This is a genomic window from Paenibacillus melissococcoides, from assembly GCA_944800085.1.
GTDB lineage: Bacteria > Bacillota > Bacilli > Paenibacillales > Paenibacillaceae > Paenibacillus_B > Paenibacillus_B melissococcoides.
Window position 1 is genome coordinate 1 of the sequence record CALYLO010000017.1, and the last position, 112,605, is coordinate 112,605.

107 protein-coding genes, 6 pseudogenes and 1 riboswitch are annotated in these 112,605 nt (G+C 43.8%); of the genes and pseudogenes, 16 read left to right on the forward strand and 97 right to left on the reverse strand.

Annotated features, from left to right (window positions below; all coding sequences use genetic code 11):
- The 7 genes from OCY70_RS33440 to OCY70_RS33470 all read right to left on the reverse strand — a co-directional run.
- Nucleotides 1-498 (reverse strand): IS4 family transposase (locus OCY70_RS33440; protein ID WP_261948938.1); only part of this gene is annotated, 498 nt, incomplete at its 3' end.
- Nucleotides 499-650: 152 nt separating this feature from the next.
- The gene (locus tag OCY70_RS33445) at nucleotides 651-1,217 is read right to left on the reverse strand and encodes a pyruvate kinase (RefSeq protein WP_213431155.1); all 567 of its coding nucleotides are present in this window, start codon (nucleotides 1,215-1,217) and stop codon (nucleotides 651-653) included.
- A gap of 179 nt (nucleotides 1,218-1,396) precedes the next feature.
- The gene (locus OCY70_RS33450; RefSeq protein ID WP_213431154.1) at nucleotides 1,397-2,053 is read right to left on the reverse strand and encodes a hypothetical protein; all 657 of its coding nucleotides are present in this window, start codon (nucleotides 2,051-2,053) and stop codon (nucleotides 1,397-1,399) included.
- An 819-nt stretch (nucleotides 2,054-2,872) separates the two neighbouring features.
- Nucleotides 2,873-3,082, reverse strand: a complete 210-nt coding sequence (locus OCY70_RS33455) for a stalk domain-containing protein (protein ID WP_213431153.1) — start codon at nucleotides 3,080-3,082, stop codon at nucleotides 2,873-2,875.
- A gap of 304 nt (nucleotides 3,083-3,386) precedes the next feature.
- Nucleotides 3,387-4,310: a BMQ_0737 family morphogenetic spore coat protein gene (locus OCY70_RS33460; RefSeq protein WP_213431156.1), complete on the reverse strand. Its 924-nt coding sequence runs from the start codon at nucleotides 4,308-4,310 to the stop codon at nucleotides 3,387-3,389.
- Nucleotides 4,235-6,805, reverse strand: a complete 2,571-nt coding sequence (locus OCY70_RS33465) for a DUF11 domain-containing protein (protein ID WP_213431152.1) — start codon at nucleotides 6,803-6,805, stop codon at nucleotides 4,235-4,237. The genes OCY70_RS33460 and OCY70_RS33465 overlap by 76 nt, the downstream gene beginning before the upstream one ends.
- A 542-nt stretch (nucleotides 6,806-7,347) precedes the next feature.
- On the reverse strand, nucleotides 7,348-7,917 hold the full coding sequence (locus OCY70_RS33470) for a hypothetical protein (RefSeq protein ID WP_213431151.1): 570 nt from the start codon (nucleotides 7,915-7,917) through the stop codon (nucleotides 7,348-7,350).
- 389 nt (nucleotides 7,918-8,306) lie between these two features.
- On the opposite strand from OCY70_RS33470, the gene OCY70_RS33475 reads away from it, so the two are divergent.
- Complete coding sequence (locus OCY70_RS33475) at nucleotides 8,307-9,734, forward strand: IS4 family transposase (RefSeq protein WP_261948939.1); 1,428 nt, start codon at nucleotides 8,307-8,309, stop codon at nucleotides 9,732-9,734.
- Between the two features lie 590 nt (nucleotides 9,735-10,324).
- Here the strand turns inward: OCY70_RS33475 and OCY70_RS33480 are convergent.
- From OCY70_RS33480 to OCY70_RS33510, 7 genes are all read right to left on the reverse strand, one after another.
- Nucleotides 10,325-10,663, reverse strand: a complete 339-nt coding sequence (locus OCY70_RS33480; protein ID WP_213430292.1) for a hypothetical protein — start codon at nucleotides 10,661-10,663, stop codon at nucleotides 10,325-10,327.
- Nucleotides 10,664-11,011: 348 nt separating this feature from the next.
- Entirely contained in the window at nucleotides 11,012-12,652 is a 1,641-nt protein-coding gene (locus OCY70_RS33485; protein WP_213430291.1) for a hypothetical protein, read from the reverse strand.
- A gap of 252 nt (nucleotides 12,653-12,904) precedes the next feature.
- On the reverse strand, nucleotides 12,905-14,695 hold the full coding sequence (gene ltrA / locus OCY70_RS33490) for a group II intron reverse transcriptase/maturase (RefSeq protein WP_213430290.1): 1,791 nt from the start codon (nucleotides 14,693-14,695) through the stop codon (nucleotides 12,905-12,907).
- Nucleotides 14,696-14,942: 247 nt separating this feature from the next.
- Nucleotides 14,943-15,311 (reverse strand): hypothetical protein, encoded by a 369-nt coding sequence (locus OCY70_RS33495; protein WP_213430289.1) that lies wholly within the window; start codon nucleotides 15,309-15,311, stop codon nucleotides 14,943-14,945.
- A gap of 615 nt (nucleotides 15,312-15,926) precedes the next feature.
- Nucleotides 15,927-17,027: a DEAD/DEAH box helicase family protein gene (locus tag OCY70_RS33500; RefSeq protein WP_249725502.1), complete on the reverse strand. Its 1,101-nt coding sequence runs from the start codon at nucleotides 17,025-17,027 to the stop codon at nucleotides 15,927-15,929.
- Between the two features lies 1 nt (nucleotide 17,028).
- Nucleotides 17,029-17,682 (reverse strand): hypothetical protein, encoded by a 654-nt coding sequence (locus OCY70_RS33505; RefSeq protein WP_213430288.1) that lies wholly within the window; start codon nucleotides 17,680-17,682, stop codon nucleotides 17,029-17,031.
- 23 nt (nucleotides 17,683-17,705) lie between these two features.
- Nucleotides 17,706-18,542 (reverse strand): DUF6094 domain-containing protein, encoded by an 837-nt coding sequence (locus tag OCY70_RS33510; RefSeq protein ID WP_315973954.1) that lies wholly within the window; start codon nucleotides 18,540-18,542, stop codon nucleotides 17,706-17,708.
- Between the two features lie 532 nt (nucleotides 18,543-19,074).
- Between OCY70_RS33510 and OCY70_RS33515 the strand changes: the two genes are divergently transcribed.
- A complete protein-coding gene (locus tag OCY70_RS33515; RefSeq protein ID WP_213430286.1) occupies nucleotides 19,075-19,272 on the forward strand; it encodes a hypothetical protein in 198 nt (65 codons plus the stop codon).
- A gap of 676 nt (nucleotides 19,273-19,948) precedes the next feature.
- Here OCY70_RS33515 and OCY70_RS33520 read toward each other — a convergent pair.
- The 11 genes from OCY70_RS33520 to OCY70_RS36465 form a co-directional block, all read right to left on the reverse strand.
- Entirely contained in the window at nucleotides 19,949-20,305 is a 357-nt protein-coding gene (locus OCY70_RS33520) for a DUF6094 domain-containing protein (protein WP_213430285.1), read from the reverse strand.
- Between the two features lie 81 nt (nucleotides 20,306-20,386).
- Complete coding sequence (locus OCY70_RS33525) at nucleotides 20,387-21,562, reverse strand: DNA polymerase III subunit beta (RefSeq protein ID WP_213430284.1); 1,176 nt, start codon at nucleotides 21,560-21,562, stop codon at nucleotides 20,387-20,389.
- A 250-nt stretch (nucleotides 21,563-21,812) separates the two neighbouring features.
- Complete coding sequence (locus OCY70_RS33530) at nucleotides 21,813-22,325, reverse strand: hypothetical protein (protein WP_213430283.1); 513 nt, start codon at nucleotides 22,323-22,325, stop codon at nucleotides 21,813-21,815.
- Between the two features lie 367 nt (nucleotides 22,326-22,692).
- Complete coding sequence (locus OCY70_RS33535; RefSeq protein ID WP_213430282.1) at nucleotides 22,693-22,968, reverse strand: hypothetical protein; 276 nt, start codon at nucleotides 22,966-22,968, stop codon at nucleotides 22,693-22,695.
- 183 nt (nucleotides 22,969-23,151) lie between these two features.
- Entirely contained in the window at nucleotides 23,152-23,616 is a 465-nt protein-coding gene (gene ssb, locus OCY70_RS33540) for a single-stranded DNA-binding protein (protein WP_213430281.1), read from the reverse strand.
- A 200-nt stretch (nucleotides 23,617-23,816) separates the two neighbouring features.
- Nucleotides 23,817-24,131, reverse strand: a complete 315-nt coding sequence (locus OCY70_RS33545; protein WP_213430280.1) for a DUF5983 family protein — start codon at nucleotides 24,129-24,131, stop codon at nucleotides 23,817-23,819.
- 939 nt (nucleotides 24,132-25,070) lie between these two features.
- Nucleotides 25,071-26,063 carry a 3'-5' exonuclease gene (locus OCY70_RS33550; protein ID WP_213430279.1) on the reverse strand — a complete coding sequence of 331 codons (993 nt, stop codon included), beginning with the start codon at nucleotides 26,061-26,063 and terminating at the stop codon, nucleotides 25,071-25,073.
- A 208-nt stretch (nucleotides 26,064-26,271) separates the two neighbouring features.
- Nucleotides 26,272-27,159, reverse strand: a complete 888-nt coding sequence (locus tag OCY70_RS33555) for a TnsD family Tn7-like transposition protein (RefSeq protein ID WP_213430278.1) — start codon at nucleotides 27,157-27,159, stop codon at nucleotides 26,272-26,274.
- A 169-nt stretch (nucleotides 27,160-27,328) separates the two neighbouring features.
- Nucleotides 27,329-28,534: an IS4 family transposase gene (locus OCY70_RS33560; RefSeq protein WP_261944829.1), complete on the reverse strand. Its 1,206-nt coding sequence runs from the start codon at nucleotides 28,532-28,534 to the stop codon at nucleotides 27,329-27,331.
- A 359-nt stretch (nucleotides 28,535-28,893) separates the two neighbouring features.
- Nucleotides 28,894-29,250, reverse strand: a complete 357-nt coding sequence (locus OCY70_RS36460; RefSeq protein ID WP_213431528.1) for a TniQ family protein — start codon at nucleotides 29,248-29,250, stop codon at nucleotides 28,894-28,896.
- A complete protein-coding gene (locus OCY70_RS36465) occupies nucleotides 29,247-29,525 on the reverse strand; it encodes a TniQ family protein (RefSeq protein ID WP_213431527.1) in 279 nt (92 codons plus the stop codon). Before OCY70_RS36465 ends, OCY70_RS36460 begins: the two co-directional genes overlap by 4 nt.
- Before the next feature lie 127 nt (nucleotides 29,526-29,652).
- On the opposite strand from OCY70_RS36465, the gene OCY70_RS33565 reads away from it, so the two are divergent.
- Complete coding sequence (locus OCY70_RS33565; RefSeq protein ID WP_261948926.1) at nucleotides 29,653-31,134, forward strand: IS5 family transposase; 1,482 nt, start codon at nucleotides 29,653-29,655, stop codon at nucleotides 31,132-31,134.
- A 36-nt stretch (nucleotides 31,135-31,170) separates the two neighbouring features.
- On the opposite strand, the gene OCY70_RS33570 is transcribed toward OCY70_RS33565, so the two are convergent.
- From OCY70_RS33570 to OCY70_RS33585, 4 genes are read right to left on the reverse strand one after another with little or no spacing between them, the layout of a single operon-like run.
- Complete coding sequence (locus OCY70_RS33570) at nucleotides 31,171-33,117, reverse strand: TnsD family Tn7-like transposition protein (protein ID WP_213427979.1); 1,947 nt, start codon at nucleotides 33,115-33,117, stop codon at nucleotides 31,171-31,173.
- A 15-nt stretch (nucleotides 33,118-33,132) separates the two neighbouring features.
- On the reverse strand, nucleotides 33,133-34,833 hold the full coding sequence (locus OCY70_RS33575; protein WP_213427980.1) for an ATP-binding protein: 1,701 nt from the start codon (nucleotides 34,831-34,833) through the stop codon (nucleotides 33,133-33,135).
- Nucleotides 34,820-37,003, reverse strand: coding sequence for a Mu transposase C-terminal domain-containing protein (locus OCY70_RS33580; protein ID WP_213427981.1), 2,184 nt, complete (start codon nucleotides 37,001-37,003; stop codon nucleotides 34,820-34,822). The genes OCY70_RS33575 and OCY70_RS33580 overlap by 14 nt, the downstream gene beginning before the upstream one ends.
- Nucleotides 37,004-37,013: 10 nt before the next feature.
- On the reverse strand, nucleotides 37,014-37,853 hold the full coding sequence (locus tag OCY70_RS33585; protein ID WP_213427982.1) for a TnsA endonuclease N-terminal domain-containing protein: 840 nt from the start codon (nucleotides 37,851-37,853) through the stop codon (nucleotides 37,014-37,016).
- A 905-nt stretch (nucleotides 37,854-38,758) separates the two neighbouring features.
- Between OCY70_RS33585 and OCY70_RS33590 the strand changes: the two genes are divergently transcribed.
- From OCY70_RS33590 to OCY70_RS33610, 5 genes are read left to right on the forward strand one after another with little or no spacing between them, the layout of a single operon-like run.
- A complete protein-coding gene (locus tag OCY70_RS33590; protein WP_261948927.1) occupies nucleotides 38,759-39,028 on the forward strand; it encodes a hypothetical protein in 270 nt (89 codons plus the stop codon).
- Nucleotides 39,028-39,486 (forward strand): DDE-type integrase/transposase/recombinase, encoded by a 459-nt coding sequence (locus OCY70_RS33595; RefSeq protein ID WP_213427983.1) that lies wholly within the window; start codon nucleotides 39,028-39,030, stop codon nucleotides 39,484-39,486. The genes OCY70_RS33590 and OCY70_RS33595 overlap by 1 nt, the downstream gene beginning before the upstream one ends.
- 10 nt (nucleotides 39,487-39,496) lie before the next feature.
- Complete coding sequence (locus tag OCY70_RS33600; RefSeq protein WP_213427984.1) at nucleotides 39,497-39,748, forward strand: hypothetical protein; 252 nt, start codon at nucleotides 39,497-39,499, stop codon at nucleotides 39,746-39,748.
- A gap of 42 nt (nucleotides 39,749-39,790) precedes the next feature.
- Nucleotides 39,791-40,045 carry a hypothetical protein gene (locus OCY70_RS33605; protein ID WP_213427985.1) on the forward strand — a complete coding sequence of 85 codons (255 nt, stop codon included), beginning with the start codon at nucleotides 39,791-39,793 and terminating at the stop codon, nucleotides 40,043-40,045.
- A 1-nt stretch (nucleotide 40,046) separates the two neighbouring features.
- The gene (locus tag OCY70_RS33610; protein ID WP_444980921.1) at nucleotides 40,047-40,934 is read left to right on the forward strand and encodes an ATP-binding protein; all 888 of its coding nucleotides are present in this window, start codon (nucleotides 40,047-40,049) and stop codon (nucleotides 40,932-40,934) included.
- 109 nt (nucleotides 40,935-41,043) lie between these two features.
- On the opposite strand, the gene OCY70_RS33615 is transcribed toward OCY70_RS33610, so the two are convergent.
- From OCY70_RS33615 to OCY70_RS33625, 3 genes are all read right to left on the reverse strand, one after another.
- Nucleotides 41,044-42,153 carry a tetratricopeptide repeat-containing glycosyltransferase family 2 protein gene (locus OCY70_RS33615; RefSeq protein WP_213427986.1) on the reverse strand — a complete coding sequence of 370 codons (1,110 nt, stop codon included), beginning with the start codon at nucleotides 42,151-42,153 and terminating at the stop codon, nucleotides 41,044-41,046.
- Between the two features lie 131 nt (nucleotides 42,154-42,284).
- Nucleotides 42,285-45,164: a collagen-like protein gene (locus OCY70_RS33620; protein WP_261948928.1), complete on the reverse strand. Its 2,880-nt coding sequence runs from the start codon at nucleotides 45,162-45,164 to the stop codon at nucleotides 42,285-42,287.
- Nucleotides 45,165-45,832: 668 nt separating this feature from the next.
- Nucleotides 45,833-47,011, reverse strand: a complete 1,179-nt coding sequence (locus OCY70_RS33625; protein ID WP_213427987.1) for an IS110 family transposase — start codon at nucleotides 47,009-47,011, stop codon at nucleotides 45,833-45,835.
- 329 nt (nucleotides 47,012-47,340) lie between these two features.
- On the opposite strand from OCY70_RS33625, the pseudogene OCY70_RS33630 reads away from it, so the two are divergent.
- Nucleotides 47,341-48,382, forward strand: a pseudogene (locus OCY70_RS33630) (IS3 family transposase).
- 21 nt (nucleotides 48,383-48,403) lie between these two features.
- Nucleotides 48,404-49,536, forward strand: a pseudogene (locus tag OCY70_RS33635) (IS3 family transposase).
- A 377-nt stretch (nucleotides 49,537-49,913) separates the two neighbouring features.
- On the opposite strand, the gene OCY70_RS33640 reads toward OCY70_RS33635, so the two are convergent.
- The 11 genes and pseudogenes from OCY70_RS33640 to OCY70_RS33690 all read right to left on the reverse strand — a co-directional run bounded on the left by OCY70_RS33640 (nucleotide 49,914) and on the right by OCY70_RS33690 (nucleotide 62,094).
- A complete protein-coding gene (locus tag OCY70_RS33640) occupies nucleotides 49,914-50,966 on the reverse strand; it encodes a Ger(x)C family spore germination protein (RefSeq protein WP_213427988.1) in 1,053 nt (350 codons plus the stop codon).
- The gene (locus tag OCY70_RS33645; RefSeq protein ID WP_213427989.1) at nucleotides 50,950-52,029 is read right to left on the reverse strand and encodes a GerAB/ArcD/ProY family transporter; all 1,080 of its coding nucleotides are present in this window, start codon (nucleotides 52,027-52,029) and stop codon (nucleotides 50,950-50,952) included. Before OCY70_RS33645 ends, OCY70_RS33640 begins: the two co-directional genes overlap by 17 nt.
- Nucleotides 52,026-53,339, reverse strand: a complete 1,314-nt coding sequence (locus OCY70_RS33650) for a spore germination protein (protein WP_213427990.1) — start codon at nucleotides 53,337-53,339, stop codon at nucleotides 52,026-52,028. The genes OCY70_RS33645 and OCY70_RS33650 overlap by 4 nt, the downstream gene beginning before the upstream one ends.
- Before the next feature lie 196 nt (nucleotides 53,340-53,535).
- A pseudogene (locus OCY70_RS33655) lies at nucleotides 53,536-54,770 on the reverse strand (condensation domain-containing protein).
- On the reverse strand, nucleotides 54,655-55,728 hold the full coding sequence (locus OCY70_RS33660) for an AMP-binding protein (RefSeq protein ID WP_213427993.1): 1,074 nt from the start codon (nucleotides 55,726-55,728) through the stop codon (nucleotides 54,655-54,657). The pseudogene OCY70_RS33655 and the gene OCY70_RS33660 overlap by 116 nt, the downstream one beginning before the upstream one ends.
- Nucleotides 55,729-55,733: 5 nt before the next feature.
- Nucleotides 55,734-56,633 carry a condensation domain-containing protein gene (locus OCY70_RS33665; protein ID WP_213427994.1) on the reverse strand — a complete coding sequence of 300 codons (900 nt, stop codon included), beginning with the start codon at nucleotides 56,631-56,633 and terminating at the stop codon, nucleotides 55,734-55,736.
- Nucleotides 56,630-57,292, reverse strand: a complete 663-nt coding sequence (locus OCY70_RS33670; protein WP_213427995.1) for a condensation domain-containing protein — start codon at nucleotides 57,290-57,292, stop codon at nucleotides 56,630-56,632. The genes OCY70_RS33665 and OCY70_RS33670 overlap by 4 nt, the downstream gene beginning before the upstream one ends.
- A gap of 25 nt (nucleotides 57,293-57,317) precedes the next feature.
- Nucleotides 57,318-58,988, reverse strand: coding sequence for a condensation domain-containing protein (locus OCY70_RS33675; RefSeq protein WP_306433928.1), 1,671 nt, complete (start codon nucleotides 58,986-58,988; stop codon nucleotides 57,318-57,320).
- On the reverse strand, nucleotides 58,957-60,630 hold the full coding sequence (locus OCY70_RS33680; protein ID WP_261948929.1) for a non-ribosomal peptide synthetase: 1,674 nt from the start codon (nucleotides 60,628-60,630) through the stop codon (nucleotides 58,957-58,959). The genes OCY70_RS33675 and OCY70_RS33680 overlap by 32 nt, the downstream gene beginning before the upstream one ends.
- Nucleotides 60,627-61,652, reverse strand: a complete 1,026-nt coding sequence (locus OCY70_RS33685) for an AMP-binding protein (protein ID WP_261948930.1) — start codon at nucleotides 61,650-61,652, stop codon at nucleotides 60,627-60,629. Before OCY70_RS33685 ends, OCY70_RS33680 begins: the two co-directional genes overlap by 4 nt.
- 13 nt (nucleotides 61,653-61,665) lie before the next feature.
- On the reverse strand, nucleotides 61,666-62,094 hold the full coding sequence (locus OCY70_RS33690) for a hypothetical protein (protein ID WP_213427999.1): 429 nt from the start codon (nucleotides 62,092-62,094) through the stop codon (nucleotides 61,666-61,668).
- A gap of 1,006 nt (nucleotides 62,095-63,100) precedes the next feature.
- On the opposite strand from OCY70_RS33690, the gene OCY70_RS33695 reads away from it, so the two are divergent.
- Complete coding sequence (locus tag OCY70_RS33695; RefSeq protein ID WP_213428000.1) at nucleotides 63,101-63,562, forward strand: hypothetical protein; 462 nt, start codon at nucleotides 63,101-63,103, stop codon at nucleotides 63,560-63,562.
- On the opposite strand, the gene OCY70_RS33700 is transcribed toward OCY70_RS33695, so the two are convergent.
- Nucleotides 63,555-63,695: a hypothetical protein gene (locus OCY70_RS33700; protein WP_213428001.1), complete on the reverse strand. Its 141-nt coding sequence runs from the start codon at nucleotides 63,693-63,695 to the stop codon at nucleotides 63,555-63,557. The genes OCY70_RS33695 and OCY70_RS33700 overlap by 8 nt on opposite strands.
- On the opposite strand from OCY70_RS33700, the gene OCY70_RS33705 reads away from it, so the two are divergent.
- Entirely contained in the window at nucleotides 63,694-64,140 is a 447-nt protein-coding gene (locus tag OCY70_RS33705; protein ID WP_213428002.1) for a hypothetical protein, read from the forward strand. The genes OCY70_RS33700 and OCY70_RS33705 overlap by 2 nt on opposite strands.
- A gap of 128 nt (nucleotides 64,141-64,268) precedes the next feature.
- Here OCY70_RS33705 and OCY70_RS33710 read toward each other — a convergent pair whose 3' ends face one another.
- The 24 genes from OCY70_RS33710 to OCY70_RS33825 form a co-directional block, all read right to left on the reverse strand.
- Nucleotides 64,269-64,919: a hypothetical protein gene (locus OCY70_RS33710; RefSeq protein WP_213428003.1), complete on the reverse strand. Its 651-nt coding sequence runs from the start codon at nucleotides 64,917-64,919 to the stop codon at nucleotides 64,269-64,271.
- A gap of 679 nt (nucleotides 64,920-65,598) precedes the next feature.
- The gene (locus OCY70_RS33715; protein ID WP_213428004.1) at nucleotides 65,599-65,880 is read right to left on the reverse strand and encodes a hypothetical protein; all 282 of its coding nucleotides are present in this window, start codon (nucleotides 65,878-65,880) and stop codon (nucleotides 65,599-65,601) included.
- A gap of 25 nt (nucleotides 65,881-65,905) precedes the next feature.
- A complete protein-coding gene (locus OCY70_RS33720) occupies nucleotides 65,906-66,859 on the reverse strand; it encodes a CPBP family intramembrane glutamic endopeptidase (RefSeq protein WP_213428005.1) in 954 nt (317 codons plus the stop codon).
- Nucleotides 66,860-66,878: 19 nt separating this feature from the next.
- On the reverse strand, nucleotides 66,879-67,334 hold the full coding sequence (locus tag OCY70_RS33725; RefSeq protein WP_213428006.1) for a hypothetical protein: 456 nt from the start codon (nucleotides 67,332-67,334) through the stop codon (nucleotides 66,879-66,881).
- A 616-nt stretch (nucleotides 67,335-67,950) separates the two neighbouring features.
- Nucleotides 67,951-69,210: an ATP-grasp domain-containing protein gene (locus OCY70_RS33730; RefSeq protein ID WP_213428007.1), complete on the reverse strand. Its 1,260-nt coding sequence runs from the start codon at nucleotides 69,208-69,210 to the stop codon at nucleotides 67,951-67,953.
- Between the two features lies 1 nt (nucleotide 69,211).
- Nucleotides 69,212-69,463: an acyl carrier protein gene (locus OCY70_RS33735; protein ID WP_213428008.1), complete on the reverse strand. Its 252-nt coding sequence runs from the start codon at nucleotides 69,461-69,463 to the stop codon at nucleotides 69,212-69,214.
- Between the two features lie 33 nt (nucleotides 69,464-69,496).
- Nucleotides 69,497-70,672, reverse strand: coding sequence for an acyl-CoA dehydrogenase family protein (locus OCY70_RS33740; protein ID WP_213428009.1), 1,176 nt, complete (start codon nucleotides 70,670-70,672; stop codon nucleotides 69,497-69,499).
- Entirely contained in the window at nucleotides 70,662-71,945 is a 1,284-nt protein-coding gene (locus OCY70_RS33745; protein ID WP_213428010.1) for a type III PLP-dependent enzyme, read from the reverse strand. Before OCY70_RS33745 ends, OCY70_RS33740 begins: the two co-directional genes overlap by 11 nt.
- 36 nt (nucleotides 71,946-71,981) lie before the next feature.
- Nucleotides 71,982-72,989, reverse strand: a complete 1,008-nt coding sequence (locus OCY70_RS33750; RefSeq protein WP_213428011.1) for a BtrH N-terminal domain-containing protein — start codon at nucleotides 72,987-72,989, stop codon at nucleotides 71,982-71,984.
- A complete protein-coding gene (locus OCY70_RS33755; protein WP_213428012.1) occupies nucleotides 72,964-74,055 on the reverse strand; it encodes a C-terminal binding protein in 1,092 nt (363 codons plus the stop codon). Before OCY70_RS33755 ends, OCY70_RS33750 begins: the two co-directional genes overlap by 26 nt.
- Nucleotides 74,052-74,813, reverse strand: a complete 762-nt coding sequence (locus tag OCY70_RS33760; RefSeq protein ID WP_306433927.1) for an acylneuraminate cytidylyltransferase family protein — start codon at nucleotides 74,811-74,813, stop codon at nucleotides 74,052-74,054. Before OCY70_RS33760 ends, OCY70_RS33755 begins: the two co-directional genes overlap by 4 nt.
- Nucleotides 74,810-75,865, reverse strand: a complete 1,056-nt coding sequence (locus OCY70_RS33765) for a glyceraldehyde 3-phosphate dehydrogenase NAD-binding domain-containing protein (RefSeq protein WP_213428014.1) — start codon at nucleotides 75,863-75,865, stop codon at nucleotides 74,810-74,812. The genes OCY70_RS33760 and OCY70_RS33765 overlap by 4 nt, the downstream gene beginning before the upstream one ends.
- A gap of 17 nt (nucleotides 75,866-75,882) precedes the next feature.
- Nucleotides 75,883-76,671: an ABC transporter permease gene (locus OCY70_RS33770; RefSeq protein WP_249724997.1), complete on the reverse strand. Its 789-nt coding sequence runs from the start codon at nucleotides 76,669-76,671 to the stop codon at nucleotides 75,883-75,885.
- Nucleotides 76,672-76,684: 13 nt separating this feature from the next.
- Nucleotides 76,685-77,491: an ABC transporter permease gene (locus OCY70_RS33775; RefSeq protein WP_213428016.1), complete on the reverse strand. Its 807-nt coding sequence runs from the start codon at nucleotides 77,489-77,491 to the stop codon at nucleotides 76,685-76,687.
- Nucleotides 77,488-78,504, reverse strand: a complete 1,017-nt coding sequence (locus OCY70_RS33780) for an ABC transporter ATP-binding protein (RefSeq protein ID WP_213428017.1) — start codon at nucleotides 78,502-78,504, stop codon at nucleotides 77,488-77,490. Before OCY70_RS33780 ends, OCY70_RS33775 begins: the two co-directional genes overlap by 4 nt.
- 16 nt (nucleotides 78,505-78,520) lie before the next feature.
- Entirely contained in the window at nucleotides 78,521-79,240 is a 720-nt protein-coding gene (locus OCY70_RS33785; protein ID WP_213428018.1) for a glycosyltransferase family 29 protein, read from the reverse strand.
- A gap of 18 nt (nucleotides 79,241-79,258) precedes the next feature.
- The gene (locus OCY70_RS33790) at nucleotides 79,259-80,401 is read right to left on the reverse strand and encodes an acyl-CoA dehydrogenase family protein (protein WP_213428019.1); all 1,143 of its coding nucleotides are present in this window, start codon (nucleotides 80,399-80,401) and stop codon (nucleotides 79,259-79,261) included.
- Entirely contained in the window at nucleotides 80,398-81,690 is a 1,293-nt protein-coding gene (locus tag OCY70_RS33795) for an aminoacyl--tRNA ligase-related protein (protein WP_213428020.1), read from the reverse strand. Before OCY70_RS33795 ends, OCY70_RS33790 begins: the two co-directional genes overlap by 4 nt.
- A gap of 3 nt (nucleotides 81,691-81,693) precedes the next feature.
- Nucleotides 81,694-83,094: a coproporphyrinogen-III oxidase family protein gene (locus OCY70_RS33800; protein WP_261948931.1), complete on the reverse strand. Its 1,401-nt coding sequence runs from the start codon at nucleotides 83,092-83,094 to the stop codon at nucleotides 81,694-81,696.
- A gap of 17 nt (nucleotides 83,095-83,111) precedes the next feature.
- On the reverse strand, nucleotides 83,112-83,372 hold the full coding sequence (locus OCY70_RS33805) for an acyl carrier protein (RefSeq protein WP_213430876.1): 261 nt from the start codon (nucleotides 83,370-83,372) through the stop codon (nucleotides 83,112-83,114).
- 105 nt (nucleotides 83,373-83,477) lie between these two features.
- A complete protein-coding gene (locus OCY70_RS33810) occupies nucleotides 83,478-83,894 on the reverse strand; it encodes a hypothetical protein (RefSeq protein ID WP_261948932.1) in 417 nt (138 codons plus the stop codon).
- A 138-nt stretch (nucleotides 83,895-84,032) separates the two neighbouring features.
- Nucleotides 84,033-84,500: a BtrH N-terminal domain-containing protein gene (locus OCY70_RS33815; protein ID WP_261948933.1), complete on the reverse strand. Its 468-nt coding sequence runs from the start codon at nucleotides 84,498-84,500 to the stop codon at nucleotides 84,033-84,035.
- A complete protein-coding gene (locus tag OCY70_RS33820) occupies nucleotides 84,497-85,054 on the reverse strand; it encodes a hypothetical protein (protein ID WP_213430878.1) in 558 nt (185 codons plus the stop codon). The genes OCY70_RS33815 and OCY70_RS33820 overlap by 4 nt, the downstream gene beginning before the upstream one ends.
- A gap of 320 nt (nucleotides 85,055-85,374) precedes the next feature.
- Entirely contained in the window at nucleotides 85,375-86,619 is a 1,245-nt protein-coding gene (locus tag OCY70_RS33825) for an IS110 family transposase (protein ID WP_261944499.1), read from the reverse strand.
- A 407-nt stretch (nucleotides 86,620-87,026) separates the two neighbouring features.
- Between OCY70_RS33825 and OCY70_RS33830 the strand changes: the two genes are divergently transcribed.
- Nucleotides 87,027-87,755, forward strand: a complete 729-nt coding sequence (locus tag OCY70_RS33830; protein WP_261948934.1) for a maleate cis-trans isomerase family protein — start codon at nucleotides 87,027-87,029, stop codon at nucleotides 87,753-87,755.
- A 113-nt stretch (nucleotides 87,756-87,868) separates the two neighbouring features.
- A pseudogene (locus tag OCY70_RS33835) lies at nucleotides 87,869-88,193 on the forward strand (transposase); the annotation flags it as partial.
- A gap of 241 nt (nucleotides 88,194-88,434) precedes the next feature.
- On the opposite strand, the gene OCY70_RS33840 reads toward OCY70_RS33835, so the two are convergent.
- From OCY70_RS33840 to OCY70_RS33850, 3 genes are all read right to left on the reverse strand, one after another.
- The gene (locus tag OCY70_RS33840; RefSeq protein WP_315973956.1) at nucleotides 88,435-88,668 is read right to left on the reverse strand and encodes an aspartyl-phosphate phosphatase Spo0E family protein; all 234 of its coding nucleotides are present in this window, start codon (nucleotides 88,666-88,668) and stop codon (nucleotides 88,435-88,437) included.
- A 242-nt stretch (nucleotides 88,669-88,910) separates the two neighbouring features.
- Nucleotides 88,911-90,203, reverse strand: a complete 1,293-nt coding sequence (locus OCY70_RS33845) for a helix-turn-helix domain-containing protein (protein ID WP_213430912.1) — start codon at nucleotides 90,201-90,203, stop codon at nucleotides 88,911-88,913.
- Nucleotides 90,204-91,351: 1,148 nt separating this feature from the next.
- The gene (locus OCY70_RS33850; RefSeq protein WP_213430911.1) at nucleotides 91,352-92,116 is read right to left on the reverse strand and encodes a LytR/AlgR family response regulator transcription factor; all 765 of its coding nucleotides are present in this window, start codon (nucleotides 92,114-92,116) and stop codon (nucleotides 91,352-91,354) included.
- A 188-nt stretch (nucleotides 92,117-92,304) separates the two neighbouring features.
- Between OCY70_RS33850 and OCY70_RS33855 the strand changes: the two genes are divergently transcribed.
- The gene (locus OCY70_RS33855; RefSeq protein ID WP_213430910.1) at nucleotides 92,305-92,553 is read left to right on the forward strand and encodes a hypothetical protein; all 249 of its coding nucleotides are present in this window, start codon (nucleotides 92,305-92,307) and stop codon (nucleotides 92,551-92,553) included.
- A gap of 149 nt (nucleotides 92,554-92,702) precedes the next feature.
- Nucleotides 92,703-92,791: riboswitch (cyclic di-GMP riboswitch) on the reverse strand.
- A gap of 1,054 nt (nucleotides 92,792-93,845) precedes the next feature.
- On the opposite strand, the gene OCY70_RS33860 is transcribed toward OCY70_RS33855, so the two are convergent.
- The 14 genes from OCY70_RS33860 to OCY70_RS33925 form a co-directional block, all read right to left on the reverse strand.
- Nucleotides 93,846-94,121, reverse strand: coding sequence for a hypothetical protein (locus OCY70_RS33860; protein ID WP_213430909.1), 276 nt, complete (start codon nucleotides 94,119-94,121; stop codon nucleotides 93,846-93,848).
- Nucleotides 94,122-94,221: 100 nt separating this feature from the next.
- Nucleotides 94,222-94,851, reverse strand: coding sequence for a nuclease-related domain-containing protein (locus OCY70_RS33865; RefSeq protein WP_213430908.1), 630 nt, complete (start codon nucleotides 94,849-94,851; stop codon nucleotides 94,222-94,224).
- Nucleotides 94,852-94,954: 103 nt separating this feature from the next.
- Nucleotides 94,955-97,786: an S-layer homology domain-containing protein gene (locus OCY70_RS33870; protein WP_213430907.1), complete on the reverse strand. Its 2,832-nt coding sequence runs from the start codon at nucleotides 97,784-97,786 to the stop codon at nucleotides 94,955-94,957.
- Nucleotides 97,787-98,132: 346 nt separating this feature from the next.
- Nucleotides 98,133-98,477 (reverse strand): hypothetical protein, encoded by a 345-nt coding sequence (locus tag OCY70_RS33875; RefSeq protein ID WP_213431383.1) that lies wholly within the window; start codon nucleotides 98,475-98,477, stop codon nucleotides 98,133-98,135.
- 11 nt (nucleotides 98,478-98,488) lie between these two features.
- Nucleotides 98,489-99,781, reverse strand: a complete 1,293-nt coding sequence (locus OCY70_RS33880) for a phage tail protein (protein WP_213431382.1) — start codon at nucleotides 99,779-99,781, stop codon at nucleotides 98,489-98,491.
- Nucleotides 99,771-100,091: a hypothetical protein gene (locus OCY70_RS33885; protein WP_213431381.1), complete on the reverse strand. Its 321-nt coding sequence runs from the start codon at nucleotides 100,089-100,091 to the stop codon at nucleotides 99,771-99,773. The genes OCY70_RS33880 and OCY70_RS33885 overlap by 11 nt, the downstream gene beginning before the upstream one ends.
- On the reverse strand, nucleotides 100,088-100,774 hold the full coding sequence (locus tag OCY70_RS33890) for a hypothetical protein (protein ID WP_213431380.1): 687 nt from the start codon (nucleotides 100,772-100,774) through the stop codon (nucleotides 100,088-100,090). The genes OCY70_RS33885 and OCY70_RS33890 overlap by 4 nt, the downstream gene beginning before the upstream one ends.
- Nucleotides 100,775-100,778: 4 nt before the next feature.
- Entirely contained in the window at nucleotides 100,779-101,906 is a 1,128-nt protein-coding gene (locus OCY70_RS33895; RefSeq protein ID WP_261944656.1) for a baseplate J/gp47 family protein, read from the reverse strand.
- Nucleotides 101,899-102,312 carry a DUF2634 domain-containing protein gene (locus tag OCY70_RS33900; protein ID WP_213430853.1) on the reverse strand — a complete coding sequence of 138 codons (414 nt, stop codon included), beginning with the start codon at nucleotides 102,310-102,312 and terminating at the stop codon, nucleotides 101,899-101,901. Before OCY70_RS33900 ends, OCY70_RS33895 begins: the two co-directional genes overlap by 8 nt.
- Nucleotides 102,312-102,602, reverse strand: a complete 291-nt coding sequence (locus tag OCY70_RS33905) for a hypothetical protein (protein ID WP_213430852.1) — start codon at nucleotides 102,600-102,602, stop codon at nucleotides 102,312-102,314. The genes OCY70_RS33900 and OCY70_RS33905 overlap by 1 nt, the downstream gene beginning before the upstream one ends.
- A gap of 13 nt (nucleotides 102,603-102,615) precedes the next feature.
- Nucleotides 102,616-103,371: a serine/arginine repetitive matrix protein 2 gene (locus OCY70_RS33910; protein WP_261945408.1), complete on the reverse strand. Its 756-nt coding sequence runs from the start codon at nucleotides 103,369-103,371 to the stop codon at nucleotides 102,616-102,618.
- An 11-nt stretch (nucleotides 103,372-103,382) separates the two neighbouring features.
- Nucleotides 103,383-103,595 (reverse strand): hypothetical protein, encoded by a 213-nt coding sequence (locus OCY70_RS33915; RefSeq protein ID WP_261948935.1) that lies wholly within the window; start codon nucleotides 103,593-103,595, stop codon nucleotides 103,383-103,385.
- Nucleotides 103,558-103,998: a transcriptional regulator gene (locus OCY70_RS33920; RefSeq protein WP_261948936.1), complete on the reverse strand. Its 441-nt coding sequence runs from the start codon at nucleotides 103,996-103,998 to the stop codon at nucleotides 103,558-103,560. Before OCY70_RS33920 ends, OCY70_RS33915 begins: the two co-directional genes overlap by 38 nt.
- 57 nt (nucleotides 103,999-104,055) lie before the next feature.
- On the reverse strand, nucleotides 104,056-106,371 hold the full coding sequence (locus OCY70_RS33925) for a phage tail tape measure protein (RefSeq protein ID WP_261948937.1): 2,316 nt from the start codon (nucleotides 106,369-106,371) through the stop codon (nucleotides 104,056-104,058).
- Nucleotides 106,372-106,449: 78 nt separating this feature from the next.
- Between OCY70_RS33925 and OCY70_RS33930 the strand changes: the two genes are divergently transcribed.
- On the forward strand, nucleotides 106,450-106,689 hold the full coding sequence (locus OCY70_RS33930; protein ID WP_213430849.1) for a hypothetical protein: 240 nt from the start codon (nucleotides 106,450-106,452) through the stop codon (nucleotides 106,687-106,689).
- A gap of 12 nt (nucleotides 106,690-106,701) precedes the next feature.
- Here OCY70_RS33930 and OCY70_RS33935 read toward each other — a convergent pair whose 3' ends face one another.
- The 12 genes and pseudogenes from OCY70_RS33935 to OCY70_RS33990 all read right to left on the reverse strand — a co-directional run bounded on the left by OCY70_RS33935 (nucleotide 106,702) and on the right by OCY70_RS33990 (nucleotide 112,474).
- Nucleotides 106,702-106,866, reverse strand: a complete 165-nt coding sequence (locus OCY70_RS33935; protein WP_213430856.1) for a hypothetical protein — start codon at nucleotides 106,864-106,866, stop codon at nucleotides 106,702-106,704.
- Nucleotides 106,867-106,910: 44 nt separating this feature from the next.
- Complete coding sequence (locus tag OCY70_RS33940) at nucleotides 106,911-107,267, reverse strand: DUF6848 family protein (RefSeq protein ID WP_213430848.1); 357 nt, start codon at nucleotides 107,265-107,267, stop codon at nucleotides 106,911-106,913.
- A gap of 46 nt (nucleotides 107,268-107,313) precedes the next feature.
- Nucleotides 107,314-107,748: a hypothetical protein gene (locus OCY70_RS33945; protein WP_213430847.1), complete on the reverse strand. Its 435-nt coding sequence runs from the start codon at nucleotides 107,746-107,748 to the stop codon at nucleotides 107,314-107,316.
- Nucleotides 107,749-107,751: 3 nt separating this feature from the next.
- Nucleotides 107,752-109,167, reverse strand: a complete 1,416-nt coding sequence (locus OCY70_RS33950) for a DUF2586 domain-containing protein (protein WP_213430846.1) — start codon at nucleotides 109,165-109,167, stop codon at nucleotides 107,752-107,754.
- Nucleotides 109,160-109,378, reverse strand: a complete 219-nt coding sequence (locus OCY70_RS33955; protein WP_213430845.1) for a hypothetical protein — start codon at nucleotides 109,376-109,378, stop codon at nucleotides 109,160-109,162. Before OCY70_RS33955 ends, OCY70_RS33950 begins: the two co-directional genes overlap by 8 nt.
- Entirely contained in the window at nucleotides 109,362-109,796 is a 435-nt protein-coding gene (locus tag OCY70_RS33960; protein WP_249725584.1) for an SON protein, read from the reverse strand. Before OCY70_RS33960 ends, OCY70_RS33955 begins: the two co-directional genes overlap by 17 nt.
- Before the next feature lie 77 nt (nucleotides 109,797-109,873).
- Nucleotides 109,874-110,335, reverse strand: coding sequence for a phage virion morphogenesis protein (locus tag OCY70_RS33965; RefSeq protein ID WP_261948844.1), 462 nt, complete (start codon nucleotides 110,333-110,335; stop codon nucleotides 109,874-109,876).
- Nucleotides 110,336-110,377: 42 nt separating this feature from the next.
- A pseudogene (locus OCY70_RS36470) lies at nucleotides 110,378-110,823 on the reverse strand (gp436 family protein).
- Nucleotides 110,824-110,844: 21 nt separating this feature from the next.
- The gene (locus tag OCY70_RS33980) at nucleotides 110,845-111,690 is read right to left on the reverse strand and encodes a Mu-like prophage major head subunit gpT family protein (protein WP_261948856.1); all 846 of its coding nucleotides are present in this window, start codon (nucleotides 111,688-111,690) and stop codon (nucleotides 110,845-110,847) included.
- A 5-nt stretch (nucleotides 111,691-111,695) separates the two neighbouring features.
- Nucleotides 111,696-111,776 (reverse strand): annotated as a pseudogene (locus OCY70_RS36640) (hypothetical protein); the annotation flags it as partial.
- A 275-nt stretch (nucleotides 111,777-112,051) separates the two neighbouring features.
- Complete coding sequence (locus tag OCY70_RS33985; RefSeq protein ID WP_261948855.1) at nucleotides 112,052-112,204, reverse strand: hypothetical protein; 153 nt, start codon at nucleotides 112,202-112,204, stop codon at nucleotides 112,052-112,054.
- A gap of 93 nt (nucleotides 112,205-112,297) precedes the next feature.
- The gene (locus OCY70_RS33990; RefSeq protein WP_261948854.1) at nucleotides 112,298-112,474 is read right to left on the reverse strand and encodes a phage protease; all 177 of its coding nucleotides are present in this window, start codon (nucleotides 112,472-112,474) and stop codon (nucleotides 112,298-112,300) included.
- Between the last annotated feature and the right edge of the window lie 131 nt (nucleotides 112,475-112,605).

The following is a 112,605-nucleotide window of genomic DNA, read 5'->3' on the forward strand; positions in this document are numbered from 1 at the left end:
GAACTGTCCACTCTGCAGATCATATTCTAGTTGGATTTTAACACCAGCGGTGTGACTACACCCTCCTGTACCCTGATAGGACGTAGCGAAGCTGTCCGGGAGCTGAAAGGTCGTAGAATCGAGGATTCGAATGCGAGAAAAATAGCCCGAATACTCGCTTGGGATCGATCCAGACGAATAGCGTGTTTGCTGGAGTAAAAGCGAAACGAGCTGCTGCAGAAAACGTACAGCAGCTGAGTTAAAACGCTGATTCAGTCCTTCTGGACTCATGAGAATCCCTGTCGTTGCCTCTAACGTACTACAAAGCTGGTTGAGAGAGGTCGTAGCTATTCGTTGACTTACCCATACACATAAGGCGACTAAATCTTGCGCACGATATTTACTGGTTCGTGTAACGAATCCTGTTTCTTTGGCTAGTTGGGTGAGAGCAAGAGGAGACAAATGTCGTTCCAGTTCTTGTGAAAACAAATGAAGGTTGTCTGAAATACCAAGATTCATCATAAAACGCTATCCTTTCATTAGTCAGTCTAATGAAAGAATAGCGTTATTTCGTTTTGGGGAGGTAGTATTTTCCTTAGCTTGATGGGCATGTGGCGGTACCCCTAATGCTAAGCGTATAAAACGGAGCTACCAATTTAATGTGTGGGTTTTTAAAATGTTGTTTCTCCAGAAGTTCCAGACCCAAACCACCGCAATCTATAACCTTCTCTATATCGTTGGCGGGCTTTTTCGATGAATGAATCATTTTCAAAATGTATATATCCAGCTAAGTATAATGCCTTTAAGTAGTCATTAAATTCTTCCTTTCCTAGAACCATATCTTCTTTATCAATTCCTCCAAAAATATCTATTTCAATTAATAACAGTCTTGTTCCTACTTGTACTGTTCTACCCGACATATATATTTGATCTTCTGAATTAAGTATAAGATTACATCCATCTCCGTATGTACAATCTTTGTAAAATTCTATTTTTTCATTTGGAGACTCAAGGGTAAGAAGTCTTTCTACCCCGTCACTGTTACGGAATATATAGGCTGTAACGGCAGTATGAAAATCTGCATATGGGTCTTTTTTTAAGTCAGCAAATCTATTTACGTTTACTTGTGTTGCTGAGTATTGTTTTATTAATCTTTCACTGATCTGTTCCAGTGTAAAAGGATTGGGGATATTTAGGGTTAGGTATTTTTCATATAGTTTATTTATATCAGGTTGCATATAGAATCTCCCTCTTGTTTTAAACTAGGAAACTAGAGCCTTTTTATTTAAAGAACTTGAATAATTTTGTATAAACCCTTTTTAAGGGGGAAAGCTCAAGGAATTAATACAAAGCGCTGACCTACCCGAAATACTTTGTTCCAGTTTTAAACACGACGTATCCATTGCGGTTGACAAGTTTACGTCAATATTCCACCTCGAGTATCAACATGTTTTCCTTCTTTAGATTCTGCACCATAGAAGATATGACCGACTGTTCTTTCCCAATCATGGTAATGCCAATAGTAGAAAGTTCCTTTATATCCAGTTTTACTGTGTTCTTCGGGTCCAGTAGCTCTTCCACTAAATGATTCAGCTATTTTTTTTGCAGCTTCTTTGCTTGGAGTCCAAACATTGTGATAACTCTTTGCCTTTAACCATCTCTTAGCTTCATCAAATGTTAGCGGTTTTCCAATATAAAGCTTCGATTGAGCTACAGCTGTAAAGTAAAGAGGTTTATCTTTCTTTTTGCTAGTGCTTAATGCATCTGCTATATCTGTAACAAGAGTATAGGCCTCGTTACCTATGTAGGCAAGAGCTGCTGCTGCACCAAGCCATTTTAAAAGCTCTCCAATTCCTGCTCCTATCCAAGGAATTGCCGGTGCAAATCTTTTTTGTCTTGTAAACAGATCGTTACTAGTATCATCAAAAATTTGTGATTGATGATACGTTGATTGAGTTTGTTGCATTTGCATGTAATGGTCTGGGTGTACAGTCAAAGCATAGGTCTGTGATGTTGTAATGAAAAACATCAAAAACGCAAGAACCATAGAGGCAGTACGTATAATTTTTTTCATTTTTCACTTCTCCATTCTAGATCATGGCTCTAGTTTCCATAGTAAATATATCATTCTAAGGTATAATTTGTACACCTAAATTTAGGAGTACCACCAACCAAATAACATACAACCTAAATTTATATCTTCAATCATGTAGTCCCGCCCCTTTTTGGGGCATATATTTACTTTTCGCGCGCCTTTTTTATATATTTATAAAATAAGTGTCTGGTCGGGCGGTGGCAAGAAATTTTTTCCTTTTGTCATATGTACCAAATCCGGGATTTTGTGAAATAGTCCAGCCCCTCGATCGCCGTAATCGGGCAAATTCAGCCGTGAGCGGCGATTTTGCTTCCGTGGAACATCACAAAATAACGGGCGAATCGCAACATTTACGATCTCCCGTTATCTTTGATTTTCTTCGATTTTCTGCATGTATTTTTCTGTAAATTGATTAATATCAAATTGGTAATGATAAATTAGCCCATGATCAAATTGATCCGGATCTATTTGCCTCGGCGATAGGTCGTGAAGCTCATATTTCCACTTCAAAAAAGACTTAGGTATCTGCTTAGGTTCACCTCAAGAAGATTATACCTCAAAGAATTAGATATATTCTACGTATCTAATGTTGGATGCTTGAGGCAGAAGAATCCCCCACCGCATCCGAAGTGCCGAAAAACCCCATAGCTAAAGCAAGGGGTTTTTCGGCACTAAATTATAAATCTTCTTCGTTCTGCTCTAATAAATGACGAAACTCAGAACGCTCTAACATTTTTGACTCGAACAGGTCATCAATAAATGACTTAACAACATCTATGTTGCCCATTTCACCTTAGCTCACAAGTTCTCTGAAACGACACGCAATGGTACATACGTGGTGTTTTTGTACATAACGGGGCGAACATCTTTGAAGGGGATTTTGTTTCCGTTCAAGACGATTTCCAATGCTCGCTGGGTCTTCTCATAATTAAGAGCAGACCCAATCCCAGCAAACGCCCCCAAGGCTACGGAGCAGGCAACAACGATAGAAATGATTTTCTTCTTCATGATTTTCCCCTCGCTTTTTGTTTTTTTATCGGCGGCCGGTGTGCTTGCCGCTCGGCACAGTCTTATCAGACCGAAACAGCCTCCTTGGATACCCATCGGGTGTAGTTCAACTTAGGCTCCGCAAAGCGCTCGTAGAGCGGTGCCGGAGTAGTTGAACTTGAATGTCATGGAGGAACGCGAAGCGGCAAATTCTTGACATTCTCAAGCCCTCTGATACGCTGCAGCAGCGCGGCAAGTGCCAGTCTTTAGGCCGCGAGCTTCCGGCCTACCGGAAGGTATCCTTGCATTTAAGTCCATTATTCTTTTACACAAACGGAAATACTTCTGGGCATTGTTTTGGAACGCTGATGCTGCATACCTCTGGTATCGGTATTAATGCTCTAGGTTGACAAAATGTAGCTTCAACCATCATCGGTATTATAAATTTCACTACAAGTTCCAAACACCAATCCAATTGCAGCTCAATCGTTAAGCTGTCAGTGAGTCGTGCAGCACAATGGATATCGAATATTTGAGAAGTAATGTTGGATTCATCTAATGGGAGCGGTAAGCAGAGTGATACTTTCTCGTTATTCTTGACTAATAGTGTAAACGTACATGTTTCTCCTGTTCCGCTATCCGTTAACGTAATAATTACTTCTGCAGAGCATGTGGTCAGTACAATAGCTGCTTGCGATCCGATAATGGGCAGTGGCAGCCGCTTTACAACCGTTACGCTGCATTCTCCCGCAGCTGGCACTGCATTGCAGCTCACAAGCACTTGCCTACCGCCAGCAATTGCTTGTTCTACGAAAGCCCGGCAGTCTTCGGGTATAGACTCTTCAACGATAAAATCACTCCGATTGACCACCCAATCGAACAGTTTGCTGACAGAAATACACTCTAAAGTACGAACAACGAGCGTCGTAACCGTAGCTGTAACAGGAGGCGTATTATCTGCCTGTGCAGTAGCGCTGTTGGTAACCGTCCCTTCTAACAAAGGAATGACCGTAATGACAATCGTCTGTTCTTGCTGCCCTTCTAATGTACCCAAGAAACAAGTGACGGTCTGCCCAGATACAGAACAGGTACCTCCTTCAGATTGAACACTGACAAATTCGACCGTGGGGGGAATGACATCATTTACGATTACATTCGTTAGAGGAAGCTCTCCTAAATTCGCGACACTGATTGTATATTGCAGCGGACTGCCGAGAAGCGCTGGGTTGCTTGAAGCTTGCTTCGAAATTGCGAGCGGCTGTAATACCGTAACGTCGCTGTTTCAGGGTCTTCGACATTATCTGCGGTCACCACTGCTGTGTTCGTTAATGTTCCTACTATAGTTACAATTGCTTCGATCGTAAGATTTGCACATGACCCAGGGGCAATGGCGCCGAACGACGCTGTTATCGTTTGCCCTACCTGCACGAATGTGCCTTCAGATACTTGGATGCCAGTGACATCAACGCCTGCAGGCAATGTATCCACTGCAACCACATTTGTTGCCATTGTCTCTCCCATGTTGCACACCGTCACTTGAAATGTGACTTCATTGCCAAGCGTTACTAGATCCGGTTCGGCAAGCTTCTCAATAGTTAAAAAAGCAGGAGGAAGCGCATTGACAGTCGTCTCAATTGTTGATGATACTGGAGGCGTCTGATCAGATGTCGCTGTAGCTGTGTTCGTTACGATGCCCGGAGCTATAGGAATAACCGTAATCATGATGATTTCAGACCGACCTGGAGCAAGGGCGCCAATTAATGCAGTTACCGTGCCAGCCACTTCATTTACGGTTCCTTGCGTAGTTTCGGCAGATACGAAGACGAGACCAGCTGGCAGCACATCTTCAACTTCCACTCCGGTTAATAAATCTGTAGTTTCATTAGACACTACGATCGTGTACACAAGCTCCTCACCGACAGTTGCGGGATCCGGTCCAGCGAACTTCGATATCAATAACTCCTGTATCGGCTGATCGATAACTAGCGTTTCTGTTGTAGAGGATTCCGGCGCGGTCTGATCTGAAAAAGTCGTTGCCGTGTTCAAAACTGTACCTGTAACTGTTGGAGTTACGATGATAATAATGACCACTGTCTCTCCTGGGGCTAGTGAACCAATGTCATTCGTAATTGTCGTGCCGTCGAACAAAATCGTACCTTGATCTGATTCAGCAGATACAAAGGTGGTTCCTGCCGGCAGCGGGTCGTTCATGACGACATTGGTTGCTGTACTCCCCCCGATATTTGAGACAAATATAGTATAGACGAGCTCTGAATTTACAGCGATGACAGAGGGAAAGTCCAATTTCTCGATTTCAAGAATTGGAGGCGGAAGCGGATTTACGGTGTTGGTTGCGGATGAGGAAATAATACCGGTCTCATCCGCTTGGGCCGAAGCTGTATTAGAAATGAGTCCAGGCGTTGTTGCTATTACTGTTATATCGACGGTTACATTCTGGCCGACAGGGATCGTCCCGATATTTACTGTGACCGTGCCAGCAGCAAACGATGCCGTACCTTGCGTGGTTTGCACGGATTGAAACGTTACGCCAGCCGGAAGCGTGTCAGTAAGTATGGTGTTCACAAGCGGGGAATCTCCATCGTTGCTGACGACAATGGTATATACAATCTCTTCTCCAACCGTTACTGTATCCGGGAAAGAGCTCTTCTCTAACAGCAAGGTTGGCGGGATATTATCAATCTGAATCGCCAACAGATTGACGGCATATCCGTCGCCACTCGTTCCGAATTGAAGGGCCGCAGAAGTTTGCCCATTCACGAAGCTGGAAGAAATGTCTACGTTGGCAATATCCCATCCTTGGCGATTTCCTTCAATAATGTTCGTTCCTGGCTGACCAGGTATCGGATTGCGATCCCCAAATGTCGCAGTTGGGTTGATATTTCCATTATCATCATAAATTAGAGATTGGAAAAAGTTATTCGTAAACCCTGCTGGCTGCGCGAGCGTAGTAAGGTTGGCCAGATTGGGACCGAATCGCACGAAGTCGCCCGAAATTCCAGCGTCTCCTTCTTGCGCGCTAATGAGCAGTCGCCCGTTAATAGGCCCGAATGAAGGGGTTTGGAAGTTCCCAATCATTTCATTCTCTGGCGGAGATACCGCTGCAATCGCCGTATTTCCGACATATAAATTTATACTGCGGTAAGGTAATGAAGGATTCACGTATACGACCCCGAGTGTCCACCCGGCACAGCTGCTAGTATTCGGATCCGGTACCAATGTTCCAACGATTTTGCCAGCCCCGTATGTGCCCGCACCGCCTCCCGCAACAAGCGCAGTTACGTTCGCTGATCGCACATAGCCCATATCGCCTTGAGTATTCATCGCATAATTGAAGAATGTCTCTGGCTGGATATTGAACATGCCTGTTGGTGTGCTGAATTTGACGGGGTCATTCAAGCGGGCTGATAAGTCTTCCCCGTCAGGCCTGTTGATTAAATAGGATCCGCCCCATACCAGTTCAGCGTATACAACCATACTTCCTGGAGGGAGAACGAGCGAATTTGTTGAAAAATTCAGCATATACATATTTGTCGTTCCCCCGCCAGTTAATGGACTGGACGGAACCGTGCCGCACACCGAGTTCGGATCATTGATAATAAAGGAGCCGATTGCACCAATCGTACCCGGTGTACAAGCAGCAGAGGCGCGGCTTATTCCGAGTGAGTTCCCGGTGAACGTAATCGCACCTCTCGTTATCGTATTAAAACGCAATAATAATGGCATTGTCTGCACATCCTCATCATACGTGATTATGTCATCATCATATTCTGTACAGGTGCCGTTAGTTCATTGACATCATTTAGGCTTATCTACTCCCGCTCTATCGGAAATTCTTCAGTCAATTATTCACAGAAGCAATACATTTCAAATTGCTCAAGCTGATTTCGTTCAAAGCCCTGACTTCGTAATGAAGCGAGCGCTTGCGCTGCGAGGTGAAGTATTCCTGCATGACTTGGCCATGCATTCAGGTTCATTCGAAATGACGATTGACGAGCTGCTATCGATATTGTTTATGGATTTTATGGTCGAAGTGCGAAAAGGGAACCATCGGAAGCTGATGAAACTTATTATAGCGCGACTCGAGGAGTGGTGAAGGAACCGATGCATTCGGTTCTTTTTGTTATGTTTGATGTTTGAAAAGAATATGGTAGCCTGGCTCTCTGTAGGGCAGCAAGGGGAAGGCCGAATTGAAGTTATTTCGTTGTTATGATGGGAGATGACAAAACGGAAGAATCGCCTAATGCTCCTCTCCCGTTTTTGTGTTCTCATTGTTTGTAGCCTGTCAATCGTAGGTAACCTCGACGTAATCCAGATTTAATTCTTTGGCTGCAATATAGCGTGTATACCCGTCTTTTTTTTAACGTATGAGTTCCAGCTTCAAGGCGGATAGGTTGATCGAGCTTGCCAGTGTTCTGTATGAACTGAAGCTTGTCCAATACTTTTTCGCGGCGAGGCGTTTTATGTAAGAACGCCTCCGGAATCACAATTAACTCCAACGGAATGAGTCTTGGCGCTTCCGAAACCTCATTGGTGGCGGCTATTTCTTCATAGCTTTTCTTCGGATCGAATGGATGAGCAGCTGCAGCATCTTCCCCTTCATTCGGATTTGATGGTGCCGGTGCATGCTCTACGATGGGCGCCAACGTACTGGTTAGAGGCTCCTCCTTCTTCTTATCCGGAAGTACTTGTATAGTCGTGCATAGCACACCAATCTCACCAGGACAATTGGAAACGGGAACATCCAGCGTGGGTTCCCCTTGAATCATATATTTCGTAGTCTCAAAGTCGCTTAGTGTGCCTTCGATCCTCTTCAGTTGTTTTTTATTCAAAAACACGGTGTAGAGCGTTCTCAGGCTTTGGCAATCCCTTTGGGACGGGTCCTGAAGATTGCGTCATGCCAAAACTATAGTTCGGCTCGAGCGCGACCGGAGTGGACTTGTTGGAAAGCAAGTCAATACGATTTTATGAGCCACCAGTTACCCCCCCTTAGAATACATACTCATCCAGTAATTCATCGAGTTCTTGTGTGCTGATATCGGTAGCTGCAGCAGGAGCTGCGGTGACAAATTGTCCAGACTGTAGTCTTTGCTTCAGATCGTCAATCTTCGATTCGCAGTAAGGGGTACCGCCACATGCCCATCAAGCTAAGGAAAATACTACCTCCCCAAAACGAAATAACGCTATTCTTTCATTAGACTGACTAATGAAAGGATAGCGTTTTATGATGAATCTTGGTATTTCAGACAACCTTCATTTGTTTTCACAAGAACTGGAACGACATTTGTCTCCTCTTGCTCTCACCCAACTAGCCAAAGAAACAGGATTCGTTACACGAACCAGTAAATATCGTGCGCAAGATTTAGTCGCCTTATGTGTATGGGTAAGTCAACGAATAGCTACGACCTCTCTCAACCAGCTTTGTAGTACGTTAGAGGCAACGACAGGGATTCTCATGAGTCCAGAAGGACTGAATCAGCGTTTTAACTCAGCTGCTGTACGTTTTCTGCAGCAGCTCGTTTCGCTTTTACTCCAGCAAACACGCTATTCGTCTGGATCGATCCCAAGCGAGTATTCGGGCTATTTTTCTCGCATTCGAATCCTCGATTCTACGACCTTTCAGCTCCCGGACAGCTTCGCTACGTCCTATCAGGGTACAGGAGGGTGTAGTCACACCGCTGGTGTTAAAATCCAACTAGAATATGATCTGCAGAGTGGACAGTTCATCCATCTGCATACGAGTCACGGAAAGGAAAATGACAAAACCTACGCTTCCACATGTTTACAGGATATTCAACCGAAAGATGTGTTCATTCGGGATTTAGGCTATTTCTGCTTAGAAGATTTACATACCATTCATGAGAAAGAGGCCTATTACATTTCACGCTTAAAACTCAACACACGGGTATATCAAAGGAACGAAAATCCAGAGTATTTTCGGGATGGCACGCTCAAGAAGAAATCGGAATACCTCTCCCTGACGATGGAAGACATCATGGAACGTCTACAACCAGGGGAAACGTTAGAAATTCCCGATGTCTATATCGGCATGCATGAAAAATTACCCGCACGACTTGTCGTTTATCGCCTAACGGAAACCCAGATCAAAAAAAGAAACAAAGATCAGGAAATTCGAGAGAAAAAGAAAGGGATTACGTACTCCGAACGTAGCAAAAAGCTCAGTGCGTTGAATTTTTATATTACAAATATTCCAACGGAATGGGTACCTGGGATACACTTGCATGACCTGTATTCCTTACGCTGGCAAATTGAGATTCTCTTTAAAACATGGAAATCATTCTTCCAGATCCACCACTGTAAAGAGATCAAGATTGAACGCTTGCAATGTCATCTTTATGGTCAGTTGATCGGTATCTTGCTTTGTTCTTCAACGATGTTCCAGATGCGACAACTCCTATGGCGGAAGAAAAGAGAGCTCAGTGAATACAAAGCCTTTTATATGATCAAGGATTATATGCCAATCCTGCATCAAGCCATACAAAAAAATACCCAAGCCATATCGAAAATCCTGTCTCGTTTGTTTCATCTGTTAGAAAAAAACGGACGAAAATCTCATCGCTATGAGAAAAAAACAGTCTTTGATATCTTAGGTGTTGTCTACGAATATACCACGTCTACCAAGAAGGTTGCATAGCTGGCTTTTTAAAAAACAGCCTTGTGGTTTAGGCTTATTTGGAAACAAATCGACTACTCATGAAAATAAGAGAGTTCATTACTTGATTCCAATATGAAGGTTCTTAGCTTGATGGGCATGTGGCGGTACCCCTATATAATACTTGTTATTTCTATTATACATTTTGTTCAGGAGAATCAATCCTCTCGCGGGAAAGGTTCATCGAGTAGATTATGTTTCTTGTTTTTTGTCGAATCCTTCGCATGAAAACAGCTTCCATGAACAATATCTAAACGTATTTGTAATAATTCCCCTTTTCCTTGACAGCAAATACAGTCATATTGAGGGTCCGAATTACAAATTGGACAAGGGACTACATCGTAGTAGTACTTATCAATTTCGAGATAGGGCATTATCAATACAGTTTCCACCCTTTCCGACTGTAGAATGACTAAGTCGTTTCAACTTAATTGCGGAAAAATATTAATATATTAATTAATATATTAATACAAATTAAGTTCCATTACCCCGTCACTTTTGAAAAATAAATCGCGAAATTTATTACATACATCTGATAGATCGAGATCTCGTGCTAAGGCTCTTAATTTCACTTATTTTTTCTGATTGAAAGTTCGGACTGCCCACTCTTCTAGAGTAATTCCGTGTTGAAGCATGAATCCCTCCCTCTCATCGGCCGCATTAATAATAAGAAGCACATTATCATCCTCTTCATTTATACCCTTATTATTTGGCATTTTTCCATAGTTGAATTCGTTGGGTACTGCATGCATTAATCGAACATAATCGCCAGATTTTTTGCATGCTGCAGCTAATGCTGTATTATTAATATTCTCCGGGGTAAGTGCTCCGTAAATCATACAATTTGTCATCTCTGCGTTCATTTTATCGCAAAGCCGGCATGTTGGATAAATCTTTTGTTTGCCATACATGTTTACATTCCTCCAATGTGTTATTCATTTATAAATTATGATATAACGGAATGCTAAAAAATCAAAATTATGATTTTTTTGCTAACAATCTATTTATTAAAAAAGCAACACCTTTAAGATATTGCTATTAAGTTAACTGGATAGGATATTGCGGTATAAAAAATGAACTGATGAGGAATCGGAACGAATACAGAATAATAAGGAGTGTTAATTTACGCCACCCGTGTTAATGGCCTTAATCATTATGGGGTTTAATTAAAGTTTAAGATTAATTGATAAGCTAAGTATTGCAAATGGTATATGACACTGGGCGGAGACATCACTCCGCCCCAGTGTTCTACAAATCGTTCAGAAGTTAAAAGCTATTTGCCCTTCTGAAACATTATACACCTTTTTAGATTTCACTTTAGGTTTCTTACCTTCAAAAATAAGTTCTAACTTTATCTCTCCATTAGCCTCCGACTGATCATCCATTGGTTTAGTCATCAATCGGTATACCCATCGGCGGAACTCAATCTGACTTGTTGGAACCGCAAGTGGATTCCATTGAAGTTTATATCTTCCTAATTCCGTATTAAAAGCTAAGCCTTCAATACCGTTTTGAACATTTTGAATAGCATAGGTTATCTGTTGTCCAAAACGTGCATGCATGTCCTCCGGGATGATTTCCCTTACCCACATCATGATAACATTCTCAAGAGAGTCACCTAAAAAGGATTGAGTTAGAGACTCAGATTCGTTTGTTCCACCCAATTGCTCTAAACAGTCTATCATATTGGCTGAGTTAGGCGTATTCGTCATACATTCTGCTGCATCAATGGTCATCTTTCCCCAAATCGACTCAGCGCTTTCTACACCTTCAATCTTTTGCCCACAGAATCGCTTTGCTAGTTCTGTTGCAAGGCTACCTCCAGACCCTTCAGTTAAAGCAGCTAGCCCATCTTGGCTAAACTGGCCTTCGAGTGCAAGTGCCGCACTCATTTTTTTTGCCATTAAATCGATCGCCAGCTCCTGCATTGTTCCTTTATATGCGTTGTAGAGCGTTAGACATTTTGATTGTTGACCAATTCGCCAATGTCTACGCGATGCTTGGCGAACAATTGATAATCGGTATCCTGTTTGATAAAAATATAGCGATGGAAAACCAAGCAAATCTAAGCCTGTTGATACTAGGATCGGATTAGTTAAGAGAACCTGAACCCCCTCTTTTTCACGCTCTGCAATCCATTCTTCCCTCTCTGGGCCATCTACATTTGACTCCAATATAGCAGTCTTAATTCTCCGCTCCTCGAGTAACATCTGTAATCGCTGCAGTGTCCCCATCTTCCCCGTATAGGTAGCGTATATCCCAACCCTTCGACCCACTCTCAACTGTGCTTTAACAAACCGTATGAGCTGTAGCTCTTTAGGGTACAGAAGTCTATCACTTAAACGGTATGACTCGGGCACAATACATTGACCAGTATCTGGGTGAAACACTCCACTAAAATTAAAAGGAACATCAGGGTAAGAAAGCAAAGTATTAAGTAAACTGCCGAGTAAGACAGATGTTCCCCCACCTTGTAATTCTTTTTCTACTGCATTCCGTAAGATATTTTCTACTGAACGAAGATTCTTTTGTAAATACCAACTAGGTGCAGCAAGTCGAATCGATTTTTTTATTTTTCGTTTAGATCGCCCTATCGCTCGTTCTCTCTTGGTTACACAGGAAATAAGCCTGCGTTCACCTTCCTGAGGAACATATATCGGCCCTTCCTGGAGTTTCGGCAGCACTTCAAACAGATCCGACATTTGAATGAAACAGGCAACATCACTTAGCATGTCAGTAAACAACTGCGGCGCTGCAGCCGGCATTTCTTTCATATTCACTCGCTTGGAAGAACCGTTACTTGAATTATTCAGCTCTGGATCTTTAAGTGTTTTTGTCACTTTTTCACGAACCCCATAAAGATCAATCCATTTTCCAACATCCCCCCACTCGAATCCCATTTCCTTCATCCGATGAGGGAACATTCGAAATATTAATTCGAACAAATTAGAGGCATATCCGTTTAGCAAAGTGCCGGTCATTGCGATCGTATATTTGGCACATCCCATCAATACATGGAAAGCATGCGCCTGAGCACTACCTCCTGTTAATAGCCATAGGTAAGGGTTTGATGCAATCGCTCCCTTTTCCCCGGCTCCACACCGTACGTGAACCTTTCAGTTCATACGGCGTTCCATCTGCTAATCTACCAATTACACCCTATTTAGCTTACAAAGGCTCCTGAGTTGGTTCAGTTTTCTCAACTGCATTGCGTTGAGACTGAAATAGTGGAGATACTTCTTAATCGTCTCTTCGTTCGTCGCGTGAATCAGCCTATGAATGTCCCGCTGGACAATTGTAAGATTTTTAAAGTCATCTCCCCCGCCAAGGTGTGAAGGGGTTTTATGATGGCAGTGAACGTCCGATGCTTGTAACGGGATCCCCGTTATGGCGCACCGTCCCTTCTGCATGGAGTAAACTGACAACCGGTTGTCCATGTATTCCACGGACCGATTGGGCAGTCTGGACCGCATAAGTATTGCAATTTGCGAGTCCCATGCAAAATCTCGATCATTGTCAAACGGGTTCGTGGATTGGGAGTAGTTCAGGTTCGAAATGGACTTGATGTTCCCTATTGGGAAGAAGTACAAATCCCCGATCCTGTATGTCCTCCTCGTGACAGGATACAGTCTCCTGTAAGTCGCCTCCGGCGGCAATCCCGAAGGATATTCATAGGATGCGATGTTCTTGAGACGATACCTCAAGGTTTTCATGAGCCGGAAATCAAGGTCACGGAAAGCTACAGTCGCATGGGTAGCATACTTAAAATAGTGGTGCATGCCCAATACGATCGAGTTGTAACGATTGATGTTCTCCGGGCTCGCGTCCTTATGGATCGCTTCAATGTGTTTCTTCAAAGTACCCTGCATTTGCTTGGTCTTCTTGTCCGAGACATAAGTGAAAGCGACAATCTTATCCCTTTTCTTAGCTGTCTTGAACTTGTAGCTCAGAAACTCAGAACTTTTCTTCCGAAGGTTAATAACTCGGGATTTTTCCGGGGATATGTCGAGTTTCAACCTATCCTTTAGGAACTTGCGGACCGCATGGAACCACTTGTATGCAGTCTTACAATCCCGGGCCATTATCCTGAAATCATCAGCGTACCGGACGATGAATCCTTCTTTCATATTGCTTCCGTCTCTCAATGCTCGGAACTTCTTATCGTTGCATGAGTAGGTATGACGGGATTTATCGAAGGTGTCCCATTGATCAGCTACCCAATGATCGAGATCGTTGAGAACCACGTTCGAGAGCAGCGGGGACAGGATACCACCTTGCGGAACTCCCTTGGGAGGGATGCCCTCACCCTTTATGGGGGCTTTGAGCATTTTACTGATGACTGACAGCACGCGCTTGTCCTTTATTCCGATGTTCCATAGCTGCTTGATAAGCAAGTTGTGGCTCACGTTGTCAAAGAAACCCTTGATGTCGATGTCCACGGTGTAATGCAGTTTGTTGATGTTGATCAACGTCTGCACCCTTGCTATAGCATGTCTGGTCGATCGGTTAGGTCGAAATCCGTATGAGTGATTGTAGAACTTAGCTTCGCATATGGGCTGAAGGATATTCAGAAACATTTGCTGGACTAAGCGGTCTATGATGCTTGGGATTCCGAGCGGTCGCTTGTCACCGTTCGGTTTTGGAATCCAGACTCTTCTTACTGCCCTCGGGCGGTAGTTTAATACCGTTTCCCGCATGAATTGTAGGAAGTGAGTCTGATCCTGTTCTGCCATGTGTATGATCATATATCCGTCGGTACCCTTGGTTTTGGAACCCGTGTTGGCTTTAATCGTGCGGTAGGCCAAAAGGATATTTTCGTCGGAGACGATCAATTCCATGAGGTCTCTGAAATTACGCTTCCCGCTCTTACTCTGAGCGTAAAGGTCTTTTTGAATCTCCACTGATTCATAGTATTTATTGCCTCTGGACGTCTTTGTGTTCATCGGTGTAGGACCACCCCCTAAGAGTGAATCCAACTCACCTTCTTACCCGAAGGATGAACTTTAGCAAGCTAGGATGCGAATGGTGATCTGCAGACTTGGGGCTATCCCTTCACTGTGTTTCCACAGCTTCAATGGTACTGTGCCCCTACTTTCACAACAGCAAACACATTTCGGCCGAAGCCTTATAGTGACCCTTCCGGTGATAGCCGTTTTATCAGCATCTACCTAAAAGACATCCAGTGTCGTATTAACAGCTCGCTTGTTGAAGCGCTTTGTTATGAATCAGAGGGTAGCAGCTTGGATCGTCCTCGAGGGTACGGTCTGTGAGAATAATATAGCTGTACTCACCTGCGTCAATTAAATCCTTGGCTTCTAGTAATGCGTCACTACCATTTGAAATAAAAATAGTGTGATCGTAACGCCCGCCTAGATTTGCATGAACGCAGTGATTATCAGCATTCTCCATGCCATACCACTCACGAAGAACGTTCATTGTTTCGCTGTTCTCCTCGAATCCTTCCTCCCAAACGAACAAGATTCTATCCTCGTTCAGAATTGCGTTATACGTTTCTTCCGGAAACAGGTCATTACTTAGATTGAGGTTGAGTGTAGTCATATACAGTCCCCTTCTTTCTTAAAATATTGACCTAGATGTCTTCTTATTGGTAGGGAGGCACGACAATTTGAAAGCCTTTCAAGATATCCTACCGTCTCCTGGTAGCTTCGCTGACTTAAAGGTCTGTTGCTTACCGCGTTCCGTTAGATTTAGCTGTACATATGCCTTTAGGTGACTGCTTTGTACCCGTGAGCCTTATAGCCCCATTGTTGGCTATCCCGATTTTCATAACGAACAGTCTTACTCATCGGTATCTCACCCCGCTTGTGCGGTAGAATGGGTTTCCCCATCTTATGCCTCTGGATACGTTCATTCACAGTTTCGTCAGTCCCACCCTTGGGACATTCTCACCATGGGCATTTTATAGCGCCCCGGCATATCCCACTCCATATCGATATAAGTAAAGCGGGGTAACCCGCTCCACTTATAACAACTTAGGAGCGGTTCTGCCGTCTTCACCTAGCTACATACCCTTACGACTATCATCGCAGAGAGCATGTAGGAGTATCAGGCCGTTGGTTTCAGCGCAACATGGCGGCTTCATTCCCAACGTCAATCTAACAGTTGTGTCTCGTAAGGCCGAGACCAGCGATTTCGCTTCTTGAAGCTTGTACGCTAACGCGTCGCACACTCATGGCATTCATCCCCGATCACAAAATCAAATTTTTTCTTAAAATAGCGTTTGAACAAGTCCGCTGGAGATACTTTGCGCGGCGCCTGTCCATTTGGTTTTCGAGGTTCACCGGAGTAACTACTTCTATTTTTATTTTTGGCAGCCCATAATCTAGCACCACATTCGCGATATTCGTCTTTTTCAGGATCTGGATTCCGATAGAGACGCACCCGATTAGAACAGAAAAGGTTATGCTTTCGACGTTTAGGCTTATGATGCTTATTAAAAAAGTCATCATATTCCATAGGTACTACATTGTTTTCCTGCTCCTTCATCAGTTGAGCGCCACAATCAGGACATACCCATCCCTCGAATACCGTTTTTTTATATTCACTAACCTCATCACCCTCACCTATCTGCTTGATGTATGAGCGTTCGACCCACTTTGCAGAAGGCTCATAAATGTATCCAAGTTTACACGTATCTCGGGCGATAATGTAAACCTCCATCTTTTTGGGTCTGAGTTCCATTTTCCCACTATCTCGGAGACGAATTACATCCACATAATCTTTTAGGAAATTAACTTCGAATAGTTTCTTATCAAGAAGAATACCGACTTCTCGCTCCGTCTTCCTGATCAAGTGGTTCGGCACCATATAAATGACGCGACCCGCTCCTCCTAAAACGTTTTTAAGCATCGCGAAAAAAGTTCCAATACTAATGGATGTCTTACCTGTACCCATTTCCCCGATCAACAGTAACCGCCGATGTCTTTGGAATCCTTTGATTAATGCGGTGGTGACGTGAGCTTGAGCGTTAAATAAGGGCCGATTTATTTCATGTAATACAGGCAGAGGTTCATCTATACCGGGATGATGAACGGGGACATATTCAGCATTTAGTCTCCGAATCAAATCTTCCCCAAAAAGGGTCAAGTAATCCCCAATTGTTTCAATATCATCAAACGTTTTAGACTCGCTAATCCGAGTTAATTCCATTAATTCATTTTCTGAAGTCCGTTGGTAATTATCGAACTCGATGTTCGGTTCAGCTGCAGTCTTTTGTGCATCTTCAACGGAGTTTCGTTTAGCAGCTGTGTACAAGTCATATACACTCCTTTACTTGTATCTCTTCGTCTTCAATTAAGGAAATAACGCCGGTTTTTAATCCATCTGAGATGTATTGATCCAGGACGTCTTCGCCTACAAGAAGTTCATATACAACTACATGAGGGAACACATCAGCAAAATCATGTAGGGTCAGAGACACCATATGCTTGTCCTTTATGAGCTGGTCCAACAAGTAGGGAGTCCACTCTTCCAACAACGGAGTTTCATAATAACGATCGATGGCCCAAAACAGTTTTTCCAATATATTTCCATCCCAAGCAAATATGATAAATCCATCATCTTTTCTGTCTAGTGCTTTTTCACTGACTACAATTCCTGTCACAAATGTATCGTCTTCTCTTTGGGACAAGTGCTTATAGTTTCCAGCCGGCCTTACAATAAATGATGACTTATCGAAGTCGGTTTCCCCGATACGCGGGGCATGGCTAATCCAAAATCTCACATCATTAGTTTTCTTGGCGTGATGAAATTGAGCAAATACCGCTTGTACTCGAGAATCTATATCGATAACATTTGCGAACACGAGTTCTTCCCGATTTACATTGTTTTCTTCCACCAAACGCGTAACAATAAAAGGCGTATGTACCTTTACAAAAATATCTTTATATTGAAACTCCATGAATTTCATTTATAGTGCCTCCTGCTGGCTGCTTAGCCATGAATTTCGCGAATATTTCCAAATCGATCAACCATTTTAAATATGATTTTATATACCTCACGCTCCGTCGTGATCGATTCTACTTCGGTCTCTTCTACACTCTCCACGATAACCTTTCTGACTATCCCTTTCAGAACGTGTAGCCTACTTCCTCTACCTATTTTCCCGTTCAATTTACCAGAGGCCATCCGAAGAACTCGGTGCATTTCTTTATCCGGAAGTAGCGGTTGTCTGCGCTCCGAAGGTTTTTTTGGAGTCGTCCACTCCATTCCTTTCCTGGTGAGCGTTGACTCTACTAGAACATCTCTAAGTTGATCCACATCCATGTTTCTCGATCGAAATAGCTTCGGAGTAGCAGTTCCGGAATTGACTTTATAGATAGGCTCGTCTAGCAACGGAAGCCTCTCCAATAAACTTCCTTGTTTCATCAGAGACAAAATCCGTTGTACTTCATTCCGATCAAGATAGTGGTATCCCCGCTTCCGGCCAAACGTATAGACTTGATGGTAGGTATTATCATGTGATTGATATATCTGTATATCATCTAAATTGGCTACAAGTATGTTAATGATATCTTTTGTCATACGTCCTCTTGGTATGTTATAAACGAAGATTCCCCCGACGGAGAGATACTGCAAGAGCTGACGTAAGAATCGTTTTTCTTTTCGCTCCACTTTGGATTCTGTAGTTTGACTATCCAGGTATGGCGATAGGTAAGGGTTTGATGTGATCGCCCCCTTTTCCCCCGCCCCAAACCGTGCATGACAGTTTCCCGTCACACGGCTTTCGGTCGAACGAGTAGGTGCCGCTTCACTACAAGAGTGGGGCACTCATGGAAGGTTCGCCTTACGACTTAGCTCCCTCTTGACGGTTTTAAAAGGCTCCTGAGTTTTAGTATCTTATTGGCGACTTATTGATTCTCGGGAAGTCCGATGTTATGAACCCAAGCATGGCAGCTTGTGCACAGCCCGATGAGCTCTTGGACTTTGTTCACTTTGTCAAGCAGTAGCCAAGGGCGTTTGTGGTGACACTGCCCGTGAACTACAGACAGGTCGACCTCACAAGCCTTGCATCTTCCTTTGTCGCGGTTATAGGCGTACTCACGATTCATCATAAACTCGAAGTTGTAAATCCCCTGCATTCCCACAGTGCTCCAGAGGAATTCCGTGGAATAAAGTGGGGGCCGATCCATTGGAAGTCTGCGCTTCGACTCCTCGGCGTAGAGCGGGAGTTTACCTTGTCTATTACCTCCGTCAAGACTCGTCCGATTGGCGCCCTTCGCCACATTTGTTCAATACTGTTTTGGGATTTTTGAATTGCATGATACACTTAAATAAAGTGAGCTTGAGAGGAGAATCCCCAATGCAGGATAAACAAAACTCCGTACCTGATTTCAAGGTTGAAGATGCCGCAGTAGATATTAAGATTGCTGAATCTACAGAGCAATGGATTGAAACCCTGAAAGAGAAAGGGAGAGATGTTGTGGTAATAACCCCCTTGGAGTTCCGCTATATCCCCTCGAATCCCAAACGTTTAGTAAGAAGCCTTAGTAACAAGTGATCGGGTGAGCCCGATCACTTGTTCTTGTCCTGCTCATTTGAACAAATGTCCTATATCTTGCGATATAGGTGTGGTCGGCTTTCCCAACCTCCGACTACTACGGCGCCTCTGTCAGTCAATCGACTTTACCGAATCATCATTCTCCATCGATTGACCTTCCCACGTACCGATTTCGACTTATCCTTTTGTGAAGCTTTTTGTGACAGCTTTTAGGTGGACACTATACACCGGAGAACCCAGCCTTGGTTTGAACTCAAGTTGTGCCAAGGGCTTCTGCTAACCATTTCAGGTCAGCGGAAGGACAAAACCCATACGAAATTTGTCCCTCGTTCTCATTTGTAACGGGCTATTTGCTTTCCCGCTCAATCCTTACGATGCTTACATGTCTTCGTAATTCTCACCATGAGCTGTCGGAGGCCCGCGCTATCGGGATCTTCTTTCCAGAGGAAAGTGCACGATCCGTATTCACGACTTCAACCCCTGCTCTCGTACCCTTGGGTGTGATGACACCCTCGCGCACGGGGGTAGTTCTTAGCCCGCGTCCTGTCTAACGGTAGTCAGCCGCTTAACGACATGAGTTCCGGACGGCGGAAGCATTGCAGCTTCCGAATTCAGACGAAATAGTTCTTCTGCTCGCTTGAGCAGCGTTGACTTTCACTGTGTGCCGGACTAAGGCTCACAGTTTGCCAAAACGTGGCGCACCATAGGGAGGATTTAAATACATAAAATGAAATGTCTCTCGACTAATTCGACATTCCTCATATCCCCCAAATAACGCGCGATTCACCCTTTCACGGAGCTCCAAATACTTTTCTTCATTTGGTTCGATCCCAAACGTCACCGCTGGGGAGTCATGAGTAAGTACCTGCAAAGCCCTTCCGCTGCCGGCGCATAAGTCGGCTGCCGAAAATGGTGAATTTGGAAATAGAAAAAAACTGCGAATCCTAATCAGGTCATCTTCCTTTGTCTCAAAGTTCCCCATGCGAACCTTGTTATGAATGACCCTCTCAAACATCCCTTTTAGCTCTAACATCCCTCTATTGCCCCCTTTACAAAATAGAAAAGAGCTGTCGCATATAACACAGCTCTCTTTACTCCCATTCAATTTTACGAATTACCTCACTTGGTTAACGATAATAACCACGGAAGGATCACTATCAGCTGTCAGAACACAAGGCATCAAGTCTCCACTATTACGAAATGTCACGTTATTGACATCACGATCGAGAACAAGAAGGGCATCTCGAAGATAGCGCCCGTTAAGCTTGCTAATCGGGAATTCTTGTTCCATATCGACATTAGTAAACCCTTCAGATAACTCTCCGTTTTCAGATTGTGTATGAAGAATGAATTCGCCTTCTTCGTTTCTCTCCAAAGTGACACGATTATTCGAGACATCAAAAGAAAGCGCACGATTTAACGTATCATTCAGCTCCCAACGAGAAAGCGTGACAGCTTTCCCCTTATTTATCAAAGTAAAAATATTACTCAGTTCAGGAAACGTTCCATCAGTTAGTCCAGCAAAGTAAACCGTGTGATTATTCCGCAAGATCAGATAGCTGCTAGTTATAGCAAGTTCAATTTGTTCGGATTTCAAAGACTCAACAATATCCTTCGTAATATGTTTGAAATTCTCTGCAGGAACGATCACATCCTTGAAAGTCTCCTGATTTACGATGCACACATCTGAAACATATCTGTATATTCGATGTCGATCTGTACCTTCAAATGCGAGTTTCCCGTTGTGGTTAAAGACATGGATACCTGTCAATGAAGGTGTTCCCTTGTCAGTAGAAGAGAATCCCGCTGCCTGTGCAGCTTTACGTAACACGTCAGCAGGGACGGTTATGATATCCGTAGATTCCATTTTCGGCAACTCTGGATACTCTTCAGGATTTAGAACTCTAAGGTTGGCCTTTCCCCTCTTCCCGTAGTTAAAAAGAATCGTCGATTCCTTCTTGGTAAGGGTAAGACGGCCTCGTGGCAACTGTTTAACAAGTTCAATTCCTTCTTTCGCCGGAAACAAATAACTTCCATTCACTTTACCTTCGTTTTCTACTTTGAGCATGTGAAGTATTGATTGACCCGTGTCCATTGCAGTGATGAACAATGTGTCTCCGTTCAAATCAAACTTGATACACTGCAGAATCGGAATGGTCCCGGACCGTGGAACGATCTTTTCGCATAATTTCAGACCAAGCATTAGTCCTTCGTGTTCAACATGAAATGACATCTCTTTCGTTTCAATAACTTCGTGATCATATTGATACTCATCCAATAATGCGCTCATATGCCGATTTCCTCCTGTTTTTGGGCACAAAAAAAACCATGGAAAATCAAAAAGAACATACCTGTGGCATGTTCTAATAATTCTCCATGGCAAATTCGTGCCGATTTATCATCGTCCTTTATCGGACATACTCCCTCACTCGCCGAATGTGATAACGGCAGTGAAAATCAAGTGTTTCGTAATGTTCATATTATATCAGGCAGAGTAGTATCTATCAAGAAACTCATAAATTGAAACAACAACATGTGCATCAGTGGCTTCTCTTAACGTTAGAAGATACTGTGATTAACTCATTCCGTGAGAGATAATCGGGCACCAGGCGAAGAACGGCTGCATTAAACATCAGTTCAATGTCAGTGCTGTTCAGCGAAATAACCCCTTGCATCCAACGACAAATGAGTTCCGCTTTGGTCATGGCCGGGAACAGGACACTAATTCCCAAATGATACGAACGAATCGTCAACTGCAGCTTGTCGTCAAACTTTTCTACACACATCATTGTATGAGCCCTCTCCATCGATGGAACAAAGTAACCTACTGCCATATTGTCCATTAAGTACGGGAACGGTTCATAGCAGCACCTGCAGACAGCAATAAATAGATTATTAATTGACAGGTCCTTTTTCAAGAAACTGTGTCCGCAGTTGTCACATTTCACACGCTTATCTTCACAAATGCACTGACTTTTTTCACTTCCCGTTTCCGCAGATCCATACCATACCGGTTCCATACAGTCCACACAGTAGGACATCGTTGTCTTCATCTTTATTATCTCCTTTCACCCCTCGTAATGGAGGGGCGCTTGATTGATCTAAGCCTCTCCAACGAGGGATTAATAGGTGTATCTTCTTGAAATTCAATTATCTTTATCTTAGAACCATTCTCCACGAATTTGATAATCGCCTCACAGATTACCAGCCTATAGTGACGTCATCGGCATCCGTTTCTTTCTGAATAAACACCAGCGAAGTACTCCCAGAATCCATCTACACCCTTTTCAATATGAAGCATCATGCCCTTGAGATTCCACTCGTTATAGCAGCTTGATGTCCAGCGTAATGACTTATTCAAGTTGGATCGGGAAAATAACATGGTGTCCGCCGCTGGGTAATCTTTTTTCAGATTTGAACCTACAAATCGTTCCATTTTCCCCATTGATCAAGAATAACAACGGGCCCATAAGTCGTAGAGCCATTGATATCTAAGTATAGAATCCATGGCTCTCCATTTTTCTCCCCACGATAATCAGCTGATTGAGAGAGGTATTCTGTGCGTAGCATGATAGGGCGAATAAGTACATCATCAGTTCTCTCACATTTATCTATCGCTTGAATAGTAGCCTCGATTCCATAACATACGTCAATCACTTCACCGGTTTGTCGATTAATGAAGCCATATCGATACATCTATATTTCCTCCTTATGGTTACGAACCCTGTTACAGACTTTAACCCTACCCTAATCTATTTTTCAATTTTCCAATTTAAGATCTTTTCTACCTCTCCCGAAAAAAAAGGAAGGCTTCACCTGAGCAAAGCACTCCCTTTATTACCTACCAGTTCAATATTTTATTCCAAATGCCTGAACAAATTAAAAAGGCAAGTCGTCATCTGAGATATCTATCGGTTTACCGTCATCTCGAAACGGATCTTGATAGTTTCTATTACCCTGGTTACTATCAGAATAAGCATCTCCAGAACCACTTTGATCGCCACGTCCGTTACCATTTCTGCTATTTTGAGATTCTAGAAAGCGTACGTGATCAGCAATCACCTCTGTCACGTATACACGTTTCCCCTCGTTATTATCATAATGGCGAACCTGAATCCGTCCTTCTATTGCAGTTAAACGCCCTTTTCGAAGATAATTAGCACACGTTTCTGCTAACTGTCGCCAGGTGACAATCGGAATGAAATCAGCCTCACGTTCACCCTGCCCGTTGGCAAATGGACGATCTACTGCAAGCGTCATTTGAGTTACGGCCACTCCATTAGGTGTATATCTCAATTCTGGATCTCTAACCAAACGACCAATCAAAATCACACGATTTAACATATCTAACATCTCCCTTATGTGTCCTGTTACATAAAAGTTAGTAACCGTATAATCCCGTAATATTTAAGATTTTTGGGGTTTATATATTCCATCTTAGTTACGAATACTCCCTATTTAATACCTCCTAGATATCCCCTTTCACCACGGGGGCGTCTAACTTAACCGCGGTAGGGCATGAAGTAAAGCCATGACGAAATTGCCTACCACTCGAATGTCGGTAATCCTTCTACTTCGTCATATATAGAGTCCAGCATTACCCAAGCGCAACTCAGGTATTCGGCATACTTTAGAATACTAAGAAGTTCAACCGGAACATCAGTTATCTCTTCCCAGTCTTCCGCTTCTGGAGGAACTAACACCCAAAACCCGTAGGCCTTTTTCTTATACACTATGGGCGATGAATGATTTCCTTCTTCGAGCCATTTAGCAGTTTCCTTCTTAATATGTGCTGTAGAAAGATTCATCATTTTTGAAATGTTTTGTCCCGAAACTCCGACATTTGACTCTTTCTTCATACCCATTCTCTCCTTTTCAGTCCCAGAAAGTGGGGGACTGTTAATATCGCCCCCACTTTAGGCGTAAAGAAGCCTTTTTATTCACCTGTCAGAATATAGCTGGTAACTACATCTGTTCAGTGACATTATAGTTGGTAACCGCTAAAAGCAGCTATATCAAGGCTTTATCAGATTTTGAAGAACTCTTTTAGTGCCATTATAGTTGGTAACCAAAAAAGGGGCTCTGATATTTAGTTACATTATAGTTGGTAACCACTTTTAGAATAAACTATGGTCTAATACATGTATTCACCCTTTTTATCAAATGGATAAAATTCACCTTGTATCCCTCACAGACAACATTGAAGGGGATATTTAAAATGAAATTGGTATATTATAAGCACTGTGGAGACGTATTTAATTTACTTTACCATGATAAAAGCTGTACAGTATCAGTCTAATTATCAAAAATTAATTGATATCGCCTTTACATTACCTTGTATGAGTAAATCCTTCAATAAAATCCCTAATGTAAATTCCTTATCTAACAAGGATTCCGATTCTTTGAAATCGCAAGATCATCTTCTCAAAAAAGCTAGAAATGCCTCATCTCTTTGAATGCCATAAAGGATGTATTTGGTATCGGTACTATTTGGGGATGGATTAAGCCATGTGTTCAGCCCATAAAAAATAAATTGTAGACTAACATGTAACAAGTGAGGAAAACAAGAATATACTACGTAGAGCTATCCGATCACTGACGTTGCCGAAGCGCTGAATGCAGCAATCCAGGTCGATGAATGGATCTGCAGATGACCGCTCCTCCACCGACACATGCTACCGTGGCTGGTGGCATCGTAGTCTGCAACTTTATTTTCTAAGTCTCGTTCTTTGAAATTTATTAACTACAGAGAAAAAGAGCTAGGCTTCTTTGTTGAAGGTAGGCTCTTTAATAATAACTTATATTAAAAACGATTCACCATAAATTTTTTTAAGCAAATGAAATGATGCTTTAGAGTCTGGTAATGCACGGTGTGGTCGCTCATTTGTAATTCCATACAATTGTAGTAAGGTTTCTAGTTTGTAATCCTTTACTACAAGGTTTGCTTCTTTAGCTAACCGTCTCGTACAAATCAGCTTAATATTTAATCTTGGTAACTTAAAACGCTGGCAATAAAGATCTAACAGTGAAAAATCGTATAGAATGTTATGCCCTACTAAGCATTCACAATCTTCCAAGAAATGTACTATTTTTTTCATTGCTTCATAACTATACGGTGCCCGATCTACTTCACATTGCGCAATTCCTGTCAAATTACGAACTGCCTTGGGTATTTTCATTTTCGGATTTATAAGTGATTGAATGGTATCAGTTATCTCTCCATTAGTAAACTTCAAAGCTCCGAATTCGATAACTCTAGCATACTTAATGTAAGTGGAAGTAGACTCAAAATCTAAACAAGCGCCCGAAGGTGGTAATGATGCTCCATTATAATATACAGCATTTATCGAATATATCTCCTTGTTTGTAGTAGCTGCAGCTAACAGTTCTTCGTATTCAGAAAGTGAATATCCTTTCAGGAAGTTTATAGGATACTCACTTTTGATCCCTATTAAATTTACATTCTTTAAAGACTTTTGATATTCGGAATCAGAAATGAACTCCCAACTATTAAATAGATTCATAACCCGCATTGCCTCATGCTTTAATTCCCCCCCGTCAAGTTGGAGATAAGCTGATGGAAAAGCCAACCTAAGTTCCCTATCACGATACTGTTTGGCTAATCGGGATAATACGACCCCTAACCCTGTCCATATGGCTTTTATTGGATCAAGTTTTCCCAAATTTATGTACATGTACCCTTCTTTAATGTCTTGTATATTGCAATAGAACGTCATTCTTACCTGATGTTCATCTTGAAATAGTTCCATAGCAAGTATTAATTGACTCATTAGTATCACCATATTCGAGTATTGTATATACAAGCACAGACTAGTTCAAAAATCTGATCTAGGAATAATGCGGCGCCCGTAGAGAAACGTGTACCTCCGCGAAGAATGGTATTCAGACACAGGCGTGACTGTCCTTTAAAAGCTAGAATCCTCCTTATCGGTGTAGCTCCTTGGATACTTTCGTTAATATTGGATTATTAACAATCCATTATATGGAGACCAGTTTAGCAATTGTTTCAATGATTCTAGGCTTTAGCTGATCATAGGCTTCTTTTCTTAAACCTGCTACTTTAGCCACTCTCCAAACCTTTACATTCCGTCTTGTCTTGATTAACTTAGCTGTCGATAATTGAACCCTGCGTAGTTGATATTGAGTTATCGACTCCGTGTTCATCTCCAACGTAGCTTTAGTCCATGGTAGTCGGTCCAGTTTGGTTTGGAGTAACGTCATGGCCCGTATCTGTCTACCAATTTCCGTTCGTGTTATCCTTATTTTGGGGTTGGTTGATAGACTTCGTGCTATCTCTCTTACTTTGCCTTCAATCTCAATATCGCGAGCGTTCCAATCAAACCTCTCTTTAGCGCTCCTAGTTACGTTTGTTCTCTTCGTAGTCAAATGAACTTTAGGTTTCAGGATTTTTTGTTTCTTTATAGAATTAATTTTGGGTCTATCACTATTCAGTTTGGTACGTTGGACTTTCACAGTCATCGGGTCCACACCAAGTTGTCTAGCTATTTCTCGAAGTGATAAAGATGGATTGTTGGATAATTCTTTCAGTTTATTGATCCATTGCTCCCCAAATGCTTTAATTCTTCCGATTCTGTACTTATCCGAAGACGTTGTATCAGGACCTCTTCTTGAGTAAACGAATCCGCATTCGCAATGGAAGGTTCCCACCGGATTTCCTGTACGAGAACAACGCGTTATTTCAAGTAAATATACGACTGCCTCATTGTAGTGGCTGGAAGCCTTATTTAAACAAACCCATGGCGATTTACCAAAGGGGCTACTAGTAATAATCTTTGTAATCCCACTTACACTCGAAATGATGTCCAACCCTAAAAAGCCGTGGACAAGAATGTGCCTTAATGGCACTAGCGTTGCATAGAACCTGACATGAAGAAGACTTTAAACTCCAGATACGGAACTAATAATCATTATTTATATATATTTACAGTTTCTTTTTTCCTAGCAAAGCCAAAAGTCGATCTCCTCCTAAACCATAGGAACATGTTACCATCAAATGTTAATATGCCATTATTACCTATTTAATCACCACTTTAACGGTCTTACATTGCTTTGGGTGTTTTCGTGGTCGACCACCCTTTCGTTTCTTCCGCCTGCCCTTCGAGTGCTTGGTTGGTTTGCGGTGCAGTGCCATCAAAAATTGATCCCACGTTTTATTCATATAGACCCGAAGCAGCTTTAGAAATGACCATAGCGTTTGAGTGGTGTCAGCCTCCTTCCGGACCAACATGACTAAACCATATGCGATGAAGGCTAAAAAAATCTGGTTCCATACTGCCTCTGGATGGAAACTGTACAAATGGACTAAGCTCATATGTTGCTTCATCCATTTAAAGAATAATTCAATCATCCAGCGGCGCCGATAAGTCTCGCAGATTTGGGCTGCGGACTTATCCCAGACATTCGTAAGCACACGGTACTGGCGGTTCTTCTCATCGGTATACTCCACTAACCGGAGCTGGGCTTCTATCACATGGCCTTCTTCATCCTTGTAGCTCACGATCACGTCAGCATCACGCACCACAGGCGTCGTTTCATCGATCTCGTGCTCGCAGATGATCGCCGTCTTGTTGCTTTTCTTAATGCGTGCCACGAAGCGTAGATTATCATCCAGCCACTGCTTATAGTGACCATATGTGATGTACCCGCGATCCAAAACATGAATGGCATCTTTATCGATCACCAGATCCAAAGCCACTTCGCTGTCAGCAACGCCTCGTGTGGAACAAACAATGTTTTCGGGATAGACGGTATCGGGGTCGCAAACAGCAAGTTTGGTGTGGATCTTTACCCCGTTGCTGTGTTTCGAGCAGTAGGCCCATTTTCCAGCGACATCAGGGAGTGTAAGTACCGTTGAATCGACAATGCTCAGTTTCCCGATGCCGGGGATACCCTGCTTCGGATAAAGTTGTTGCAAACGTTGTGTCACTTGAATCCATAGCTGCTGCAACACCGGTAAAGGCAACGCTCTGAGTGTACGTACGAGTTGGGAAGCGCTAATGGATTTCAAGTGGATCGCCTGCTGCAGCTGTTCGTTCGCACGCAACGCGTTGCAGATATCTTCGAGGTCCGTGCGTTTATTCAATTGAGCATCAATGAGTAGTTTGATCGCTCTCACGAGTGTAAACTTTCGTCGATAATTGAAGATTGGGAATTCGTCGTCCGAGAGCTGAATCAAATTTAGGCATTTACAAATGACGGTCTGATCTGGTATATTACCCATGGTCTATTTCTCCTTTTGGTGAGGGATTGGGTAACATGCCTATCCTTCAACATTAGGAGATTTTTTTATGAGTTACCAGATATAATCGATCAATAAATTGAAGAAAAAGTCATTAATGAGAAATATATTTTCATGTCAGGTTTGGTGCAATGCTAGTGCCTTAATGGATGAAAACCGTGCCGTTGCTTACGCAATAGTTTATGGAACCATGTATCGTTGCTATTAAAGTGAACATGGCATCCCACCTGTACCAATAGATCCTTGCCCCAGTATTCAACAAATGCAGGAAGGATTGCTCGAAAGGCTCGTCCTCCCATTGTGAAGAGTAAATTCATCTTATTTAACTGAGCTAAATAGAGTTATTGTAAATAATGTGAATACTTAAATTTATTTCCAAGACTTATTATCCGATGAGACTCCTCTGCAATGAAAATCTGGTTTCTGTCTTCACATGGCAATCTCGAATCGGAGTATTCCTTTAACTCGATAATGGACTCCAGTGAAATGAATTCATGCTTATTCCTTCGCTGAGAGAACCAGACCATAGATCTTTTCAACCACAGGTGATGTTTGTGACATATCTTCACGCCGGGAAGCTGGTGTGACCTGTGCCAATAAGCTGTACCGAACTGATCACGGTCACTCCGAATGCACGCAGTACAATATTGCAACGATTCATTATTCTTTACTCCATTAGCCGGCAATCCCAACTTCATAGGATCGCTTTTAACCGTTCTTTATTCATAAAAGGAGCATAGTAGGCAAAAAAGGTATGTTTCCATAACAACTCAGTTGCATCTATGGCCCTCCCTGGAATACGATCAGATAGCTTCTGAAGATGACAAGGTAAATCCGTAACAGCGCAAACAGTCGCAGAGCCAAAAAGATCTCTCATCGTTTTTTTACAGCTTTCGTTACCAGAATATACGTGATATCTGGCCAATATGCTATATAACAACTCATCAGGAAACGGTGGCGGAAACAGAATCATTTAATTAGGGCTTGCTGAACAATCATTTTTCAAAGGTTTTACAAGGATTTCTGGACTCTAACTCGAAATAAAATGCAAGGAGAATGCGAATTTCTTGCAAAAAATCGTGCACGTGGAGTGAGCCGACATGTATCGTAGAACCGAAAGCCAGCTTCAGTTGTTCGAAGATTTCTACTTGCCGTTTGGCGGTAAATTAAATAAGGAGAACCGTTGGGTTCAACTGGCCGCTATCATCCCGTGGTGGCGGGCAGAAGAACTCTACGCGAAGTCGTTCAAGAAATCAATGCGCGGTCAGATCCCTTTGTCTGTTCGTATGGCTTTGGGAGCGCTGTACATTCAGGAACGTATGCAGCTCGATGATCGAGAGACGGTCCAGCAGATCGCCGAAAATCCGTACTACCAGTACTTCCTTGGGCTGCCGGCGTTCCAAGATAAGCCTCCGTTCCATCACTCGCTGTTGACCCATTTCCGCAAGCGATTGGGTGCGGATGTCATTGAACGAATCAACGATTGGATTTTGGAAGAGGACGCAGAGCGAAAGAAGCAGGAACAAAACAAGAGCGATCCTCAAGATCCTCCAGGCAGCGGCCATGGCTCTGATGGAACATCCGTTAATGAAGACGGCAAAAGCAAAGAGAAACCATGCAACAAAGGCACCTTGATGCTCGACGCGACCTGCGCACCGGCCGACATCTCGTATCCGACCGATTTGAAATTATTGAACGAGGCGCGGGAAAAACTCGAAGCGATCATCGATGTTCTGCACGAGCCTTTCGTCGGGAAGGCCAAGAAACCGAGAACGTATCGTCAAACCGCCCGCAAACGCTACCTCGAGATCGCCAAGAAACGGCGAACGGGTGCCAAAGCCATCCGGAAAGCGGTTGGCAAACAGCTTCGTTATGTTTCGCGTAATCTTCGCATCATCGAAATGCTGGCAGCGAAAAGCAGCTTGAATCAACTGGGTTCGCAGCAGTATCGGCAATTGCTCGTCATTTCCGAGCTGTATCGTCAACAGCAAGAGATGTACGACAAACGGACACACTCGGTGGAAGATCGAATCGTCAGTCTTTCCCAACCGCATGTACGGCCGATTGTCCGCGGGAAAGTGAATGCTCCCGTCGAGTTTGGAGCAAAGCTGGCGATCAGTCTGGTGGACGGTTACGCTCGAATGGAGAAGCTGTCCTGGGATAACTTCAACGAAAGCATGACACTGAAAGCTTCCGTGGAGTCGTTCGTCCAGCGATATGGGTGTTATCCGGAAGCCATTCTAGCCGACCAAATCTACCGAAATCGGGAGAACCTTCGCTATTGTAAGGAGCACGGCATCCGTTTGAGTGGTCCAAACTTAGGGCGTCCGAAGAAAGAAGCGGAACCCGATCGGAACCAGGCCAGACAGGATGCTTCAATGCGTAACGCAATCGAAGGAAAATTCGGAGAAGGCAAACGCTCCTACGGACTGGGGCGTATTCGAGCACGCCTTCGAGAGACAAGCGAAACGGTCATTGCCCTGCAACTGCTTGTTATGAATCTCGAACGCAAGCTGCGCGTTCTCTTTTTGCCGATTTTCATACTGCTGCTGAATCTGTGCCGTCAGCCTCTGTGGGCCTAAAAGGCAATATGTTCAGCAAGCCCTAATTAACCCCAGTCAATAAAAATTATTATTACTCGGACTCTTAACCATCGTTTGAACTTGTTCTTCTACCCACTTCTTAGTGATTTCCGAGCCTTTTCGATAGGCTGGAAAATAGCTCTGAATTAACTTTAATGAACACTTCCTGTACCTTGAATGTTCAAACCATGCAACAACTTGGGGGAGTCTGCGTACAAGGCACTGATCTATGGACTCAACATGTTGCTCAAGATACTGAATCGTTTTAGGTAGAGCATCAGAATAATTGTAGACCCTAGACTGAACGTAGGAAGGCAGTCTGCGAAAAATTTCTGCTTTGCAGATCCGAGTCTTTGGCGGATTGCGATTAACTTCTTCAAACGCCTGAGCTACCATAGCATAAAGGTCATCATCCATAGATTCTCGTTTTAATTCTTTGGGAAGACTTCGACGTGGTGGTAATTGAGCTTCCATCCAATTTCGGTCATATTTCATGACCCAATCGTAGCGGTGAATATTATATCTCCTTAATTCTGATCGAGTTGCCTTCGGTCCAAGGACCTTTAAGGCACACAAAACTGTTTCTTTACACGTTTCTAATTTAGGCCTCATAGTTGCAGCGGCCTGTCTAGGACCTAGCTCTAATTGTTTAGTGATCAGTTCCATATCAATTTCCTGTGAATCATTTCGTATTTTTTTTCGATAAAGGCTTAAATACTTACGTACGGATGTTTTATTAGACAGCAACTTTATGGATATTTCATTTATATTCAATCCCTCTTGGTAATAGCGAGCCGCCAATTCAATAAATAGATGTCCTCTAGTTTCAATGGAGAATTGTTCTTCATTTTCTTCCTTCGGGTGACCTTTCCGGGTATAGATTAATCCACAGTGAGGACACGTAAAATTTCCCGTTATCCATTCATGAGCCTTTCGTTTGCATCTGGTAATGATCTTTTGTCTATAGAAAGGACAAATATTGTTTACACAAATCCAAGGTCCATTGCCAAAAGGAATTTGAATGGCATAACTAGCACTCTCCTTATTTAGAAAGCTTTTGACTGAACCAGACAGGAAACGCATTAGTAACAAATATATCGATATCCACTTACGCAAATGTTGTTTATTTAAGAATTCCACCATATACTTCTCATTGAACAATGTGTCGATGGAAATTCCAAGTGCTTTCAGATAGTCCTCACCAAAATGTTCGACACACTCCGTAAGCAATCTCTTTTTGAAAATGTAGTCTCCTCTAAAATGAATGAACTCCCTACTGCCGATATCCGCAATTAGCTTGGTGTATAGAATATCCAAGTTCAGTTCCGTAGCATTCATAAGACTGTACACATCGGCAAGATAGTTCTCAACGGCTGCTCCTAACCTGACTTCATCCCCCCGCGATCTGATAGGATGACCGTTAGTACAACGAGGTTCATGAAGGAATAAGCTTCCCGTGTCAGTTCCAAACGGGGTACCACACACCTGGCAATGCGTAAGAAGAGGAATTGCGTGCTTCGGACATACGCTAACATTACAAAATTGGTGCATACGATGCAAATAACATTCGCCGAACATTTTAAAGTCTTCTTCTAGGCATAAGGGGCAATAATGGGCATAGAAATGAATCAGGTTTTGACGCTGCCGTTGCATTAGTAATTTCACATTCATCGGTGAGGGTGTTACTTCCAACATGGAATCTAAAAAGTTAGCATGTTTTGCTTCATCCATGAACGGACGATATAATGGGTAAAACGTATGGTTTTGTATTATGCTCATGAGGAACTGATCTGAAACCCCTAGCTGAATCTTTAAGCGCATTAGTTGTTGAGGGTATAAAATGGGTTTAGATATGGCTCGTCCGATTAATTCCTTCCGGCTTTTGATATAAGAAGAATAAGGAGATCTCAAGTGGTAACGGAAAAGGATACTCCTATAGTCTTCGTCAGGAAGGAAAGGAGGCAACGCTATAATATGTCCCATGGCACCCTATGCCTCCTAAACAATAATGAATTCATCAAACTTGGCTACCATTCCACCTTCTCGTAGAGCTTCATCTATTGTTTTTCCAACGGTAGAAGACTGTTGTACGATTTTTCGAATGTCGTCCTTCTCGAACAAAAGCTTATGAGTCCGGTTTCGTTTACTGTTTTTATATTTTCCATTTGACTCCTTCATCGGAATGAGCTGTTTTTCCCCTAATACATGTTTTGCAACCTCAAGAAAAAGCAGTTCTTTGTCATCGCAATCTGGCTGCTCTCTTTCAACCAGTTGGGCATGTTCCTCTGCCTTTGCTAGTGTGCACCCCATTTGGACAGCAAAACTAACCATTTGATCAAACCGTATCTTTCGGTTACGCTGAAGAAGAATCCTTCTGTGTTCCTCCGACATTTGACCATCTACTTGAACACGATGTTGAACTTCAAGCAGGTATCGATTGAATGCTATCCAATCCGGCTTCAGATCCTCGAACTCCTCTGGATCGACATCTTCCCCTTTTCGAATGCGTTCAAAAATCGGTTGTACCAGTCTTAATGTTTTATTTGATACCTCCTCAATCATGTCCAATGTCATGACTTCATCGTCGCTATACAAAATCGCGTGGGACTGAACGTGCATAAACAACTTTACTGCAAAATCCGGGATCCCGATGGTATGATAATACATCGCTACCTTCAATTCGTTTGATAACTTGGTTGGAGTCTTTGTATATTGCAAATCCCATAAATTTTCAATGAATTGTTCCCATTCCCAATCATCCTTCATTCGATCCATTATATTCTCCGCATAGCCATCCGGAACCCCCCTCCTACAATTAGCCAGACAGGTTCGGAATAAGTACATTGCTTTGAATGTTCCAATCATGATTATGGGAATACCGATGGAGTTGGTTAGCTCTGTCATAAAATCAATAATCATTTTATTGTCCCCACCAGATTGAGCGCGATTAATTCGCTGGATCTCATCTATGACAAGAACCCCCAAACTGATTAAACCTGCTACTTTTGCCATCCTTTTTGCCAATACTTCAATTCGTCCATCTTTTTCCGCCAGATCCTCATAATATGTGGTTCCTAGCAAATCATCTACAGCGGTGTAGAAGTTTCTACATAAAGCTCCTACAGACTTATTACTTGGACATTCGATTTTTAACCAGACAACCTGTTTGCATGGTAAGGGCTGTTCCTTATACTTTGAGTGGTGAATGACTTGGGGAAAAAGTTGTAGTAATTTATCATATGTCTTGGATTTGCCCATTCCGCTTAATCCAATTTCTGCGCACTGTTGGGCGGTTTGAATATTACCTGCTAGATTGGTTCCATCTTCCCTCACACCCGATACTAGAATTCTATCAAGACCGATAGCCATTTGCCGATGATAAATGGGCTGTGTAGGGTTTCTAGACTGGTACCCGATCTTGATCATGTTGTACAGATTACGGTATCGGTCAAAGTGAGAGGTTATAGGCAACGTAATTTGCTGTATAAGTTCCAATCTCGTTTCATCATCCAGCCCCGATATTTCCCCACTATAACGAGGAATGGAATAGAGAGCTTGATATATCGCTCCTCTAGACAACCGAGGTGAAATAGCTTCAATAAATGGATTACCTTGATATTCTGGAACGATCTGTTCCTGATATTCCGCGGGTATCTGAAAACCTTTAAGAATTGTATATCGTTCACTACTTCCGCTCACGATTTAGCCGCCTTTCGGTATTTTTTGTCATTAAGAAAGCTTGCAAAGAATTGATTTTCGTAGAAGTAGGTTCAATATTTGAAAGACTCTTTGTCACTGTTGTAGGAAAGAGAACGACTTCTACTTGTTTCATTCCACTTCGCTTCTCCGTCTTCTCCTGGCGCACTGTTGTCCAAGCATTGCGACTGGAAAGTGATCGTTTTTCCATTTTCCGAACGATTCGCTTATTTTTATGTCTAGCTGCTTTTGATTTACCTTCTTGCGCAACTCTAGTAATAATGGTTTCAGATTTGTTTGTTTCCTTAGCCACAGCATCGAGCTCATATTTGATTTGAGCATGCTCCTTCTTTTCTTTCTTAAGCTGTTTATTCTTATATTTAATAATCGTTCTAACGTCTTCGAAATGAAGTCCTTCATAATCTTGAAATCGCTTGTGTAAATAACACGTCCAGAGCGATCCATCTCTCCCCATCAAGAAAATGCTGCTGCAGTTTCGAGGATCGTAGCGCACTTCAACATGTTTCTTCCCATCGATTTGTTCGTTTTCAAACCATCCCTCTTCCAAGCCACGCTCACTGACATAAGACATTTTTTCAAATACGATGCCTGCCCGCGTCACCAAGCCCTCACCCTTGGGCAGCAGATTGTAACGAATGAGATCCCGAGGCATCTCGTGAAGTAAGTTTCGTTTCATTCCCCAGTTCCATACGGAGATAGGCGTTAAGGCTACTTTCTCCTCATACATCTCTTTAGTAACCACGAAGTAATCACTCAGTCCACCTTTGTTAAATTCAAGGACATAGAGGATAACCAGTTTCGTAAATAACTCAATCGAGCATACCGCATCATTGGCAGGGTTCTTGTCCCCTCGATTACGATGTTCTTTCCGTACCGCTCCTTTGACCAAGTCACGAATTCTAAGGTTAAAATGGCGATGCTGTTGCTCTACAAAGGGTTTTAAATCACCTCGATAAGACGGTGGGTTCCCAACCCTAACATTCAGGTTGACCAAGTTATTGGAGTTGCGGCTTTTCATTTCCCCACGATCACCAACTATAAATTTGGGCAGGTGATGACATGGCCACTCGTCTTCCGTAATTTCTATGCCGTATTTAGCACAGTAGTCGACTTTATCCGTAGCTGCATTTTCTAGTGCAACCATCTGTTCCTCCCAAGAAGGATTCTTACATACATGCACGCCAGCAATCATTCGACTCATAACATCCTTGACGAAATAAACATGAGCACGCCCGATCTCCGTCTGGTGATCGACTGACATTAAAATGATGTCCGCTGGCGTCGAGTCGACTTCGAATAAAGCACCTGGCCCCTGAAGATGTTCCTCAGGTGTACCCATAAATGCCCGGGCTTCCATTTCTCCTTTTCTGTTACCGTATTTGGCCGAATATTTTTGTTTTACGTTATATTGATTGTTATACCAGTATCGGAATTGCCGTTCAGTTGGACAATTCTTCTCCTCCACAATAGGAACAAGGACCCCATGCTTTCGATAGTATCCCTCATGATAGAATTCTCCTACCATATGTCGGTAGGTCTCTTTTATACTTTTCCCCTCACTTACATGAAATTTCCTAATTGCCTTCTCGAATATATCTTTATCCTTATTAGTAACGAAATACGTATTGCCATCCTCAGCTTTGGGACCAGTTTTACGTAAGATGTTTCTGGATTCACTAGGCACCCCGCAATCGACATAATTACAAAGTAATCCATTAATCGATTTTCCATAGAACCAGTATTTTTTGAGCCACTCATAAATTATTTTTTTGGGTTTACCTGTTTGATTAACAGTTTCTTTGATTAGCTTCCCACGTAGCTTGGAGATATAGATGTCGGGCTCTTGTGTAACAAGATCTTTGATTACCTCCCACTTTTTATTACGACTGACTTCATACTTGGACAAATAGGACTCATCAGGAGACATTATCCGAAGGTCTGGATCCATGGAGATGATCTTTACATGATGGTTTTCAATGAGTGTAATGAGTTCATGGTAATCACGGAAGACCGGAATTGAAATATTTTTACTATTATTAATACCTATTAACACAAGTCGAGTACTATCCGGTGATATCCATAGCACCCGCTCATAAGCGAAACTATCGTCGTCGCGGAGTTGAAACTGGATAATATTGTTTTCTATGATCATATTATCTCTCCTAGGCTAATTTGTTGGCCTGTTGTTGTTCCTCATTTCTATTTATGATTAACGGTTTGCTCTCTCGAATCAACTCATTCATATCTGTAATCCAAATCTTGTTAGCGAGCATGTGTTGCACGATAAATAACGAACTCCCTTTTTCAAGTCCCAACTGTATGTCACATAATAGACACGTCTTACTAATGGAGTGTTTGGAACCATAACCGGTTAATAATGATAAAAGTGGATCCCTGACTACCCCCACGACTTCTGAATCAATACCCGGTCGGTTATCTATTCTCTTCGCGTCATACAACCAATCAATGTTTTTAATCAGGTTAATTGGCTTGTGGATATCGAAGACCACTTTCCAATGCCACTCTTGTCCCATCTCTTGATAATATCTCCTCTCAATCTCAAACAACTCTAGTGTTCTCTTCGTTAGTTTAGATATGGGTTTAATTGTTCTGGGAACATCGGAATAATCCCCTTGAGTGTTTACATAAGTGAGCATGAAATCGCTAGACATAACTACGTTCTCTCCATTATGCTGCGGGTGTCTTATGTTAAGCTTTTCAGCGATTTGTAATGTCAAATCAATAGGAAGCAACGGATACTGCTCCCTGATGTCCACAATACTGTCCGCCCATTCTTGAATAAGAAGGTATTCATATTCATGCTTCGACAACGTATGGTGAATTCGATTAGATTTCCACCCTAATGTTCTTGTTAACCATCCTTCGGAAGCTACTTTATTATCATTTGCTTGAATGAACGGTTTATATTCTTGCCCTCTTCCTTGACCACGACCGTCCTTCAGACGGTTGAAATGAAATTTTTTTACAGACTTCTCATTCATAAGACCACCCCTCTCTTAACGAAAAAAGACACATATCGACTATCGTATGTGTCTTCAAGATGAGTATTTAATTTTCACTGTATACTGTATCACTACATAGTAAATCAATCAATATATTGTATTATATGCAAATTTCACGTTCTTATTTTACGCATTATACACTCCCTCTTCCCCTTGAGTCTCTGAGGCACGAAAGTAACTAATTATTAAATCGTGTGAGGAATGATAATTAAAGTGAAACGTCAACATTTCAGTCATCTCACTGTTGAGGAAATATATGATTTCGATCTTCTGGTACATGCATAATAGTGTAGTAAGCGTCTTGGAACTTAATCCCTAAGTTACTTACTGACACTTTAGAAGATGTCTACATCTATCTACTAATACTTCCTAACTGTGTTATTTATCTTATATCCGTTTTAGGATCTTATTATTCAAAGTAAGTATATTATTAATTTTATGTTCAGAGAAAATATAATTTATGACTAAATAATAATGTCTTAGACAGTGATGCAGACATAGGTGGACCCGATCTGCAATGGCTACATCGGGGGCCAGCACGAGTAACTGCAGCAGCTGTTTATTGCATACTAAAAATGCCTAGAATTGCAGCGTAAAAATGCTGAAGTCAGATGCAAAAAGGGCACTTGTCAGCCCCTTACATTCCTCCTATCGTTAGGTTTGCCGAGAACTTGACGAAGGAGACTGGAAGGATGCTGAAAATGCCTCAACAACACTATATCAGATTTTTACGTGAAGCAGAAGGGTGCTCGATCAGCGACATCGCCAGACAGGTGGGCATTCACTGGTGAACCGCGAAGAAGTATGCAGATCAGTCCAACTGGAACGATTCCTTTAGTAAAAGAAAGAGTAAAAGCCCAGTTATGGGGCCTTATAGGGAGATCGTGGACACATGGCTGGAGGAAGATCGCCTGCTTCCCCGGAAGCAGCGGCATACAGGCATACGGATCTACCAGCGGCTGAGAGATGAACACCAGTTTACAGGCGGACAACGAACCGTTTTGGCATATGTCCAGAAGCGAAAAAACGAAATAGAACTCGAACGCGCCAAAACCTACGAACAGTTGGAGCACCCACCGGGAGAAGCGCAGGTAGATTTTACGACCATGCAGGTCAGTCGACGCAGCAGCTACTTACCTACAAGCTGCTGGTGATGTCCTTTCCGTACAGTAATGCTGCATTTGTCTACCCGACACCGGCTGAGAATCAGGAATGCTTTTTAGAAGCGATGAAGCAGTGTTTTGAGCACATGGGAGGCGTCCCCCAGCGGATCTGGTTCGACAATCTGTCGGCGGCGGTTGTCCATATTGAAAAGCAGGGGGAAAGGCAGCTCACCGAAGGATTTCAGCGCTTCTGTACTCACTACCGGTTTGAAGCTGTGTTTTGCAATCCATACAGTGGGCATGAAAAAGGGCATGTGGAGAGTAAATGCGGATATGCCAAGCGCAATTGGGCCGTACCCATTCCGGTTTATGAAAGCCATGAACAGCTCGTTTCTTATTTCGAAGAGCAGGCCCGACAAGATCGAGAGCGACACCAAAAAGACGCGGCTCGCCGATCTATGGGAAACGGATCGCAAGCATCTGCTAACCCTGCCGGAAAGCGGATTTGAAGCCTTTCGCATGAGCGCCGCAGTCGTCAACAAGTACGGAGAGATCCGGGCAGACGAGACGACGATCCCGTTGCTGGGCTTGGTTCAGCCAGGCAGCGAAGTGCTCATCCAGACGTTTTGGGATCGCTTGGTCATCCTAAACAGCCAGCACCAATACGTACAGGAAGTGCCTCGTCCATATACGGGCCAAACGGCAGAAATTCCGTGGCCGCAGGTGTTTACGAATCATTTGCGGAAACCGCGTAGCGTCACGCATTCCTAGTTTATTCGCATGCTGCCGGATACCATACAGCAGTATGTCCGGGTGAAGGAACTGGAGCTGCGCAAGGAGCGCTTGCAAGCACTGACCCACTGGTGCGGTGTGTATCGTATGGAACAAATACAAGAAGTCCTCGAGCAGGAGGGCTATGAAGCAACGGTAGCTTGCCTCACAGCGGCGCTGGGCGTGAAACAAGGGGGCCGAGACACCCCGGCCGCCTGGCAAGAAACGCTGTCTCCTTCGGGAACGCAAAAAAGTGGCTCGCTTGAGCGCTATGACCAACTGATGGGGGTGAGCTAGCATGAGAACAGAACTCGCGGATTTGTGCCGGCAACCTCGGTTGGCCCATGTGGTGGAGTACGTCGCGCTTCAGCAGGACGAGCAAGTGAGCAGACTGGTGGAACAACTTCTGACGGCAGAACTCGATGGCCGGCGCCGCGCCAAACTAGGAAAGCTCGTGCAGCAGGCGGGTTTCCCCCATATTAAAACGTTTGAAGGCTATGTCTACGACCATATTTCGTTTCCGAGCGAAAGCAGTCTGGACATGCTTCGAGAGTTAGAATGGCTAGAGCGCAAAGAGAATTTGCGGCTGATGGGCGCTGTAGGAACCGGGAAGACTCATATGGTGACGGCTTTAGGGGTAGAAGCCTGCAGACGAGGCAAATCCGTCCAATTCTACCGGGCTTCCGACCTGGTGGCGATCTTGCAGGAGAAGTTTGCGGCAGGCACGGTAAGCCGGTTCCGGGAGAAACTAAGAAAGGTAGACCTTCTCATCCTGGATGAAGTCGGATATGTGCCCTTTAGCCAGACAGGGGCGGAACTATTGTTTAATGTAATTGCGGATTGTTATGAAAGGCAAAGTGTTATTGTGACGTCTAACTTGGAATTTGGCCAGTGGACCTCCATCTTTGGGACACCAAGCTCACGTCTGCGCTGGTCGACCGCTTGGTGCACCATGCACATATTCTCTCGTTTACAGGCGAGAGTTTCCGTTTCAAACAAGCAATGGAACGAATCCCTTTGTAAGCTTTGGAGGCTGGCAAGTGCCTTGGCACTTTTAGCTGCAAAATTGAGCATTTTTCACTTGCAAAAAACACACAGATATCAGCACCGTAACATGGTCCACCGCCTTGGCGAAGTCTCGAAGCATTTCACTTGCCCGTTCGTCCCGGTTATCATCAATAAATAAATATCCGAATTCCATATGTTCCTGCCTTAAACGATGCAAAGAGATTAAAAATTAGCGTAGAATGGCCGGTTTTTGATGGTCGGGACTTCCGATTAACACACGCGTCATGTCATTCATGACGATCCCCTCCGACTTTTACCTTATCGTAATTGATTAAGACGGATTCCAAATACCTTTTATTTTGTAAGACGCTTGGGTCGGTCGGCCGGTAGCTACGGGCAATCTCATTATGATAGTGGGCTAATCCGTATTCACCAATTCGGTCGTAACATACGCAAAGCTGGAGATGGGGCAGCCAGGTCGAGCATACAGGATTGAGAAACCCCCAGTTGTCTCTCGACTGTTCGAGTTGGGTAGCCAGCCTATACCAAAATATCGCTGTTCGAATGTCCTCCTGCTGCAAGAAATGAAATCCCAAGCGGCAACAAAATTCGGCGCGGGGACTACCATATTGAAAGGAGCGCAAAGAAGATGCCAGCTCCTGTTCCCGATTACCGAGCTCGTGATAGCAGTCTGCTAACTTCCCGCAGGAAGAAATATTATCTTCTATCCACCCCTTTCCCGTGGCCAGAAACTTTTCGTAATAACATATTGCTTGTTCGTACATCCGGTGATCAACGAGTTCATTTGCAAAGTAATATAAATCCCTAGGCGAAAAATCTTCGCCGCGGAGCAACCGTTTTTCGTAAATTCTAAGATTTCTGTCGCTATCATGGTGGAGGCTGCTATGTGTGATGGCAACATCACTATTCAAAATGTTACCCCAAACTTCGAGGTATTCGTGAACGGCACCAATCCATCGGAATTTATTTTTCCTCTTTACAAGACGGTTACGTCTAACGCTTGAAGTCACGTTTCCAAATTCATCGAAAGCCAAATAATAATCCATCGTGACAGAATCAACCGATTGATCGAGTCCCCCTTTTAGAGTGGAGAATTTCTTACGGTCTTCATCTTTTAATATGTCATCCGCGTCCAACCAAAAGATATAGTCTTTTGTACCGCAACTGAAAGCATAATTACGTGCCGCTGCGAAGTCGTCAATCCATTCGAAATCGAAAATTTGATCCGTATACTTACGTACAATTTCCTTGGTGTCGTCGGTCGACCCTGTGTCTACAATAATGATTTCGTCAACGAGATCCTGAACGGAGCTCAAGCATAGATCGATACTATCCTCTTCGTTCTTTACAATCATACAAAGACTAATGGAAATCAAACTACTCACCTCATTACAGGTATATTCTGGGGAAAATACCTATGTGAGTCTTTATTTCTCCTTTATTTTTAAACGTTACCCCCTAGGTACAAAAAATGCGGCCAATCCGCAAAAGACTAGCCGCTTTTTGCCTATGGTTGTATTAAAGCCCCTGTAAAAGTGATTGCTCCGATAGCATCTGCTGTACCGACAGTAGTTATTGCAACTAACGAATAGGTAATATTTCCAGTTCCAGGGGTTAGATCAACGTGGACAACACTGGTTGCTGCAAATGTGTTGTTTCCGACTGCATGATGATTTAGGCTAAAAATTATAGTTGCCCCACGGAGGACTTGTAGTTGAAGTACTGTAGTACCTGTCGTAGACTCCCATCCAACGATTCCGGTTAACCAAATGCGGCTTCCTAAAGGAACTCCCGTTATTGTGATTGTTTTTAATGTAGTTGCGACTGTGCTTAACGGAATGGCTGAACTCCCCGTTGTATTTGGCGTATTCACGGATGCTTGAAATTGTTGGAAAGGGCTCGTTGCACCCGTGGCTCCGGTGACTCCTGTTGCCCCGGTGGCTCCCGTTACTCCGGTGGCTCCCGTGGCTCCCGTTGCTCCAGTGGCTCCGGTGGCTCCCGTTACTCCAGTTAGACCTGTTGCCCCAGTGGCTCCAGTGGCTCCCGTTGCTCCAGTGGCTCCCGTTGCTCCAGTGGCTCCCGTTGCTCCAGTGGCTCCCGTTGCTCCAGTGGCTCCAGTTAGACCTGTTGCCCCGGTGGCTCCCGTTACTCCAGTTAGACCTGTTGCCCCGGTGGCTCCCGTTACTCCGGTGGCTCCCGTTGCTCCCGTTAGACCTGTTGCCCCGGTGGCTCCCGTTACTCCGGTGGCTCCCGTTACTCCGGTGGCTCCGGTGGCTCCAGTGGCTCCGGTGGCTCCGGTGACTCCCGTTGCTCCAGTATCTCCCGTTGCTCCGGTGACTCCAGTGGCTCCAGTGGCTCCAGTGGCTCCGGTAGCTCCGGTGGCTCCGGTGGCTCCAGTGGCTCCAGTATCTCCCGTTGCTCCGGTGACTCCAGTGGCTCCGGTGGCTCCCGTTACTCCAGTTAGACCTGTTGCCCCGGTGGCTCCCGTTACTCCGGTGGCTCCCGTTGCTCCGGTTGCTCCTGTAGCTCCAGTGGCTCCCGTTGCTCCAGTGGCTCCGGTAGCTCCGGTGGCTCCGGTGGCTCCAGTGGCTCCAGTGGCTCCAGTGGCTCCAGTGGCTCCAGTGGCTCCAGTGGCTCCAGTGGCTCCCGTTGCTCCTGTAGCTCCAGTTAGACCTGTAGCTCCAGTTAGACCTGTGGCTCCGGTGGCTCCAGTATCTCCCGTTGCTCCAGTGGCTCCAGTATCTCCCGTTGCTCCAGTGGCTCCGGTGACTCCAGTGGCTCCAGTTAGACCTGTTGCCCCGGTGGCTCCCGTTACTCCGGTGGCTCCCGTTGCTCCGGTGGCTCCCGTTGCTCCGGTGGCTCCCGTTGCTCCTGTAGCTCCCGTTGCTCCTGTAGCTCCCGTTACTCCGGTGGCTCCGGTGGCTCCCGTTGCTCCAGTTAGACCTGTTGCCCCGGTGGCTCCCGTTACTCCGGTGGCTCCGGTGGCTCCCGTTGCTCCAGTTAGACCTGTTGCCCCGGTGGCTCCCGTTGCTCCGGTGGCTCCCGTTGCTCCAGTGGCTCCCGTTGCTCCAGTATCTCCCGTTGCTCCGGTGACTCCAGTGGCTCCCGTTAGACCTGTTGCCCCGGTGGCTCCCGTTACTCCGGTGGCTCCAGTGACTCCAGTGGCTCCCGTTGCTCCAGTTAGACCTGTTGCCCCGGTGGCTCCCGTTACTCCGGTGGCTCCCGTTGCTCCGGTTGCTCCGGTGACTCCAGTGGCTCCCGTTGCTCCAGTTAGACCTGTTGCCCCGGTGGCTCCAGTGGCTCCCGTTGCTCCAGTATCTCCCGTTGCTCCAGTGGCTCCAGTATCTCCCGTTGCTCCAGTGGCTCCGGTGACTCCAGTGGCTCCAGTTAGACCTGTTGCCCCGGTGGCTCCCGTTACTCCGGTGGCTCCCGTTGCTCCGGTGGCTCCCGTTGCTCCAGTGGCTCCCGTTGCTCCAGTGGCTCCGGTGACTCCAGTGGCTCCAGTTAGACCTGTTGCCCCGGTGGCTCCGGTGGCTCCGGTGACTCCAGTGGCTCCAGTTAGACCTGTTGCCCCGGTTGCTCCAGTGGCTCCGGTGACTCCAGTGGCTCCAGTGGCTCCGGTGACTCCAGTGGCTCCAGTTAGACCTGTTGCCCCGGTGGCTCCCGTTGCTCCAGTGGCTCCGGTGGCTCCGGTGGCTCCCGTTACTCCCGTTGCTCCTGTAGCCCCGGTGGCTCCCGTTACTCCGGTGGCTCCGGTGGCTCCAGTGGCTCCCGTTGCTCCGGTGGCTCCGGTGACTCCAGTGGCTCCAGTGGCTCCAGTTAGACCTGTTGCCCCGGTGGCTCCAGTGGCTCCCGTTGCTCCTGTAGCTCCAGTTAGACCTGTGGCTCCGGTGGCTCCCGTTGCTCCAGTGGCTCCGGTGGCTCCGGTGGCTCCCGTTGCTCCTGTAGCTCCGGTGACTCCAGTGGCTCCAGTATCTCCCGTTGCTCCCGTTGCTCCCGTTGCTCCGGTGACTCCAGTGGCTCCCGTTAGACCTGTTGCCCCGGTTGCTCCCGTTACTCCGGTGGCTCCAGTGGCTCCCGTTAGACCTGTTGCCCCGGTTGCTCCCGTTACTCCGGTGGCTCCCGTTGCTCCGGTGGCTCCGGTGACTCCAGTGGCTCCAGTATCTCCCGTTGCTCCTGTAGCCCCGGTGGCTCCCGTTACTCCGGTGACTCCTGTGGCTCCGGTAGCTCCCGTTGCTCCCGTTGCTCCCGTTGCTCCTGTAGCTCCGGTGACTCCAGTGGCTCCAGTTAGACCTGTAGCCCCGGTTGCTCCCGTTACTCCCGTGGCTCCCGTTGCCCCGGTGGCTCCCGTTGCACCTGTTGCTCCCGTTGCTCCTCTAGGTAACAAGGGAAAAATGATTCGACAGCTCTTCGGGGGCATTAAAGAAAAAGGGAGTGAGTTTAGAGGAAAAAATTTGACGTTCATAAACAAACTCCTTTTTAAGAGGAGATTACATCAAGAAAAAATATCATAATCTTTTCATCGTTTCCAATATCTTATTCAGGTAAGTAGTTCATGAAACATGTACATTTTTTACTTGTTGAGAATCCACCTTTTCGTAGTTACTGGTTAGCCGAATGTCTTTTGGCCAAGTTCTCCACTCGACACATGTTTGCGAGTCGGAACTTGTATGAGGAGATAAGTTGATATTTTTTTCGGTCCACCACGTCAGCGGCAGTCCTCTTACTTTTCTCAACCTACCCTGACATAACAAGTGTTCCCACCCAAGCATCGAGAATACAGGAAAGGCAGTAACGTGGCCATAACCTCACCGACTAATCAAAATGCTTCAAATCGACTAGTCGATCGGTGTCCTAAGAAAGCGTCGAGATTGATTTTGGTTCGGGTTTTCACCCAACAATGGACGTATTGAATCGGCTACACTTAGTTGGACAGAAAAACCAGCTAATACTTGTCAATGATTTTGTCTTGGTGATTTTTGTTCTTATTGGTATACTGTTTTTTAGCCTGACAAATAACCTTCATTGGTGTGAAGGATATGGATAATTTTGGTCTTAGGTTTGGAAGGGCTGCTGCTTACTGAGGATGGCGTATACGTGATGGAGGAGCTTGTTGGCGCAAGCAATCACGACCACCTTGTAGGGCTTGCCCTCTTTTCTTTTTTTATCGTAGTACGTTCGGAGTCTGAGATTTGTCTTTCCTCGAATCCCACACTGTACGGCTAAATATAACGCTCGTCGAAGTCTTTTGGAGCCTCGTTTTGTAATTCGGGTACTCGTCGCCGTGAATTTACCCGAACTGAATATTCCAGGATCTAATCCTGCAAAAGCCACAAGTTGTTTGGCTTCTTTAAATTGCCGGACATCTCCGATTTCTGCGACGATTACGGCTGCAAGCTTTTCTCCGATTCCTGGTATACTCTTCACGAGTTCAACCTCCGGAAGTCCCGTTGACAGCTGAGCCATCTGCTTCTCCAGTTCGTTCAATTGTTTGGTAAACGCTAGAACCAAGTCCACCATACTGCGTAGAACCGAAGTTTGAGCACGGCTTCTTGGCTGTTCTCTCCAACGAGACATAACTCCGTTAAGATACTCCACTTTACCTACTGCCCACTTCTGAGAATGGGACTTTCCTGCGTTTTTCTGGATGATCTCTTGAAGATCTTCAACTTGATCCTCCAGACAACGGGCTAGCACATGTAGCGACGTCTCCGAGAATAGGTCGCCAAAAACCTTCTCGTATTCAGGAAACACTTGATCCAGCAGGGCTCTCATGTTTAATTTCGCTTGCACAAACATCCCGGTTACAAACTCATGCTGCCTCGTCATATGCTGAAGCTCCTTATATCCTTCATTCCAAATCCGGTGTGCGGTAACATCTCCTCGGTAATACATCTCGGCTAAATGCCAGGCATCTGCGGCATCTGTCTTTACCTTTCGCAATTGAGCATTCTTCGCTCGCTTCGACTGTAACGGATTAACGATAAAATATGTCCATCCGTTACGTTCCAGATAGGCGATAAGTCCAAGATGATAGTAACCAGTTGCTTCCAGAACGACAACTGGAGAAATGGAAGTCTCTGTATACAGGTTCATTAGAATTTTTCCTGGTTGCTCAAACCCGTCCTTTTCATGGGAGATACCTAGCGCTTTCCCGTAAGGTTCATTCCGTTTGAAAAAAGCTTGTACGACGCTGAATCTCTTTGCAACATCGATTCCCACTACGGGTTCCATAACAACCTCCTGAGTTTAGATTTGCCGGCACTCCTACGATGGTTCCAAACCCATAGCTTCGCTTGTGATACGGGGTCGATTGCCCCTACCAGCTCAAACATGGTCATTGGGGGCAGTAGGAGAACCGTTTTTCTGACGGGGTATGTTTCCCCAAATAAGGGCACGTTCTCCCGGCTACCGCCATCTTAAAGCACCTACAGTAATAGGCCAACCAGAAGTTTCTGGCTGACCTAATAATACGAAATAAGGGCTAGTAGAATGAACACATCAGAACAAGGAGCTACTATGCCAAAAAAAGACGTATATTTACAGAGGATTTCAAGAGACAAATGGTTCAGTTATACGAGAATGGAAAATCAAGAGCAGATATCATAAACGAATATGAACTGACTGTGTCTGCACTGGATCGTTGGATCAAGCAAGCAGAACAGTCAGGCTCCTTCTCAGAGAGGAACAATCGCTCTCCTGAAGAGAATGAACTTATTGCTTTACGAAAAGAAAATCAGCGACTCAAAATGGAGGTCGACATTTTAAAGCAAGCTGCGCTGATCATGGGACGAAAGTAAGTGTCATCAAGCGAAATTGCGACAAATACTCGGTATCAGCAATGTGCGACGTCCTACAAATCTCTAGAAGTACGTACTATTTATGAAGCGAAAGAACGCCGAAATGAAGACGATATTACGAAACCTATCGTGAAATCTTCGAGAAATACCGGAAAGCATATGGCACAAGAAAGAATAAAAAGTCAAGCTTCATGAACGTGGACTCATCGTATCTAGACGTCGAATTGACCGTATCATGAAGGAACAGGGCCTTGTTTCTACGTACACAGTAGCTCAATACAAACCTCACAAGGCTGCATGAAACGAATCACAGCAGCCAAAGTCAGTTCCGCAATCTGAAGCTAAGCGCGTCGTTGTAAGCGACCTCACGTATGTCAAAGTGCACTACATCTGTGTATTTGTTGATCTCTTTAATCGAGAGATCATTGGCTCTAGCGCTGGCCCGAAAAAGGACGTGGCTCTGATCGCGCGTGCCTTTGCCTCTCTACAAGGAGATCTGCGTCAAATTCAGTTCTTCCATACGGATCGTGGTAGTGAATTCAAGAACAAGTTGGTTGATGAGACGCTTAATACAATCCAGATTGCTCGTTCTTTAAGCATGAAGGGTTGTCCGTATGATAACGCCGTTGCTGAAGCTACATTTAAGACCGAATTTATTAATCAGATAAACTTCCAAAGTCTTCAACATCTTGAGTTGGAGCTATACGACTGCGTAAATTGGTACAACAGACATCGTATACATGGAACTTTAGGCTATATGAGTCCTGTTGACTACAGCAGATTAGTCCTTAAAAAAGCTGTCTGATTTACTGTTGCCAATCCACCCATAGAAAAACGAAATCGATATACCTCAGAATTCAAGACAAAGGTTGTGCTGGAGGTCCTCCGGGAGGAGCAGACCGTCAACGAAATCGCAGCGAAATACGAGTTAAGTCCGGTTATGATTAGCCGGTGGAAAGCAGAGTTTCTAGAGCGTGCCTCCATGGTATTCGAGAAGAAGACCCATGAATAAACTGAGAAAAGAGTATGAGGGCAAGCAAGAGCATTTAGAGAAGCTGGTAGGCCAACTCACGGTAGAGGTCGACTGGCTCAAAAAAAAATCTGGCCTCAAATGAACCCCTGGAAGCGCGCAAAGCCATGGTTGAGCGTGAGCATCCTGAAATCACAGTAAAGCGCCAAGCAGATCTGCTGAGTGTGAATAGAACAAGCGTTTACCGCTCTGTAAAGGAACATTATGAAAGCGAAGAGAAAGTGCAGATCATGCATCAAATCGATGAGATCTACATGAAGCATCCCTATTTCGGCTACCGGCGTATGACCAGATTCCTTCCGGATCAGGACTTCATGGTCAATCGAAAACGTGTGCGCCGTCTGATTCAAGTTATGGGTCTTGAAGCGATTTATCCGTAGCCAAACTTGAGCAAACGTCTACATGCCAAGTACACTCGTCCCTACCTGCTGAGAGGATTAACCATTGATCGGCCTAATCAGGTCTGGGGGATCGATATCACCTATCTACGGATGGGCAAGGGATTCATGTACCTGTTCAATATTATCGATTGATACAGCCGCAAAGGTGATCGATTATGAATTATCCAGTACCCTTGAGAAGGTTTTTGTTCTAAAGTGCCTCAAGCGCCCCTTCAGCCGCTGCAAGCCAGAGATTATGAACAGCGATCAAGGCTCTCATTTCACCAATGCGGATTACCTTGAATTGTTTGAGAAGGAAGGCATCAGGGTGTCGATGGACGGCAAAGGCCAAGCAAGGGACAACAGTCGAACAGAGCGTTATTTTCGTTCACTTAAATACGAATGCATCTACCTGAATGAATTTGAAGACCCTCGCGCGTTGCTTAAAGGGATAGTTCGTTTTACAATCACGAACTCCCCCATCAATCCCTGAATGGAGCCAAGCCCGATCAATTCTATGCTCATTCTATTAAACAGATTGCATCCTAAAATTGTAGTTCACACGAGAAGGAGGACATAACTTATTCCTCAAAAAATCGTGTCTTGACAATGGGGAGCATTACACAAAATCAGGGCTTAGCGTATATTTTCGTTAAAGTGTTGGCGGACCCCCTGCTTGTAATAGCATCGTAAAAACATGGGTATAAACCGGAACTAATCGATAGTAATGCGATAATCTCCCGAGTCCCAAGATTGTAAAATCACTTATTGTTCTCTATAAAATATACAAATTGTGGGGGATTATTTTTTTCTCATGCTATGGGCGAATCTCAAAGTATTGAGGTGCTTTTTTGTCATATTGTTTGTTATATCGTGGATGGTATCATCACCACCTGCAAAGTAAACTTTACAAAATGAAATATTCTCTACTCTTTAATTACATGGACCTGAAAATATACTTGTAATTTTGGATAAAACACTTCTCTCCATTTTTTCAATTCATGATAAGGAATATGCGAACGGAAATATTGTCCAAATCCGAATATATCTGTATTGTATCTTTGTGCTTTTTCAAATGTATTGTAAAAACGTCTTTCGATGAGCCTTTCTAGTTCTTTATTAATCTGGATATTCGTCATTCCTTCTTTTCTTTCTAAAATGTCAATTTTAATATATAAATCGCGTAACACCAGTGGTTTATTATTCCTCATAGACGTTTTGGTTTGGATTGAACTGTCTGTTATCACGATACTTGCAGATCCAACATTCTCTACTTTTCCTTTCGATGTTTGTTTTTGAAACAAATTGATCAATAGACTTTCATTAGGGGTGATTCTTTCAACAAATTCTCCATTATTTAAAATAGCTGAGCCTTCATAGTTCAATACTGTATCCTTTCCGGAACGAATAATCGGAATAGCAATATCTTTAGTATACGAAAATAAACTTTGATAAGCTTCCCAAATTCGGGCTCTTGAGATTTCTGGTGCCCAGTCAACCCCTTTATTAAAATAGTCAGATATAGAGGAAGCTCTAGCACCTAATTTATCGTTAATACTTGTTAATACTTTCTCAATATTATCATCTGTAATGGCTAACAATGCTCTTGACGAAATCACTTTAGAATTCATTAAAAACGTAATAAGTCTCCGCAATTCCTGTTTGTTTTTTGCCAAATTGTTATGAATGACAATTAATTGTATTTGAGAGTAGTTTACAGCTTTTTCAGAGTTTGTCTGTATTTGTCCAAGAACACTTGAAACGGAATTGCCTTCTTCCGTTACAATTCTTGATAGGTTACTTTCGTTATTCGTTATGGGGATTTGTACTGTTAGTTTATATTCTTCATCATTCTCCATAGAAATAGCTATGACCAAAGGAAGTGTCTGATGATTTATTTCTTTAATATCCCAACACCCGCAGAGTAAAGTGAAAAATGAAAATACAATAAAAATTTTATATCTATAACTTTTTTTCATTTTTCGTCACTCTCCTCCCCAGCAGGACACCATAAATAAATATAGAAAATGGAATGATAATCATAGAAAAAACATGTGCACCTGTACTCCATAGCAGGTACTTCCCATTCATGGACTGGTTTGGAACAGATAACGAGAATATGATTGCGATAAGAGAGAACGCAATTATCCAATATTTTGATTCATGCCATTTAAAAAGTTTCTTCATGATACTTCCGATCATCCAAAGCATCACGGCATTATATATAATCGTGAATCCAACTAATGATATACCAAAGAACATAGTTTGCCGGTTGAAAATAAACCAATTAGTGTCAATTGTATCTATGGCCACTATTACTGGCTGGGGAAACGTAATGACTGTTTCTTGTCCAAATATAAATAGTGGTATATACACAAAAATTAGAAAGAAGAGCATCACACAAGCCCATGTTACAAAAATAAAGCGGAACGTATTATTTGATCTTGAGGGTACGAATCCCAAAAATAGAAATGACGAAAAACCCATAAAATAAAAAAAATTAATGTCTAAAAAGAAATTGGTAGATACATGTGAAACAGGAGAAGCATTTCGAAAATCAATATTTACAATAGATGTAATAATTATAAATAAGCCCAAAAGGATAACCAGAGAGAAAATAATAACAGAAGAACGTAAAATTGTGCTTATTCCTTTTATAGCTGTATAAACTGAAAGGACAAAGAGCAACACCAATACTGACCAAGAAGGCGTCCGAGGTAAAAAAATCGTATTGATGGCCTCAGTATGGGATCGCATATTTAACGAAATGAGCGCAGTCATATTGAAAACAAAAGGAATAAGAACAATGATAGCAACCCATCTTCCTATTTTTAAAAAAATATCAGTAACATCATTATTAGGAAAGTATTTCAATCCATTAAAATAGATACAAATTAAAATCAGATGAAGCAAACCTTGAGAAAGAACCACTTCCCAATGACCTGTATTCGTTAGTAAATATACAAGAAAAGGATACTGCAAAAAGCCAAGGCTTAAATGAGTGATTATAAAAACACATCCAATCTGTAACCTTTGATTCATTTTATGTCTCCTTTCTCTTCAATGTAAAACGCAACATATGGTATACCATTTGTTGTTAAACTTGATAAATATACGATTATAAAAGTTAAACCAATAAACAAACCTAAGATTCCAAAAATAGAAGATAAAACTAAAATCGGATAACTTAGCATTCGCATGTAAATTGAATTCTCCACTCCAACTAGCACTGAACTCGAAATCACAATAGTGGTAACTACAATAACTAATAAACTACTGATCAATCCAGCTTCAATCATACCCTGACCTAATATGATTCCTCCAACCATTGTAATTGTAGGGCCTACACTTTTAGGAAGTCTCACAACCGCTTCTATTATAAAATCAATTAATACAACCATTAAAATGGTTTCTAAAATTGGTGATAATGGAATACCTTCTCTATTTGCTGTGATATACAAGGCAAGATCTAGTTTTAATATTTCAGGGTTAACTGATATTAGTGAAACATACAATGCGGGAAGTATAAGCGTGGATAAAGCTCCAATTATCCTTAGGAATTGACGCACAAATGCCAATATATTAGTATAGTTTTGATCGCTAATAACATTAAACATATCAAAAAACAGACTAGGATAAACAATCGCAAAAGGATAATTATCCAGTATGAACACAATTCTATTCTTTTTTAAAAAATGGATGGCATTACTCGGAATTTCAGTAGAGAAAAGATGACTTACAATATTCAACTTTCTTTGACTAAAATACTTATTCAAGTCATCAACCGTTTCAATGTCTGATTTAATATTTTCTAACTGCTGGGAAACATTTTTGATGAGGGCTTTTGGAGCTTTCCCATTAATATAAAGCAATGATAGTCTTCGCTTATCCAATTCTCCAATTTTATAAGAATAATGGCATAGCTGTTTATTACTTAACTTTTTTCGGATAAGTCCAATATTAATATTAATATCTTCTACAAAGGCGTCTGATGAAGAATGAATTGGATTTTCACTTCTAGGTTCATCAACGTTACGAGTTAGGTTATGGGAGAAAGGATCCACTATAGCATTACGTTTTCCATTCCCTAATAAGATCACTAATTTACCTTCTAAAACAGCATTTAAAATTTGTTCTAAATCAACGTCCAGCTGATTACTAATGTTTATTAATAGTTCATCTACTGAGGTTGACGATTCCGTCATTTGTCGAACATATAAATTTGATTTAGTGAAATCAACAAGAGTATTAAATCCAAGAAGATTAATTTTCATGTTATCAAAAATTAATTCTTTGATAATAAAATCATCATGATCTACAAAAATGGTTTTTAATTTCTCTAAATTAATCATTTATTTACTCCTTAAGATAGTTTATTATTTATTATAAGCAACAAGTGATTTTTTATACTTCTGTGGCGGCGCAAAATTTTTGCCAAATATCATGATAATTTATGACAAAAATTTTGCGCCGCCACACCTAGGGTGAAAGAAAGATAATTCCCTACAAAGTTTTGAACGTTAGGACGGGTATAATCTCCCGGCAAATTCAATACCCGTAGGTCACCCTCGAATTGAGAAAGCCAATATTTCTCCTTTTCCAGAGGAGCCTCCGATACATATACGTCTGCTGCCATTCAGCATAGTCTGAATACTGAAGTCTCATCGCTGGTAGCTCGGCTCCCATGTAGGTATCTAGAAGTTCTTGGAGAAATACTACGCTCGACACGCCGTCCCAAATGATATGATGTACATCCATGAACAGAACGTGTATTTCCGCTTCCAGCTTGAACAAGGAAAACCTCAGGAGCGGGCCCCGGCTCAAGTCGAACGGCCGAATCCGTTCTTGGATCAATTTCTTGATTCCCTTACTTTCCCGTTTATGCTCCAAATCAACGTATTCCAAATCGCGTGAACCCGCTGCACAATCTTCCCTTCCTCCATATCAAAGGAGGTTCGCAGAACGCCGTGTCTGGCAACCAACATATGAAGAGATTGATGAAGCCTCTCCGCATCCATGGCTCCCTCCACTGACCAGGCTGAAGGCCGATTATAATGGAAGCTATCGGGATCGTAGCCGCTTAACGCATAGATCCTTTTCTGTGCCGAAGGGACGGCGTAGCATTCCTTCTTCTCTGCCGGTTGGATGGAAAGCATAGTCGAAACGCAGGAGCGATCGATGGCCGACGCTAACTCCCGGAGCGTTGGACAATGGAACACCGTACGAAGCGGAAGCTCTACACCGTACTCCTTGCATATTGCGGAAATCAGCATCACAGCCTTCAACGAATGACCGCCGATATGAAAGAAATTATCCTCCGCGCTTACCTGCGCTACGCCGAGCACCTCGGTCCAAAGACAGGACAATCTCCGCTCCACATTGTTTCGTGGAGCGACGTATGCCGTACCCTCCCCCATGTCCTTCCCAGGCAGCGGCAAACTCCGCCGGTCCGTCTTGCCGTTTGGCGTCAGCGGAATCCGCTCCAGCCGGATGAAGTGCGAAGGAATCATGTACTCCGGCAATTCCTCTGATAAGCATTCCCTGAGCTCGTAAGGAGACAATGGCGAGGAGGCGACGTAATAGGCACATAGAGCTTTGCCGTACGGTTCGGTGTCTATATCCAACACCACAGCGTCTATGACCGATACATGCTTCAGCAAACGCTGCTTAACCTCCCCCAGTTCGATCCGATAGCCACGGATCTTTACCTGCTGGTCGATACGTCCAAGAAATTGGAGGGTCCCGTCCGGCAGCCAGCGTGCCAAGTCGCCGGTTTTGTACATGAGTCCGCAGGGATCGTATAAATCGTTTTGAAGTGAGCGCCGGGTCGCCAATATATCCCTGCGCCACGCCCGCTCCCGCAATATAAAGCTCACCAGCGACTCCAATCGGTGCTAGCTTCATGTATCGGTCATAGATATACACCTTGGCATTGCCGATTGGCTTCCCGATAGCCGGCCGGTGCTTGAATGTCTCCAGCCTCTCCGGTTCGATCATCATCGCTACCGAACCGATCGTACATTCCGTAGGCCCGTAATGGTTCATGATCCTTGCCATGGGATAAGATCGGTAGAAGTTCTCCACATCCGCCGTGTTAATCTCTTCACCGCCCAACACCATCACTCGGAGTGTATAGCACATTCCCGGAGGAGCGAAAGAACTGGCATTTATCAGCATATTGAACAAAGACGGGGTTCCTTTGAGAAAGGTGATGCCATGCTGCCGGATGTACGTAAGCAGCTGATTGGGATCGGCGTACATTTCCTTGGTTAGCAGATGAATGGGACAGCCTGACAGGAGAGCGGAATAAAAGCTGGTATAGCTCAGATCAAACGCCAAGGAAGAAAGCACAACCGTGCTATCCTCCGGGCACAACTGAGCCTGTTGTGCAAACCAGGATACATAGTTCACGATATTCCTGTGGCTGACAGCCACCCCTTTCGGCTGCCCGGTCGTCCCCGAGGTGTAGACAATATAAGCTAAATCTGCAGCATCGCCTGTCAGTCCAAATCTAACCGTTTCTCTCTCGCCGAGCTCATTGCTGCACAAATGGACGACGGGCAGCCCGTATATTAGTTCCTTCGGCGCCTCCTGACCATGTACCAGCAGAACGGCAGCCCCGCTGTCCTGCAGCATGTAGGCGACTCGTTCTGCGGGATAGGCGGGTTCAATCGGTAAATAGGCACCGCCGGCTTTTAAAATACCCAGAATTCCCACTACCGTCTCCAACGCCGCCTTCAAGGCTACTACCTTCTGCGGTCCGGAACCGCTCCAATACCCAGTTTCCGAAGCTTGGCTGCGATCCCGCCGGCCTTGGCGTTCAGTTCACCGTAAGTCCATCGCTGCTCCCCGCACACCAACGCCCATTTATCCGAATTTTTCTGCACTTGCCTCTCGAACCAGGCATGTACGGTGAACTCCCCGTTGACGGGAAATTGCGTACGGTTCCACTCGGTAAGCAGCCGGTGTTTCTCTTGCGAAGTCAGCACTTCTAGGTCCTTGATTTTCAGATGAAGGTTTTTTACGAGAATCCAAGCCAAAGACTTAAACCTTTGCAGCACCTCCCGAACTTCATCCCGATCATATACCGCCTCGTTGTAAGAGACCTTGATTGACAGGCTCTCCGGTCCCGGAGATAGAACAATATTGAAGTCATAGTTGGGATGACCGTATACCTGAATATCGGTAATCCGGAATCCCAAGGATCTTGTTCGATATAAATTGTTCAGAGGATAGTTTTCAAAAACGAATACATGGTTTATGAGATCCTTGTTCAGCAGGGAACGGGCTTGAATCTCAAAGAGCGGAAAATAATCGTATTTGTCGCTTTCATTTGAAGCGGTATGGACTTGCTGCAGCAGCTCGGCAAACGTCGTTTCCCCACTGCACCTCACCCTTACGGGTACCGCATTGATACCCATGCCAACCATTTTTTCAATGCCAGGCAGATGCGGGGGCCTTCCTGAAACGACAGAAGCAAAGACCGCATCCTCCACTCCGTTGTACAGATGTAGCAGCAGCCCCCAAATCGCATGCATGACTGTGCTTAAAGTGACACCGTTCTGCTGTGCAGCCGTCTCCAACGCACGGGTCACCTCAGGGCTGAAGTCGTAGAACAGTTGATCCGCCCGATACGGTCTATTCATTGTCTCGTCCGGCTACAAGGAATACCCGTAGCCTCTTCATAGCCTTCGAGATGAGTGTCCCAATATTGCAAGGCTGATTGTTTATCCTGTTTCTCCAACCATTGGATGTACATGCTGAAAGGCACCGCTGTCTGTTGAATCGGTCGCCTGGTTCTCCTACAGCGCGCATAGGTTCTCCATAGCTCAGTCAGCACATTCGCCGTACTCCAGCCGTCGAGAATCAAGTGGTGATAGCTCCAGATACATTCATACCGATCACTGCCGGTCTGCAGAAGCGCGACACGCATGAGCGGTCCGCGCGTCAAATCAAACCCCTGCGCAATCTCCCCGCGTTTGAATTCCTCAAGAAACGCCGAACGCTCCTCGAGTGAAAGCCCCTGCAGGTCCTGGAAGTTCACCGGAATCTCCATTCGCTTCAGCACAACCTGAACCGGACGCTTTAGATTCTTGTAGACAAATACCGTGCGGAACATCGCGTTAGCCGTAACTATGGCATCCACCGACCGGCGGAACGCTGCCAAGTCCACCCTGCCGGATAAAGAAAAGTGCAACTGCTGGAAATAGGCATCGTTGTTCTCGTTCAGGAGCTCATGAATCAACATGCCTTCCTGCATCGGTGTAAGAAAATACATATCCAATACATCACTTTTGGCGAACAAAAGGGTCACTCCTTCCGAGCGGACGCTACAAATTTTCCAGAGCACTAAATACATCCCGAAGCGTATCGAAATCTAAATCCTTGGAGCTAAAATCGCTCGGCGTATGCTCTGTTTCCTGCCGACTGGAGCAGTGCTCGATAACGGCATTCAATTTATCATTGAACAGCTTTCCCAGAGTCAGGATACTCTGTTCCAGATACTGCCGGGTGCTGAAGCTGATGGTAAAGCTCAACTGACCATTTATGAGTATCCCATTAATATCCAAAGAACAGCGGTTGCCATAATCAGGGCTGACCTCCCTGCCAGTGGAATAAGGAGAGAAGTCCATCCTTCCGCTTCCCATCTCTCCTCCAAACTGGCCTAAATAATTGAAGCTGATATCGGATTGCAGGCCGAATTCTAGGCTTTCCTCTTCTTCCGTATCACTCAAATATTTCAGGATGCCATACCCCATCCCTTTGTTGGGGATACTTCGCAACGACTCCTTCACTAGCTTGACGGCATCCCCAATCAAATCGTTGTCCGGCAGGGTGAGCCCGACCGGAAAAATAGAGGTAAACCAACCGACTGTCCTTCCGATGTCAAGACCCTCAATCACCGTCTCCCGGCCGTGGCTCTCCAGTTGAATCAAGAAGCGGCTTTCTCCTGTCCAGGAGCGGAGCGCCAGCGCCAGCGAGGCGAGTAGCAAGTCGTTCATTTCCGTGTTGTATGCTGCATGGCATTCCGTTATTAATCGGGTCGTATTAGATTCACTCAAGGAGATTACAACATCCCGACTGTCTCTTGTCCTATGTTCGGGATAGTCGAAATCCTTATCCAACGGACTGAACGCCTCGTCGGAAAACCGGCTCCAGTAGGCTCTCTCATTCTTCAACTCTTCGGTTTGGGCATATTCCTTCAGTGCCCGAGACCACTCTGCATACGAGTGAGTTTTCGCTTGAAGCGTGATGGGCTCTCCGTTCGCGCATTGACTGAAGGCCTCGCCGAGATCTTCCAGCAAAATTCTCCATGAAACCCCGTCAACCGCGAGATGATGGATAATAATGAGCAGATGCGTGCCTTGCTCTACCTGAAAGAGCCCTATCTTTACAAGTGGCCCTTCGCTGAGGTTGACCCTGCTCTGCAGCTCGTCCGCTTGAGATTCGATACTCGCCTTAACGTTGTATTCGTCTCGGATATCGAAGACAAACAAGTCGTAAAGCTTCCCATCGCCCTCGACTCCCCGATACGTAAGGATAGGGTCTCCGTATCGATCCCGGCACACGAGGCGAAGTGCATCATGATGCTTTACCAAGGCGTCAAAGATCCTGGATACCGTCCCTTCATCCAACCGTTCGCGGCTATATAGCATCATGGATTGGTTGAAATGATGCCTTCCCTTCGACTGGTTCGTAAAGAACCACCGCTGTACCGGTGTCGGCTCAAGCTCACCTGATACCTCACCCTGATCGATGCAGCGGGTAAGCGGCATGACATGCCTGCTCAATTGACATATCCTCGTATACTTGAGCAGATCGCGAGCTTCCAGCTTCAACTGGTAACGGTGCATACGGGAAGAGACTTGAATGGCCTTGATGGAATCCCCGCCCAGTTCGAAGAAAGAATTATGGATTCCGATCCTGTTCACACCAAGAACTTCCTTCCAGACGTTAGCTAGGATTTCCTCAGTCAGATCTCGGTGCCTCATAACCGTCATCCACAGGAATGAATGCCTCAAGCTCCAACAGAATCCGTTTATCCACCTTTCCGTTCGGCGTCAGCGGAATGTGGCTCACTTGGACAAAATAAGAAGGCAACATGTAATCTGGCATTCTTATGGATAAATGCTCTCTGAGCTCGGCTTTCTTGATGCTCCGCTTGCTGACAAAATAAGCATAGAGGCAGCTGCCGCTCTCGGTTTCCCTGGCCACGATAGCCGTTTCCTGAACGTCCTCGTATAGCAGCAATTGCTGTTCAATTTCACCAACCTCAATCCGGAACCCCCGAATTTTGACTTGACCGTCACTCCGGCCTATGAACTCAAGCACTCCGTCCGGGAGCCATCGAACAAGGTCCCCTGTTTTGTAGAGTCGCTCTTCCGGAATCCACGGGTGGCTTATGAATCTCTCTGCGGTCAACTCCGGCCGGTTCATATATCCGCGGGCAACCCCTTCCCCGCCCACACATAATTCTCCGACGACCCCGATCGGCTGCAAGCCGCCGAATCGGTTCAGCACGTAAGCCGTCGAATTGCTGATCGGCTGGCCAATAGGAATACTTTTCTCGTATTCTTTCTCAATGATCAGGCAGGCAGAGAACGTCGTATTTTCGGTTGGTCCATATCCGTTAATCACTCGAAGCCCCGGGCAACATCTGCGAACAGCCTCGATATGTTTCTTGGAAAGCGCTTCCCCTCCCACCAGCAGGCAGTTAAGCGGCTTAAACATTTCCGGCTGATGCTCCGAGAGATGATTAAATAGAGGAGAGGTGAGCCACATGGTGTTTATCCCTTCACGTACGATCAGCTCCGACATCTTCTCTGGATCCAGGACTGTTTCTTTTCGGGTCAAGTGCAAACTCATGCCGTTTAAAAGCGCTCCCCAGATCTCCAACGTCGATACGTCGAACATGTACGAACAAGTCTGCAAAATCCGGCCTTTCTCCGGAAATTCCATAAATGTTGTATTCTTCACCAGCCGGACAACACTCCGGTGCTCGAACATAACACCTTTAGGCAATCCTGTAGAACCCGACGTGTAAATAATGTAGATCAGATCCTCCGGCCCGTGGGTCTTTACCAAATTGCCTGTTCCCATGTCCGAGATACGCGGGTCGTCCATACAAATCCACTCGATAAAAGCGCTCAACCCTTCGTGTCTATGAGCCAGCCCGACATTTGTAAGCACAATCCGGGCCCCACTGTCCAACAGCATATGCCTGAGCCGCTCCTCCGGATACTCGGCATCCATCGAAAGATAGGCGCCGCCCGCCTTCAGAATACCGAGGATTCCGACAATACATTCCGGGCCGCTGCCCATCATTAGACCTACCGGTGTGTCTTGTCCGATATCATACTCCTTAAGCAGCCGTGCCAACTGATTAGCTCTTTCATTCAGCCTGCCGTACGTCCATTGCTGCCCTTCGAAGACAAGAGCCACGCGTTCCGGCGTCTGAGCGGATTGCTTCTCAAACAAGTCACATACCGTCTGATTCCTCGGGTAATCGGTACGTATGTTGTTGAACGTATAAAGAATTTGGGTCTTCTCTTCCTCCGGCATCATGCTGATCCGGTGGATTATCTGCTCGGGATCCTCCGTAATCGCCTTCAGCAAACAGACGAAGTGCCGTTGTAGCCTCACCGCAGTATCCCGGGTAAATAGCTTGGTAGCATACTCGATGCGAAACTCGTTCGTAGTGCGGCATGCCGCTCGATCAGGCGAAGCAAGGCCGATTCCAAGTGATATCGGTCCAAAGCGCCTTCCATCCGATACGCAGACGGCATATTGTAGCTCGTATCATGCCGCTCCCGCAGCACAAGTAGCCTCCGCTGCACCGATTTCACCGGATACTCAGGTTGCTCAGGCGCCGGTTCGATAGACTCGAAGGCGAGGGAACGAGCACTGTCAAGGTAATTTGCAAGTTCCCGTACCGTTGGCCGTTCGAATATTTCCTTAATCGATATGTCAACCCTAAACGTCTGGTACAGCTGGGAAGCTAACAGCATCAACTTCAGGGAATGACCTCCCCGCTCCAGGACATTATCATTGACGCCAATCCGATGAACACCCAGCACATCGGCCGTTATAGCCGAAATAATCCTTTCCGCCTCGTTTAGGGTCTCCGTACACGCCAACTGCTCTTCTGCATGCTCGGTCAATCGAACCGGCAAAGCCGAACGGTCCAACTTTCCGTTAGGGGTCAATGGCATCCGATCGAGCTTCACGAAATAGAGAGGAATCATATACTGAGGAATCTTCTGCGATAAAAAATGAGTCCACTCGCCATATGATATCGGATGGCTCGCTACATAATAGGCATACATGTCATTTTGTCCGTCTTTCCCCTGCCTTGCCAGAACCGTCGCCTCCAACACGCCCGGCACTTCCAGTAGATGAGTTTCCACTTCGCCCAGTTCGATCCGATGCCCACGAATCTTCACTTGATAGTCGGCCCGGCCAAGGAAATGGATTCTCCCATCGATATGCCACTTCGCTAGATCGCCTGCCATACCTTTATCCGACAACAGAATTCGCGCCCCGCAGTCCTCCAACAGGTAGCGGATTCGCTTCTCTGGATAAGCTGGATCTAAGGGAACATAAGCACCGCCCGCTTTCCATATCGCTAGGATGCCAATTAGCATATCCGGCGATCGCTCAGTCATTAGACCTACGGGTTCATCTGGACGTACTCCTTTCGTACGCAACGTCAATCGGCAATTTCATCTCGTTTTTCAGTAAGTTAAATAAAGACGGTTCAAGCAAGCTTATATAATTATCAATGTGATTCTCTTTACAATAATCGAGGATCAGCCCGAGGAGCCTAGCAAAATGTTCGGGTCCCCGGTGTTCTTTCATGATTGCGATTTTATCGACTTCCACCGTATGATCCACATTAAAGGGGGGATAGTATTTCAATACTTCGGACTCCGGCGTCACGGCTCGGAATTCGGCTGTTCCCACCGGTACCTCATGCTGATTATAGAGGATATAACAATTCGATTCTAATGTGGCGTGTTCCACGGTATATCCTTTCTCCAACCACACCTTCTCAACAATTTGATTAAATACGTCTAATTCCATCTTCGTGGTTACTTTTCTGATCAACTGAATCACCTCGAATTAGTTTACAGGAACTGATACGATTTTTGAATTATATGGAAGTATTGGTCGCGGACACAAACAGGATACATCATCCAAATAATCAATAAAATGGGAATTATTCAATCCATAATACACAAAAAGAGAGGTTATGACAAGTTGTATTTGTACTTTATTCATTTTCTCAATTAAAGCATCTAATCTAGAGTGCTGTGCTGAGTAAACTAAATAAGTGTTGAGGGAAAATAAAATTTTAGACTGATGATGTTGATATGGCTCCATTTGTTAGTTAGAAAATTGAAGCTAACTTGGAGCTGCAGTTGGTTACCCGGCTGGTGCCACCGCCGACACGCGCCCAACCTGGTAAGACAGTTGAGTGACAAGAAGTTGGTCGTACACCGATGCTGAACCGCAGGCACCGCAGCAGGACGATTGAGCGACAGGAGCTGGGTTGCAACGGATTTTCCCCGTGCGAGCCGTGCATCTGAACGGAGAAAATAAAGCTTTAGACTGTAGATGTTGATTCAGCGCGATATTTAAGAAACCACAACGAGCCACGTCCAGGAGCAGAGCAACAAACCGTCACCTGCACCGAATGGCGCTGATGTTTGCGAGTGCGGCGATCCGAGCCTGGCTCGGACAGCTAACCGTGCAAGCCGTTATGCGCGCCTGGTCACCGTACTCCTGGTGCCGGATTGAACTGGAATCGGTATCTGAATGCCTGCTACTGTCCACCTGCCTGCAGCAGGTACAGGCATGCAATATTTTCTCCCCACCTCAGCTCATGGAGAGCCAGTCTGCTTGCCAGTGCCATCGTCTGTCCGTCTCCCCTCGTCATTGGAGGCAAGGCGAATCGAACAAAATCGCGAAAGAAACTGTTATTAATATAGGCTTTTCGGAAAATATGGTTGAATCCAATGCAATGACATATAAAAAGTAAATCGGATTATATGGTTTAACCTTCCCTTTGGTGATGGTAATATTAGGTCATGTAAGACTGGGGCGAATAAATTTGAATGACCCAGATATCGCTAGATTGAAAGAAACAATACATGACCACCATGTACCAATAAAAATAAAGCAACAAGCAATGGATAAATTAGAGACTTACGTTTTAGAAAAACGTGAAGAAAATACAAATAAAGCTATAGAGTCGGGACGCTTGGATATATACAGAAAGCTAAGAGTACCCGAAAGGAAGATAGAAATTGAATTGAGTGAACATGGAATAGGAAACAGCCCACTTTCCCCGTTCCCATTCTTTCTAATGAAACGAAGTGATAAGGGTATTGGTATTGAGACCATTACTTTTCACGAGTATCCAAAAGCTCACAAAGTATTAAGAGAATACATTACATCATGGGTTGAAACAGAAGATTACCTTGTAAACGAATCATTAATTAACAGGTGGCTTGATGACGAGGGTTACAATTGGTTTCATGTAGATGATTTTGATGTTTTACCATCTAAATAATGAACAACGGATGAATACGTTGAACCAGTTCCGGGACGACCACGGTCGAGGCCAGCTCAAGCCCAGGAATGACCGCATGCTCGAAAAGCGAGCCAACCTCCGGCGAGTCGGCAAATACTTTGTGAGATAGCATGAACCTGAAGCATTTGGGCAGCCAGGCCCGACAGCACGGTGCTCCAACTATCGGAAAATGCTTGCAGCAGCTACTTAATAGAACAATGATTGTGTCGTTTAACAGCAACACAGCAGATTTTGATCCTGCTATCGTTGGTTCGTCGATTCCAACATCCTCTGCCAACCTATCTGTGCGAGAGTTAAAAGCGCGAGGTAAGCTGACGGACTCCAAACCCGTTCTCAAGTGGTTCGATTCCACCCACAGGTGCCAATTATCGGGTCTTACAGTGCATGAACTACCCGACCCGCATGTCACATTCCTCCTGTTGACCACCCGAAAGGGTGGTCTTTTTCCGTCCAAAACGCCTCAAAACACCCTTGAAATAGCCTCCAAAATAGCGAAAAATGACCTAAAAAGCAAAAAGACCCTAAAAGCTGCTTTAACATTGAAGCTAAAGAAGTAGAAGAGCCAAAACAAGGAGAATGCTGCAATAAAGAAAATAAAGAAATTTGCTGCCCCACGCAAATAGTCGTATTTAAAAAGAGGATGCTATGCCCACAATGGAGCAACATTAGCATCCTCAATAAATTACTAGCTCACTTTGAATCTTGCTGTTTCTTCGAAGTTCTTTCTGTAGTATTTTGTGTTTTCTATGGTTTCGCCCAATGAATAACCGATACCAAGCAGGGCTTCCACACTAACATTTAAAGATGAATTGTATCCCTTTGTAGTTGCTACAACCGAAGTTCCACTTGCTCTTAAAACCAGATTATGCTCGTCCTCAAGTACAGGATTCACAAAATCCTTTTCGATTGTATAACCCCCTGACGTTGCTGCCTTCAAATACGCAGTGTCTTTGTATACCTCTACAATTCTTCGGCCAGCAGCACCACCAAACATGATTCTTTCTTGTTTGGTGTCTACACCATATTCGGCCTTTACGCCTTTGCCCAAGTCAATTGTTTTAGACATTCTCGAATAATAGAATGTTTGGTCAGCGAATGACTGATTTTTTTGTTCCTCTTCTTTTCGTACTTGTTCAATAGTCCGGTTTGTCGCTTTAGCTAAATCTGCGTAGAACTCTTCCTTCGTCAATGTTTCTATTTTGTATTCTTCTGGGTAGCTTGTTGTGATGATTTTGTCACCGGTATTGGAGATCGAAGAGTCACTTGCGAAAACTGCTGAACTCATAGAAAATAGCATAAGCGAAGACAGTAATAGAAAACCCAATTTCTTCTTCATGGACATCCTCTCTTAAATATTTGTACTGTTGCCGAACTGAGAAACCAGTTACAGGGGCTTTCAAGCCTCTCTTTAGCTATATACAAGCAATTTAACCACCTCCACGCTCAGTATATGCTTTCAATCTCTTTGTGTTATGGCAATCTCCTCCTTCCCTTTTTTTACCATACTAATTTTCGAATGTAAATAATACCCTTTATTTATGGTGTTTTGTTTTCACCTGGTTGGGGCTGGAATCCCTGCAAAAGAGTTTGGATGTAGCACAACAGTGAGTGATCTGGTTAACCCTGTACTTTTGGAGTACCTGGAATACGGCAGCATGCCTGCGCTCGATCCGGCTTCGCCAATCACGGTTTCCGCACCTTCGGGCAGCGCTCGCAGCAGCGATTGCTCATGCCGGAATACCCTTGTCTCATAGCAATAAGTTAGAGGAGCACCTACGTCGGGGGACGCCGCCGTCTGCCAACGCTCCTTCGCCGGGTCGTAGCGCAGCAGCGGCCGCGATCGACTGCACCCACGCCTGCAGACTCGGCACACTTGCAATCCCCTGCCTTGATCCAGCCTCCACAAGCCAAATCCGATTTCCGTAACGGCGGTCTGACGATTCAACATTTTTCGTATCTTCCGTTACGGCAACTTTCACGAATCCGATTGTCCTTTGCTCATTTTCATTTATCGTTCAGGTTATGATTTTACATACAAACACAAGCACGATGACGACCAATCCAAAAGAGATAATACCTGCAACCTTAGCAGGGTGAGTTCGTTTGTAGCTGTTAAACGGAGTTATTCGATTTACAATGAACCCAAACAAAAAGGTACCTAATAATAGGATAAGACCACTTAAAATCATATTATCCATTGAATTAGCAAAACCCCAGACATGATCAATAAACAGAACCCACAGATAACCTAAAAAGGCATGTATAAAGATTGAAAGCGCCCATTCTTTATTTTTCATAAACATCCCGTGCCCCTCGGCCTCCTCATAGTAAGTTCCGTCCTGACATTCCCAATCGCCAGGCGTCACTGTATCTCAAATATAAACAAAACAGGCACACAGAAATGACAATTGGTACCAGCCAATATTTTCTCTCGGAATAAGATTGATATTGCTCGTTGGAGTGGTGACGCGCCCGCTCAATCTTATCAATCTTCCGCAGCAGGAACCAGCAAATATACAGCGCGGGGATGGACGCTGCTCCTAGTAGACCTAGCGAAATATAGTCTGGAGGACCAGACGGCGAAGATACGCTCTTCACCAAGTCCCCTTCTTGCATATACGATCCAATTACATACGTGATGTTCGTAGCCATATGGATGACGATCCCCGGCAAGATCGACCGAGCATAAAGCACGATAAGTGCCGATACCCAGGCAGCGAAGAACAGCTCCACCAGCCGATATGGATTGTTGTGAAAGAGGGCGAACAAGGCGGAGCTCATCGCCGCGGCGAACCATTTCCCCTTTTGTTCGTATCCGGTCAATAGCACCCCTCTGAACAGTTCCTCACATATCGGCGGAATTACGCCAATCGCTACGATGAGCAAAACTAGGGACATGATGTCGGTTGCTATCGGATAAATCGATACCTGATACGTTCTCCCAAGAGCTGCTGATACGATTTCGGTCGCTTGATGAATAAACAACATGAAAATCTGACTGAGCGCATATATCAGTATACTTAGCAGCATCGTTCGCCAAGTCACCTTACGGAACTTGAATACGGACACCCATGAAAGCTCTTCGTTGCTCCTTAATACAACAGAAGGAATCACATTCAATCCGATTTGTGCGAACGCTACATAGAGTAGAAAAAAGCCTAAGTTAGCGTATAGCTGATGTTTATCTGGAAATATAAAGGTAGACAGCACATTTCCCGATATATAGGAAACAAGAAACAGCCAGCCCGCATGTATTGCATTCATTCCTTTAGTCATTCCTCTCTCCCTCAACTCGTCACGAAACCCCAAGTTCTTTGTCTATCCGCTGTATCGCACGCTTGGACTTGAGCAAGGCTGTGGACAGTACAATAGCGATGCCTGATACCACGGGAACCCAAGTCCAACTAACGCCTTCTAAGAGCAAGCCATATATCCACAATCCTAACGGTGCGGAAATATCGGTCAACGTGGTGGCAACCCCCCATACCTTTCCTCGATATTCCTCCGCGATATGGAATTGAAAATACGTATATATCGGAACCTGGACAAACATTTGCAAAATGCCAATCAAAAATACCATGCCACAGTACAGGGCAACAGACAAACCGTTGTCAAACGTTTGAATCCACGGGATACTTGAAATAGACCAACCGATGATGATAACACCCTGGATCATGAGCAAATCAAAAATACGTCGAATGAAAGACTGTGTAGAAGGGACCCGAAGCATCGCTAAGGAACCACCAATCATGCCCAGTGCCCAGAAGGCTTGAATAAGAGCCAGAATACTTGATAAGCGATATAAGGCAATACTAGAATCATCATCGGGTATAGGATGAATTCATAAACGATGAAATCTTTAGAAAGAAAGACAAGAATGAATAATCTCGAATGTAGCCCATCGTCTCCTTCAGTTCGGCAAATACGCCTTTCTGTGAACGATTTCCTTGTACCTTGGGAAAGTTCAACCAAGCTAGCAACATTCCTGAAACTGCATAAGAAAACCGCACTCCACAATAGGACGATAGCCATTGTGGACCACTCATAAACCAGTGAGGCAAGCAGCGGGCCGAAAATAGTACTAGTGCACCAATCGATTGGAACATAGCATTAGCCTTGTTGGCCCTCTTCTCCTCTAATAGTTCAGGAATGGAAGCGTTAATTGACACTCGTAACAAGCTTCCAAACATACTGAGCGGCAAGCTCCCTATACAAGCATATATCCACGTGAGCTTATTGGATATAAACAAACATCTACATCTCAGTCTGTATACCAGTTCACAATATTTTTCACATATTATATGGAACTTATTTCACACAGTTAATCACTTCGGACATTTATCAAAAAAGCTAGTCTCAATAATTTTTTAAATCGCGTCTTGAAATTGATGGATTTTATTGACACAGCTCTTCACTATGTCTAGGTCGTTACCATAGAACAAAAAAAATATACGATAGATTGTTTTATTCTCCAAAACAGATTTTGCAAAAGTATAAACAAAGAAATCATCATTACGAACATTCAAATAAAGTCTAACTTTTTCATATAGTTCATTAAAACTAAGTTCATACTCTGTTTCAATTTTTATAAAACAACTTTGTATAAATAAGTAATTTGATTTTAAATGCTGAATAACGGGCAACAGATACGTAACTTGAGTGAAGCGTGCATTGATCTCGATTATTGGAATTAATAAACCGGTTTTATCGAGGATTGAATCAACACCAGCTATTCCGTTGTACCCCTGTCTTTGTAAGAGTTTCCCTAAACGAATCATTTCCTGTTCATACTTCTCTTTTAAATTTATATCATATTTTGGTGTAAAATCAGTTCCGAGATAGACCCCATTAGCGTCAATGTGTTGCTCTGTAACGGCAAGCACTTTAATTTCATTTTCTTTAATGAGCAACTGGCAATTAAGCGATCTACATATTGGGTGCCATCCTTCAAGAAGTAATTCAAAAGATTGGTTTCGCTTTGAAATGAAGTTTTTTATATGCTTAAAGGTACGTGTATTGTCAATAACACGTATTCCCTTTCCAGATGAACCATATGGGATTTTTAAAACACATTGAGCAAAGCCTTTATCAGTTAGCCGTTTGTATGCATCTTCTAGTTCGTTTACATTATTACAGAAATAACCTTCGGTTACTGAAAAACTGTTCTCTTTTGCCCATTTTCGTACATAAAACTTATCATTAGATTTTTTAACGATCTCTGCCTGACACCCATATACTTTAGCTCCACAAGTGACTGCAGTTGACTGGATTTCCTCATTAACAAGATATGGAACAATTAATGCAGATTGAATGCCAGGAATATCAGCCCAAGGTACTTCATCCGTTATTTCAGATAAGGATAAAAGTCCGGGAAGGACGATCCCAGACAATTCAAGATAGCGTAAATACTGTGGATCAGGCTTATGACGCAACAGAATACAATGGTTAGGCTGTGCCAAATAAAAGAGCTGCTGCTCTTGCTGGTACACCAATTTCATTTGTTCTAGGTCAGTAACGGCTGGAAACACTCTAGACTGGTTCCAACGTTGTTCTTGATCAATATTATAAAACCAATAAATAGGCCCTTCAAAATGAGTAAAATCCAATACCGGTAAATGGGCACCCATCCTAATACTCCAATTTGTGATGAACACGTTGTACAATTTTCTCAATAGTCGAAAAATTGTGCATTAATAGCTCGTCGTCATCAAAAGTAATATCGAATTCACACTCAATGTCAGCAATTAAGCCAATGGAACGAATAGAATCGAGCCCTAGTGAACCTAAATTTTGATTGATTTCAATATCGTCTTCCGTTTCTAATACTTCCTTCACCTTACTTAGTACAATCCCCTCAATGTCTTCAATTATTTTCGTCATGTCCTCACTTCCCTATCATTAAATTATTGACTTTCAAGCCCAGCGGGTGTCAGATGGAATAATCCCAAGAATTTTCTTTGCTATTGCTTCTTTTAGAAGATCATCAGAAGGAGGATGGAATGTTCCGGCACGAACATCCCGATATAAACGTTCTAAAACGTGTCCATGATTGAGGGAACTCATTCCATTAACCTCCATAGACTTCCATACAATATCACAAGCATTTTTAGTAACTACTTGTTTAGTGATTAGTGTTGAAATATAAAGCTCGTCTGTAAATTTTAGAGTAGTACATTCTTCATCAGCTTGACGAGCAGTAATTAAGAGCTGGGATATTGCACTTTCTAATTTAATTTTCATTTCTGCCAACGTAAATTGTGGACCAGGCATGAATGCCATTATCTTATTCGCCAATCTATCCTTCCTTTGGACAAGCATTTCTATAACCTGATCATAAGCAGCTTGAGCAATCCCAAGATAAACAGAAACAAAAGCCAAACGAAACCAATAGACTAACGGCTGCGTGTCTTCTATTCCATACCCTTCTCGTGTAAATAATCGATCAGCTGGGAGAAAAACGTCATTGAAGTATACATCATTTGTATCTGTAGCCCTCATACCAGCGTAATTCCATGTATCTTCTATTCTTATACCTTTATCAGTCATTTGAGAGATGAAACCGGTTATTCCGTAAGTGTTTTTAAAGTCCCCCGATTGTTTACAGTATATCGGCAGATATGTAATACGCCGACTTCCTGAAACGTTACGTTTAACACCATTGATAAGATATCCACCTTCTACTTTATCTGCTTGCAGCTCGATATTAGTAGACATCCGATCTCTAGCTGGTAATAGTAAAACGTTAGGGTTGCCAATCGAACCAATAAAAGTACCATTTTGCGCAATATCCGAAAAAATGCGTTCTTTTAGTTCCGTAGATAAGACCTGATTTAAACCACCTAAGCTATAATAGTGCATGGCTAACGTTAGTGCAGTGGCCGAACAGCCGCTAGCCAATGAAATCAAGGTACGACAAGTTTCCTCAATATTAAATCCGTAACCTTTGTACTTGGCTGATAGAGGTAAGGTATGTAAATCTTCTTCAACCACTAAGTCAAAATTTTCGTGTGGGAATGCTCCAGTTCGATCATGATATTCTGCTTTCTCTCGAAAACCAAGAATCATACTGTTGATCTTTTTATCTAACATGTAATCCTCCTAAGACGATATCTAGCTCCCTTTGATGACGCAGCAAATCTTCCTTATTACCAGCATCACGAATAACAAAAAGATCGTCTTTGTAAATCATAATCTCCTTCGGCGTTTCGTGCCCGAGGAATAAGATAGGACTATACGTCATACCATATGCACCTGAGTTTAAAATAGCAATATAGTCTCCAGTGCTTGCTGTCGGTAGTTCAATATGCGTCGCCAGTAGATCATCCGGTGTACAAAGCGGGCCGACTATATTCACTTGTTCAGGTTTTCGAATACCTATACCATCTTGAGGAATCAACTTCACGGGGTAATTATTTCGCATAGCACGGCCTCTAAAGGTCGCAGCTGCATGATGATTCATCCCACCGTCTGTGATAAGAAACTTTTCTCCTTTCGATTCTTTCACATAAATTATTTGGCTCATATAAGCTGCTGACTGCGCAAGTAAATATCGGCCACTTTCGATGATAAATCGTGTATTTGGGAAAAGTGGTAGCACATTCTCCACCATTTCATTAACTCGGTGCAACAGTGAATCAAAATCTAATGCAGTCTCGTGATTAAAATAGGGTACTCCAAAGCCTCCTCCCATATCAATCATTTCACATGTGCAACCGTACTGTTCTTCTATTTCTATTGCAAGTTTAATCGTGTGTGTAAAGGAGGCTAGAATTCGTTCGGCGTTTAATTGCTGGGTACCCATATATAAATGGATACCACGAAAACGTACGTTTTCTAAGGTGATAAACGTTTCGAAAAAATCTTGGATTTTGGATTCATCAAGCCCAAATTGACGCGGGACTCCCGCCATCTTAATACTTGTGTGAGCCATATCTAAATCAGGATTAATGCGTAGCCCAATAAAAACTTGTCTTCCTTTAGATTTAGCTAATCCATCGATAAGGATAGCTTCATCAATAGATTCAACGATAATACAGTAAATGCCTTCCTTTATGGCTTCAATAAGTTCTTCCGGACGCTTTCCAGGTCCAGAAAAAATAATCTGATTCGTCTTAAAGCCTGCTTTTTGAGCAAGTAAGAGTTCACCAGCTGATGCGACTTCAACACCACTTCCCCAGTGTGCAAATTGTTGTATTAATGCAAGGTTATTGTTAGCTTTTAATGAAAGAAAGATGTCAATTTGATCATGAAGCTGTTGGCGTATATTATGATAATGCTCGTGCAAAAAGTTCCCATCATATAAATATAATGGTGTACCATAGTGGTTACAGATATCCCGAATCTTTTCGTCAGAAATACGCATATCTAACTCTCCTTTTAAACTTTCTACAAGCCATTACTAAATACGTAACAATAAATCCTTAAAGACTTCTTCTTCACTTCTAATGATTCTATGTAGTTTTTCACGGGAGTTAAGGAATGGTGTATTGGATAATTTTGTACCCAGTCCACTTTTAATAAAGTAAATACTGAACGTTTCCCACATTTTGATTAATTCATCTATGTTAGAAATAGCGGCTTGTAAATGCAAATTGTGGTTCTCCTGCAGTTGGATCAGAAACTTGCGTAGCAACAGTCGGGATGGGACAATTCCATTGCTTTTGATATAAAAGTAAAGCTCTTTGATGTTGGCGCGAATTTCCTCTTCTCCAAAACGTTCTAGCATAGTCGGGATGTCATTAGCAAAGGAGTAAAGTTTGTTAATATTAGAGTTTTCGCCATCAAGGTGAAATCCAATATTGCGGTGAAGTGCGTCCAGAAGAACATCCTTGGAAGTATCGATGTTTGCATTTTTTAGTGCCATATAGTCTATATCGTAAAATTCCCAGTTGATAGCACAGTAAGCTGCCTCCATTGAATTAAAGCTAACTGGGCCCTGAAAAAAAGACACCTTTGGTAACGTCGGTATATAGCAATCAGAGATATATAATTGATTGTCATCAATGCCCATAACGACAATGACGTGCCTTCTTTCATCTTTTAACTCTGTAAACACTTGATGGTAATTAAGCCCTTTCGTACTAACTAACGTAATAATGGGGATGTCGCTAGATATATACTGACGAGCTCGATTTTTAAACTCTTCCATATTATCGCAAAACGGTGCGATCGACATCGGGATTCCATAACGATTAAAAAAACGGTAGATTGCAGAATTCGAATAGTGATGTAGGATAATGTCTTTAATAGATTGCGCCTGTTCCATCGAATAATCTAGTACGAATCCATCACCTAGTAAAAACAGAGTACTGTCATCAATGGGCTTCCCCACATAAGACAGGACATTTGCAAAGGAAGTGATAATGCAAACAATTCCTGCTTCAGTTTGGTATCGATCCAACTTCATGTGAGTACTCCTTATCATCTGATTTAACAGGTATAGATACCCGCTTCATATCAATGATCGCACGTGAATTAAGCAGCCATTTTTCATTCACACAGTTCGTAAGTGGTTGACCGATTCCTGCATGTAACATCTGTATAGCTGCTTTCTGACGCATCTCCCGACGAGTTTCTTCAGCATAAAAACCTGCATGTGGCGTAAGTACTACTCGGCCATCTAGCCAAGGTTCTTTATCATGGTATGCTTTCAATAAAGGATGATCATGAGCAGGCGGCTCCTGTTCAAGTACATCTGCAGCAAAGTGCATCATATCCCCTTTTTGCATGGACTCATACACGGCATCTAGCGAGACAATTTCGCCACGCGCTGTATTAATGAGTGTAAACCCTCGTTTTGCTTTTGCTAAGATATCCTTACTAATCATTCCCCTTGTCTCTGATGTGAGTGGAGCATGTATAGAGAGTACATCTACTTGGGGAATGAGTTCGTCAAGCGTTTCTACCCTTTTGATTTGGAGCATCTTATCATACCCATCAGCCTTATAAGGATCGTAAAAAACGACGTTCATTCCAAATGCTTTTGCTCGTGCTGCCATTGACATACCAATTCGTCCAAATCCAATGATGCCTATTACTTTTCCGGTCAATCGAAATACCGGCAAGGAGATATTGGGATTCCAGCCTTGAACGGGATTGTTCTGAATATTCTCATTGTAATAGTGAATTTTACGAGCAATAGTCAGCAGCAACCCAAACGCATGATCTGCGACATCATTCGTTCCATAATCCGGTATGTGGACAACAGGAATACCTACTTTACCCGCATATTCAACATCAACGTTATCAATACCGACCCCTACTCTAACGATTACACGACATGAAGAAAGACGATCGATTGTCTGTGAATCAATTTTAAGATAGTGCCATGCCATTACAGCTGTAAGCTCAGATATATCTGAAGGCAATTCATTCACATAGCGACATTGGTAACAAGAAACTTTACCAACCGTACCGATTACGGCTTGTTCAATAGAGCTCTCCGTTAAATAATCAAGAATTCCGAACTTCATAAAGAATCACCAACACCTTGTGTTATAGGATACGGACTATTAACCTCGTCAAAACCGTTTTTACGAAGCCAGTGTTCCGTCAACGCAATGCCGTACTCATGGTCAATATCCAATCCCCCTTGTTGGTAGAGCGGAATTGACTTTCGTCCCGTCCAACGAAACGGTAAAATTCCTTCATCGAGATTCATACACTGTGGGCGTAGAATCCAAACCGAGCAGTCGCAGAAATAGCTTGGTACAGCTGTATCTCGATCACATGATGCACCGTCGATTTGATTAATATCTATATAAGGTTCAAGATAACCAATTTTATTAATTTTTTTGGCTCGTACAGGTGAATACTCATTGTATAGAGATACGGTCAAGGCACTATCTGCAGTCGAATCTTGACGCAGCTGCTCAATTCCTTTATCAATAATACCTGGAGTTATCGTAGCTGAATTACAAAATAACAAGACCATCATTTCTATTGTACCTAGTTCTTTCACGATTTCATGATATCCATGAACAACTACATCTTCAACTAGTGCTTTGTCAGTGCAAAGATCAGCTGGACGATCGATGATACTGGCTCCGTACTCCATACCTACCCTTGCAATTTCATCCCAATCCGTACTAATAAAGATAGGACCGACATGCTTAGAATTTTTAGCTGCTAGAATCGGATATGACATTAATGGGCGACCTAATATTCTCATAACGTTTTTTCCGGGTACTCCTCGGCTCCCTTTTCGGCCAATCAAAAGAACAGGTATCAATGTCTAATCCCTACCTTTCGGTTAAGTGTTTTAAGCATTTGCAAAAGCTGGATAACTCGAGCGGTATATCCCCACTCATTGTCATACCACAATACGAGTTTTACGTATTTTGCTTCAACAACTTCCAACCAATTAAGATCTACAACGGAGGAAAATGGTTCCTGTGTAAAATCAGTAGACACCAATTTTTCTTGGGATGCTCGTATATAAGGATTGCTCGCCAAAAAAAGCTGTTTCATTTCTTCTTTGCCAATTGAATCCTTCAGGACTAAGGATATGTCGGCAGAACACACAATGGATGTTGGAACTCGATAAGAGAACGCCATTAATCGATTTTTTAGTGAGGGTAATACATGCTGTAAGACAGGACCCACCGTGGTCGGCTTTGGAATTAGGGAACCAGAGCTCATCCGACCTAATTGGTAGTGTTTATACGTAGAAAATGTTTGTGACTGTGAACGAACGGGACCATCTAACACATTTTGATAGGAGAGCCAAGGATGCAGCGTTGTGATAAATACTTGTTCAATGCCCACCTTCCGTTCGATGATTTTCAGTACGGGTGCAATTGCGTTTGCATCGCAGATACTGGTTGATATAATATGATGCTGTTCAGGGTCGAAAGCTTCTTCATTTACTCCATGAATTAAGGTGAAATCAGCATGCTCACAGGTATTTGTAATCACTACATAATCAAGAGAGTGCTCCTTGCGCCATGGTTCAAGATTCATCGTGTTATGCTCTAAACCGGTAGCTTCTACAATTACCTTAACCCCTGATTCTATCCAATTCACAGCTTTGATATGCTCTTCATGACTAAACGAAATGACCCACTTTTTTTGTTCGTCTTCGATAACAATTTCTCGACAATCTGTAACAAAAACATTGGCTTTTAATGGTCCAAATAAACTATCATATTTAATTAGATACGCTATGTTCTCAATATCTGCAAACACATCATTGAGATGTACACAAGTGTCTATATTATTCTCCCATAGTTGTCGTAAAATTGTTCGACCTATCCGACCCACACCATTTATTCCAATTTTCACAGTACTCCTCCCCTTCATTAACTTCCGGTGCTTTCATATTTATTTACACCTTGTTGGAAAAACAAATAAGAAAGCCAGAATAGAGTTGCTCCCAACATGAAGCTGATTACTGGTAATAACTCAGGTGTCACAACCGACACTTCCATTTTTCCAAGTAAGAAGTCAAGCGGATAATAATTGACAAACCCAAGTGGAATCACGAATGTTAACAAAAGCTGAACCAAACGGTCATAGATTGTGATTGGAAAGAACAAGAATCTTCGGAAATCCAAAACGGTTGCCAGAACCATGTTCATACGTACAATCCAAAAGCTAAATGTACCAATAAAAACATGAATAGCTGCATATATCAGTACTGCTCCTATTAAAGTGAGTATAAACCATCCATACATGGCCAAATTCCACGGGGTTGGTGTATGTAGAAAGTAGTAGATAAAAACCGCAACTGATAGCCCCAAGTTCCCCAAAAATGTAACGTCAAACTTACGCATAATTAAATGTGAGAAGAGATTGATAGGTCTCACTAACATACCGTCCAGCTGCCCATCACGTACTAAACGTTCTAAATCCATCATCGGAGACCAAAAAAATAATCCCGCTAACGAAATAGCAAATTGATTAATATTAAATAAAAGAAGAACGTCTAAAAAGTCCCACCCTTTAATTAAATGAAATTGATTCATGAGGAGCCAAATACTTAAATACTCCGCAAATTTACGTACAATATTGGCCACCATGCTCATAAAAAAGGAGAACCGGTATTCCAAAATGGTCTTTAGGTAGATGACGATAAAATGGAAAAACATTTTCACAGCCTCATCATCCTCCCTGCACCGCTAGTTTTTTAATTCCCCTACTCCATAGTAGCCAAGCAAGCATGCTGAGGATAGCTATCCAGCCAAATTGCTGAAGGATAATAGGGAAATATTGATCCGGTGTAAATTTGTTTAAATACAAGGAAATAGGGACATAGAAAATGAGATGGAATGGAAAGAGTTCAATCCATTTTACGAATGCTTCCGGAAAAAACCACAGTGGTATCCAAGCTCCAGCCAATAACTTCATGAGTCCATCTAAAAGAAAGGCTAGTTGCCAAATTTCTGTATACCAAAAGGAAAGCAGTCCTAAACAGTATGTGAGTAGAAAATATAACAAAAATCCATTAGTACTTGCCAGAACTACAATACCAATTGAATCAGGCACTATAAATGCACCTTTAAAGATAAATAATCCGAATACACAAATAGGTGTGAACTGAAAGAATAATTTGTATGCATTCTCTGCCAAAATTTCAGTCATTAATAAGTTTACTAATCGAACAGGTCGTATTAAATCCATGGCAATTTGACCGGTCCGTATTCGTTGATTGATTTTACCTATCATCGTATTATAAATCACCATTGATAAGAACATGCTTATAAACACATACCGAACTAGATCATCAAGTGAGATAGCTCCATTGTTGGTTTGAACAACCTGCCGACCACTATAAAAAGCTTCCCATATGGAGATTTCAATATAGAGCGTTAGCATTCCAGCAAGAATAGTAAAATAAGTGTTTATTCGATAAATGGATTGTGACGTGAAAGTGTTTTTAAATATGTACCAGTACATCGCTACTGTCATTGATGGTCACCACTTCCATACTGTATACTTTTGGTGTATATATCATGGATGATTTGTTCGGTGTCCTTTTTTTCAACACGATAATTGATTACTTTATATTTTTGCATAACAATGCTGAGAATATCTAAGGTGGATATTACACGGGTATCGTAGAGAAAAATCCATTTGTCTCCCTCCCTCTTGATTTCAACGACTGCTTGAAAATCTTGTTTCATAACCTCAACTTCTACTGTTTCCTCTAATGAAAGGATCATTTTTTCGCTATACCCGCTTAGCTCGTTTAATCGCTCAATATTGTTATCAAACACTTTTATTCCCTTATCAATAACAATGATTCGCGAACAAAGTTCTTCCAAGTCACCAATATCATGTGTGGTCAACATAATAGTTGTTTTGTATTTCACATTGATTTCTTTAATAAACTCCCGAATTTTACGTTTTGCAACAATATCAAGACCGATGGTTGGTTCATCTAAATACACCATCGAAGGATTATGCAAAAGTGCAGCACATATCTCCGCGCGCATTTTTTGTCCTAAACTCAAATTGCGAACAGGGACATGTAGTAATTCATCTAATGCGAGGATCTCCTTAAACATTCCTAATCGATAATTGAAATCCTCAGCCTCGACTTTGTACATATGACGCAACATTTGGAAAGAATCTTCGACAGGGATATCCCACCACAGTTGTGTCCGTTGCCCGAAAACAACTCCTATTTGCTTAGCATGTTCCCTTCGATTCTGGTACGGGATAAATCCATTTACTAAAACCGTACCTGCGGTAGGGACCATAATGCCACACATCATTTTGATTGTGGTTGATTTCCCCGCTCCATTCGGCCCGATGTAACCAACAATTTCTCCTTTATTCACCTGAAACGAAACATCTTTTATCGCCTCTACCGTTTCATATTCGCGATGAAATAACCCCGAAATGGTTTGCATTACTCCTTTTCTACGTTTAGGGATTTGATAGTTCTTTTTGAGGCCATCAACCTGAATAAAGTTCACTCAAAGCCACTTCCAATCACTTTAAAATGACGTTTTCTTTTAACTTCAAGAGCATAGCAATCTCTTCGCTGACAACTACTTGCGGATGGTTAGAAATCAGCGAACGAAAAGCCTGCTTTTCTGCATCTTGAGGATGATAGATATGATGCAATTCGTTCAGCGTCACGTTATTGTATAGTTCTCGGCTAAAATAGTAGACTCCGTCAGGGTGAGAACCATCAAAGAAGTTAAAACCTATCAGGATAATCTTTTCTATCTGAAGATGTTTAAGAATACAGTACAACGAAGTAAGACCAGTTGTAGGATTGCGACCTGTTTGATCATCTATTGGTATATTCAGCATGTGATACAGTTCATCAAAGTCGTCCTCATGTATGAAAACAGTGTTTATTTTTTTCAACTGCTGAAAATTTCGTAATATTTTACCTAATGCTACATTGTAAGCATGTTTTTGTGATGGTGGGCGGGAAACCAGGATTGCCTTGACGCCATCTCTCTCTAACTCGTTCAATGTTTTTGGATTCAAATAGTTGCTAATGTATAAATCGGTTCGGCTCCCCACATCATTCTGATACCCAGCAATTTGGTATTGGTTCATGCGGCATACCACGTCACAATTGTCGATAATAGCCCCCAACATGCTATTTTTTACTGAAGGGGCGTTTCCGACAATAGCTATGCTTTTCGTATGGCCAAAACATTGAGTAAACCAATTCGTAGTAAATTCCTTAAACACCGTTCTGGCTCCCTCTTTTCAACTTGAATAAGAAAAACCTTCGCTAATAATTTTTTTCATAATCTCTTCTGTGCCCCCAGCAATCGATTGCGCGACTGCATCATTATGTACGCGAAGAATGTCCAGATTCGTAATGTCGCCTGTAACCGTACGAGCCCCAAAAAGCTTGGCTAAAAACGTGCTTATCTGAATCAGATGAGAGATGGATTTGTACTTAGCAATAGCAACGTCTTGGTGTTGCAATCGTTTTTCTTTCAGATATAATTGTTTAAGTGTATCTACAAAAGCAGCTGTAAGCCGTGAGTTTGCTTCATGTTCTGCGAATGAATAACTGACAAACTGAAATGACATGATGGACTCACGCCCATTGTTTCGTTTGCGAGCCCATTCTACACCTTCTCTCATTAATACCTCACACATTTCCTGACATAAAACAGCATTAGCAAAGCGTTCAACAGACAAACCTCTAAGGATAGCTAGTGAGGCGTGTCGAAGCCCGCCCAATAAATCCTCACGAGTAACCTGGATCTTATTAAAATGAACTTCCCCTAAATCAAGCGCCTGCATAGCACGACGGTTTTCAATTGGTGCTACGGTGATTCCCTCTCGATCTCTTTCAAGTAGGAAAATAGCAAGACCATTCTCACCTTTCTCTTCAAGGCGAGCGACAACCAGGAAAAAATCAGCGATAGAAGCTGAAGTGATAAACTTCTTTACACCTGTAAGAACATAACCCTGTTCCGCCGGCGTAGCTTTAGCACGAATCAAGTTAATATCACTTCCCCCGTGCTCCTCAGTGAGGCAGAATGCTCCTATTTTATCGCCATTAATTAAGGGTTGGAGGTATTTATGTTTTTGTAGTGAAGAACCATACTGCTGTACAAAATGAAGAATAACATCTGCTTGCAACCAAAAAGGAATATCCAACAGGAGATGTTTCCCTAGTTCCTCCATTACAATTAGTGAATATTGTCGGTCACCGAAGCCTCCAAACTCTATGTTTCCAGCACCTTTGAACAAACCGGCGGCACCCGCTTCATTCCACATCTGCTTTAGATGTGTACGTGATTTCGATAAGCTCGAGTAATTTTTGATTACAACTTCTTTCAAAAAGCAGCTTACATCCATTCGGTACTCTTCATATGTTGGATTCATTTTCATTTTGTTTCCTTTTGCCTGTTTAGAATTTTCGATAATTCATTATTGAAAAAATGGGTTGCTTTCTTTTCTTGATTTATTCCTTCCTTTACTATGTCAGGCCATCCGTTTGAATCAATGCCGTATTGCGACAAAAAAGCAAAAAACATTCGTTCGAGTCCAATTCCTATGCACCCTGTGTAGATATATTGATCTTCTGCACGATTTTTGTACAAGCGGAATTTTTGTGATAGAAATTGGTTATGAAAGTTAAAAGATCCGACCGCGATCGTTTCTTCTTGATTAAGACGTAATTGCAGTTCATATTTGGAGCCTAGCATTTTTTGAATATTCACTCGTTTCGCCGTATCATCTACTAGGAAAAAAGGATCAGTAGCGGTTTCACAAAACCCTCGCAATCCTATAGCCTCCATTAATATAGTCGCCACTTTACGATATTCTTCAATCGACCTGCGAACATACTCATAGTCTCCAAGAAAAACGGTTTCTCGAATGGTGAAATCCCATAATCGCTGTAGTGGCTTATGATATTGGTTTTCAAAACGGAATGACTTTCCACGCGCTGTCACCGCTTTATTTTCTGTAAACTCGGAATTTTCAAACATGCTGTAGACGTAATAACACATAGTCGGCGGTAAACTATAATTGGTTTCACACACATACTTTAGAAGACGTTGTGAAACATCTTCTACTGATTTAGCATCCTCGAATTCCTTCCGGAATTCATCAAAGTTGTCAACAGTATTTTTCAAACGAACAGCAAACATTAAAAGATTTGGAAACGAATCAAAATATCCTACCTTTTTTAATACAGAGGTTTGAAGTAACGTTGGGAAGCGGTAGTTTTCAGCCCCAAATACGTGTCTTGAAACCCCTTCGAATAATCGGTCAAATAACTCAAATAGGGCAATAAAAGGCTCTTTGATACTTACTTGACCTTCACCGTGGATATGTACATATCCACGGTGAATTAATTCATCAAGAATATTCTTGCTTTGTCCGGCCTGCATATTATCAAAGTCCCAAACACGCTTAATTTCAATATTTTTAAGCCCGATAATATCTCTTTTCACAACGAATTCGAGATGCTTGAGAATTTGTTGTATATTCGCACCATTCTTAAGAAACAAGGTGATTCCTAAAACCTCGGTTTCATTGGCGTCTAATTCAAAATGGAGTATGTCTTCGGAAATATAAAGTATCTTCTTATATATCTCCATCTGTAAGTTGTTTTGAAACGGTGTGACAAACTCCATATAAATAGGGTTTTCAGTTCCACAATATTCACACATGAATTAGTTCCCTACTCCCTTTGTATTAACAATTTCATTTTTTTTCACTTGCATTTGGTCCTGATTATACAAATTAAAGCCGTGTTTACGTGTCTGGAAATACGATTTAATCATCTTCTTCGTTTGCATTGTACTGTAAAACATGGAAGACATATTCCCAACCCAATAGCCATGTTCTTTTGGAATAACCAATTGATCTTTCGTTTCAATGAGCATGCCTGCTTCGATTAGCTGATCGATTTTTTCACGATGCCGTTCAAGAGCAGCCGCTTCATTTTTGTTTAGGTGCATAAAGTTCGGGAACATGACGATCGTCCGATTCTCCATCTCTTCTTGCGAAACCTCTTGAGAAACACTAATACCGTTTCCCTTTTCTTTGACGCCATTCACATACTTCTCCATATCCGCGTAGTTCTTATATACATAGCCGTCAATAATTCCACGTGAGGAAGGACCAATTCCAATGGTGCTCCCACCATAGTCACGATTATTACCAAGCTGAATACTTAAGGTATTGTGAGGTGCGGTACGACGTTTTGAAATCGTGTTACCCATTATTGCATGTATGTCATCACGTGATTTTAAGAACTGATAGATCATCTGGTAAGCATTTTCCTTTTCGGGATTAATAAAATCATCCCACAGTCCCCGCTGCTTATATCGATGATAAAGCTTTGTTTCCGGAAAGACGTTTAAACTATACAAATCAATCGCCGTTACACCAAGTTCAAACGCTTTATCAATGTTTTGAATGACATCTTCGGGATTCTGTTCTGGATAGTTGTACATTAAATCGATGTTGAAGTCCGTTAATCCTGTTTTATGAAATTCCGCGCACAGCTCTTCAAATTTCTCAATTTTACCTACCAAGCCATATTTTCGTCGTAACTCTGGCGTAAAGGTTTGGACACCAAACGATACACGGTTAAAACCCATACAGGCCAATCGGGAGACACATTCAAAATCATCGATAATTAAAGAGTCCATTGTCCCTTCTATTGAAACCAAGCTACACTTACTCAAGTCAAAGTTTTTTCGTAGAGCTTCAAGAATCCGTTTCATGTAATGTTCCGGTAATATTGTAGGCGTCCCCCCGCCAAATTGAATTCCAGAAATCCTTTTGAGCCTTTCTGGAAGCCTTGATCCGTAATACTCAATCTCCTGTTCGACGCTACTCACGTATGCCTCGACTTCCTCCTCGGAAGTCGTTCCCCAAATCAACTTAAAATAATTACAAAAAACACATATCGATTTGCAATAAGGAACATGAATATATATGCTGGTTTCGTTGTTGTACATTCTTTCATTTTGCAAATAGCTTCTAAAGCGGTTTTCATCATGGGTGTCTTGAAATATACAGACCTGTGGGTAATCGTAATGCTCTGTTTCTTTTTTCTTAAACACGGTTAACCTCCCGTAATTTAATTAATATATTTATGAACAAGAGCAACAATCGAATTGATCGTTTGAAAGTTTTCCATCTCAAACTCATGATCTTGAATCTCAAATCCGAACTTAGACTCAAGAAAATTGATTAAGTTCATAACGCCAAGAGAATCAATTAACCCTCCCTCTAAAATATTCATCTCATCTGTCAAATTTACATTTTTCTCTGCAACAACTTCCGCTAAATAATGAATTACTACTTCATGAACATTGTCGTGAGCTTTAATATTTTCCATCGTTATAACCTCTCTTTTCAGAAATGAATTATAAAATTGATTCATTGAAGCCTACCAAAATTGCGGATATATTCTAGGTAACACCCCCTTTAAAGAATCTACCGTCTACAATTTAAGAATTAGTGCTTCACACTTTGTAAGACTTATTTCTTCGTCTAGTGCAATCTCCTTCAGCTTTTTTATCATTCGAGCTAGCATAGCTTGCTTACTTACATCATTTTTCATAAATGATGATTTAAAAATCATATTAGTTGCTACAGTCCAATCTTGTCCGAGTTGGAAATATGATTCTGCCAAATCGATTAGCTTTGCTTCGAGTACGGACGAATTTCTAAGAAAATGTGCATAACGATAACGGCTAGTAGCCATACGAGACAAAATGGTACCTAATTCAAAAAGTGAAGATTTTGCAAGGCAAGCAGAGTTATTAACAAAGGACTCAAGATTTACGATAAATTGATGTAATCCAGGTATACCAACAATGACTTTTGTCGATCTAGGCAAATTTTCAAGTTCTCTCATTTTTTCGATCTTCGAGCATTCTTGATTCACTTCAACATTCCGTCGAATAACATTGAATATAGAATCTCGACATATATGTCCTACCGCTTCTTCTGCATGAAGGGTAAAAAAGTGCCGATTAAACTGTATATCCTGAGTTTATTGTAATAATACGCTGTCTGAAATCTCCTGCTTTATGTTATAGGAATCATCAACGATGTTGATCATATTCTTGGTAAAATCTATGGCTGTAATATAATGAAGGGTATGCCGATCTTGATAGTGGAGGGAAAATGGCAGATAAAAAGGGTCTACACCAATTAATACGGGTTCGTTCTGCTTTATCCAGCTTCGAATTAATGTAAGGAATAGTTCTGGTTGCTCTATCTTATGTTTTTTAATACGAATTTTATGTCCAAAATAGAGTTCTTCTGTGATGTTCATAAAGCGGCTACGAATAAGTGGTAAACTGTTGTTTTCACCCTCGTAGTATACGATTGCACATTGCTTATAGACACTTTGATAATTCGTAAAACCTTTATACCTTAAAATGTTACTTATCGCCAAAGTAAAACAATCATCCCCTTCGATCTTATCATTGAATGGTACCATTTCACACAGCTTCATTCTTTAGCTTCTCCTTCCAATGTAATTGCAAATATATGCATGGATGGATTATCGACAAATGAAATTTGATTAAAATCCCCCCCTCCACTAATATTTATGACTTGATACCAAATGGTTGAGCGAAGCCCTTTTACTAACCCGCCTTGAGTAGAAGAATGAATTCCTTCGCACTGAAAAGCGATTAATTCTTGATAAGTCGGAGATGCTTTTGTCCAATCCGTAAGCTTTAAATGAACCGATTGCATTTCGTTAGTACCTTTAAGTTGCAGTGGACAACTATACGAACCGTTATCCGCCGCTCCAAGAATATGAATTTTAATATATGTCTGTAGAGGAACAGATATTACTTGTTCGTTCAGTTCCATATTGTCGAAAGTACCTGAAGAAAGATAAAATGGGATGTCATGCACGGTAACAATTCGGTCAAGTGTAGGTAGTTGTTCTGCTGGATAAGATGAACCCATTCCAGTAAAGTTAGCTACTTCAATTTCTTCTAGATGTGAGATTCCTTTGTTAGAGTAAAAATCAGTTAAGTCAATATTATAGTATCTCATTACCCATCTCCCTTAAACATTATCTTATTTTGAATAAATATTTATATTAGGGATTATTTGTGATATTGTGGTTCTATTCATAAATATTCAAAAATCATATACATAAAACCGCTTTTTTCACGTATTTAAGTTATAAAATAATGTTTTAAAAGTCCAGCGGTATGATGTCAAGTCCCTGATTGATGAGAATTGGAAAATTTCCTTGGCGTGCAGCAGGATCAATCCCAAAAAAGGCATCACCAAACTAGACCCAGTCGAAAATTAAGTAAAATACCATAATTTAACTGGGAATTAGAGAAGAAAATTCATGAGCCAAGGCATTATTGCTCTGTCGGCTTCACCTTCCTTCTGGGCGTATAGAGTTGGTCGTTGCGTAGCAGCACATCGACCAGACGCACAAGTTTTCTTGCCGTTAAGACGAGGGCACGTTTGTGTTGATGCTTAGGGACTTCATTGAATTTCTTCCGGTAGTACTCCCCGAATTCCGGGTCGCGGTTTTTTACCGAGTTGGCAGCTTCAACAAGGTAGTAGCGAAGGAATCGGTTGCCGGAACGAATGCGCTTTGTATCTTCCGCCTCGAAGGAGCCGGATTGGTGCTTGCGCCACGTCAGACCCGCATACTTGGCCAAGGCGGCTTGATCCGTGAAGCGGTCGATGTCGCCGATCTCGGCCAGGATGCCTGCGGCATAGACCCGATCAATGCCCGGAATGGAACGGAGGCACTGGCTGCTGGAAATGCCGTCTAAAATGCGCTCAATCGCCTTGTCGAGCTCTTTAAGCTGACTCTGGATGCTCCGGATCGACTGAATTGAGGTGCCCAGCACCAAATCAATGGAATCCTCGACAACCTTCGAGAGACGGTACGAGGCCCGAGCCGCCTTTTGAATACAGCGGGCGACGTGTTCGGGATCGGGGAAACGATTTCTCCCCTTGTCCTTGAGATAGTCAGCCAAACGGGCGACATCCATATTCGCCATCTCATCCAGACTATACTTTTCCGAGAGCATTTCCATGATGGCATGGCCGAACACGGAACTGTCCACCTCCGCGCGAAAAGCATTGCACTTGTAGAACAGATTTTGCAAAAAGTATTGCTTCTCGCGGGTAAGGTTGTGTACGAGATGGAATCGCATGCGAGTGAGCCGCTGCAAGGCGATGTACTGTTCCTGCATCACGATAGTCGTCGTGAGTCTGCCAAAACGCAGGCGGTCTGCAATGATCCAGGCATCGATGCGATCGGTTTTGTCCAGGTCGGCATAAGCGTCTTTGAATTTGTTAATCAGCTTCGGATTAATGGTGAACACCTTGGCATTCAATTGTTGAAGGGCCTCATCTTCATGCAAGTACATGGCTGGATGCCAGCTGTAGACGGATGTGGCTTCAAGCCCGATATGAACCTCAGAGCAGGCTGTCTTGACCGCAGCAGAAATGATGCGATCCCGCAAGTAAGAGGCGCCGTGCAGATTGTTGGTGGTCTTGAAGGTCTCCAGGGTGTCGCCATCCGATTTCATCAAACAGGCTTCCAGTTCTTCGGAACTGACGTCAATACCGACAAAAAGCTTCAAGAGAATTCCTCCTTTCTATAAGGGATTCAGGGAACGGACTCTCCGGACTGTCTCCGGCGCACTCGCCGATCAATCACCCTCGCATATGAGAACACGCTTCGGTTCATGAGCTGCCCCGACGCTGCTACAGTCGGGCATGAGTTGCCGAAGGGAACAGCCAGCGGGTAAGAAGTGCAAGCGAGTACCGGAGAAACAGACTTAAAAAGTAGATTGGACTACAGGAGGGAGACGAATTTCCCCGAATGGAACCCTAAGTTCCATTGTCCAGAGACATTCCGGAAAGTCCAGTCCCCATATTAATTTTCAATGTGCAAGCTGGAAATTTTGAAGGCATTCTATGTTCCTATAAAGGACTGGAAAAAGACTCAAAACTGCCTTCAGGAAATACTATACGAGGAGTGTCTAGTATGCGACCTAACAAACGGATTGGTTTGATTGTCCCTGCTGGAAACACTACATTAGAGCCAGACTTTTACTATTTCCTCTCTCCATATGCGACTATTCATGCAACACGCATCGCAGGCCCAGTTGGTGTTGAATCCGAAGAAGGAATTGATGCATTTAATGAACAGGTTGAACGCGCTATACAAGAGTTATCTCGTGCTCAAGTAGATGTGATTGTGTACGGATTTACAACTGGAAGCTTTTATCGAGAAATGAACTACTGCCAAGCATTGATTAGAAATATACAGAGCATAGCTGGTATACCTGTTGTAACACCATCGACTGCGATTATTAAAGCGCTACATGATATCAATGCGAAGCGAATATTTATCACAACTCCCTATACCAAGTGGAACAATGAAGTTTTGTTGAAGTTCTTATTGGGAACTGAATTTGATGTTATTGGACTTCAGGGAGATGATCGTCTGCCTAAACAAGCTATTTTGAAGCCCATGTGGAATCAGGAGCCAGAAGAAATCATTACAAGTATTTTAGCTTTGTCCATACCTACAGTAGATGCTTTAATTTGTCCGTGTACTGCTTGGCGTACCTTAGAAGTTCTTGGTCAACTTGAAGAACAAATGCAAACGAACATAATAACAGCCAATCAAGCAGCGATTTGGGAAACAATTAATTTATTAGGATATGAAGTATCAATAAAAAATATTAAAAAACTACACAATCCCTCATAATTTTCAAAAATCCTCATACATGATCCGATGAAAATAACAACAAAGAACCCTTTGCTTGTCATTGATGAAAGGGTTCTTTGTTGTCTTATGCATAATTTTAAATGTGTTTGACGACAGAAGAGGTAGCCCTAATGGAGTTAGACCGTTTTGAGGAGATCTGTGGCGGCAAATACCCACTTTATCGTGCGTTCCTGGCGAAACAACTGGGCAGAACATCCCACCTTCTTCAAGTACCCGCCAGAAATTCGAAAGCTGATCTACACAATCAATATGATCGAAAGCTACCACCGCCAACTCCGTAAAGTCACGAAGGGAAAGAGCATTTTCCCCACAGATGAGTCCTTGCTCAAAATGCTCTACCTGGCCACCATGGATGTCACCCGCAAATTGACGGGGCGCTTGGTTTTGGTTCTGATGCAGCAAAAGCCATTGGTGTGAATGCTGCAAACGCCATACTTACATTTAATAATGATGCGATCAATTTCTTCTCAAACAAATCTCCTCCTTGAAATTGTTTAGGTAAAGATTTCTCTTCAAAATTGAAAGTAGACATTACATCATGTTTATGCGGAGGAAATCAATATGTAATTATACATTATCTCTATCTATTGATGATATAAAGAGCATCTTCATCAGTAATACTATACCATATATGGAGATATTTAGCAAGATCATAGATTCATAGAATTTTCACTTGATTTCTTGAAAATAGTACTTTGTTCCTTCTCTGAAACTCAAAAAGATAAAGGTCTAGCTCTTGACTCAATCTCACAACATCGTCGTCTGTAAAGCTATTTTTTTCATTTGCTGTTTTTATTAATTGGTGTCGGATACTTTCGATTCTTTCAAGTAAATAATCATGTTTTTCATAGCAAAAATAAAATGGTTCTATTGTTGGAACACCCTTTCGTATTTTATCAGCTTAAATGGTGGGCACCCACTCTCTACAATCAGTATAATATAAGTCGCACCAAATCCCATTAAATAGTATTACAGGAAACGTAGGGAACAAAAATAACAAATAAAAAAGAGTACCGAATTGGTACTCTTACCATGGAAAAATGCCGCCACTATTTCCCATTGCCGCTGCGCTCGTAGTTACCACAACGATTGCCGAGAAAACGAGACCACTGTATAGTTTTGCTATGAAACGCTTCACACCAATCCCTCCAATTTATTTTCTTTAGCTGCACTGCGTTCATAATACGTCTTCAGTTTTTCCAGTGTGGACATTGACATGGTAACGTTTTGTTGCAGGTGGATACACACGATTTGGTTGGTGCATTCTTTTTCCTGAACCGTATCGTTCACTCTTGAGAAATGAAACGCGCCTTCCAGGTATTCGGATACTCCCTTATCTAGTTCGCCCACGGAAACAAAATATGCAGCTCGATGATAATAATATTCAGCTAACTGTGAAATGGTGTTAGGATTATTCGTGCTGATGGATTCCGTGCATATAGGGTAGTCAATCAACTGTCTGGCCTCATCTAATTGGTTTTTTTGCAAATATAAGGGCATTAGCTGATTAATAGCATGAAGTGCTGCATCCTGACTGCACGTTTCCAGAAATGTTCTAAGCTGTGTAATAGCTAAATCTGAGTTTCCCTTTTTAGCGCTTATTAATGCTGACATAAGCACTGCATTTACTTTTATGTCTGGGTAATCGTATTGCATATAAAGCGATAAAAAATATTCAGACCTCTCGTAGTCTTCAAGGTAGAAATAAGAATTACACAATATGCCGAGTGCGTTTACGTAATACAAATCCTCTATACCTGCTTCTTGAAGAACATTTAAACAGAGATTAATGCTTTGTCTATATACAAATAAATTGAACGCATGGATACCTAATTTGTAATACAAAGTGCTTCTCTCTTCGCTGGTTAAAAAATCAACGAATTGAACGATATGTTTACCACTTTCGTAAACGTCCCGGAGCCGGGAAAAGTCGTCTCGTTCAATAAGATATACCTGAAATAACCCCTTAGCCAAAAAAGGCATGATGCCATGGTCGCGAGAATAGTCAACGATGAGTTGATACAAGGCTAATTTAATCTCCTTATTTTCCACGCTGTCCGTGAAGGCATAGAGCCGTTCAACCAAGGCATGACTATCGTCACTAGTCGATTCTAAAAATTTCCTACCTACTTTTTTCACCAGATCAGCAGTACCCGAATGCTGAATCACGTCCTCCAATACGAAGAGGAGGGTATCTGCCCTTTTGTCAACGGTTATGTGTAGTTCGACCAAAGTCTCTAACGGTATCTGTAATGTGTCTGCAAGCGGACGGATGGTCATATATTCTGGCCTTTTAATGTCCCCGTTTTCGATTTTTGATATCGTACCTTTATGAAAACCTGTCAATTCAGCTAATTGCGATAAAGTCATGCCCCTATTCTGTCTGTAGCGTTGTATTAATTCCCCAATGGACAATACTTGTGCCACCCTATACGCACCTTCTCCCTATTTCAATAATTGACCACCTATATATTACCATGTTATATACGAAATGCAAACAATTCTTAACGAATTATCCATTTTGTGCAAATGTAAACATCTAAAAAAGACGAACACTCAAACAGACTTCAGCCGCAATCCGTTCGGCGCAGGCGGCCGTGACATGTCGCTAGCCATCCGATTAGGCACCTGTGCCAGCACTCCCTACGCTGCGTACACCTTCTCAGATTCCGTTTCCCCGGGCGATATGACCGTGGCTCGCTGCTTCCATAATGTCGCCCACCTTCGTCACTACGCATCGGCGTAGAGTTCGTGGATGTTCTTCACATATCTGCCCCCGCAGACACCTCGTTAGGTTCGCGTGCATAAAACTCTCTATTGCCCATCAATTTTCCTAGCATGCACCCGGAAACCGTCACCACGAGACATTCCTTTTTTCATCCGTGCATGGGTTATTCCACTAACCTAGCAAACTCTTCATTCGTGAGCATTCAGCTGATATTCGTCACAGATCATAACATGGGTCACCTGAGCGTGTTCCTTCGTAGGCTTTTAATAGGTCAAGGGAAAAATTCAGTCTAATGCGGTACTCTACCAGAAGCCTCTTCATTTGTTAAAGAAAAAGGACCCTGCTTCTAATACAGGGTCATGAAACAGCGGTTTTTTTACCATATACAACTGTATTATTATATTTCTAGTTTCTTTTTTTTATACTATAAAACACAGATAAAAGTGAAAATCTTCGGTAAGGTGCTATATGATCCTCGGGGAGAAGTATTCCCTATCCAATGCGACAACTTAGTAACGATACGGAGATAGTACATCGCCTAATCTCAAGGACCGGGTAGAAACTAAAAACCATTGCTCCACAACCGGCTCTCCAGTCATGAGCTCCAGGAACAATGGATTTTTAGTACTGGCCGTTCGAGCCCATACCAATGATTTGCCAGGAACGCTGGCAGTGTGACCCTAAAAAGACATAGCTTATATTGGAGCCATGTTGTCCTTTTTCCAACCAAGTTGCTCTTCTATCACGTATATTCTTGATTTCTTTATTGTTCCTCCCAATGGATTAAATCGTGGAAGATTGTTGCCGATAAATATATATAAGTCCTACGAGTAAATTTCTCATTTATTTAGAACTCGTTACTTGTGAAAAAAAGCTGTTCAAATTCTTTACGTTTCCGTCGTGTCAAGTCAATTTCTATATCTTTATATCCTAGCTTTATTATGTAGGTACCTGAAAACTTATCACTTGCGAAAACGGATTTTATGTAATTTACATTAATTAAATTCGATCGATTTGGTGCAAAAATAAAATCTGAACACTGGCTTTGAATATCAGTTAGTGATGTTGTTGTCTCTACACCAGATTCTTTTATACCTTCAGCATATACAATTGCTTTATGCTCTCCTTTTACTTTATGAGCATAAATAAAATTATTTTCATTCATGAAGAAGGTTCGATAGTTCGATTTAATTTTAATAATATTTCCAGGTACAGATCTAGAGAAAAAAAGATCCTTTTCTACAAGTACCGTAGCTTTTTCAGCAGCTTCCATGAATCTTTCATACGAAATCGGTCTCGTCAAAAAATCAACGCAATTCATATCTAAGCCGGCCAAAATCAAATCTGAATCGAATAAATCAGAAACCATGATTAAATATGGCTTGAGTCCGTGATCTAAAATACTTTTATAAGCAGCGATACCGTCAGTTCCATTTAGATCTACGTCTAGAAAAACAATGTCTGGTTCATATTTTATACAATCATCAAGTAGCCACTCCCCTGAGCCTACTGAACTAACAACCTTCCAACCCAGTTGATTGGTGTAATCCTCTAGATTTTGTCGTTCAAGCGGCTTATCTTCAGCGATGATAACCGTCAGTGCCCTATACATTTGGCAACCGCCCCCAAGTCACTTATTTCAATCGATTAATTTCGACAAATTTTTCACCAGATATGTTCGAAAAATGACCATTTATGAAATAATGATTCGATAGTCCTATAAACAATGTATACTCGTACTATAAATAGTACAAAAAAACCATGATAATCATTACCTGTTACTCATCAAGGAGGATCATAATGTTAAGGGATTTTATTATTGTGTTAGAAGCAGACTATGGCAATCGTAATTTCAGCGCCTATATTCCAGAACTTCGGTTAAGTACAGTTGGAGATACGGAAGATGAAGTACTTGCATGCGCGAAGGACCTTATTGCCATAGAAATGGAGAACTCTAATGTTGAAACGTTCTCCTCCAAAATTGTTACTTTGCAAGTAGAAGCAACACCTACCACAAACGAGGGGAAGAACTTCCAAGCAGCTGTTTAGTGCGCACATAGAAGTAAAGTGTCCCGCTCCCGGCCGCCAATCTCTATAGGGAGCGGGTTTTATTATGTCCTCATTTATGCCCAGAAAAAAATAGCCTCCCCCCTTCAGTAGGGAGCAGCCTATTACCAAAACTCTATTTATCGTCGATTTTTGGTAACCAGGCTATCATGACTCCGTACGGAGCTTTAGACCCTTAGCTTTGCGTCCTTACTTTTCAGAAAGTTTGCCTTTTCAGTATATTGCAGACCCAGAATTATTTTACTTTGCGCTCGATATTTGTTCATCCCAATAAGGAATGTTGAATATCAAGTCGATATTCATTTAGCATATACGGTTTATCAGTTATATCGCCACATTATAGCACAACAATACGACCTGTACTATACTTAGTACACTCTTGATAGAAAAGTATACAAGCACGAGGTATTGGTATATAACAATCATAGACTAAAAGCTAACAACATCCACTTCATTCGTGAGAGACGCTCCCACAGAGTCGGATGGGCCACTTGTCGCTCAAACGCTCCTTTGGAGCGCACACGACATGTGCCGTCATTCAATTGCACCTTGTAAGCGAGACATCGATATCCGGCGTGACCATACTCGTGTCGTCCAAACGTTCTGCTGCACCAGTAGGCGCGCCCTCGATACGAAAACGCCGCTTATAGGGTCCAACTGCGTGTGATCCTACAGCTTAGTGAATTCTGGATAAGCCGGCCCGTACGTTCCGCACGGGCCCGACGCAGGCATCCTGCCGTTGACATGAAAACACCGCATGCTTAGTTCGGCTGCATGCTGATTTTGGAAGAGACCCTGAATACTTGTTCATAATAATATTCTGAAACTGCGAAAAAAAGCTTTAGATTTCAGAAATTATTTATTTATAAGCGAAACATCACGACTTATCTGACGTCTATAACCCCCATATTATTCGCGTTACAATTATTTTCAATAAGACGGGGGTGGAATATGGATACAACTAAGCAGGATTTCTTATGTCAATATGTAACTGACAAAAACGTATACGAGAAATTGATTAACTATTTTCAAGACATGAAATAATTGGAGAAGAGATTTTCCCCTATGCGACGCAACCGCCTGCAGCTCGCCGCGTTGCTTTCGTAGCACCCGGTTACGCGAAAAATACGTACAGTCTACTTTATTTTCTTCGTACAACAACGGCAACACTGTCTGGCCAATCCGAGATAAAATGTAACTTCAGATAAGCAATAAAACGGCGGGTTAGCCCGCCGTTTATTGAATTACCTTACTATTTAGATAATAATGTTTGATTAAATATCTTGCTTGTTGTTGGGTATCTGACAAAGGGAGAGTTTCAGTTCGGGGATGACAATACGATCCGGAATTGATATCCACTCATTTACCCTTAAAGGGGGATCTCCAATCCTCCCCCTACGGGAACGGCTTAATTTCTCATCTTCATCTTCAATCAAAACTGCGCCATTCACCGTCTTCTCACAATCCACACAAAAATCTGCTGCACAGGGATCATCATATGGAAACGTATGAGTCGCAGGTTTTCCGCATAAGTCACACTCTCGTTTCATCTCGAACCCACCTTTAGCTTTAGGAATCATCTTCTAGAGACTTAATAGCGGGAGCCATCTTTTTTTATTATGTTTTAGTATTGTTCAACAATAGATACCTTTACTGCAAACATTTTTCCGCATTTGGTTCAATGGCTCCTAGAAAGGCATTTATTTTCGTAATCATGTTATTTGATATTTCTCTACTTGGACGATAGGTTTGAATAAATGAATCAAGTTGTTCTGGGTATAGTACGGGAATTTCTTCAGTATTTGTCTCTAATAATACACGTGGATTTGTAAATACGACAATCCCTTGGATCCACGTATTGCAATCCAATTCGCTTAGTTTTTGGGATAAAACGAAAATATGTAACTTTGTTTGAATAAGCGGATTACGTAAATATTTTTGGGTAACTTCCCCTGTAGTAGGGTTCGTTTTGGTTTGAATCCAGAAATCATCTTGTTCAGTACCGGCGATACATCCGGAACGATTCTTTCTAATGATGAGAAAAATCCCGTTTGTCCTTACGATGATACGTTCAATCTTCACTGTCAGCTCTTCATGGGATACACATATATTCTCATATATTTTTTCGTCATCGGCCTTGATTAAATGAGTCTTGGAAAGTCTTTCTCCCCGGTATCTTCCACTATGTAATTGCCGTGTTCTGCTCTTTTTGAAAAGTAAAAGTAAGAGAAAGCCAAATATACTGCATACAAAAGCAATTAATAGAATGGATAGGTTCAAAACATAGCCTCTTTTCAATAAATTAATATATTATATAATTAATATATTAATATTCTTTCGGACGAGAGAAAACTATTTCCCGCCCGAAAGAATCTAATTAATTCTACTTAGATAAAAGATTAGTAAGCATCCTACTAAACAGGGCAGTTACTTCACCACGGGTTGCACTCTTTTTAGGCTGAATTTTATTTCCATTTCCTTTGACCAGCCCTGCTTTTATTGCATGAACAACATTAGTTTTAGCCCAATCAGAAACATTTTTACCGTCAAGGAAATTATCAAGAATAGGAATCACATCTGTTTCTGAAGGTATAGGGTATAACTTAGCCTTAGCTAAAAATCTCGACACTACCGCAGACATTTCTTGTCTCGTTATGTTTCGATTAGGATCAAACTTTCCTTGTCCTATTCCTTCGACCAAACCTAATTCAGTAGCTGTTACCACGTCATTATAATACCAAGCTGAACTGTTAACATCACTATATTTGTTATCTGCCTTTACTTTCCCCAAGCACAGCGTCCGCATAAATATCGAAGTAAATTCAGCTCTAGTGATACTTTGATCCGGCTTGAATGTTCCGTCCTCAAACCCTTTTATTACACCTCGTGACACCATAGCCAATATCTCATTTTTGGCCCAGTGCTTATCGAGGTCATTCAGAGTTACACCTATCCCTTTATTATCACATGTAGATGCCAGATCCTTAATCCAAGACAAGTCATTATTGTCAGGTACCTTCAAGAATCCATCATTTTCAGCATACTTACCTTCGAGATCAACGTCCCCCTTGTCTGCACCATTATTGTCCGAAACTCCTTCTTTTTCTTTATTGCTGGAACTATTGTCGCCATTGTTTTCACCTTGGCTGCCGTTGTTGTCTGTATCAGAATTGTTTCCACTATTGCTATTATTAGAGCCGTTATTTCCTCCGGTGCTTCCTTTATCTGCACCACTATTATTTCCTCCACCTGTGTTACCGCTATTACTGTTGTCCCCGCCGTTATCAGGATCTACACCCTTATCTGGTACCGTAATACCTGATCCGTCGTCTGGCATAGTTACATCAACCTCCCCACCACCAACCACTGTCTCAGAGCCATCTGCATTTTTCTTAACGGCAGTAATATCGTAGTGGAGGTCTTTAGAAGGTGATACCCCTTCTTCCTCTAAAACCAGTTTCCCATCTGTTGCTCTCACATTACCAAGATCTCTCTTTTCTCCGGTTGCCGTATTGAAGTAACTTAGGTGATAACTACCGTCGTCATTTATCTCGTAGGTCCATTGTGGATTACGTTCCACATAATAGACGTTTGCTCCATCAATTACCTTGAAAGAGAAGGTTACTGTCCCCTCTTTAGGTTTCTCAGGTGTAGGTGTTATTACAATGCTAGGTGTTTCCTTAGTTGTCGTTACTGTTACAGAATCCGATTCTGATTTTCCCCATTCATTAGAAGCTACCACTTTATAAGCATAAGTTGTTTCCGGAGACAAGGTTACGTCTTTATAGGTAGTTAAGGGTCCTGTATAGACAATATATTCATTATCTCGAATAAGGGTGTATTCTTTAGCTCCAGGAGTTACCTTCCATTGCATCGAAGCACCATCGTGGTATATACGGTTTACAATTAACCCTTCAACCGAAGAAGGTTCAGACCCCAAAGTCTTCTGTGTTATGATAGCGGCATTACTGTTCCCATACTCATTATAAGCAAGAAGCGAAAGAGTGTACTCCGTGTCTTCTGACAAACCTTCTAGCTTGACCATTAACTCGTTACCATCATACTTTTCATCATTTCCTACTTTGATCTTATAACCTGTTGCACCGTTGACTCCCAACCATCTAACCGAAATGTAGTCCTTTCCAACATCAACTACATTAAAACCAACACTCCCTGCATCAGGAATTATTGGACGAAGGTCATCTGTACTAGTGGTTCTGGCTACGGTGAAAATCTCTTCACTAGACACAGAACCTTTGACTGCCTTCAAGGTAAAGGAGTACTCTTTATCGGGCTCTAACCCCACATTGGAAAAAGCTGTCGCTTTCCCTTGATAAACTACATCGCCTCCACGAGTTAAAACATAACCATCTGCTTTAGGAACCGCATTCCAAAACATATCTATGGAGTTGTATGTTGCAGAGGTTACCGTCCAACCTGTAGGTGCTTCTACATTTTCTTCTGCTGTTGTAGCATTTACAGAAACCGATGAACTCTCTGCTCCATTTTTCTTGGCCACCAACTCATAATAATAACTAGTATTAGGTGAGAGTCCTTCATCCTTGAGTACAGTTCCATTATCGCTAAAGATAATCTTTCCATCACGTTTTAGAACCTGTAAATCGGATCCATTTCCTTCCCATTTCAAAGTGATACTGGTATCAGTAATATTATCTACTCGGAAATTAGTTGGAGGATTTACTAGTTCTTTTAAAGTTCGTACCGATGCAATAGCTGCTGAACCTGTTACCCCTGCTCTCTTAGCAACTACAGAATACGTATAACTTGTATCTTGACTTAGTCCAACATCCCGGTTACTTGTTTCAGGTCCGGAATAAATAATTTTATTCCCCCGCTTCAAATCGTATCCATCTGCCCCAGGAACGCTATCCCATGACAGTGTAGCGGAATCACTTGTAACATTTGTTGCTTTAAAGTTACCGGGAGATGGAACTGCCTCACCTCTCCCATCAATAACGTAAGGACTGTTCATATCTCCGTTCCCGCTGCTAGCTAATGCATTATCCACTACTCTGATAACGGGGTAAACGTCTTGTGAATCAAATGAACTAGCAGTCCAAACTCTTTTTTCACTTTGGTTCCAATATATACTTGTTCCTCTAGTTTCCTGATTCATGAGAAAATATTTATTACTCTTAAATAAGAAAGGAGGTTCTTGGACTTCTTGGCTTGTTGGTAACCCTACTTTTGCCAAGATATTCCCTTGTACAGAGTTGTCTCTATGATAATAGAGCTTCCAAGAGTGCGTCTTTATAAGTGCCTTCTGAGAATCTTCGAACATTCCCAAGAAGTCTTTATTTAAATATCCTCCAACGTTGCCATCCTTGCCTGGTGTAGCGGCGCATTTTTTTTGGCAATGTTTATCAAGATATTTGGCAAAATTGCGCCGTTATAGAAGTGAGGTTCTCACCCTTTCGTCTCAATGATTTCTTGACATTCTTCAGCCGAAATGTACTTAGGAACATACGACTGAAGCTTATCTTCATCAGCAAAACCTTTTCGCCAGCAGTCCATAAGAAATGCGAAAAATAGGCTCTTCATTATGCATTACCCCCTTCGTCCATCATACCCATCACAGCCAACTGCAACGCGTCAAGCTGCCTCCGAAGCTCTTCGTTCTCCGCCTGTAGCTTTTCAATCGGGCCGGGCTCACGTGGTCTATTGCGTTCTGCTTCATAAGCTGCCTCGTACTCTTCTTCCGTAATAAGATGGATGTCCTCGTGTTCCGGGATTTCTTCCCTTGACTGCTCTGTTATGACATAAAAGTCATATGATTCTGAAGGATATACCAGTGTGCCCGGGACAAACTTGTTCGTGTCCAAACCCTTGTAATCATAGTTACCGCCTCTCGGCCCTATAACATTTGTTAATTTTAATCCAATCATGTTAATCCTCCTTATCGATATGCGTGTGCTCCAAGAAATTGAATAACGCCTGAGTCTGATGTGCTTTTGTCTGTCATTTCGTAACTAAAGGACAGGTTGTTTCTCGTAATAATAGTATGCTTGCGAGCTATCGGCGAATAACTTTGTCGTGCTACATACAGTTTTGTCTTGCTTAAAAAAACAGCTTCCTCGGCGCTGACACTTCCGGAAGGCATTGTGAAATAAGGTACTGCTGCATGGTTTAAAATTCTTACAGGGTCTCTATCTCTATAACCTCTATCAACAATGAACGTGTTAGAGCCGTCACGAGTGACTGCGATTACTTCGTAGTCGGGAGCAGAAGAATCCACATTGTTTTTTGATATGAGTTTTCCCGCATGGTCATACAGTTCATATGTTTTTGAAGAGCCACTCAACACGATAAGTACAACATTATCGCCTACCACCAAACTACTCGCCGCAAACTCCCGTGGAGCGCCCAGATGTACTGCCCTCACAACAGTTCCGTTTGGCGACACCTCATGTAGCTCCGATTGGTATTTTACCGGGGAACCTGATGTTGTTTCTTTGACTAGTACAAAATTATTATCCTTGTTGATAAACATGCCTTTCCCAACATAGTTTCCCAGCATGTCAAAGAACGTGCTTGTTAGGGCGAGGTTGCCCTTCGCTTGTGGAATACCACTAATTGCAGCAGCCAATTGGTCAAACGTACTATTCGCGGAGACTGGCCCGCCACCTTTGTCGTTGATGACCCCCGCGACTTTCCCTTTCCCATCAACGACAGATTGCTTTACCGAATCGAGCTCCGTTATGATATTGCGCGATTGGACGGTCAGTGCACCGTTAACAGTGAGCCCGCCCGTGATAGTGCCACCCGAGCGCGGCAGACTTGCGCTTTTGGCGTTCGATTCAGCTTGGTTTGCTTTTGCCTGTGCCCCTTCAGTCGTTTCCTTTGCATTCCAAGCCGTCCGCTCGGCAGCCGTAATATGCCGGACTTGATCCTCAGTATGAGCTTCGATGGCTCCTTGTGCATTGACAGCTGCTTGCATCGCCTCGTTTACGGCCTTCGGCGTGGCTGCCTTCGTCTCGTCGGTGCTGTCCGTTGCATTTGATAGCTGGGTGATGCCCGCCTGGGTCAGGGAAGCAGCCGGAACCTTCACATCATCAATCCGCTGGCTGAGCTGGTATATCCCTTCCTCAATGTTATTTAGGTTTCGGGCTGATATCGGCGTGCCTTCCTGGATGACTTCGCCAGTCGGTGCAACGATATGGTCACGCCATTCGGTGCGGTTATATGCCAAGCCCCTCGACCTCCATTTCAATCAATCTATATTTGAATGCTACATACAAGCCCTTACTCGCTGGCTTGATGAATTCTCTTTCAGCCCGGGCAACAATATCGCCGTCATGGTCTATCAATTCAACGTTTCCAATTTGACCCGCGACACTGTCATCGAAATAGATGTACACTCGAACTGTATCTCCCTCGGCAGTAAGCTTCATGAAGTCAATCCGTTTCGTCTCGCCTGAGTTTTGATATGCTGCATGAGAGAGAGAATCGGCGAATCTTTGTAATTGCTTTTGAAGTCCGATTTCTGTAAAAGTCTTCACGACGTCGTCACCTCGTTAGCAGGTGGCCATGTGCCACATTTGATTGTGTTGCAGGGAGGAGTATGGATCAAGTAACCAACCCCTGTCGGCCACGTCCCGCATTTGATGGTATTACAGAGCGGCAGCCCTACAGAGCCGAAGCTGAAGGTAGATTGTATCACTACAGTCGATCCGGCCCCTTCTTCGATGCCGTAACTAGGCTTTGAACGAGCTGGCTTTACCTTCATCACTTCTGCATCAATGACGGCGATGTCATTAATTCCGCTCGGTGCCGAGCTGCCCAGGTAGACAATAAATTCGGCCCAACGCTCCGGGTCATGGATATAATAGGGCTCGATATATGAATGCTCATATCCAAGCGCCCGAAGCGCGGTAAGTATGCCTTCCTTGGTTCCGGCTTGTTCCGCTATAAGGTTCTTCATCATCAACCGTAAACGATACGCCTCAACGTCTTCGCCCTTTAATCGTGGCATGTCCCGATCCCGACCGTGTTCGAGTAGCATCGTCTCGCTTGCAGAGATGATCATCGATTCCTCGCGGACGCGGAAGATGTCTTCCTTCGTCTGGTCAAACAATTTGCCAATTACCTTGAGAAAGATATAGAACTGATTATCCTTCTTGGCAATTTTTTTTAATGGGCCATATAGGAGATAAAACATGTAATCACTGAATTTTTGAAACATGTAGTTACCCCCTCATCAGCCTAACGGTGACCTCACCGAGAACAATCACCTTGGAGTTGTCCAAGACAACGTCTTGCGGCGGATTATTGACCTTTACGTTCCTGACGTCGAGTTCCTTCCGAATCGCGAAAATGATGTCTGAATGATTCAATTCATTCAGGCTGCGACCTTTTTTGATTCGGAGGAGCTCTGTCAGAATGGCCTTGGCGCGCTCTTCTATGCCTGCATCGGATGCATCCGATGCTATCCAAATGGTTATATCAATGTCCTGTGTCACCGTATCCGATGCCTTAACCAGGAGGTTGTCGTCCGGGCCTTTTATCTTCTCGGCCTCCTCTCGGACTTTTTGAAGGAGGCCTTCTGATGGTGTGCCCGCCGTTCCCGTGACAATGATGTCAATCGTGCCCTGGCCGCGAGGGTGAAGGTCATCGACGCGTACATATAGCACGCCGGGGATAGCTTCGCATACGTTTTTGTACTTGGCAGCTATCGGCAACGTGGAGAGCTCCGCCCAGGAATTCAATGTTCGTGCCCGTAGGCTCTCTATATCTTCGAGGTCGCTGCCTTCACGGGTAATCCAATCTACATCATTTGTAATCTCGTCTATGCTCTCGATGTGGGTCAATGACCGCCGGATTTGACCGGGCGGAACGTTGTATGTTGATCCTGCCTTTTCGGCCTCTACTGCCACACGATGGGATAGGGCATCCGCTGGCATTGTGCTATTTTCCAGGGCGATGAACCGGAGTTCCTCGCCGAGCATATCCGGTTCCGTCCGGAAAACGTCTCCTTTGGCAATCTTGACTGCTTTTCCTGCCGCCTTGCGCTTCAACGTCACGAATCCCCGTGTTTTTACGGGCTGTTTTCTCCGCTTGGAGAAGTCCGCTGCTTTCAGCTCCAACCAACCGGATTCGGCATGCGCAACAAACTGGTTGTTCAACACCTTTCGCAAAAGAAGAACCAAGTCAATCCGTACTTGAATGGCAATCATCATCAGCGTATAGAATACGCCGCCCGTGAATAGATTCGTTATGACGAAGCCTTCTTGTTCAAGCTCTTCCCGCAGCTTGTTTTTTGTCTCTTCCCGGTCGGGGATGGGGAGCAGTTGATCCAACACCTTATCATCAATCAACGAGTACCACCTCAACTTTCACTCTGTCCAGGTCGACATCAAGCTCATACAAGCGTTCGTCGCCTCGAAACCTGAAGGAAGCATGAACGGTAATGGCATCCCCCCTGAACGCTGTAATGACCTGAATTGTGTCCGCGTCAATCTCGATCCGGCGCTCCAGCTTTTCCTTCACGCGTTGCTCGATTTCCAGCCTCGTGAGCTCATCATCCTGCGACTGGATAAACTCCAGCAATGACCACCCCCAGGACTCGTCATAGAAAAGCTCGCCTTCCTGGGTCAACGCTTCCAATCGGATATCTTGGAATAAACAATCATAGTCAGTGACGAGCAAGGCCTCGCCGTTTGCGGCTGCCGCTGGCTGCCAGTTGGCATCCAGACGGATGTCTGAATCGTGAAGGCCTGCCATTACTCCACCGCCGCCTTGCCAATGATATGGGCATCCACTTGTCCGTAGAGAAGAAGCACGGCCACAATATCACCTAGATCGAATTTCTTGTCAGACTTGACATTCGGGATCTCCGGAAACCGCTCATCAACCGTGCGAGCTTCGTTTAGCATCTTCAGGTTATATTCGTGGATATCCGTCCCCTCGCTAACCCTGGTCACTTCGGCGAGCATTCCGGCGGCGAGCTGCACATGAGGATATTGCTCTTTGATCCGCTTATCAATGACCGCTTGAATCATGTCCTCTAACAAGATACCGCCCTCCTTAAAAGTAAATTCGAGTTCGGATAAATCCCGTTGCCGATGTGGAAAATACAACCTTTTTGACAGCGAACTCGCCCGATACCTTCGGATGTTGTACCCGAATAACATGCGAATGCCTAACAAAAGGGACGGACACGGTTTCGAGTTCCCATGCACCGCCTGAACGCTCCAGTGAGATGATATTCTCGGCATAGACAAACTCGTATATGAGAGGCTGTTCCGGCTGCTCTCCCCAGTAGAAGACATTACCCGAGAAGAAAAAGGGCATCTGTGCTTTCCAAATGGAACGGATATCCTCAATGACTGCAAGTGCAGTCTTCTGAAGAATAGGAAGCCGGGCTTTCTTCGGGAACATCTTGGGAGAGAGCACCGAATTTGATATCCCTGCTTTGCCGAGCAAGTAGTTCAGCATCTCCTGGGGAGTCACATCCAAAAAGGTGTTCGATACTATCGTCTCTTCCAGCAGTATCATTCCATCCTTCAGGATGATTTCATTTTGGTTGGCAGAAGAATATGGACTGACCACATACCCCTCGAATACGTCATGGAACTCTCCATCATAGCCGAGCTCGATACTGGCCGGAGCCTTCCGACTAATCGAAAGCTTATCCTGGAATTGCTCCGTAAATCTGACCTTTGCCCAATCAAAGTATGAGTCAGCCGAAGAATACACTTCGATTTCTATTCCTTCTTGGAGTTCATATTCCTCAATGGTGACACGTATCTCGGGATAGAAGAGCTCCATCTCCAGATCCATCATTCGTCCTCCTAGAACGGCAGAGCAGCGAGCTTTTGATTCGTCGAGACAGGCGGCGGGATATCCGTCGCGGCTGTCTTGCTTAATTTAGGTGCGGTTCCCCGGGAACCTGTATCCAGGTAGTTTTGATAATTGGCATTCAGATTGATTCCCGAACCCGAACCGCTCGATGCGCTGCTGCTCTTTTCATTCTTTTTTCTTGCTGGATTTCTTGCTTGCCACAATTTTAACTGTCCCGTATTGCCAGAACTCAATGCTGACGGTCATCGCGGAATTCTTGCTCTGTTCTTTGGTCACCAGATTTTTAAAGATAACCTTCGAGATACCACGGGCAGCGGTGTGCTCGTTTACAATGGTGTGCATGACTGGCCTTGCTTGACCCGGCTTCCGGAATAGCTTCTGAATGACAGCCAGTTTTTGCAGTTTCGTGAGCTTCGGGCCATCCTCCAAAATAAGCTCAAGCGTTACCTTGGCGTCCTCATATCCCGTGGCCTGCTTCGGCCGCGCCGCCTTGCCCTCGATTTCCTGTTCCTCCACGCGAGCATCCTCTTTAATTTCAAGGCTCTTGAACAGGCCAGGGAGGACAACCTTGCCGACCTTTACTGTACTTTCATCGACATAGATCATGCTCTACCTCCCGTTGATGGGGTCATGCCGTTGCTGTTGGTATAGTCTCGGATTTCTTCAAGCAGTTTGAACAGGGCAGGCAAGTCCTTCAGGCTGCTTAGGTCGACCGACAACTCCAATCTTTCGATGTTCATGCCTCTGTCGGTTTCCTTTGTGGTGGTATTGCTCTCGGAAACGGTTCATGATCGTCTCGCGTAGGTTGATTTTCTTCACGTCATCACGCGAAAGATCCATTTTGGCAAAGGCACGCTCCGTCATTTCTGCCGGAACGTTTTCGCTCTGTTCCATCCCTGTGCCAATCGTCTCGAATACTCGACGGCCTGATAACGTCAGCTCGGATAGCGGGCCTTCATGTGCATCGGAGAAGGGAAGAAGCTCCCTGACCTTTGCTAGTCCTGATTTCACCATATTGACTGGTGCGTTAATGACGCTCTTGATCCCGTCCGTGAAAGTCGTAATGACTTTAGAACCGGACTCTCGGAACCAGCTCAATGTGCCAGTAATGAAGTCTTTACACCACTGAACACTTTTTTGGAATACATCCGTAATGCCGCTCCAGAGATTCGAGAAAAAGCTCTTAATGCTGCTCCAATTATTGATGATCAGCATCGGAATTCCGATGAATGGGAAAAATGCAGCGATTGCGACCTGAAGCCAACCCGGCATCCCATTGAACAAATTGCGAATCCAATCGAAACCCGCGACGATGCCGTTCACGAAGCCATCCCATAAGCTCGAAAGGAAACTCACGACGGCATCCCAGTTTTGCCATAACAGTACGAGAGCAGCTATCAAGGCCATAATACCGACCACGACCCACGTAATCGGGTTGGCAAGTAGTGCAGCCGTAAATGACCATACCGAAGCAATCAGACCGGGCATTGCTCTGACGGCGGTCATTATCGCCTGACGTGCCATGTGCGCCATACCAACTGCCACATTCTTTATTCCGGTCACGGCTCCCTTCGTAACCGTTCCAATACCTTTGAATCCGGCCCTGATACCGTCCCCGGCATAGAGGGCCATAATCCTGATCGTCGTGAGCATGCTTGGTATTGCTCTTAACGCTGTCCGAAAGCCGCGAACGATGCCGCTTGTCTTGGTAATAACCATGCCTACAGCACCAAATACACCGATAAGCGTGCCCAGTCCGGTCAAAAGACCTCCGATGGTCAATAGGACAATGGCGAGAACTTTGACAAGCTCCTGATTCTCAGCAATCCATTCTCCGACACTCTGTAATACTCTCTCTCCTTGTTCAATTATCTGATTATAGGTAGGGAGGAGCTGTTTCCCGATCTCCTCAGTAAGATTACGAACTCGCTGAGTTAGCCGGGTATATTTTTCGCCTTCTGTTTCATTTATTGCGCCCGCCATCTTAGTAGCGATATCTGCCCCTTGCCCCATAGAGTCATAAAGAAGCAAAATGTTATCTTGTAGTTCACCCGTTTTGTTATAGAGCAGGTCAATCAAGGCTACGGCTTCATCTGTACCGAATGCTTTTTGTAGCTGCATCTTCTCCGCTGCATCCATCGTCTCTCCGAACTTGCCACGGAGAAGAGAAAGGATCTCAGGCATCGATAGCAGTTGGTTATTCGTATCTGTAAACTTCAATCCAAGCTCTTCACCCGCCTTCGCTGCTGAGCGGAAGAACGCTTTATATTTTGTTCCCGCCTCAGACCCGGACATCGTAGCTTGTAGCATACCCACAATGGCGAGCTGTTCTTCGAGCGGTACATTCGCCGATGTTGCAGCTGCCCCGAGCGTCTGAATCGCTTGAGACATTCCAGAACCGGATGTCTTGAATATCCGGATGGAATCGGATATGCCCGCCGAGAAAGCTTCAGCAAATTCAATGTCCGACATGTCCTTGTAGTAATCCTTATAGATCCCGTACCCTGTAGCAAACAACGATGTCATCTCTTCAACGGAGGCCTTAGTCGCTTTACCCGTCAGGCCAGCCAAACGAGTATATTCCGCAACGCCTTCATCCGTCAGAGATGCAATCCCGGATTTGATTGAGTACGCTGCCGTCAAAAAGTCTGATTTTGTTGTGCCAGCCCACTGATCGGAAAAGTCTCTCGCAGCCTGCTCCAAGAGCCCCAAGTTCTCCGTTCCCAGAGATGCCAGCTCCCCAAGAGCCCGGCGCGTGTCGAATGTGGCCTCTACTGGCTTCAGCACCGAGTCCGATATTTGCATCCCGACTCCGGCCATCAACAGACCAGTTTTCGTCATACTGCCGAAGCTTTGGTTCAATCTATCAATCTTGCTTACTGACCCGTCCACTGTTGCGTTAATACGTGACATTGGGCCGGATAACTGGTCAATCATTCCTACGATGACTGAAAGCCTAAAAATAGAATCCAGACTCACAACATTATCACCCGTTCCATTTTCCTGATATTGGTGGTATATTTGTCTTATACATATAGTGAAGAGGAGGAACTCCAAATGGTTGGTATTGCATTTGCGTTTAAACTGCTTGTATTCGCCATCTGTGCGGGTGCAGTGATATCCATCCTCATCTTTGTACCGCTCACCATATATGTCATTCCGTATTGCCTATGGGTCGGGAACGAGCAAACAATGGGCCGCCACCAGGATAAGAAAAAAGAGGGGATTCGAAAGACCGTCAAGCACGCTACCATCCTATATCGAAGCTGGATTCGAAGAGAGAAGCCATCCTTTTAGGGGATGGCCTTTTTACTCCCCGAAGACTTTTGTAATTGCCCTCGCTAGGATGTTCTCTTCAAGCTCCTGGATGACTCTAGCTTGAGCCAAGGCCCGAATAAACTCATCCATGTCCATGTCTCCGACTTCTTTCCCCTTTAGAACAGCAGGAGGCAAAAACCGATAGATTTCCAGCATGCCGGACTCTATAAAATTGGTTTTTACCTCCTGGAGACAGCTATCTAAAGTAGCTTTAAATTTACGTCCTTGCTCAGGCCTAACATGGTGAGAAGCTTCTCCCCAAGTGATAAAGCAAAAGCTGGGTATTCTTCGAGGTGCGCCTCCAACTGTGCGGCCTGTTCATCGACGACATTGTCCATGACGAACGCACGCAGAGCTTTCGTCGGACTTTGAGATGCTGTCTTCACATAGCGGTCATAGCTGGCCGTCTTCGGCTTACGGAAATAATATTCGATTTCAAGATTAGAAGAATCGTCTTGCTCAATCGTTGCTAATAAACGGTACACCTTGCCATATCGAGCCTTATATACTTCGATTGGAGTTGGTTCGAGTACGGCGATCTCAGTTTCTTTGGTCATTATAGATACCTCCGAATTTTGTCATCTATTTTGATAAATAATGCAATCAGATAGGCTTGACTCCGTCTCTGTCAATGCCATTGACGATGATAAAGTCAAGGTCAACCTTCAGTGACTTGTCTCCCTGGGCATTCTTGTGTGACGCCTTTGTGAAAGTGACCGTATTCAGGACGTCCGTCCGTGTCCGCCCGCCGCCGTCGGCGTAGCTGACGACGATTTTCGGGATCACAAGGCGGTACAGCCCAAGATTTTTACTCTTGCAGTACTGGACAATGTCGTCATAGTCATCCCGCAGCAGGCTCAGCTTGCCCTCTGATTTATAATTTCCTTCGCCGTATCCTCGTGGCCGTTGCCCTTTGCCGTAAGCGACTTCCTTTTCCAGTTCATCATCGTAGGATATTTCTTGCACTTCCAGGGAGAGGCCCGGTATGGAGATGGTGATATCTCCCCAGTCGTATACCTTTCCATTGATAATTGCCATTGGTTATTCCCTCCCGAACGGATTTTCCATTCCAATGTCGATCTGAATCTCCCGAATATGCCCAATCGGCACATAGCGGATGATGACATCCAGTTGTTCCGATACCAGAATGTCCTGGTCTGACGGGACGATAATCCGGCCTGAAGAAATCTCCTTGGCGCGAACCATCTCATCGAGCGGCGTCTCAATGAACTTCGCTATCGTCTCCAAGCTGCCCGAAACATCGGTCATATCGACCTCGCTCTGAAGGTGGAGGAGAGCTTCCCGACGAGTCTCACGTATGATCTTGTTCTTGATGCGCACATCTTCGGCGTACCGATAATCCGATCCATCCGGGGCCATCATCTTGGCATTCGTAACATAAAAACCATCCAGCCCTTCATATCTCCGGAATGTCAGGTACTTCTCTTCATCCAGCAGGCCGACATAGTCTTCAATACCTTCTGGCAGCAGCTCCAACATCTTCGTTTCTGGAATGCTGAAGCTCTTCGTCTCGCCGATAGACTGCTGTGGCTTCGCCAGAGCATACAGCCCGCAGACAATCCCTGCATTGTTGACCACCTTTGTCCGGCCGTCCATCTTCCGATATTTTGACCAGGCGGATACGATTTGCAGGTCATAGTTGGAAAGGCCCTTGCGAGCTTCAATAAGTCGCTGGACGAATGCGTCAATAGATTCATCCATCTCCCACTGCGGAGCCTCACAAATGGCAAAGAGCGGCTTCTTGTACGTATCGCGCAGCTTCACAATCTGCTCCGAGACCGCCGTCCATAGTGGTTTGGCCGATTCGCCCACAATATGCACAAATTCGAAGGAGAAGCTGACGTTCCGCAGCTTGTCCATCGCTGCTAAAACATCCTGATTACTCATTTGCGGCGCGGTCGTCGATACGGTATAGGTGTCGCCGACCAGGAAGGATTTCGCCTTGTCTTGCTCTGCTTCCGAAAATGCAAATTTCAGGCCAGTACCCGGTATGTCCAGTACGCCACTGAGGGGGAGAGTGACCTCCTGCTCGAACAAGCCGTCAACCTCATACCGAATGGCTGCCTCATTCAGCCCGCCGCTCTCCGTCACTTGCATCGTAACCTTGACGGCATTGGATGGGTTTCCGGTGACCGTCGCGCTTCCTGTGCCGCTTCCGTCCTTCTGTACTTGCCCCACCGTGCCGGGAACGGCAGGGGAGACCGGGAAGCAATAGATTTTGCCAGCCCCATTCTCTATACTGTCCATGACGGCATCGGCCAGCGGGCTATGACCAAGCAATTCCTTGATTTTCTTGTCGTTCATATTCCCGCTTATGACGACAGGGGAGGCGGACGGTGCGGCAGCTACACCGATTTTGACATGGACTCCTTCACCTAGGTTCGTGCGGATGCCGAGTCCGCCGTCGGTGATGGTCGTCGTTACATCTCTAAGCATTTTCTATCACCTTCTTTCCGCTGATGGGGCCGGACAGGAATCTATCCACGGCCTTGCTGTAGGCAGCCATTGTCACTTGCTTGCCAGGCTTCCAGCTTTCAGCGGCAGCAACACCGTGATAAACTGCATCCGGAGTAGCGCACCGTTCCCGCAACTCTTCGACGGGGACAAGTTCCGGGGAACCCCCGTCCTTACTATCCTTGCTCGCCATATCCATCCTCCTTCTCGATGCTACGTACATGGTAATTGACCTTGGCGAAGTCCGTATCTTTGTAGACGCCGCCTCGGAAAGTCACCTTCAATTGCACTGCGATTTTTGCTTGCAAAATGCTGTCTTCCTTGTCTACCCAGTCAGCTTCCTCGACTTCAAGCGCGGTATAGTTGCCGTCAATCAAAATGCCTGGGTCGAGCAATGCCAGGAAGGCTTCGAATATGGCGTCAGCCTGCTCCTGGCTGTACTCGCCTATTACGACAACAAATGTTGTTTCGCGCTCGAACATTTTACGCCGTTTATGCTTTGCCATGTTTTCGTCGCGATAGAGCTTCTTGCTGTAGGCTCGTGAGAATGTGTCCCGATCCGGGATTACCGCGCCGACATGACTTTCTCTGTACCCTCTAAGCTCTTTCATGCTTGTGCATACCTTGCTTTTGATTCCAGCGGCCTTTAGCTTTTGGACAAGGTACTCTTTACATGTCGATATCATGCTTATTCCTCCGCTAGGGCATCTTCCAGCGTGCCCTTGATTTCGAGCATGTCCTCCTCCGATATACCGAGGTATGGACGTGCCGGAATCTTGATATTGACTTTGACCTGGCGCTTGCGTATCCAGCGGCCGTCGATTTTAAAAATCAGACCTCTGCGCGTCTTTGCCCGGATGGTTACAGAGCGGCCCTTTTCCCCAAATTGGTGAGTTCGGGCATATATTACATTCGTTCCGACTGCAAACCCTGAACCATCTGCCGTTGATTTAATGGAATTCTTCAGGCGAGCACTATCTGTCAGGGTGGAGCCATTTTCTTGTGATGCCCGGATGGAGGTACTCCAGGCCTTGCCGTCTGGGCCCTTTTGTTCCTTAAACCGTTCCAGGGTTGATGTTCGTAGCGCTTCCGCCAGAACCAGACCAGTTCTTCGAATGTCTACCTCTTGGAGTTTCCGCAGCCGCTTCATGAGCCGCCGGACATCGCCTTCAAGCCGTATACTATACATATCTCACAGCCCCCGCATGCTGGCTCGCGAAAACAGGCGTGGGCTACTCTGTGCGGAAAAGGCCGTGGCCGCTTTGCTTGAACCGTCGCTGACGCCGATATCGATAATCCCTTTTGCCACGTTCTCTAGGAACCGTATAGCCGCGTTATATCGATTCAGATAGTTCTTTTCCTTCTCGCCCTCGTCGATGCCGATGCGGCTGAACAGGTTGTATACCGCGATGTCCTTAGCATACTTGTTGATTACCTTCGGCACCCGAGAGAGGGGACGGAATACCTCTTTACGAGATACCCGTCGATTTCTCCGGATGCGTCGGCAATGGCCTCTTCGATGATGGGGGCGATCAGCTCCTCGCGTTGCTCCTCGTCCTCGATGTAGCGGTCTCCGATTAGCGCGTTCAGCGCGTCATCCTTAATCATCCCTCGGACTTCTTCCGTGGTACAGTACATTCGATTCACCTCTTATGGCGTTCAATCTTGAGACAGCTCTTCCTTTGGCGGCTCCGGATTTACTTCGTCCTCTTCGCCTGTACTTCCGTATGCCATTTGCCAGAATCCATAACCGGCATTCGAGCGGCCGTCTACGCCATAGAGGAATTGCTTACGCATGAAGACATTCTCATCCGTATCCCGATCCATGGCGACAAACCTAGCCGCCTTGCGCTCCTGGTAGATGAGCGGCTTCAGCGGCTTTGTCGTGCAGAGCAAAAACCAAGCATCTGGGCTCTCGGCCAAGTCTGGCACGACAAGCAGCTCCGCCGTGCTTTTAAATGTATTAGTCGTTCCATCAATTTGATCTGCATAAAGAATCTTGCGTCCCATTTCTTCATTGGCCGGAGAGACCACAAGCAGATTAGGCACAAGCTTCAAACTCTTGCCACCATCATCAACAAGGGACATCATGGCGCTTCTTGCAGCAGCATATGAGCGGACGGAGAGCTTTTTAGTCCCTTTGTTGCTGAAGACTTTCTCTCCGATTTTGTGCTTATCCGAGAAAAACGGCTGTTTATCGTAACACTTTTCTTTGAACCCTTTGAGCAGCAAACCAAATACCAATTCATCCGGATGAGCTGCTGCGCTTTGGCCCATATCCTGTACAATAGGGTTATACAGACCAATAGTGTCATCCTCGATATCATTGCGATCCACACCGACCGTCAGTTCATAGTCTTTGTTTTTGATGGTATAATCGGATGCTTGCAGGTTTTGGATTTCACGATCACCGACCCATTCCCGCATACGTGGCATCTTTCCAAGCCATTTGTAATTTTCCTCGCCCCCGTCGTGGATGGAACCTTCGTGGCTACTTGTTCCCACTGTGTTTTCGTCTCTTCGAATGCCTTCGTATACAAGATATTGAATGCGGTATAGATACCGCGCAGAGCCTGCTGATTAACTATCATTCCATTTCCTCCTCTATGAATTGTTCAGCTTATAACGTTTCAACAACAACGTAGCTGCCGTCAATGCCTATGACCTTACCAGCCACACTGGAGCCTGTAGCCGTGGCCGTGACGGTCTCGTCATCAACGAAATAGCAACTTTTCAGCATATCCTTAGCTGTCACTGCTCCGGTAGCTGCATTGTTCCACTTGAACACGCCGCGTCGGACACGAATGGTTGCATCCCGTCAGCACCTAACGAATTGTCTATATACTCCTCAGCTCGCCGGCTGCGATCAATTGGTTGCTTTTGCCCCCGGAACGGCCAAGCCGTTCGCGTCGATAGCGACGAATGAGCCATCAAAAATCTTGACTCCACCTTTGACCGGAATGACAAGCGTTCTTCCGTCGGCGAACTCCGTTGTATTGCGTCCTTGTGACAGTGCCATAAGGCCTTTCCTCCTCCCAATTATGTCTTTTATTTTCCGCCGTACTTCTCCAGGTCTTCATCCGAATGTCAAGCATTTTACAGACCTTCAGGCTCATCTCATCAATCCCCTTCGACTGCGCCTTTCCGTCCTCGATTTCAAGTTCACCGACCGGAACCACTTGCGGGGCCTTTTCAACAACTTTTTAAAGCCTTGCGGGTCTTTGAGTGCGTATTCTTCCGCCCAAGCCTTTTGAGCGGCGGAAATCTTGCCATCCTTCAGGGCCGTCATCACGAGCTCATCCGAATCCTTTTTATCCAGTCGCGCCTTCAGAGCATGGAACTCGAAACAGGCACGAAGCCGGAAGATTTTTCAATGCCATAATGGCCGCTGCTACGTCTTCCGTTTTCGCATCGCAACGG

Coding starts and splice junctions, on each gene's coding strand:
- OCY70_RS33445 (WP_213431155.1), bottom strand. CDS start 1,217: ATGCAACCTGATATAAATAAACTATATGAAAAATACCTAACCCTAAAT.
- OCY70_RS33450 (WP_213431154.1), bottom strand. CDS start 2,053: ATGAAAAAAATTATACGTACTGCCTCTATGGTTCTTGCGTTTTTGATG.
- OCY70_RS33455 (WP_213431153.1), bottom strand. CDS start 3,082: ATGAAGAAGAAAATCATTTCTATCGTTGTTGCCTGCTCCGTAGCCTTG.
- OCY70_RS33465 (WP_213431152.1), bottom strand. CDS start 6,805: ATGCCATTATTATTGCGTTTTAATACGATAACGAGAGGTGCGATTACG.
- OCY70_RS33475 (WP_261948939.1), top strand. CDS start 8,307: ATGAATCTTGGTATTTCAGACAACCTTCATTTGTTTTCACAAGAACTG.
- OCY70_RS33480 (WP_213430292.1), bottom strand. CDS start 10,663: ATGTATGGCAAACAAAAGATTTATCCAACATGCCGGCTTTGCGATAAA.
- OCY70_RS33485 (WP_213430291.1), bottom strand. CDS start 12,652: ATGGGATTCGAGTGGGGGGATGTTGGAAAATGGATTGATCTTTATGGG.
- ltrA (WP_213430290.1), bottom strand. CDS start 14,695: ATGAACACAAAGACGTCCAGAGGCAATAAATACTATGAATCAGTGGAG.
- OCY70_RS33495 (WP_213430289.1), bottom strand. CDS start 15,311: ATGACTACACTCAACCTCAATCTAAGTAATGACCTGTTTCCGGAAGAA.
- OCY70_RS33505 (WP_213430288.1), bottom strand. CDS start 17,682: ATGAAATTCATGGAGTTTCAATATAAAGATATTTTTGTAAAGGTACAT.
- OCY70_RS33515 (WP_213430286.1), top strand. CDS start 19,075: ATGCAGGATAAACAAAACTCCGTACCTGATTTCAAGGTTGAAGATGCC.
- OCY70_RS33520 (WP_213430285.1), bottom strand. CDS start 20,305: ATGTTAGAGCTAAAAGGGATGTTTGAGAGGGTCATTCATAACAAGGTT.
- OCY70_RS33525 (WP_213430284.1), bottom strand. CDS start 21,562: ATGAGCGCATTATTGGATGAGTATCAATATGATCACGAAGTTATTGAA.
- OCY70_RS33530 (WP_213430283.1), bottom strand. CDS start 22,325: ATGAAGACAACGATGTCCTACTGTGTGGACTGTATGGAACCGGTATGG.
- OCY70_RS33535 (WP_213430282.1), bottom strand. CDS start 22,968: ATGTATCGATATGGCTTCATTAATCGACAAACCGGTGAAGTGATTGAC.
- ssb (WP_213430281.1), bottom strand. CDS start 23,616: ATGTTAAATCGTGTGATTTTGATTGGTCGTTTGGTTAGAGATCCAGAA.
- OCY70_RS33545 (WP_213430280.1), bottom strand. CDS start 24,131: ATGAAGAAAGAGTCAAATGTCGGAGTTTCGGGACAAAACATTTCAAAA.
- OCY70_RS33550 (WP_213430279.1), bottom strand. CDS start 26,063: ATGAGTCAATTAATACTTGCTATGGAACTATTTCAAGATGAACATCAG.
- OCY70_RS33560 (WP_261944829.1), bottom strand. CDS start 28,534: ATGGGTAATATACCAGATCAGACCGTCATTTGTAAATGCCTAAATTTG.
- OCY70_RS36460 (WP_213431528.1), bottom strand. CDS start 29,250: ATGAAGTTGGGATTGCCGGCTAATGGAGTAAAGAATAATGAATCGTTG.
- OCY70_RS36465 (WP_213431527.1), bottom strand. CDS start 29,525: ATGATTCTGTTTCCGCCACCGTTTCCTGATGAGTTGTTATATAGCATA.
- OCY70_RS33565 (WP_261948926.1), top strand. CDS start 29,653: ATGTATCGTAGAACCGAAAGCCAGCTTCAGTTGTTCGAAGATTTCTAC.
- OCY70_RS33570 (WP_213427979.1), bottom strand. CDS start 33,117: ATGGGACATATTATAGCGTTGCCTCCTTTCCTTCCTGACGAAGACTAT.
- OCY70_RS33580 (WP_213427981.1), bottom strand. CDS start 37,003: ATGATCATAGAAAACAATATTATCCAGTTTCAACTCCGCGACGACGAT.
- OCY70_RS33585 (WP_213427982.1), bottom strand. CDS start 37,853: ATGAATGAGAAGTCTGTAAAAAAATTTCATTTCAACCGTCTGAAGGAC.
- OCY70_RS33595 (WP_213427983.1), top strand. CDS start 39,028: ATGTCCTTTCCGTACAGTAATGCTGCATTTGTCTACCCGACACCGGCT.
- OCY70_RS33600 (WP_213427984.1), top strand. CDS start 39,497: ATGAGCGCCGCAGTCGTCAACAAGTACGGAGAGATCCGGGCAGACGAG.
- OCY70_RS33610 (WP_444980921.1), top strand. CDS start 40,047: ATGAGAACAGAACTCGCGGATTTGTGCCGGCAACCTCGGTTGGCCCAT.
- OCY70_RS33625 (WP_213427987.1), bottom strand. CDS start 47,011: ATGGAACCCGTAGTGGGAATCGATGTTGCAAAGAGATTCAGCGTCGTA.
- OCY70_RS33640 (WP_213427988.1), bottom strand. CDS start 50,966: ATGAAAAAAAGTTATAGATATAAAATTTTTATTGTATTTTCATTTTTC.
- OCY70_RS33645 (WP_213427989.1), bottom strand. CDS start 52,029: ATGAATCAAAGGTTACAGATTGGATGTGTTTTTATAATCACTCATTTA.
- OCY70_RS33650 (WP_213427990.1), bottom strand. CDS start 53,339: ATGATTAATTTAGAGAAATTAAAAACCATTTTTGTAGATCATGATGAT.
- OCY70_RS33665 (WP_213427994.1), bottom strand. CDS start 56,633: ATGAATAGACCGTATCGGGCGGATCAACTGTTCTACGACTTCAGCCCT.
- OCY70_RS33675 (WP_306433928.1), bottom strand. CDS start 58,988: ATGACGGTTATGAGGCACCGAGATCTGACTGAGGAAATCCTAGCTAAC.
- OCY70_RS33685 (WP_261948930.1), bottom strand. CDS start 61,652: ATGACTGAGCGATCGCCGGATATGCTAATTGGCATCCTAGCGATATGG.
- OCY70_RS33705 (WP_213428002.1), top strand. CDS start 63,694: ATGAACCTGAAGCATTTGGGCAGCCAGGCCCGACAGCACGGTGCTCCA.
- OCY70_RS33700 (WP_213428001.1), bottom strand. CDS start 63,695: ATGCTATCTCACAAAGTATTTGCCGACTCGCCGGAGGTTGGCTCGCTT.
- OCY70_RS33710 (WP_213428003.1), bottom strand. CDS start 64,919: ATGAAGAAGAAATTGGGTTTTCTATTACTGTCTTCGCTTATGCTATTT.
- OCY70_RS33715 (WP_213428004.1), bottom strand. CDS start 65,880: ATGAAAAATAAAGAATGGGCGCTTTCAATCTTTATACATGCCTTTTTA.
- OCY70_RS33720 (WP_213428005.1), bottom strand. CDS start 66,859: ATGACTAAAGGAATGAATGCAATACATGCGGGCTGGCTGTTTCTTGTT.
- OCY70_RS33725 (WP_213428006.1), bottom strand. CDS start 67,334: ATGATTGGTGGTTCCTTAGCGATGCTTCGGGTCCCTTCTACACAGTCT.
- OCY70_RS33730 (WP_213428007.1), bottom strand. CDS start 69,210: ATGGGTGCCCATTTACCGGTATTGGATTTTACTCATTTTGAAGGGCCT.
- OCY70_RS33735 (WP_213428008.1), bottom strand. CDS start 69,463: ATGACGAAAATAATTGAAGACATTGAGGGGATTGTACTAAGTAAGGTG.
- OCY70_RS33740 (WP_213428009.1), bottom strand. CDS start 70,672: ATGTTAGATAAAAAGATCAACAGTATGATTCTTGGTTTTCGAGAGAAA.
- OCY70_RS33745 (WP_213428010.1), bottom strand. CDS start 71,945: ATGCGTATTTCTGACGAAAAGATTCGGGATATCTGTAACCACTATGGT.
- OCY70_RS33750 (WP_213428011.1), bottom strand. CDS start 72,989: ATGAAGTTGGATCGATACCAAACTGAAGCAGGAATTGTTTGCATTATC.
- OCY70_RS33755 (WP_213428012.1), bottom strand. CDS start 74,055: ATGAAGTTCGGAATTCTTGATTATTTAACGGAGAGCTCTATTGAACAA.
- OCY70_RS33770 (WP_249724997.1), bottom strand. CDS start 76,671: ATGTTTTTCCATTTTATCGTCATCTACCTAAAGACCATTTTGGAATAC.
- OCY70_RS33775 (WP_213428016.1), bottom strand. CDS start 77,491: ATGACAGTAGCGATGTACTGGTACATATTTAAAAACACTTTCACGTCA.
- OCY70_RS33790 (WP_213428019.1), bottom strand. CDS start 80,401: ATGAAAATGAATCCAACATATGAAGAGTACCGAATGGATGTAAGCTGC.
- OCY70_RS33795 (WP_213428020.1), bottom strand. CDS start 81,690: ATGTGTGAATATTGTGGAACTGAAAACCCTATTTATATGGAGTTTGTC.
- OCY70_RS33805 (WP_213430876.1), bottom strand. CDS start 83,372: ATGGAAAATATTAAAGCTCACGACAATGTTCATGAAGTAGTAATTCAT.
- OCY70_RS33810 (WP_261948932.1), bottom strand. CDS start 83,894: ATGAGAGAACTTGAAAATTTGCCTAGATCGACAAAAGTCATTGTTGGT.
- OCY70_RS33815 (WP_261948933.1), bottom strand. CDS start 84,500: ATGAAGCTGTGTGAAATGGTACCATTCAATGATAAGATCGAAGGGGAT.
- OCY70_RS33820 (WP_213430878.1), bottom strand. CDS start 85,054: ATGAGATACTATAATATTGACTTAACTGATTTTTACTCTAACAAAGGA.
- OCY70_RS33830 (WP_261948934.1), top strand. CDS start 87,027: ATGCGACCTAACAAACGGATTGGTTTGATTGTCCCTGCTGGAAACACT.
- OCY70_RS33850 (WP_213430911.1), bottom strand. CDS start 92,116: ATGTATAGGGCACTGACGGTTATCATCGCTGAAGATAAGCCGCTTGAA.
- OCY70_RS33855 (WP_213430910.1), top strand. CDS start 92,305: ATGTTAAGGGATTTTATTATTGTGTTAGAAGCAGACTATGGCAATCGT.
- OCY70_RS33860 (WP_213430909.1), bottom strand. CDS start 94,121: ATGAAACGAGAGTGTGACTTATGCGGAAAACCTGCGACTCATACGTTT.
- OCY70_RS33875 (WP_213431383.1), bottom strand. CDS start 98,477: ATGATTGGATTAAAATTAACAAATGTTATAGGGCCGAGAGGCGGTAAC.
- OCY70_RS33890 (WP_213431380.1), bottom strand. CDS start 100,774: ATGTTTCAAAAATTCAGTGATTACATGTTTTATCTCCTATATGGCCCA.
- OCY70_RS33900 (WP_213430853.1), bottom strand. CDS start 102,312: ATGGCAGGCCTTCACGATTCAGACATCCGTCTGGATGCCAACTGGCAG.
- OCY70_RS33910 (WP_261945408.1), bottom strand. CDS start 103,371: ATGGATCTGGAGATGGAGCTCTTCTATCCCGAGATACGTGTCACCATT.
- OCY70_RS33920 (WP_261948936.1), bottom strand. CDS start 103,998: ATGATCTATGTCGATGAAAGTACAGTAAAGGTCGGCAAGGTTGTCCTC.
- OCY70_RS33930 (WP_213430849.1), top strand. CDS start 106,450: ATGGTTGGTATTGCATTTGCGTTTAAACTGCTTGTATTCGCCATCTGT.
- OCY70_RS33935 (WP_213430856.1), bottom strand. CDS start 106,866: ATGCTGGAAATCTATCGGTTTTTGCCTCCTGCTGTTCTAAAGGGGAAA.
- OCY70_RS33940 (WP_213430848.1), bottom strand. CDS start 107,267: ATGACCAAAGAAACTGAGATCGCCGTACTCGAACCAACTCCAATCGAA.
- OCY70_RS33945 (WP_213430847.1), bottom strand. CDS start 107,748: ATGGCAATTATCAATGGAAAGGTATACGACTGGGGAGATATCACCATC.
- OCY70_RS33950 (WP_213430846.1), bottom strand. CDS start 109,167: ATGCTTAGAGATGTAACGACGACCATCACCGACGGCGGACTCGGCATC.
- OCY70_RS33955 (WP_213430845.1), bottom strand. CDS start 109,378: ATGGCGAGCAAGGATAGTAAGGACGGGGGTTCCCCGGAACTTGTCCCC.
- OCY70_RS33960 (WP_249725584.1), bottom strand. CDS start 109,796: ATGAAAGAGCTTAGAGGGTACAGAGAAAGTCATGTCGGCGCGGTAATC.
- OCY70_RS33965 (WP_261948844.1), bottom strand. CDS start 110,335: ATGAAGCGGCTGCGGAAACTCCAAGAGGTAGACATTCGAAGAACTGGT.
- OCY70_RS33985 (WP_261948855.1), bottom strand. CDS start 112,204: ATGGCACTGTCACAAGGACGCAATACAACGGAGTTCGCCGACGGAAGA.
- OCY70_RS33990 (WP_261948854.1), bottom strand. CDS start 112,474: ATGACGGCCCTGAAGGATGGCAAGATTTCCGCCGCTCAAAAGGCTTGG.